Origin of the sequence: Mangrovimicrobium sediminis, from assembly GCF_004745945.1 — a bacterium.
In the GTDB taxonomy this organism is placed as follows: domain Bacteria; phylum Pseudomonadota; class Gammaproteobacteria; order Pseudomonadales; family Halieaceae; genus Mangrovimicrobium; species Mangrovimicrobium sediminis.
Genome location: NZ_SRLE01000013.1, coordinates 1 through 115,343, shown reverse-complemented (window position 1 = coordinate 115,343; position 115,343 = coordinate 1). Strand labels below are relative to the sequence as shown.

Annotated in this window: 89 protein-coding genes and 2 tRNA genes (1 of these 91 running past the window's edge); 43 read left to right on the top strand and 48 right to left on the bottom strand. The window is 65.0% G+C overall.

Going from position 1 to position 115,343, the window contains the following annotated elements; all coding sequences use genetic code 11:
* Positions 1-1,331, bottom strand: partial view of an NAD+ synthase gene (locus tag E4634_RS18165; RefSeq protein ID WP_135446085.1) — the 5' portion only. The gene continues 301 nt to the left of window position 1, outside the view; only the first 1,331 of its 1,632 coding nucleotides appear in the window; its start codon is at positions 1,329-1,331; its stop codon lies off the left edge, out of view.
* A gap of 132 nt (positions 1,332-1,463) precedes the next feature.
* Here E4634_RS18165 and E4634_RS21730 point away from each other — a divergent pair, with 132 nt between their 5' ends.
* The gene (locus E4634_RS21730; RefSeq protein WP_240725241.1) at positions 1,464-3,080 is read left to right on the top strand and encodes a sensor histidine kinase; all 1,617 of its coding nucleotides are present in this window, start codon (positions 1,464-1,466) and stop codon (positions 3,078-3,080) included.
* Positions 3,081-4,466, top strand: a complete 1,386-nt coding sequence (locus E4634_RS21725; protein ID WP_206046939.1) for a sigma-54-dependent transcriptional regulator — start codon at positions 3,081-3,083, stop codon at positions 4,464-4,466.
* A 38-nt stretch (positions 4,467-4,504) separates the two neighbouring features.
* Here E4634_RS21725 and E4634_RS18155 read toward each other — a convergent pair whose 3' ends face one another.
* From E4634_RS18155 to E4634_RS18115, 9 genes are all read right to left on the bottom strand, one after another.
* Complete coding sequence (locus E4634_RS18155) at positions 4,505-5,059, bottom strand: GspH/FimT family protein (protein ID WP_135446143.1); 555 nt, start codon at positions 5,057-5,059, stop codon at positions 4,505-4,507.
* Between the two features lie 209 nt (positions 5,060-5,268).
* Positions 5,269-6,219 carry a 4-hydroxy-3-methylbut-2-enyl diphosphate reductase gene (ispH, locus tag E4634_RS18150; RefSeq protein ID WP_135446084.1) on the bottom strand — a complete coding sequence of 317 codons (951 nt, stop codon included), beginning with the start codon at positions 6,217-6,219 and terminating at the stop codon, positions 5,269-5,271.
* Positions 6,219-6,674, bottom strand: coding sequence for an FKBP-type peptidyl-prolyl cis-trans isomerase (locus E4634_RS18145; RefSeq protein ID WP_135446083.1), 456 nt, complete (start codon positions 6,672-6,674; stop codon positions 6,219-6,221). The genes ispH and E4634_RS18145 overlap by 1 nt, the downstream gene beginning before the upstream one ends.
* A complete protein-coding gene (lspA, locus tag E4634_RS18140) occupies positions 6,671-7,147 on the bottom strand; it encodes a signal peptidase II (RefSeq protein ID WP_240725240.1) in 477 nt (158 codons plus the stop codon). The genes E4634_RS18145 and lspA overlap by 4 nt, the downstream gene beginning before the upstream one ends.
* 19 nt (positions 7,148-7,166) lie before the next feature.
* On the bottom strand, positions 7,167-9,971 hold the full coding sequence (ileS, locus tag E4634_RS18135) for an isoleucine--tRNA ligase (protein WP_135446081.1): 2,805 nt from the start codon (positions 9,969-9,971) through the stop codon (positions 7,167-7,169).
* An 8-nt stretch (positions 9,972-9,979) separates the two neighbouring features.
* Positions 9,980-10,918: a bifunctional riboflavin kinase/FAD synthetase gene (gene ribF, locus E4634_RS18130; protein ID WP_135446080.1), complete on the bottom strand. Its 939-nt coding sequence runs from the start codon at positions 10,916-10,918 to the stop codon at positions 9,980-9,982.
* A 91-nt stretch (positions 10,919-11,009) separates the two neighbouring features.
* Positions 11,010-12,599, bottom strand: coding sequence for a murein biosynthesis integral membrane protein MurJ (gene murJ, locus E4634_RS18125; protein WP_135446079.1), 1,590 nt, complete (start codon positions 12,597-12,599; stop codon positions 11,010-11,012).
* A gap of 18 nt (positions 12,600-12,617) precedes the next feature.
* The gene (locus tag E4634_RS18120) at positions 12,618-13,235 is read right to left on the bottom strand and encodes an NUDIX domain-containing protein (RefSeq protein ID WP_135446078.1); all 618 of its coding nucleotides are present in this window, start codon (positions 13,233-13,235) and stop codon (positions 12,618-12,620) included.
* Complete coding sequence (locus tag E4634_RS18115) at positions 13,235-14,248, bottom strand: aspartate carbamoyltransferase (RefSeq protein ID WP_135446077.1); 1,014 nt, start codon at positions 14,246-14,248, stop codon at positions 13,235-13,237. The genes E4634_RS18120 and E4634_RS18115 overlap by 1 nt, the downstream gene beginning before the upstream one ends.
* Before the next feature lie 132 nt (positions 14,249-14,380).
* Between E4634_RS18115 and E4634_RS18110 the strand changes: the two genes are divergently transcribed.
* From E4634_RS18110 to E4634_RS18085, 6 genes are all read left to right on the top strand, one after another.
* Positions 14,381-14,755, top strand: coding sequence for a hypothetical protein (locus tag E4634_RS18110; RefSeq protein ID WP_135446076.1), 375 nt, complete (start codon positions 14,381-14,383; stop codon positions 14,753-14,755).
* A 159-nt stretch (positions 14,756-14,914) separates the two neighbouring features.
* Positions 14,915-15,532, top strand: coding sequence for a class I SAM-dependent methyltransferase (locus E4634_RS18105; protein ID WP_135446075.1), 618 nt, complete (start codon positions 14,915-14,917; stop codon positions 15,530-15,532).
* A gap of 134 nt (positions 15,533-15,666) precedes the next feature.
* A complete protein-coding gene (locus tag E4634_RS18100; protein WP_135446074.1) occupies positions 15,667-16,401 on the top strand; it encodes an ABC transporter ATP-binding protein in 735 nt (244 codons plus the stop codon).
* Positions 16,402-16,405: 4 nt separating this feature from the next.
* The gene (locus E4634_RS18095) at positions 16,406-18,772 is read left to right on the top strand and encodes an ABC transporter permease (RefSeq protein WP_135446073.1); all 2,367 of its coding nucleotides are present in this window, start codon (positions 16,406-16,408) and stop codon (positions 18,770-18,772) included.
* A 2-nt stretch (positions 18,773-18,774) separates the two neighbouring features.
* A complete protein-coding gene (locus E4634_RS18090) occupies positions 18,775-19,971 on the top strand; it encodes an efflux RND transporter periplasmic adaptor subunit (protein ID WP_206046938.1) in 1,197 nt (398 codons plus the stop codon).
* Positions 19,972-20,216: 245 nt separating this feature from the next.
* Positions 20,217-22,166, top strand: coding sequence for an acyltransferase family protein (locus E4634_RS18085; protein ID WP_167854973.1), 1,950 nt, complete (start codon positions 20,217-20,219; stop codon positions 22,164-22,166).
* 22 nt (positions 22,167-22,188) lie between these two features.
* Here the strand turns inward: E4634_RS18085 and sbcB are convergent, their stop codons facing one another.
* From sbcB to E4634_RS18070, 3 genes are all read right to left on the bottom strand, one after another.
* Positions 22,189-23,640, bottom strand: a complete 1,452-nt coding sequence (gene sbcB, locus E4634_RS18080; protein WP_135446070.1) for an exodeoxyribonuclease I — start codon at positions 23,638-23,640, stop codon at positions 22,189-22,191.
* A gap of 4 nt (positions 23,641-23,644) precedes the next feature.
* On the bottom strand, positions 23,645-25,168 hold the full coding sequence (locus tag E4634_RS18075) for a fumarate hydratase (protein WP_135446069.1): 1,524 nt from the start codon (positions 25,166-25,168) through the stop codon (positions 23,645-23,647).
* Between the two features lie 820 nt (positions 25,169-25,988).
* Positions 25,989-26,756, bottom strand: coding sequence for a hypothetical protein (locus E4634_RS18070; protein WP_240725239.1), 768 nt, complete (start codon positions 26,754-26,756; stop codon positions 25,989-25,991).
* Positions 26,757-26,877: 121 nt separating this feature from the next.
* Here E4634_RS18070 and E4634_RS18065 point away from each other — a divergent pair, with 121 nt between their 5' ends.
* Positions 26,878-27,288, top strand: a complete 411-nt coding sequence (locus tag E4634_RS18065; RefSeq protein ID WP_135446068.1) for a hypothetical protein — start codon at positions 26,878-26,880, stop codon at positions 27,286-27,288.
* Between the two features lie 70 nt (positions 27,289-27,358).
* On the opposite strand, the gene tsf is transcribed toward E4634_RS18065, so the two are convergent.
* Both tsf and rpsB read right to left on the bottom strand, forming a co-directional pair.
* A complete protein-coding gene (gene tsf / locus E4634_RS18060; RefSeq protein ID WP_135446067.1) occupies positions 27,359-28,216 on the bottom strand; it encodes a translation elongation factor Ts in 858 nt (285 codons plus the stop codon).
* Between the two features lie 119 nt (positions 28,217-28,335).
* On the bottom strand, positions 28,336-29,097 hold the full coding sequence (rpsB, locus tag E4634_RS18055) for a 30S ribosomal protein S2 (protein ID WP_135446066.1): 762 nt from the start codon (positions 29,095-29,097) through the stop codon (positions 28,336-28,338).
* A gap of 339 nt (positions 29,098-29,436) precedes the next feature.
* Between rpsB and map the strand changes: the two genes are divergently transcribed.
* The 4 genes from map to nth are packed head-to-tail and all read left to right on the top strand — an operon-like array spanning position 29,437 to position 34,762.
* Positions 29,437-30,207, top strand: a complete 771-nt coding sequence (gene map / locus E4634_RS18050; protein WP_135446065.1) for a type I methionyl aminopeptidase — start codon at positions 29,437-29,439, stop codon at positions 30,205-30,207.
* Positions 30,208-30,216: 9 nt separating this feature from the next.
* Positions 30,217-32,895 (top strand): [protein-PII] uridylyltransferase, encoded by a 2,679-nt coding sequence (gene glnD, locus E4634_RS18045; RefSeq protein ID WP_240725238.1) that lies wholly within the window; start codon positions 30,217-30,219, stop codon positions 32,893-32,895.
* Positions 32,896-32,909: 14 nt separating this feature from the next.
* Positions 32,910-34,106 (top strand): succinyldiaminopimelate transaminase, encoded by a 1,197-nt coding sequence (gene dapC / locus E4634_RS18040; RefSeq protein WP_135446064.1) that lies wholly within the window; start codon positions 32,910-32,912, stop codon positions 34,104-34,106.
* 2 nt (positions 34,107-34,108) lie between these two features.
* Positions 34,109-34,762 (top strand): endonuclease III, encoded by a 654-nt coding sequence (nth, locus tag E4634_RS18035; protein ID WP_135446063.1) that lies wholly within the window; start codon positions 34,109-34,111, stop codon positions 34,760-34,762.
* 786 nt (positions 34,763-35,548) lie between these two features.
* On the opposite strand, the gene smrA is transcribed toward nth, so the two are convergent.
* Entirely contained in the window at positions 35,549-36,166 is a 618-nt protein-coding gene (gene smrA, locus E4634_RS18030) for a DNA endonuclease SmrA (protein ID WP_135446062.1), read from the bottom strand.
* 40 nt (positions 36,167-36,206) lie between these two features.
* Between smrA and E4634_RS18025 the strand changes: the two genes are divergently transcribed.
* Together E4634_RS18025 and cysZ are read left to right on the top strand one after the other, a co-directional pair.
* Positions 36,207-36,425: a cysteine-rich CWC family protein gene (locus E4634_RS18025; protein ID WP_135446061.1), complete on the top strand. Its 219-nt coding sequence runs from the start codon at positions 36,207-36,209 to the stop codon at positions 36,423-36,425.
* A 1-nt stretch (position 36,426) separates the two neighbouring features.
* Positions 36,427-37,191, top strand: a complete 765-nt coding sequence (gene cysZ, locus E4634_RS18020) for a sulfate transporter CysZ (RefSeq protein WP_135446060.1) — start codon at positions 36,427-36,429, stop codon at positions 37,189-37,191.
* Here the strand turns inward: cysZ and rhlB are convergent, their stop codons facing one another.
* Together rhlB and E4634_RS18010 are read right to left on the bottom strand one after the other, a co-directional pair.
* Positions 37,192-38,364 carry an ATP-dependent RNA helicase RhlB gene (gene rhlB, locus E4634_RS18015; RefSeq protein ID WP_434783510.1) on the bottom strand — a complete coding sequence of 391 codons (1,173 nt, stop codon included), beginning with the start codon at positions 38,362-38,364 and terminating at the stop codon, positions 37,192-37,194.
* A gap of 382 nt (positions 38,365-38,746) precedes the next feature.
* On the bottom strand, positions 38,747-39,337 hold the full coding sequence (locus E4634_RS18010) for an HvfX family Cu-binding RiPP maturation protein (RefSeq protein WP_135446059.1): 591 nt from the start codon (positions 39,335-39,337) through the stop codon (positions 38,747-38,749).
* Between the two features lie 110 nt (positions 39,338-39,447).
* On the opposite strand from E4634_RS18010, the gene E4634_RS18005 reads away from it, so the two are divergent.
* Positions 39,448-40,854, top strand: a complete 1,407-nt coding sequence (locus tag E4634_RS18005) for an MATE family efflux transporter (protein WP_135446058.1) — start codon at positions 39,448-39,450, stop codon at positions 40,852-40,854.
* On the opposite strand, the gene E4634_RS18000 is transcribed toward E4634_RS18005, so the two are convergent.
* The 4 genes from E4634_RS18000 to hemA are packed head-to-tail and all read right to left on the bottom strand — an operon-like array spanning position 40,808 to position 44,844.
* On the bottom strand, positions 40,808-41,563 hold the full coding sequence (locus E4634_RS18000) for a HesA/MoeB/ThiF family protein (protein ID WP_135446057.1): 756 nt from the start codon (positions 41,561-41,563) through the stop codon (positions 40,808-40,810). The genes E4634_RS18005 and E4634_RS18000 overlap by 47 nt on opposite strands.
* On the bottom strand, positions 41,553-42,374 hold the full coding sequence (gene prmC / locus E4634_RS17995) for a peptide chain release factor N(5)-glutamine methyltransferase (protein ID WP_346763346.1): 822 nt from the start codon (positions 42,372-42,374) through the stop codon (positions 41,553-41,555). Before prmC ends, E4634_RS18000 begins: the two co-directional genes overlap by 11 nt.
* An 11-nt stretch (positions 42,375-42,385) precedes the next feature.
* Positions 42,386-43,483 carry a peptide chain release factor 1 gene (gene prfA, locus E4634_RS17990; RefSeq protein WP_135446056.1) on the bottom strand — a complete coding sequence of 366 codons (1,098 nt, stop codon included), beginning with the start codon at positions 43,481-43,483 and terminating at the stop codon, positions 42,386-42,388.
* Positions 43,480-44,844: a glutamyl-tRNA reductase gene (hemA, locus tag E4634_RS17985; protein ID WP_135446055.1), complete on the bottom strand. Its 1,365-nt coding sequence runs from the start codon at positions 44,842-44,844 to the stop codon at positions 43,480-43,482. Before hemA ends, prfA begins: the two co-directional genes overlap by 4 nt.
* A gap of 211 nt (positions 44,845-45,055) precedes the next feature.
* Here hemA and E4634_RS17980 point away from each other — a divergent pair, with 211 nt between their 5' ends.
* The 8 genes from E4634_RS17980 to ychF all read left to right on the top strand — a co-directional run bounded on the left by E4634_RS17980 (position 45,056) and on the right by ychF (position 51,827).
* Entirely contained in the window at positions 45,056-46,828 is a 1,773-nt protein-coding gene (locus E4634_RS17980) for a tetratricopeptide repeat protein (RefSeq protein ID WP_135446054.1), read from the top strand.
* The gene (gene lolB / locus E4634_RS17975) at positions 46,825-47,430 is read left to right on the top strand and encodes a lipoprotein insertase outer membrane protein LolB (RefSeq protein WP_135446053.1); all 606 of its coding nucleotides are present in this window, start codon (positions 46,825-46,827) and stop codon (positions 47,428-47,430) included. Before E4634_RS17980 ends, lolB begins: the two co-directional genes overlap by 4 nt.
* A gap of 2 nt (positions 47,431-47,432) precedes the next feature.
* Complete coding sequence (gene ispE, locus E4634_RS17970; protein WP_135446052.1) at positions 47,433-48,269, top strand: 4-(cytidine 5'-diphospho)-2-C-methyl-D-erythritol kinase; 837 nt, start codon at positions 47,433-47,435, stop codon at positions 48,267-48,269.
* A gap of 1 nt (position 48,270) precedes the next feature.
* A tRNA-Gln gene (locus E4634_RS17965) sits at positions 48,271-48,345 on the top strand.
* Between the two features lie 102 nt (positions 48,346-48,447).
* Positions 48,448-49,380, top strand: coding sequence for a ribose-phosphate pyrophosphokinase (locus E4634_RS17960; protein ID WP_135446138.1), 933 nt, complete (start codon positions 48,448-48,450; stop codon positions 49,378-49,380).
* Positions 49,381-49,451: 71 nt separating this feature from the next.
* Positions 49,452-50,096, top strand: coding sequence for a 50S ribosomal protein L25/general stress protein Ctc (locus tag E4634_RS17955; protein ID WP_135446051.1), 645 nt, complete (start codon positions 49,452-49,454; stop codon positions 50,094-50,096).
* Between the two features lie 24 nt (positions 50,097-50,120).
* The gene (pth, locus tag E4634_RS17950) at positions 50,121-50,708 is read left to right on the top strand and encodes an aminoacyl-tRNA hydrolase (protein WP_135446050.1); all 588 of its coding nucleotides are present in this window, start codon (positions 50,121-50,123) and stop codon (positions 50,706-50,708) included.
* Positions 50,709-50,732: 24 nt separating this feature from the next.
* Positions 50,733-51,827, top strand: coding sequence for a redox-regulated ATPase YchF (ychF, locus tag E4634_RS17945; RefSeq protein ID WP_135446049.1), 1,095 nt, complete (start codon positions 50,733-50,735; stop codon positions 51,825-51,827).
* 113 nt (positions 51,828-51,940) lie between these two features.
* On the opposite strand, the gene E4634_RS17940 is transcribed toward ychF, so the two are convergent.
* A complete protein-coding gene (locus E4634_RS17940; RefSeq protein ID WP_135446048.1) occupies positions 51,941-52,852 on the bottom strand; it encodes a transporter in 912 nt (303 codons plus the stop codon).
* 190 nt (positions 52,853-53,042) lie between these two features.
* On the opposite strand from E4634_RS17940, the gene E4634_RS17935 reads away from it, so the two are divergent.
* Positions 53,043-53,119 (top strand) — tRNA-Met (locus tag E4634_RS17935).
* A 57-nt stretch (positions 53,120-53,176) separates the two neighbouring features.
* Here the strand turns inward: E4634_RS17935 and E4634_RS17930 are convergent.
* Positions 53,177-53,788, bottom strand: coding sequence for a DUF4136 domain-containing protein (locus tag E4634_RS17930; RefSeq protein WP_167854972.1), 612 nt, complete (start codon positions 53,786-53,788; stop codon positions 53,177-53,179).
* A 1,061-nt stretch (positions 53,789-54,849) separates the two neighbouring features.
* Between E4634_RS17930 and E4634_RS17925 the strand changes: the two genes are divergently transcribed.
* From E4634_RS17925 to E4634_RS17905, 5 genes are all read left to right on the top strand, one after another.
* Positions 54,850-55,998, top strand: coding sequence for an FUSC family protein (locus E4634_RS17925; RefSeq protein ID WP_135446046.1), 1,149 nt, complete (start codon positions 54,850-54,852; stop codon positions 55,996-55,998).
* 10 nt (positions 55,999-56,008) lie between these two features.
* A complete protein-coding gene (locus E4634_RS17920) occupies positions 56,009-57,592 on the top strand; it encodes an MATE family efflux transporter (RefSeq protein WP_135446045.1) in 1,584 nt (527 codons plus the stop codon).
* 86 nt (positions 57,593-57,678) lie between these two features.
* Entirely contained in the window at positions 57,679-59,298 is a 1,620-nt protein-coding gene (locus tag E4634_RS17915; RefSeq protein WP_135446044.1) for a GMC family oxidoreductase, read from the top strand.
* Between the two features lie 28 nt (positions 59,299-59,326).
* Complete coding sequence (locus E4634_RS17910) at positions 59,327-60,817, top strand: aldehyde dehydrogenase family protein (RefSeq protein WP_135446043.1); 1,491 nt, start codon at positions 59,327-59,329, stop codon at positions 60,815-60,817.
* 231 nt (positions 60,818-61,048) lie between these two features.
* Entirely contained in the window at positions 61,049-61,516 is a 468-nt protein-coding gene (locus tag E4634_RS17905; RefSeq protein WP_135446042.1) for a MarR family winged helix-turn-helix transcriptional regulator, read from the top strand.
* 297 nt (positions 61,517-61,813) lie between these two features.
* Here E4634_RS17905 and E4634_RS17900 read toward each other — a convergent pair whose 3' ends face one another.
* Positions 61,814-62,503, bottom strand: coding sequence for an NAD(P)-dependent oxidoreductase (locus E4634_RS17900; protein ID WP_206046937.1), 690 nt, complete (start codon positions 62,501-62,503; stop codon positions 61,814-61,816).
* A 17-nt stretch (positions 62,504-62,520) separates the two neighbouring features.
* Between E4634_RS17900 and E4634_RS17895 the strand changes: the two genes are divergently transcribed.
* Positions 62,521-62,898, top strand: a complete 378-nt coding sequence (locus E4634_RS17895; RefSeq protein ID WP_135446041.1) for a winged helix-turn-helix transcriptional regulator — start codon at positions 62,521-62,523, stop codon at positions 62,896-62,898.
* A 218-nt stretch (positions 62,899-63,116) separates the two neighbouring features.
* On the opposite strand, the gene E4634_RS17890 is transcribed toward E4634_RS17895, so the two are convergent.
* Positions 63,117-63,695, bottom strand: coding sequence for a VPLPA-CTERM sorting domain-containing protein (locus tag E4634_RS17890; RefSeq protein WP_167854971.1), 579 nt, complete (start codon positions 63,693-63,695; stop codon positions 63,117-63,119).
* A 736-nt stretch (positions 63,696-64,431) separates the two neighbouring features.
* Between E4634_RS17890 and E4634_RS17885 the strand changes: the two genes are divergently transcribed.
* Positions 64,432-66,198 carry a methyl-accepting chemotaxis protein gene (locus E4634_RS17885; RefSeq protein WP_135446039.1) on the top strand — a complete coding sequence of 589 codons (1,767 nt, stop codon included), beginning with the start codon at positions 64,432-64,434 and terminating at the stop codon, positions 66,196-66,198.
* 210 nt (positions 66,199-66,408) lie between these two features.
* Here E4634_RS17885 and E4634_RS17880 read toward each other — a convergent pair whose 3' ends face one another.
* The 6 genes from E4634_RS17880 to E4634_RS17855 all read right to left on the bottom strand — a co-directional run bounded on the left by E4634_RS17880 (position 66,409) and on the right by E4634_RS17855 (position 75,203).
* On the bottom strand, positions 66,409-67,062 hold the full coding sequence (locus tag E4634_RS17880) for a hypothetical protein (RefSeq protein WP_135446038.1): 654 nt from the start codon (positions 67,060-67,062) through the stop codon (positions 66,409-66,411).
* 181 nt (positions 67,063-67,243) lie between these two features.
* Complete coding sequence (locus tag E4634_RS17875; RefSeq protein WP_206046936.1) at positions 67,244-68,053, bottom strand: class I SAM-dependent methyltransferase; 810 nt, start codon at positions 68,051-68,053, stop codon at positions 67,244-67,246.
* A 123-nt stretch (positions 68,054-68,176) separates the two neighbouring features.
* Entirely contained in the window at positions 68,177-71,299 is a 3,123-nt protein-coding gene (locus tag E4634_RS17870; protein ID WP_135446037.1) for an efflux RND transporter permease subunit, read from the bottom strand.
* On the bottom strand, positions 71,296-72,720 hold the full coding sequence (locus E4634_RS17865; protein WP_135446036.1) for an efflux RND transporter periplasmic adaptor subunit: 1,425 nt from the start codon (positions 72,718-72,720) through the stop codon (positions 71,296-71,298). The genes E4634_RS17870 and E4634_RS17865 overlap by 4 nt, the downstream gene beginning before the upstream one ends.
* Positions 72,717-74,036: a TolC family protein gene (locus E4634_RS17860; protein WP_135446035.1), complete on the bottom strand. Its 1,320-nt coding sequence runs from the start codon at positions 74,034-74,036 to the stop codon at positions 72,717-72,719. The genes E4634_RS17865 and E4634_RS17860 overlap by 4 nt, the downstream gene beginning before the upstream one ends.
* 675 nt (positions 74,037-74,711) lie before the next feature.
* Positions 74,712-75,203 (bottom strand): MarR family winged helix-turn-helix transcriptional regulator, encoded by a 492-nt coding sequence (locus E4634_RS17855; protein WP_167854970.1) that lies wholly within the window; start codon positions 75,201-75,203, stop codon positions 74,712-74,714.
* A 168-nt stretch (positions 75,204-75,371) separates the two neighbouring features.
* Here E4634_RS17855 and E4634_RS17850 point away from each other — a divergent pair, with 168 nt between their 5' ends.
* A complete protein-coding gene (locus tag E4634_RS17850) occupies positions 75,372-76,742 on the top strand; it encodes an acyclic terpene utilization AtuA family protein (RefSeq protein WP_135446033.1) in 1,371 nt (456 codons plus the stop codon).
* 1 nt (position 76,743) lies between these two features.
* Complete coding sequence (locus E4634_RS17845) at positions 76,744-77,082, top strand: AtuA-related protein (protein WP_135446032.1); 339 nt, start codon at positions 76,744-76,746, stop codon at positions 77,080-77,082.
* A 44-nt stretch (positions 77,083-77,126) separates the two neighbouring features.
* Here the strand turns inward: E4634_RS17845 and E4634_RS17840 are convergent, their stop codons facing one another.
* Positions 77,127-78,074: a phosphate acyltransferase gene (locus E4634_RS17840; RefSeq protein WP_135446031.1), complete on the bottom strand. Its 948-nt coding sequence runs from the start codon at positions 78,072-78,074 to the stop codon at positions 77,127-77,129.
* A 129-nt stretch (positions 78,075-78,203) separates the two neighbouring features.
* Positions 78,204-78,569 (bottom strand): glycine zipper family protein, encoded by a 366-nt coding sequence (locus E4634_RS17835; protein WP_135446030.1) that lies wholly within the window; start codon positions 78,567-78,569, stop codon positions 78,204-78,206.
* Between the two features lie 174 nt (positions 78,570-78,743).
* Between E4634_RS17835 and E4634_RS17830 the strand changes: the two genes are divergently transcribed.
* Positions 78,744-79,046 carry a hypothetical protein gene (locus E4634_RS17830; RefSeq protein ID WP_135446029.1) on the top strand — a complete coding sequence of 101 codons (303 nt, stop codon included), beginning with the start codon at positions 78,744-78,746 and terminating at the stop codon, positions 79,044-79,046.
* Between the two features lie 231 nt (positions 79,047-79,277).
* Here the strand turns inward: E4634_RS17830 and E4634_RS21535 are convergent, their stop codons facing one another.
* Positions 79,278-80,582 carry a sulfotransferase gene (locus tag E4634_RS21535; protein ID WP_167854969.1) on the bottom strand — a complete coding sequence of 435 codons (1,305 nt, stop codon included), beginning with the start codon at positions 80,580-80,582 and terminating at the stop codon, positions 79,278-79,280.
* 393 nt (positions 80,583-80,975) lie between these two features.
* Here E4634_RS21535 and E4634_RS17820 point away from each other — a divergent pair, with 393 nt between their 5' ends.
* Positions 80,976-81,584 (top strand): hypothetical protein, encoded by a 609-nt coding sequence (locus E4634_RS17820; protein WP_135446028.1) that lies wholly within the window; start codon positions 80,976-80,978, stop codon positions 81,582-81,584.
* A 19-nt stretch (positions 81,585-81,603) separates the two neighbouring features.
* On the opposite strand, the gene E4634_RS17815 is transcribed toward E4634_RS17820, so the two are convergent.
* From E4634_RS17815 to E4634_RS17790, 6 genes are all read right to left on the bottom strand, one after another.
* The gene (locus E4634_RS17815) at positions 81,604-83,043 is read right to left on the bottom strand and encodes a pectin acetylesterase-family hydrolase (protein ID WP_135446027.1); all 1,440 of its coding nucleotides are present in this window, start codon (positions 83,041-83,043) and stop codon (positions 81,604-81,606) included.
* Positions 83,044-83,110: 67 nt separating this feature from the next.
* On the bottom strand, positions 83,111-84,781 hold the full coding sequence (locus E4634_RS17810; protein ID WP_135446026.1) for an alkaline phosphatase D family protein: 1,671 nt from the start codon (positions 84,779-84,781) through the stop codon (positions 83,111-83,113).
* A gap of 75 nt (positions 84,782-84,856) precedes the next feature.
* Complete coding sequence (locus E4634_RS17805; RefSeq protein WP_135446025.1) at positions 84,857-87,214, bottom strand: TonB-dependent receptor; 2,358 nt, start codon at positions 87,212-87,214, stop codon at positions 84,857-84,859.
* Positions 87,215-87,378: 164 nt separating this feature from the next.
* Positions 87,379-88,080 (bottom strand): exosortase H-associated membrane protein, encoded by a 702-nt coding sequence (locus E4634_RS17800; RefSeq protein ID WP_135446024.1) that lies wholly within the window; start codon positions 88,078-88,080, stop codon positions 87,379-87,381.
* Positions 88,067-88,573 (bottom strand): exosortase H, encoded by a 507-nt coding sequence (xrtH, locus tag E4634_RS17795; protein WP_135446023.1) that lies wholly within the window; start codon positions 88,571-88,573, stop codon positions 88,067-88,069. Before xrtH ends, E4634_RS17800 begins: the two co-directional genes overlap by 14 nt.
* Before the next feature lie 98 nt (positions 88,574-88,671).
* Positions 88,672-89,862: a patatin-like phospholipase family protein gene (locus E4634_RS17790; protein ID WP_135446022.1), complete on the bottom strand. Its 1,191-nt coding sequence runs from the start codon at positions 89,860-89,862 to the stop codon at positions 88,672-88,674.
* A gap of 76 nt (positions 89,863-89,938) precedes the next feature.
* Between E4634_RS17790 and E4634_RS17785 the strand changes: the two genes are divergently transcribed.
* Positions 89,939-90,862, top strand: a complete 924-nt coding sequence (locus E4634_RS17785; RefSeq protein ID WP_135446021.1) for a histone deacetylase family protein — start codon at positions 89,939-89,941, stop codon at positions 90,860-90,862.
* Between the two features lie 14 nt (positions 90,863-90,876).
* Here the strand turns inward: E4634_RS17785 and E4634_RS17780 are convergent, their stop codons facing one another.
* From E4634_RS17780 to glgB, 4 genes are read right to left on the bottom strand one after another with little or no spacing between them, the layout of a single operon-like run.
* A complete protein-coding gene (locus tag E4634_RS17780; protein WP_135446020.1) occupies positions 90,877-91,074 on the bottom strand; it encodes a hypothetical protein in 198 nt (65 codons plus the stop codon).
* 23 nt (positions 91,075-91,097) lie between these two features.
* Entirely contained in the window at positions 91,098-93,644 is a 2,547-nt protein-coding gene (glgP, locus tag E4634_RS17775; protein WP_135446019.1) for an alpha-glucan family phosphorylase, read from the bottom strand.
* 14 nt (positions 93,645-93,658) lie between these two features.
* Positions 93,659-95,113 carry a glycogen synthase GlgA gene (gene glgA, locus E4634_RS17770; RefSeq protein ID WP_135446018.1) on the bottom strand — a complete coding sequence of 485 codons (1,455 nt, stop codon included), beginning with the start codon at positions 95,111-95,113 and terminating at the stop codon, positions 93,659-93,661.
* The gene (glgB, locus tag E4634_RS17765; RefSeq protein ID WP_135446017.1) at positions 95,106-97,292 is read right to left on the bottom strand and encodes a 1,4-alpha-glucan branching protein GlgB; all 2,187 of its coding nucleotides are present in this window, start codon (positions 97,290-97,292) and stop codon (positions 95,106-95,108) included. The genes glgA and glgB overlap by 8 nt, the downstream gene beginning before the upstream one ends.
* A 124-nt stretch (positions 97,293-97,416) precedes the next feature.
* Here glgB and glgC point away from each other — a divergent pair, with 124 nt between their 5' ends.
* The 4 genes from glgC to E4634_RS17745 are packed head-to-tail and all read left to right on the top strand — an operon-like array spanning position 97,417 to position 103,491.
* A complete protein-coding gene (gene glgC, locus E4634_RS17760; RefSeq protein WP_135446016.1) occupies positions 97,417-98,685 on the top strand; it encodes a glucose-1-phosphate adenylyltransferase in 1,269 nt (422 codons plus the stop codon).
* Complete coding sequence (locus E4634_RS17755) at positions 98,675-100,387, top strand: glycoside hydrolase (RefSeq protein ID WP_135446015.1); 1,713 nt, start codon at positions 98,675-98,677, stop codon at positions 100,385-100,387. Before glgC ends, E4634_RS17755 begins: the two co-directional genes overlap by 11 nt.
* Positions 100,387-101,868: a 4-alpha-glucanotransferase gene (gene malQ / locus E4634_RS17750; RefSeq protein ID WP_135446014.1), complete on the top strand. Its 1,482-nt coding sequence runs from the start codon at positions 100,387-100,389 to the stop codon at positions 101,866-101,868. Before E4634_RS17755 ends, malQ begins: the two co-directional genes overlap by 1 nt.
* Positions 101,869-101,913: 45 nt before the next feature.
* The gene (locus E4634_RS17745) at positions 101,914-103,491 is read left to right on the top strand and encodes a trypsin-like peptidase domain-containing protein (protein WP_135446013.1); all 1,578 of its coding nucleotides are present in this window, start codon (positions 101,914-101,916) and stop codon (positions 103,489-103,491) included.
* A gap of 800 nt (positions 103,492-104,291) precedes the next feature.
* Here the strand turns inward: E4634_RS17745 and E4634_RS17740 are convergent.
* Complete coding sequence (locus E4634_RS17740; protein WP_135446012.1) at positions 104,292-106,187, bottom strand: TolC family outer membrane protein; 1,896 nt, start codon at positions 106,185-106,187, stop codon at positions 104,292-104,294.
* A gap of 398 nt (positions 106,188-106,585) precedes the next feature.
* Between E4634_RS17740 and E4634_RS17735 the strand changes: the two genes are divergently transcribed.
* Entirely contained in the window at positions 106,586-107,167 is a 582-nt protein-coding gene (locus tag E4634_RS17735; protein WP_135446011.1) for a transglutaminase-like cysteine peptidase, read from the top strand.
* A 22-nt stretch (positions 107,168-107,189) separates the two neighbouring features.
* Positions 107,190-109,109 carry a bifunctional diguanylate cyclase/phosphodiesterase gene (locus E4634_RS17730; protein WP_135446010.1) on the top strand — a complete coding sequence of 640 codons (1,920 nt, stop codon included), beginning with the start codon at positions 107,190-107,192 and terminating at the stop codon, positions 109,107-109,109.
* A gap of 24 nt (positions 109,110-109,133) precedes the next feature.
* On the opposite strand, the gene E4634_RS17725 is transcribed toward E4634_RS17730, so the two are convergent.
* Both E4634_RS17725 and E4634_RS17720 read right to left on the bottom strand, forming a co-directional pair.
* Positions 109,134-109,445 (bottom strand): hypothetical protein, encoded by a 312-nt coding sequence (locus E4634_RS17725; RefSeq protein WP_135446009.1) that lies wholly within the window; start codon positions 109,443-109,445, stop codon positions 109,134-109,136.
* Positions 109,446-109,512: 67 nt separating this feature from the next.
* Entirely contained in the window at positions 109,513-115,284 is a 5,772-nt protein-coding gene (locus E4634_RS17720; RefSeq protein ID WP_206046935.1) for a cadherin-like domain-containing protein, read from the bottom strand.
* Positions 115,285-115,343 lie beyond the last annotated feature (59 nt).

The following is a 115,343-nucleotide window of genomic DNA, read 5'->3' as shown; positions in this document are numbered from 1 at the left end:
GGGATGCACGGACCCAGGGTGTTGCGGTAGCGGCTGAGCTGGTAGACCAGCGTCTTGGGCACGTCCTTGATCGGGTCGAAACCGCCCGCCATGTCGCCGTAGAGCGTCGAATAGCCCACCGCCATCTCGCTCTTGTTGCCCGTGGTGAGCACCAGGTAGCGCTTCTTGTTGGAGATCGACATGAGCAGTACGCCGCGACAGCGCGCCTGCAGGTTCTCCTCCGTGGTATCCACAGCGGTGCCGGCGAATTCGTCCGCCAGGGCCGCCATGAAGCTGTCGTAGATCGGCTCGATGGAGATCACCGAGTGGCGCACGCCGAGCACGCGGGATTGCTCCGCCGCGTCCTCCACGCTCATCTGCGCCGTATAGCGAAACGGCATCATCACCGCCTCGACGCGCTCCGCGCCGAGGGCGTCGACCGCGACAGCGAGGGTCAGGGCCGAGTCGATACCGCCGGACAGGCCCAGCACCACGCCCTTGAAGCCGTTCTTGTTGACGTAGTCGCGCACGCCCAACACCAGGGCGCGCCATACCGCCTCCAGTTCGTCCAGAGGCTCGGCGATGGCCAGGCCGCTGAAGGGGTTCCGCCGATCCCCGGCGTCGAAGCTCAGCCAATATTCGCCTTCCTCGAAGTTGGGCGCGGCGGCCGCGATATCGCCGTCCGCGGTGACCGCGAAGGAGCCGCCGTCGAAGACCAGTTCGTCCTGGCCGCCGACCTGGTTGACGTAGACCACCGGCAGGTCCGACTGCCGCGCACGCTCGCGCACCAGCGCCCAGCGCTCGCCGCGCTTGCCGCGGTGGTAGGGGGAGGCGTTGAGATTGAGCAGCAGCTCGGCGCCGGCATCCGCGGATTGCGCCGCCGGCTCCGGCTCCCAGATGTCCTCGCAGATAGTGACCCCCACACGTACGCCGCCAATTTCCACCACGCAGGGTTCGGTGCCCGGGGTGAAATAGCGTTTTTCGTCGAACACCTGGTAGTTGGGCAGCAGTTGCTTGCGATACTCGGCGATAATACGCCCGTCGTGCAGGACCCCGGCGACGTTGTACAACGCGCGGCCTTCACGACGGGGGTAGCCGATCAGAACCCAGGCCTCACCGGGCAGTTCGGCGAGCAGGCAGGTGAGCGCGCGCTCCACGCGCAACCCGACGCTGGGGCGCAGCAGCAGGTCTTCCGGCGGGTAGCCGCACAGGGTGAGTTCGGGGAACACCACCACCGGCTCGGGCCGCGCCGAGCAGGCGCGCTGGACGATGTCGATGACGCGCTCGGTGTTGCCGTCGAAATCGCCGACCAGCGTATTCATTTGCGCACAGAGAATGTCCAGGCTTGCCATAACACGGCTCGGGATAGCTTTCGGGGAGCGCTATTTTCCGCAAAACTTGCGCCGCAGGCCAGCCCGAATTGGGGTCATGCCTGATACACTGGACATTGATTCGCCAGCAAAGATAACAGGCTTCGAGCCACCGTGAACCGCCCAGCCATTCTCACCAGGCCCAGCAGGTCCTCCGGCGCGCACAGTCTCGCGCCCTTCCGCATCTACGTGGCCTACCGCGCGCTGGTCTCGCTGGTGCTGCTGATCATGCTGGTCAGCCCCAATACCCGGCAATTCGTCGGCATCCTGTACCCGGAGCTGTATATCTGGGTCTCCGTGCTCTACCTGGCCACCAACGTCCCGCTGGTCGCGTTCCTCGGGCGCAGCGTCGGGCCGCGCATCCTGGTCGCGATCTTCGCCACCGACATCGTCGCCATCAGCCTGATGTCCCACGCCAGCGGCGGTGTGATCAGCGGCATCCCGGTGCTGCTGGTGATCACCGTTGCCGCCAGCGCGGTGCTGCTCAGCAATCGCACGCTGGCGACGCTGATTGCCGCCCTCTCCGCGCTCGCCCTGCTCGGCGACACCGTGTGGTTTATCGCCGAGGGTATCCGCGAGGTGCGCTCGCTGTTCCCCGCGGGGCTGCTCGGCGCGCTGGTGTTCCTGGTCTCGCTGATGGTGCAGGTGGTGGTGCAGCGCCTGAGCCGCGCCGAGGAGCTGGCGCGCACCCGGGCCAGCGACCTGTATGACCTGCAGCGCCTGAACGAGCAGATCGTGCAGCACATGGACACCGGCATCCTGCTGGTCAACGACGAGGGCTTCGTGCGCGTGATGAACAAGGCGGCCTCCAAGCTGCTGGTCCCGGACCGTCCGGCGTTCATGGACCAGGGCCGGCTGCTGGCGGACTACTGCACGGAACTGGCCGACCAGTTCGAACAGTGGCAGGACAACGGTCACCACCGCGCGCGGCCGTTTCGCGTGCAGGAGGACTCGCCCTCGATCATCGCCCACTTCCGCGAACTGCAGCCGAGCAACAGCCACGACTCGCTGGTCTTCATCGAGGACTACACGCCGGTCACCCAGTACGCGCAATCGCTCAAGCTCAACTCCCTGGGCCGCCTGACCGCAAGCATCGCCCACGAAATCCGCAACCCGCTGGGCGCCATCAGCCACGCGGCGCAACTGCTGCTGGAGTCGGAGGAGCTCAGCGACAGCGACCAGCGCATGGCGCAGATCATCCAGAACCACAGCGAGCGGGTGAACCAGATCGTAGAGAGCGTCATGCAGATCTCCCGCCGCGAACCGCCCAAGCCCGAGTACCTGGAGCTCGACCAGTGGCTGGAGAGCTACGTGCGCGAGTACCTGCAGGGCCTCAACCGGCCCGCGGACATCACCGTGGACTGCCGCTACAAGGAGCTGATCATCGAGTTCGACCCGGAGAACCTGGGCCGGGTGATGACCAACCTGCTGAACAACGCGCTGCGCCACAGCGGCATGGCGGGCGGCACGGAGAGCGCACGCATCGTGGTGGAGCTCGATTTCGTCGCCCAGGCCTGCTCGATCAACGTCATCGACAACGGTGCCGGCGTGGCCCCGGCGGACCGCGCCAAACTGTTCGAGCCGTTTTTCACCACCGTTTCCGAGGGCAGCGGCATGGGCTTGTTCCTGTGCAAGGAATTATGTGAAATCAACAATGCAGACCTCAGCTACCGCCCCACCGAACAGGGCGAGAGCTGTTTCCGCATCGCCCTGAGCCAGAGAACCATCTGAATGCCTGCACAGCGAGTACTCATCGTCGACGACGAACCCGACATCCGCGAACTGCTGGACATCACCCTCGCGCGCATGGGCCTGGACACCTTCAGCGCCGCAACCCTGGGCGAGGCCCGCGACATGGTGGCGGAGGTCTCCCCGGACCTGTGCCTGACCGACATGAAACTGCCGGACGGCAACGGCATCCAGCTGGTGGAGTTCATCTCGCGCGAACACGCGCACATCCCGGTGGCCATGATCACCGCCCACGGCAGCGTCGAGACCGCGATCACCGCGCTCAAGGCCGGCGCCTTCGATTTCATCAGCAAACCCATCGAGCTGGACACCCTGCGCAAGCTGGTGGCCAACGCCCTGCAACTGGGCCTGGCGGCGGAGAAACCCGGGCGCCCGGTGGACCAGCGCCTGATCGGCGAGACCCCCGAAATCCGCGGCCTGCGCAAACAGATCGACAAGCTGGCGCGCAGCCAGGCCCCGGTGCATATCCGCGGTGAATCCGGCAGTGGCAAGGAGGTGGTGGCACGGCTCATCCACAACCACGGGCCGCGCTCCGCCGGCAGTTTTATCGCGGTGAACTGCGGCGCCATACCGCCGGAGCTGATGGAGAGCGAGCTGTTCGGCCACATGAAGGGCAGCTTCACCGGCGCCACCGGCGACAAGCCCGGCCTGTTCCAGGCCGCCGCCGGCGGCACCCTGTTCCTCGACGAGGTGGCCGACCTGCCGCTGTCCATGCAGGTCAAGCTGCTGCGCGCCATCCAGGAAAAGGCGATCCGCCCGGTCGGTGCCAGCGAGGAGCAGGCCATCGACGTGCGCATCCTCAGCGCCACGCACAAGGACCTCGCCGCCGAAGTGGAGGCCGGGCGCTTCCGCAACGACCTCTACTACCGCATCAATGTCATCGATATCCACGTGCCCAGCCTGCGCGAGCGCATGGCGGACCTGCCCCTGCTCGCCCCCGCCCTGCTGCAGCGCATCGCCGGCGAGCAGGGTTCGCGCAGCATGCGGCTGGACGATTCCGCCATCGAGGCCCTTTGTGCCTATACCTTCCCCGGCAACGTGCGCGAACTGGAGAACATCCTGGAGCGCTCCCTGGCCCTGGCCGAGGGCGACACCATCACCGCCGACAACCTGCAGCTCACCCAGTCCAGCGCCTCGCCGCGCTCGCCCCACGCACGCACCCGCAAGAGCGACCGCGAGGGCAGCCACTCCTGGTCCGCGGACGAGGCCTACGGCAACCTCGAGGGCTACCTCGAGGACATCGAGCGCGAGATCCTGAGCAAGGCGCTGGAGGACTCGCGCTGGAACAAGACCGCCACCGCCAAGCTGCTGGGCATCAGCTTCCGCAGCCTGCGCTACCGGCTGAAAAAGCTCGGCCTCGACGAGTAGGCCCGCGCCGGGCCACCCGACTTCCCGGCCCCGGCCGTCTATCCCGACGGCGGGCATTCCCCCCAGCCGCGCGCCACCCGCGGCCGCCCCACGCGGTTGAGCACCAGGGCGCGCGATTCCAGTTCCGGTCGCAGCTGCGAGCAGATCATCAGCGTGAGATTGCGCCGCGAGGTGCCGTCCGGCAGGTAGGCGATACGCTCGTCCGCCGTGCGGGTGGCGGCGCGGTTGGTCACCCGCAGGCTGTCTGGCAGCGCTGCAGCCAGCCGCAGCAGGGGCTCGTTGGGGTCCAGCTCGCGGTCGTGGTCGAGGTCGGCGAACACCAGCCAGCCGTCGCGATACGCCCCCTCGCAGCTGCGCTCGCCACCGGCGGCATGCCGAGAGGGGCAGAGAATCGCCGGGACATTGCGCTTGATCGCCTGGTTGCGCGTGAACATGACATCCAGCAGCAGGTGCTGCACGGCGCTGCGCATGCGCGACGCCTCGCCAATCTGCTCGAAACCGGGCAGGGCCGCGCCGAGCAGGATGCCCAGCACGGCGAGTACCACCAGCAGTTCGACCAGGGTAAAGCCCCGGGGGCAACGCGCTCCGTCCATGGATCGTCCCTCCTGCGCGCAGCATAGCGGGCCGGGGGCGCGGCGCGAGGGAATGCCCTGATCGGGCCGATTCTGGCGGGAAATGACGCGGCGAGGTGCCGGAAATGATCGTCAGCGGGGGAATGCGACCACCAGTGGGGAAACTGGTGATCGACCCCGGAATCAGCGTCGCGCGCTGGAGGCGCCCCGCAACCGGGTGACAGCGGAGCTCAGATTTCGCGGGCCTCGATACGCAATTCGCGCGGCAGCGAGAAGGTGACGTTTTCCGGCCGCCCGGCGACCTCCAGCGGCGCATCCGCGCCCAGCGCGCGCAAGCCTGCAACCACCTCCTGCACCAGCACCTCGGGCGCGGAAGCCCCGGCGGTCACCCCGATGCGCCGCTTGCCCACTAGCCAGGCCGGGTCGATATCGGCGGCACCGTCGAGCAGGTGGGCATCGGCCCCCATGCGTTCAGCCAGCTCGCGCAAGCGGTTGGAGTTCGAGGAGTTGGGCGACCCCACCACCAGTACCAGGTCGCAATTGGCGGCCAGCTGCTTGACCGCGTCCTGGCGGTTCTGGGTGGCGTAGCAGATATCGTCCTTGCGCGGCCCCTCGATCTGCGGGAAGCGCGCGCGCAGGGTATCGATGACCCGCGCGGTATCATCCATGGACAGCGTGGTCTGGGTGACATAGCACAAGCGCTCGGGCTGGCGCACCTGCAGGGCGGCGGCCTGGGCCTCGTCCTCCACCAGGTAGATGTCGCCGCCGGCGCTGTGGTCGTACTGGCCCATGGTGCCCTCGACCTCCGGGTGGCCGGCGTGGCCGATGAGCACGCACTCACGCCCCTCGGCGCTGAAGCGCGCCACCTCGATATGCACCTTGGTCACCAGCGGGCAAGTGGCGTCGAACACGCGCAAGTGGCGGCGATCGGCCTCGATGCGCACAGCCTGGGAGACGCCGTGAGCACTGAAAATCACGATGCAGTCGTCGGGCACCTCTTCCAGCTCATCGACGAACACCGCCCCGCGCGAGCGCAGGTCCTCGACCACGAACTTGTTATGCACGACCTCGTGGCGCACATAGATGGGTGCACCGAACACCTCCAGCGCGCGGTTGACGATATCGATGGCGCGGTCGACGCCGGCGCAGAAGCCGCGCGGGTTGGCCAGCTGGATTTCCATCAGTGCAGTTCCAGCGGTTCCACGCGGTGTACCAGCACGTCGAACAGTATCGTGCGCCCGGCCAGGGGATGGTTGAAATCCACCGTGACCTCGTCGTCGTCGAATCCGACCACCACCCCGGGCACCTCGCCGCCGCTGGCGTCGGCGAAGGAGAACACCAGGCCCAGGCTCAGCTCGGCGTCCGGGTCGAAGTGCTCGCGGTCGATGCGCTGCACGTTGTTCTCGTTGGGCTGGCCGAAGGCATCCTCCGGCGGCACAGTGAACAACTGGCGCTGGCCGGCGGTCATGCCGAACAGCAGGCGCTCGAAACCGGGCAGCAGTGAACCGTCGCCCACGGCGAAATCCACCGCCTCGCCGCCGAAGTTGGAATCCACTTCCGAGCCGTCGTCCAGGCTCACGGAAAAATTGAGGAAGACACGGGTACCCTCGGATACGGGTACGCTGTTTTCGATCATGCTTGCTCCCGTCCCCGTTGGAGGACGCTATCGAGTAACAGGCAGGCAGCGCCGACGGTAATCGCCGAGTCGGCCAGGTTGAAGGTCGGGAAGTACCATCCGCGCCAGTGCACGGAGATGAAATCGACCACGTAGCCCAGCGTCAGCCTGTCGTACAGGTTGCCGAGGGCGCCGCCGAGAATCAAGCCCAGGCCCAGGCCCAGCAGCCAGTGAGCGCGCCGCCCTACCCAGATCCAACCGCCGATGAACACGCTCATGGCCACGGCGATAGCGGTGAACAGCCAGCGCTGCCAGCCGCCGGCGCCACTGAGGAAACTGAAGGCGGCGCCCTCATTATGGTGCAGGGTCAGGTCGAACCAGAAAAACACCGGTTGTGGCCGAGCGTACTGCAGCAGGGTACTGGCCAGCTGCTTGGTGTAAAGGTCGGCCGCCACGACGATCAGCGCCAGTGCGTACCAGCGGAACGCTTTCAATGCATCAGGCCCCGCGAAATCAGGCAAAGTGCCGCGGCTCGCCGTCGCCATCCACGTTCTCCACGCAGCGCCCGCACAGGGTGGGATGCGCGGCGATGCTGCCGACGTCCTCGCGGCGGTGCCAGCAGCGCTCGCACTTGGGCGCCTGCGAAGCCGAGACCTGCAAACGCAGGCCATCGATGCCACTGGCAGCGGCGTCTTCCGGCGCGGCCCCCAGCGGCTGCAGGGTGGCTGCGGAGGTAATCAGCACGAAGCGCAGCTCCTCGCCCAGCTCCGCCAGTTGCGCGTGCAACTCGGGCGCCGCGTACAGGGTCACCTGCGCATCCAGCGATCCGCGCAGCTCACCCGCCGCGCGGCGCTCTTCCATGGCCTTGTTGACGGCGTCGCGCACGGCGATCATCTGCCGCCAGAAGTCGCGGCCCATGGCCTCGTCGCCGGACAGCTTGTGCAAGCCTGCGTACCAGAGTTCCAGGAACACGGACTCGCCGCGCTCACCGGGCAGGTTTTCCCAGATCTCCTCGGCGGTGAAGCTGAGGATGGGCGCGATCCAGCGCACCATGGCTTCGGCGATCAGGTACAGCGCGGTTTGCGCCGAGCGCCGCGCCACGGAATCCGCGCGGGTGGTGTACTGGCGGTCCTTGATCACGTCGAGGTAGAAGCCGCCGAGGTCGCCGGCACAGAAATTGTGCACCTTGTGGTAGATGAGGTGGAACTGGCAGCCGCTGTAGTCGCGCTGGATCTCCTCCTGCAGGGCCGCGGCGCGGTCCACCGCCCAGCGGTCCAGGGAGAGCATGTCCTCCCAGGCCAGGGCGTCGCGGGCCGGCTCGAAGCCGTTGAGGTTGGCGAGCAGGAAGCGCGCGGTGTTGCGGATGCGGCGGTAGGCGTCGGCGGTGCGCTTGAAGATCTCGTCGGAGACCGCGACCTCGCCGCGGAAGTCCGCCGCCGCTACCCACAAGCGCAGGATGTCCGCGCCGAGGTCCTTCATCACCTTGGCCGCGGGCACGATGTTGCCGATGGACTTGGACATCTTGCGCCCCTCGCCATCGACGGTGAAGCCGTGGGTGAGCACGGCGCGGTACGGCGCCTCGCCGTAGGCGCCGATGCCGGTGAGCAGGGAGGACTGGAACCAGCCGCGGTGCTGGTCGGAGCCCTCCAGGTAGAGGTCCGCCGGGGCCTGCAGTTCGGGTCGCTGGCGCAGCACGCAGGCGTGGGTGACGCCGGAATCAAACCACACGTCGAGGGTGTCGGTGACCTTCTCGTAATCGGCGGCCTCATCGCCCAGCAGCTCGGCCGGATCGAGGTCGAACCAGGCGTCGATGCCGGCCTCCTCGATACGCAGGGCCACCTGCTCCATCAGTTCCTGGGTGCGCGGGTGCAGCTCGCCGCTGGCGCGGTTCACGAACAGCGCGATCGGCACGCCCCAGGTGCGCTGGCGCGAGATACACCAGTCCGGGCGGCTCTCCAGCATGGCGTCGATGCGCGCCTTGCCCCAGTCCGGCACCCACTGCACCTCCTCGACCGCGGCCTTGGCGGCGTCCAGCAGGCCGTTCTGCTGCATGCTGACAAACCACTGCGGCGTGGCGCGGAAGATGATCGGCGTCTTGTGGCGCCAGCAGTGCGGGTAGGAGTGCTCGTAGGCCTCGTCGTGCAGCAGCACGCCGCGCTCGCGCAGCAATTCGATGATCTCCGGGTTGGCCTTCATCACGTGCTGGCCGGCGAAGAATTCGGTATCGGGCAGGAACACGCCGTTGCCGCCCACCGGGTTGTACACCTCGATGCCGTACTGGCTGCCCACCGCGAAGTCCTCCTGGCCGTGGGCCGGGGCGGTGTGCACGGCGCCGGTACCGGCGTCGGTGGTGACGTGGTCGCCCAGCAGCACCGGCACCTGGCGCTCCAGGAAGGGGTGCTGCAGCAGCTGGCCTTCGAGGGCCGCGCCGAGGCAGCGGCCGAGAATCTCCGGCTCGCCGAGGCCGTAGCGTTTGGCGCAGGATTCGGCCAGTTCGGCGGCGACGACCAGCGCGCGGCCCTCACCGGCCAGCATCACGTACTCCAGCTGCGGCGCCAGGCTCACCGCCATGCTCGCCGGCAGGGTCCAGGGCGTGGTGGTCCAGATGGGGATGGCGATCTCGCCGGGGTAGTCGGTGCCGCAGGCTTTGTTGACAGCCTCCGGGTCCAGCGCGGCGTAGGCCACGTCGATCGCCGGGGACTGCTTGTCCTTGTACTCCACCTCGGCCTCGGCCAGGGCGGAGCCGCAGTCCATGCACCAGTGCACCGGCTTGAAGCCCTTGTGCAGGTGACCGTTGGCGGCGATGCGCCCCAGCGTGCGCACGATATCCGCCTCGAAGCGGAAATTCATGGTCAGGTAGGGGTTGTCCCAGTCGCCGAACACGCCCATGCGCACGAAGTCCGTGCGCTGCTTGTCGACCTGGCCGGCGGCGTACTCGCGGCACTTCTGGCGGAACTCGGCGGGGGTCACCTTCACCCCCGGCTTGCCGACCTTCTTCTCGACATTCAATTCGATGGGCAGGCCGTGGCAGTCCCAGCCCGGCACGTAGGGCGCGTCGAAGCCGTCCAGGCCGCGCGCCTTGACGATGATGTCCTTGAGGATCTTGTTCACCGCGTGGCCCACGTGCAGGTCGCCGTTGGCGTAGGGGGGGCCGTCGTGGAGGATGAATTTCGGGCGCCCCGCCGCCGCGGCGCGGATCTTGCCGTACAGGTCGGCCTCCTGCCACTGCTTGAGGCGCTGCGGTTCGCGCTGCGCCAGGCTGGCCTTCATCGGGAAGGCGGTCTGCGGGAGGTTCAGTGTTTCTTTGTAATCACTCATAAGGCTCTTCAGGCCGGCCGCTGTGCGAACCAGGCTCGTGTGTTGTCGATGTCGCGCGCAATGGCGGCGCGCAGGTCGTCGACGGAATCGAATTTCTTCTCGTCGCGCAGCTTGTGGCGGAAGCTCACCGAGATGTGCTGGCCGTACAGGCCGATCTCCCGGTCCAGCAGGTGCACCTCCAGGTTGGCGGTGATGCTGTCGTCCACCGTCGGCCGCACGCCGACATTGGCCACGCCCTCGGCCCGTTCCAGGCCGGCCCCGCTCACCTCCACCGCGTACACGCCGGACAGCGGCGCGCGCAGGCGGAACAGCTGCAGGTTGGCGGTGGGCGTGCCGATCTGCTTGCCCAACTGGCGGCCGTAGACCACCTTGCCGGAGATGCTGTAGGGGCGTCCCAGCAGGCGTTCCGCCAGGCCGAAATCCGCCGCCTCCAGCGCCTCGCGGATGCGCGTGCTGCTCACCCGCTCGCCCTGCACCTCACAGGTGGAGGTCGGCTGGGCCTCGTAGCCGTACAAGCGGCCCTCCTCCTGCACCAGCGCGAGGTTGCCCTGGCGCGCCTTGCCGAAGCGGAAGTCGTCGCCGAGCACCACGTAACGCACGCCCAGGCCCTCGACGAACACCCGGCGCAGGAAATCCTTTGGCGCCATCACCCGCAGGCTCTCGTTGAAGCGGATGCGCAGCAGGCGGTCCACCCCGAGTTCCTGCATGGCCTCGAACTTCTCGCGGAAGCTCATGATCCGCGCCGGGGCCTGGATCGGCGCCAGGTATTCGCGCGGCAGCGGCTCGAATACGATGACCACCGCGGGCAGGCCCAGGTCCTGCGCCTTCTGCTGCAGGTGCGCGAGCACGGCCTGGTGCCCCAGATGCACGCCGTCGAAGGCCCCGATCGTGGCCACGCAACCGCGGTGTCTGGGCCGCAAATTGTGCAGGCCGCGTATCAGCTCCATCGAATCAGGGAAAGCCGGGTCAAATCAAACGCGCAATTATAGCCAAACCGGGGCGCAGCGAAAACGCCGGGGGCCGTCCGCGAATTGCCCGTCATACCGCCGAGGGCGCGCGCAGGTGGCGCAGGCGCGTACCGGCCAGCAGGTGTACCGCGAGATAGGTGCCGGCGCCGGCGGCACACAACAGCGCGAGTTCGAGGGCCCGGCGCTGCCAGCCCCAGTCCTGCCACAGGGCGGGGTCCCCGGCCAGCATCAGCAGGACGGCGGCCATGGCGACAGTGCCGAGCAGCAGGCGCAGGCAGAAACCGCCCCAGCCCGGCTGCCAGGCGTAGACGCCGTCACGCAGGAGGCCGCGCAGCAATAGCCCGGCGTTGAGCCAGGCCGCCACCGAAGTGGCCAGCGCCAGACCCATATGGCCGACATTGAAATACCACAGCAGCGGCAGCACGAAGGCCAGGTTCAAGGCCATGTTGGCGAGCATGGCGATAATGCCGATTTTCACCGGAGTCGCGGTGTCCTTGCGCGCGTAGTAGCCCGGCGCCAGCACCTTGACCAGCATGAACGCCACCAGGCCCAGGCTGTAGGCGCGCAGGCTGAGGGAAGACATCGCCGTGTCCACCGCATTGAACTCCACGTACTGGAACAGGGTGACCAGGATCGGCTCGGCCAGCAGCACCAGCGCCACCGCGGCGGGCACGCCGATCAGCAGCACCAGGCGCATCGCCCAGTCCAGGGTGAAGGCGAACTGCTCCTCGCGAGCGGCGGCGCGGTGGGCGGAGAGATTGGGCAGGATCACCGTGGCAATCGCCACGCCGAACACCCCCAGCGGCAGCTCCGAGAGACGGTCCGAGTAGTACAGCCAGGACACGCTGCCATTGGGCAGGAAGGACGCCAGTACCGTGTCCAGCAACAGGTTGATCTGGCTGACCGAGACGCCGAACAGGGCCGGCACCATCAGCTTGAGTATGCGTCGCACCCCTTCATGCTTGACGTCGAACATCGGCCGCGGCACCAGTTCCAGGCGGTACAACGAGGGCAGTTGGAACAGCAGCTGCACCACCCCGGCGAAAAACACCCCCCAGGCCAGGGCGAACACCGGCTGCTCGAACCAGGGCGAGGCCACCACCGCGGCGAAGATCAGGCACAGGTTGAGGAACACCGGGGTGAACGCAGGCACCGCGAAACGACCGTAACTGTTGAGGATGGCGCCGCAAAAGCCGGTCATGGAGATCAGCAGCAGGTAGGGAAAGGTGATGCGGATCAGGTCGGCGGTGAGGGTGAATTTCTCCGGCTGGTCGATAAAACCGGGGGCGAACAGGGTGGCCACCAGCGGCGCGGCGATAATCGACAGCGAGGTGAGCAGCAGCAGGCTGCCGCCGAGCACCCCGGCCACGCGATTGACCAGGGCCTGCACGGCGCCGAGGTCGCCGGCATGGCGGTAGTCGGCCAGCACCGGCACGAAGGCCTGGGAAAAGGCCCCTTCCGCGAACAGGCGGCGCAGGAAGTTGGGAATCTTGAAGGCGACGAAGAAGGCGTCTGCGCCGACATTGGCGCTGGCGCCGATGAACGCTGCGATCACCACGTCGCGCACCAGCCCGAGCACCCGCGAGACCATTGTCATGGCCCCGACCAGCGCGCTGGAGCGCAGCAGGCCGTGCTTGGGCGTGTCGGTCGAGGTGGACAAGCGCGGTAGTCGCGGGCCTCAGCCCCAGCGCTCCCGCAGCTCGTCGATGTGGTTGCGCAGCCAGAGCATGGCGATCAAGGTGTGGCCGTTGGGCACGCGGTTCTCGTCCAGCAGGCGGAAGGCGTCGTCCACCGGTACCGAGTGCACGAGGATATTCTCGCCCTCCTCCGGCACCCCGTGCACACCGCCCACCGCCGCTCTGGACGCGCGGCCGCAGAACAGGCGCACCTGCTCGCTGCAGGCGCCGGCGCTGGGAACGACAGTGGCGATGGGGGCCAGTTCGAGCAGCTCGCAGCCGGCCTCTTCCATCGCCTCGCGGTGGGCGACTTCCTCGTCGGACTCGTCGGGCTCGACGATGCCGGCGACCAGCTCAAGCATCCACGGGCTGTCGTCACCGCGCATGGCGCCGGGGCGGAACTGCTCGATCAGCACCAGGGAATCGGTCTCGGGGTGGTAGGGCAGCACGCCGACGGCGTCGCCGCGCTCGAAGATCTCGCGCACCTGCGGCTCCACCCAGCCGCCGTCGAAGGCGCGGTACTGCAGGGTCACGCGGCGGATCTGGAAATACCCCTGGAAGACGGTTTCGTCCTCGAGGATGCGCACATCGCCGGCGCCGAAGGTCAGCTGCAGCGGCATCAGAAGCGCCCCGCGGTATACCAGTTGACGTCGCGGGCGTGGCGGTCGACCTCGTCGGCGACGTCCAGCACCAGGGCGAACAGCGCCATACGCACCAGCACGCCGTTGTCGGTCTGGCGGAAGATGGCCAGGTTGGGGTTGTCGTTGAGGTCGTCGTCCAGCTCGCGGGCGTTGTTGCGCGAGTCGCGCGGCAACGGGTGCATGATTACCGTGTTAGGTTCGCAGTTGGCGGTGTACACGCTCTGGTTGAGGCGGAAGCGGCCGCGGTAGAGGTCGGCCTCGGCCTGGGACTGGAAGCGCTCCTCCTGGATGCGGGTGGAGTAGACGATATCGACGTGGGCGATGCTGGCTTCCAACTGGTCCGATTCCAGCACATCGAGGCCGGCCTCGCGCATGGCCTCGACGATCTCCCCGGGCATACGCAGTTCATCCGGCGAGACCAGCACCACCTGCACACCCTGGAACAGGCCGAGCAGCTTGCACAGGGAGTGCACGGTACGGCCGTAGCGCAGGTCGCCGACCATGGCGATGCGCAGGTGCTCGAGCCCCCGGCCGCGGCCGGCCAGTTCCTTGCGGATGGTGTACAGGTCGAGCAGTGCCTGGCTGGGGTGTTCGTTGCTGCCGTCGCCGCCGTTGAGTACCGGCACGCGGCTGGCGGCGGCGAACTCCGCCACCGAGCCCTCGGCGGGGTGGCGCATGACGATGACGTCGGAGTAGCCGCTGAGCACCCGCGCCGTGTCATAGAGTGATTCGCCCTTGGCGATGGCGGAGGACTCAAAGCCGGTGGTCTCGCGCACCTCGCCGCCGAGCAGGTTGAACGCGCTGCCGAAGCTGACCCGTGTACGCGTGCTGGGCTCGAAGAACATGTTGCCGAGGATGGCGCCATCGAGCACCTTGGTCACCCGCTTGCGGTGGGCGTAGGGCTGCATGCGGTCGGCGACGGTGAAGATGTGCTCCACGTCGGGCCGCTCGAACTGGGCGATGGACAGGATATGGCTGCCGGCGAATTGCACGCGGGAACTCCGGGGTCAGGCGATGCGCGCATTATAGGGTCTGGGAGGGGCGCGTGCCCATGTCATGACCTATTCTGTGGCATGATGACACAAACTTCGCGGCTGTCAGGCCGCCCCTGGGGGGAAACCAGCATGGACAACAGGCTCTACTTCGTCCTCGGCGACCTGCTCGCCAACCTGCTCGGCGGCGCCTTCATCGGCTGGCTGGTCTGGCTGATGATCCCCACCGGCTGGAACATGTGGCTGGCCATGTTCATCGCCATGGCGGTCGGCATGCTGCTGGCCACCTTCGTGTTCATCCCCTTCAGCATCTTCCTCGGCGCCATGGAGGTCATGGTGCCGCTAATGCTCACCGGCATGGTCGCGGGCATGGTGACCGGCATGCGCGGCGCCATGGGCATGCTCGACGCCGGCGGCGCCGCCTTCGAAGGCGCCGTCTGCGGACTGGCCTGCATCGTCGCGGTATGGATACTCAACAACACCATCCGCGGCCCGCAAATGAACTGAGGGGTCAGAGCCCTTTTTTAAGGGGTCAGAGCCCTTTTTTGCTTTACAAAAAAAGGGCTCTGACCCCGGGCTACGACGCATGTAGCCGAGACATCAAAAAAAGGCGTATCTGACCCACTTTTTGGACGGGTTCACGTTCACGCTGCAGGAGGAAATGGCATGGTGGATACGGTAACACAGGAAAAATGGGACAAGGCCGCCCCAACCTTCGACCTGATGGCCAGTCGCGGCGCGGAAGTGCGCTGGCGGCCGGCGAAAGAGGCGCTGTTTGCGCGCATGGGCGACGGCCCGATCCTGTTCATGGCCCTGGGCACGGGGCTGGACATACCCACCTTCCCCCCCGGCAAGCACATCACCGCGATAGACATCAGCCCAAAGATGCTGGAGCAGGCAACCGCCCGCATCGCCGCCTACGACGGGGAGATCGAGGCGCGACAGATGGACGTGCACGAGATGACCTTCGCCGACGACAGCTTCGACCAGGTGTTCACCGCCTGCACCTTCTGCTCGGTGCCGGACCCGGTCAACGGCCTGAAGGCGCTGTACCGCGTGCTCAAGCCGGGCGGCGAGTTATGCATGTTCGAGCACACCGGCAGTCGCTTCTACCCGTTCAAGCCGATGATGGACCTGATGACCAAACTCACGGAGAAACTCGGGCCCGCGATGAACCGGCCCACGGTGGACAACGTGAAAGCGGCGGGCTTCGACGTGATAGCGGTCGACAATATCTACCTGGATGTGGTGAAGACGATCATCGCTCGCAAACCGGAGCGCTGAATGATCCGGGTGCGAACCCCTCCCCTGTCACCGCTGCGCCCTGATCCCGCCGTTTCCTGACCTGCATCATGCGGTCCAGGGCAGATCCGAACTAGTGTGGTTGTGCTATTCATTTAATTCGGGACCGAACATTGATGATAGCCCGCAGCCCACACAGGACAGACACGGAGGTTGCCTTCCGCACTCGCGGCGTCACCAAGGTCTACCAGATGGGCGAGGTACAGGTGCACGCGCTTCGCGGTATCGACCTCGAACTGTACAAAGGTGAGTTCGTCGTCCTGCTCGGCCCCTCCGGCAGCGGGAAATCGACCCTGCTGAATATACTCGGCGGCCTGGATGTGCCCACCAGCGGCACGGTCAACTATGAGGACCACGATCTCAGCACTTTCCGGGAAGCGGTGCTCACCCGCTACCGGCGCGAACACGTGGGTTTTGTCTTCCAGTTCTACAACCTCATTCCCAGCCTGACCGCGCGCGAAAACGTCGCACTGGTCACCGAGATCGCCACCAACCCGATGCCGCCGGATGAAGCGCTGGCACTCGTCAATCTCAGTGATCGCCTGGATCATTTCCCGGCACAGCTCTCCGGTGGCGAGCAGCAGCGCGTCGCCATCGCCCGTGCCATCGCCAAGCGACCCGATGTGCTGCTATGCGATGAACCCACCGGCGCACTGGATATCAGTACCGGGATCGTGGTGCTGGAGGCCCTGGCCAGGGTCAACCGCGACCTGGGCACGACCACGGCGGTAATCACCCACAACGTCGCGATCGCCGGCATGGCCGACCGGGTCATCCGCCTCAGCGATGGCAGAATCGCGGATATCGAGATCAACTCGAGCAGGCAGTCCCCCGCCGAGCTGAGTTGGTAGCACGATGCGGGCCCTGCACCACAAGCTCTGGCGTGATCTGTGGCAGTTGCGAGGACAATCCCTCGCCATTACCGCAGTGCTGGCAAGCGGCGTCGCCTGCTACCTGATGTTCATGAGCACGCTGGACTCGCTGCTACTCAGTCGCGACCTGTACTACAGCGAAAACCGTTTCGCCGAAATCTTCGTGCCGATCAAACGCGCGCCCGAGTCCGTCGCCCGGCGCCTGCGCATGATCGACGGCGTCGACAAGGTCGATACCCGGGTGATGGCGCCACTGACCATCGATATCGAGGGTTTCCGTGAACCCGTCGTCGGCACCGTGACCTCGATTCCGGATCACGGCGAGCCATTGCTCAATCGGCTGTACCTGCGCGCCGGGCGTTCCATCGAGCAGGGGCACAACGACGAAATCATCATCAGCGAGGCGTTCGCGAAGGCGCACGCCATGAACCCGGGCGACCGGCTGGGCGTCATCATCAATGGCAAGCGCAAACAGTTGCGCATCGTCGGCACCGGCGGATCGCCGGAGTTCATCCACCAGTTGCGCCCCGGCGGCATGTTCCCAGACTACGAACGCTACGGCATCCTGTGGATGGGACGCACGGCGCTGGCGAATGCCTACGACATGGAGGGGGCATTCAATTACGCGGTTCTGACACTGACACGCGACGCCGACGAACAGGGGGTAATCGACCGGATCGACGACATTCTCAAGCCCTATGGCGGCATCGGCGCATTCGCCCGCGAATACCAGCCCTCGCACCAGTTCCTGGCACAGGAACTCGACCAGTTGGAAAACCTCTCCGGCCTGTTCCCGATTATTTTCCTCGGGGTCGCTGCATTCCTGCTGCACACCGTCGTCACCCGACTGGTCAGCACCCAGCGCGAACAGATCGCGGCCCTGAAGGCCTTCGGCTATTCGAACGTTTCCGTTTCGGCACACTACCTGCAATTAATCATGCTGATTGTGCTGGCCGGTATCGTACTCGGCATCGCCGCCGGCGCCTGGCTGGGCACGCTGCTCAGCGCCATTTACGTGGAGTATTTCCGCCTGCCGTTCCTGCGCTTCGAACTGCACCCCCTGCGCATCGCCCAGGCGAGTGTGATCACCATCATCACCGGGTTGCTGGGGACCCTGGCCGCGGTGCGCGCCATCGCTCGCCTGAAACCGGCCGAGGCCATGCGTCCGGTCGCGCCGGCCCGCTACCACACGACATTGATCGAGGAACTGGGGTTCCAGCGCCTGCTCTCGACACCGACCCGGATGATTCTGCGCAACCTCGGCCACAAGCCCGTCAAGTCGTTGATGTCGATCCTGGGGATCGCACTGGCTGTCGGCATGCTGATGACGGGTCGCTTCCAGGAGAACACCATCAACTACATGATGGATGTGCACTACGGCCTGTCACAACGCGAGGACCTGGCGGTCGGATTCAGCGAGGCTACTTCGCGCCGCGCACTGACCGAACTGGAAAGCCTGCGCGGCGTCGACTATGGCGAGCCTGTTCGCAACGTGCCGGCGAGGCTGCGCTACCAACACCGTGAGTACCGGGTGTATATCTCGGCATTCGAACCCGGTGCGATCATCAAGCGGCTGGTGGACAGCGATCTCAATATCGTCGAACTGCCGGGCGACGGCATCGTCCTCAACGACTACCTGGCCAGGGAGATCCTGCATATCGAGAGCGGCCAGCCGCTGACGGTCGAAATACTCGAAGGCAGCATGCCGATCCGGCAGATTCCCGTCACCGCGCTGATCCGCCAGGACCTCGGCGTCGGCGCATACATGGATCTCGACGCCCTCAACCGGCTCATAGGCGACGGCGATGTCATCTCCGGCGCCTATCTGTACATCGATGAAAAATACGCCGACGAGATTTACCGGCATCTGAAGGAGCGGCCCAGGGTCGTCGGCTCGGTCATCCGCACCCAGGAGATCGAAAACTTCCACCGTACGATGGACGAATCCATGCTGTTCTGGACCTTCGTGGCGACCCTGTTCGCCGTGGTCATTGCAGTGGGCGTGGTCTACAACAGCGCGCGTATCACGCTGACCGAACGCAGTCGCGAACTGGCCAGCCTGCGCGTACTGGGTTATACGCGCGGCGAGATCTCCTACATCCTGCTCGGCGAACTGGCCCTGCTGACACTCGTAGCCATGCCGCCCGGCCTCTGGTTCGGTCGCGCGCTGTGCGGGTATATCGCCTCCAGCATCGGCAATGAAATGTATCGCGTCCCGCTGGTTCTCGAACCTGCGACCTATGCCTTCGCCGCGCTGGTGGTACTGGTCGCCTCCGCCGTATCGGCATTGCTGGTGAGACGTCGGCTCGACGCGCTCGACCTGATAGAAGTACTGAAAACAAAGGACTGACGATGAACGTACAATGGCAAAGACGCCTCACCTGGCTGGCTGTGTTGCTGGCCATCGTGGCGGCGCTGGCGTATGGCTTCCGGCCCCAGCCGCGACTGGTCGACATCGCCGTGGCGAGTCGCGCGCCGATGCAGGTCAGTATCCAGGAGGAAGGCAGGACCCGGGTGATCGACCGCTATGTCATCACCGCGCCGGTTGCCGGCACTGTCTGTCGCGTCGACCTGGACGTTGGCGACCCGATCGAGAAAGGCGAGGTGTTGGCCAGGATCAATCCCCTGCAATCACAGCCACTCGACCCGCGCAGCCGCGCCGAGGCCAGCGCCCGGGTCTCTGCGGCGGAGGCGGCATTGCTCGCCGCCCGGGAGAATATCCAGGTCGCCGCTTCCGAGGCCGACCTGGCCGAGAAGGAACTTGTGCGCCTGGCACCGCTGGTGCAACAGGGCCACATCTCGGAAGAAAGGCTGGATCAGGCCGAGGCCTTCAAACGCAGCAGCGATGCTGCACTGCGCTCGGCCCGGTTCGCCGAGGACGTCGCCAACCACGAACTCGAGGCCGCGCGCACGGCCCTGCGCCACGCCGGGGAGAAATCCTCAAACCCTGAGGACGTGGTGCAGGTACTCGCGCCCATTACCGGCAGCATCCTCAAGATCTACCAGGAATGTGAGGGTGTGATCAGTCCCAGCCAGCCCCTGATGGAGATCGGCGACACCCGCTCGCTGGAAATCGAGACTGATGTGCTCTCCCCGGATGCGGTGAAAATCAGGCCGGGCATGTCCGTTCTCTACGAACGCTGGGGTGGCGAGGCACCGCTTGTCGGCCAGGTGCGGCGCGTGGAGCCGGTCGGCTTCACCAAGATTTCCGCCCTCGGCGTGGAAGAACAACGCGTGCTGATCATCTCCGACATCACCTCCGACCCCGCGCAATGGCAAACCCTGGGCGATGGCTACCGGGTCGACTCGCGCTTCATCCTCTGGGAAATGGACGACGTGTTACAGGTCCCCGCCAGCGCCCTGTTTCGTATCGGCGACCTGTGGGCGCTGTTCGTCGTAGACGACGACAGGGCAAGACAACGCCAGGTCGACGTCGGGCAGCGAAACGGGCTCTCGGCACAGGTCCTGGGCGGCCTGACAGAAGGGGAGATGGTTATCACTCACCCCGACAAGGCGCTTGCAGAGGGCATGGGCGTAAAAAGCCGCTAATGGACCTGGTGACGAAACTCACCGGGAAGACCGGCCCGCACCCGACGCCGGTGCCCGAAGCGCGAGCTCCGCGCCGCACACAGACACGGAGCGCTCTTGCAGCAACCCTGAATTGTTCGGCGTGACCGTGCCCCGCGGTATAGCTCATTGAGGCTCTGTCGCGCCCAGGTGCGATGCTGTATACAGAAAGTCGTCCTCCAGCGCCGCCCAGCGCGCTCCCAGCAAACGGCTCGACAGGTCTCCGAATGTCCGACAGCGTGAAGTACAGGCCCGAAATCGACGGACTCCGGGCGGTCGCCGTAATTCCGGTGATGCTGTTCCACGCGGGCCTCGGCCCGTTCCCCGGAGGCTACGTCGGCGTCGATATTTTCTTCGTGATCAGCGGTTTTCTCATGACCGCCATCATCTACCGGGAGATCGCAGGCAGGAAGTTCAGCTACAGTGGTTTCTACGAACGCCGCGCCCGCCGCATTCTTCCCGCGCTGTACACCATCCTCTTCGCCGCCATCCTGCCGGCGTGGTTCCTGCTGATACCAGCGGATTTCGTCGATTTCGGACAGAACCTGATCGGCGTCGTCGGCTTTTTCTCCAACCTCACCCTGTGGATGCAGTCGGATTACTTCGACCAGGCGGCCGAACTGAAACCGCTGCTGCACACCTGGAGCCTCGCGGTGGAGGAGCAGTACTACCTCGTCATTCCTGTACTGCTCATGGCGCTGTACAAATTCGCACAACGCTGGATTCTTCACCTGGTGCTACTACTGCTGGCGGGCAGCCTTGCGATTTCGCACTGGGGCGCGTACCACAAACCGACCGCGACCTATTACCTGCTGCCGACCCGCGCCTGGGAACTCCTTACCGGCTCCGTGGTGGCTCTGCTCTACGCACGCCGGGACTGGCCGCATAGCCTGCGCTGGATCGCCCGACACAACGGCAGCCTCAGCTTGCTGGGGCTGCTGCTCACCGCGATACCGATATTCGCCTACGACAAGCACACGCCCTTTCCTGGTCTGTGGGCGGCAGTTCCCGTCCTCGGTACCGCGCTGCTCATCGCCTGCGCCCAGCCCGGGACGCTCGCGTACCGCTTGCTCTCCAACCGGTGGTTCGTCGGCATCGGTTTGATCAGCTACAGCGCGTACCTGTGGCACCAGCCGGTGTACGCCTTTGCGCGGCAGCAGACCCTGTGGCGCGAGTCGGGCGCGCTGATGTTCGGGGCCTTCGCCGTGTCGCTCGGCCTCGCTTATCTCAGCTGGCGATTCGTCGAACAACCTTTCAGAAACAGGGCGCGCATCTCCAATCGGACGGTGTGGCTGGTGTCCGCCGGCGGCGCCGTGATACTCGCGGCATTTGGGTGGCTCGCGATCAGGAGCGATGGGTTCGAGGGGCGTTTTGAACTCAGGCAACCGCTGACCAGCGCCACCTTCGACCTGCCGGCGCGCGCCAATGGCTGGTGTTTTTACAGTGTCGATACGAACACCGCACTCGAGGTCGGCGAAGCGGGCTTGCAATGCAAACTCGGGGCGCAGGACGGCGCGTCCGATATCCTGCTGTTCGGCGATTCCTTCGCGGGTATGTACGAACCTTTCTGGGACACGCTGGGCAAGGAACTCTCCCACGGCGTGGACGTGATTACGACAAACTGGTGCCACCCCAGCTTCACTGAATCCTTCTGGTGGCCCAATCCCACCCGGGCGCGGGAGCAATGCCTGCAGAACCGGGCATACGTGGCTGACCATCTCGACCAGTATCGCGTCGTGGTCATTTCGGCTGTCTGGAGCATGCTCGAGCAAAAAGGTCTCATGCACGAGGTCCACGAATTGGTCTCGGTGCTTGCCGGGGAGCACGGCATACAGGTCATCATCATGGCCCAACCCCCGGCGCTCACGCGTCCCTCCGTACTGCGCGCAGTCTACCGGTACGGAACACCGCAGGCATCTGCGGACGAACCGCTGGCGGAGAAAGCCAATTTTGCACTGCGCAAGCTCGCCGCAGGCAATGAGCGGGTTTACTTCCTCGACCGGGAATCCCTGTTCGCGGACGACACGACATGCGGACAGGTACTGTCAGCCGACGGCGTACCCTACTCCTGGGACGGCGGCCATATCAGCATTTACGGCAGCCAGGCGGCGGCACGCAACGTACTGCGCAGCGACGCGATGGCCGAACTGGCGAGTTTCATCGAAGGGAATCCGTGATCCGGGCGCCGTGCGCGCGAGGTCACGCGAGCAGCGTGTCCCCGTAGTCCAGTAACTGGTGCAGGACCTGTTCCTGCGCTGCGGACAACTCGCCGGATTCCAGCAGCTGCTCGATGAGTTCCTGGAATGCCTCCATGCACAGCGCTCCACTCGCCTCCGGGTCGGTCAGGCGTTGGAAGCGAAACTCCTCCCACTGGGCGCGCTCTTCCGGGGTAAGACTCTCCGGATAGTTGCGCGCGCGGTAGCGGAACAGCATCTCCGGCAGGCGCGCATCGACAAAGGGGAAGCTGCGCTCGGCGAGGTCCTGTGGGCTGCAGTCGACAACCTGCTGCATCAGCTTGCGATCAGCATCGGGGAAAAAGCCGCCGCTGTAGAGCATGCGGTCCGGGTCGCTGATCGGCTCGAAGCTGCGCTCGGCGTAGATCGCCTGGAACTTGTGGGTGAACGCCTTGGGGTCGCGGTCACGGTACTCGCGCAGGGCCGCGAGGTGGGCGCGACACTGCTCGCCGGACAGGCCGAGGCGCTCAGCGGTGGCCGGGTCCGCCATCTTTGCCGTGACCAATAGCGGACAGCGATTGGTGTGTACACTTTTTAGTCCGGGCCGCTCCTCGCCCTCTGCCAGCGTAGCGGCCGGCGCGAACAGGCGCTCGCGAATCTCGTCGGGCGAACCCTCGATCAGCAGGGTGGGATCGGCCATCAGGTCGGCGCAGATCACCTCGTTGCGGTTTTTCGGGTGCATGGCCAGCGGCGCGATCAACGCCGTGTGGCTGCGCGCAGCGCCAAACATGCCGGACACATGCAGTACCGGCTTCATCGCCGCGATGTCCAGCATCGCCGCCACCGACTGCTTGTCCCGGCTGTTCAGCACGTAGTCGAACAGTTTCGGCTGCTTCTCGCGCACCAGTCGCGCCATGGCGATGGTCGCCTCGACGTCCGATAGCGCGTCGTGGGCGCTGGCGTGCTCGATGCCGTTGGCGTGGGTCAGTTCTTCCAGGCGAAAGCTGGGCAGGCCGTCCTCGCGCAGCGGCCACGCGATGCCGTCCGGGCGCAGGGCCTGGCAGGCGCGCAGCATGTCGATGATGTCCCAGCGCGAATTGCCGTGCTGGTACTCGCGGGCGTAGGGATCGTAGAAGTTGCGGTACAGGGTGTAGCGAGTGACCTCGTCATCGAAGCGCAGGGAGTTGTAGCCCACTCCGCAGGTGCCCGGGCGCGCCAGCTCGGCGTGCACCTGGCGAATGAATTCGCTCTCCGGCACACCCTTTTCCAGCGCCTCCTGCGGCGTGATACCGGTGATCAAACAGGCTTGGGGATGCGGCAGGTAGTCGTTGGCCGGACGCGCGTAGATGACCAGCGGCTCGCCAACAGGGTTGAGGTCCATGTCCGTGCGCAACCCGGCAAACTGCACCGGGCGGTCGCGGGAAGGGTCAGCCCCGAAGGTCTCGTAATCGTGCCAGTAGAAGGTCGGGGCCGACACGCGCTCAGATCACCTCGAGCGCCTGTTCCTCGATTTTCGCCGCCCAGATTTTCGGGCCGACCTCGTGCACCGAGGTACCGTTGACGTCCACCGCCACGCTCACCGGCATGTCCTTGACCTCGAACTCGTAGATCGCTTCCATGCCCAGTTCCGGGAAAGCCACGACCTTCGCGCCGGTAATCGCCTTGGACACCAGGTAGGCGGCGCCGCCGACGGCCATCAGGTAGACCGCCTTGTGCTTCTTGATCGCCTCGACGCCGGTGGGGCCGCGCTCGGCCTTGCCGATCATGCCCAGCAGGCCGGTGTGCTCGAGGATGAAGTCGGTGAACTTGTCCATGCGGGTGGACGTGGTGGGGCCGGCCGGGCCGACCACCTCGTCGCGCACCGGGTCGACCGGGCCGACGTAGTAAATGAACCGGCCCTTGAGGTCCACGCCCTCGGGCAGGCCCTCGCCGGACTCGATCAGTTCCTTCATCTTCTTGTGCGCCGCATCGCGGCCGGTGAGCATCTTGCCGGAGAGCAGCAGCGTGTCACCCGGCTGCCACTGGGCGGCTTCCTCGGCGGTCACCGTATCCAGGTTGACGCGGCGGGTGCCCTCGCCCACTTCCCAGGTGATGTCCGGCCAGTCATCCAGGCTCGGCGGCGTCTGCAGCGCCGGGCCGGAACCGTCGAGCACAAAGTGCGCGTGGCGGGTGGCGGCGCAGTTGGGGATCATCGCCACCGGCAGCGAGGCCGCGTGGGTCGGGTAGTCCATGATTTTCACGTCCAGCACCGTGGTCAGGCCGCCCAGGCCCTGGGCACCGATGCCCAGCTTGTTGACCTTCTCCATCAGTTCCAGGCGCAGTTCCTCGGCCCGGCTGGAGGGGCCGCGCTCGCGCAGTTCGTGGATGTCGATGGGCTCCATCAGCGCTTCCTTGGCCATCACCGCGGCCTTCTCCGCGGTGCCGCCGATGCCGATACCGAGCATGCCCGGCGGGCACCAGCCGGCGCCCATGGTCGGCACGGTCTTCAGCACCCAGTCGACGATGCTGTCCGACGGGTTGAGCATGGCCATCTTCGACTTGTTCTCGGAGCCGCCGCCCTTGGCCGCCACCTGCACGTCCACCGTATCGCCCTCGACGACCTCCATGTGGATCACGGCCGGGGTGTTGTCCTTCGTGTTTTTGCGCGCACCGGCGGGGTCGTCGAGGATCGACGCACGCAGCACGTTGTCGGGGTTGAGGTAAGCGCGGCGCACACCCTCGTTAACCATGTCCGCAACGCTCATCGTCGCGTCCCACTGCACGTTCATGCCGATCTTCAGGAACACGGTGACGATGCCGGTATCCTGGCAGATCGGGCGGTGCCCCTCGGCGCACATGCGCGAGTTGATCAGGATCTGCGCCATGGCGTCTTTCGCGGCGGGGTTCAGCTCTTTCTGCCAGGCCTCGTGGACGGCGTCGATGAAGTCCTTGGGGTGGTAATAGGAGATGAACTGCAGCGCGTCGGCGACACTGTCGATGAAATCATCCTGGCGGATCATGGTCATTGCGGGGTTCCTTCAAGCGGGGATCACAACGGGGATCGTATTGTACACCGACGAAACGTGGGGGAAAGACCCGATTCGGTCAGGGCTTCGGGGGCTTCTCGTTCTGTTGCGGGTTGCGCTGGATGTGGCTCGCTGGCGGGGTGAGACCCACTGCGTCGAGGGGCGTGCTTGTTGTGAGGTCTAGTTGGGCTTGCTGCAGGCCAGTGAACGCTGTCGCCGGACTCAGGAACCGCAAAAGCGCCATCCATGGCAGCTCGGCCTCGGCCATCCATGGCCTCGGACGTTCCTGAATCCGGCGACAGCGTTCACTGGCCGGTTCCGGTGTATTCCCTGCCGACGAAATGGAAGCACGGCTCAATCGGCGGGGATAATCTCAACAGACAGAGGGACGCGACGAACACAGTTTGGCCATCGCGAATGACACCGTCCCGAATAGGCGTGCAAGTTCCAGATCGAGAAGGTCGAGAAGGTCGAGAAGGTCGAGAAGGTCGAGAACGAGCGTAAAACTCAACCAGGAGTCCGATGGTAGGACCGAAGCGCGGTCAGCCCCGCGCGGGAACGTCCGAGGCCATGGATGGCCGAGGCCGAGCTGCCATGGACGGCGCTTTTGCGGTTCCCGGGCGGGGCTGACCGTGCTTCGGGTCGGCGATCCATACCCGATCCAACATCACCATCTCGCAAGACGGCGATCAATCGTGGATCAACCGCCTGTTCGCTATCAGTAGACCGATGGAAAAATCGAGACAGTGCCACCCAGAGACGGGCTGGCGAACCGGTTCAGGAGTGGCCGGTCAAGGTAGCTCTCCCCAGACGGCCGCACTCAAAGCGAAGGCTGAGCCTGCAGCGCCCGAATCGAGGCCTCGATGTTGTTGATACTGCTGTTCACCTGCCGGCGGAACGCATCCGTGGACTTGATGCCCTCGGCGTTGCTCTCCACCTGCCGGTTGAGCTTGGCCAGATCCAGTTCGAGGCGGTTGAGGGCATCGGCGACGCGCTCCACCTCCGCCTGGTTGGTCTTGGCGCTGGCCGCGAGGCGCGACAGGTCGCCGGCCACGCTGTTGAGTTTTTTCAGGTCGCTCTCCGCGCCGGAGACCTTGGCTTGCAGTGCGCCGACCGTTTTTTCGTTGGCCGCCACCTTGCCCGCCTGGGACTTGCTGGCGACTTCCAGGGTGGCCAGGCGCTCCTTGGTCTGCTTCCAGACGTTGTCCCACAGCTTGCGCACTTCCGAGTCGAGTTCGCGAATCTTGGCCGCCTGTACCGCGGCGTTCTCGTTCATGCCCTCGTCCGTATCCGAAAGCCGCGCCTCCAGGTCGGCGATGCGGCCGGCGTAGTCTTCGAGCGAAGACTGCGCGCTTACCAATTGCTGCTGCAACTGCCAGGCCCAGGCGCAGGCGACCGCCGCCACGACCAGCGCGACCGTGATGAACAGGCGGGCGAGAAGACCACTGCCGCCCTTGGCCGGCGGTTTGCCCGCCGGGGCCCGTGTCGACCCGCGCGAGGCGCTGCCGCCGCTGCGCGGACGAGTCGGCTGGTCGATGTCGCGGGTGGGCACGATGGAGGGGATGTGGTCGATTTCGTCTCGGGACATAATGTTGAAGACAGTTGCGATTTTGGGCAATTATACATGGGCGCCAGCCCAACCCAACCGCCCGGTGGTGCTGCTGCAGTGGTAAAAAGGCGGAAAGCGAACCTGCCGGGAGTCACACCCGATGAAATGGATTTTCAACTGCCCGCTGGCCTTTCTCGCTCTGGCAGCAATGGTACAGGCCGATCCCGAAGCGAGTGCGGCGGCGTGGACGCCGGGTGCGGGTTTTCACGCCGACATCGGCGATTTCACGCTGGAAGATCCTGCAGTTACACGGGATGGCGCAACAGCTCTGGAAACCGGTTTCGGGGCAATCCACGGCTACCGACTGGGGCCCGCAACCGACTTCGGTAGCGCGACCGCCGGCCCCGCTACAGCCTACGCCATGCCCGCCAGACTGGACGACGGCCTGTTCCGCGACGACCGTATCCGCTTGCGCCTGAACATCGTCTACCCTTCGGTGCAGATCGATCGCAGCGCGCCGTCCTACTATCCGCCGAAACTCGGCATCGGTTTTCGCTACCATCCGGACTGACGCACCGACGCTGCGGCCCAAAACGAAAAACGGGGCCGAAGCCCCGTTTCGATAGCACTGCGCTGACGGATCAGCCGCCCAGCTGGGCCTTGACCTCGTCGGCGAAGTCCACTTTCTCCACTTCGATGCCCTCGCCCACTTCAAAGCGCGCGAAGGAAGCCACCTCGGCACCGGCCGCGGAGACCAGCTTGCCGACCTTGACGTCGGGGTCCTTGACGAAGGGCTGCTCGACCAGGGAGTTCTCAGCCAGGAACTTGCGCACACGGCCCTCGATCATCTTCTCGATGATCTCCGCCGGCTTGCCGGATTCCTGCGCCTGGGCAGTGTAGATTTCCTTCTCCTTGGCGATCACTTCCTCGGGCATGTCGGCCTGGGACACCACCTGCGGGTTGACCGCGGCGACGTGCATGGCGACGTCGCGGGCCAGGTCCTGGTCGCCGCCCTTGAGCTCGACCAGTACCGCAATACGGTTGTTACCGTGCACGTAAGCGCCAACCACGCCAGCTTCGGCGGTGACCACGCTGATGCGGCGCACACCGATGTTCTCGCCGATTTTCTGTACCAGCGCTTCGCGCGATGCTTCCAGTTCACCTTCCATCAGGGCGGCGACATCTTCGCTGCGCGCGGAGAAGGCGGCGGCCAGGACTTTCTCGACGAAGCCGAGGAAGTTGGCGTCGCGGGCGACGAAGTCGGTCTCGGAGTTGACCTCGATCACCACACCGTAGCTGCCGTCATCGGCAACGCGGGCGGCGACCACGCCGTCGGCGGCGGTGCGGCCGGCTTTCTTGGCGGCTTTCATGCCGCTGGACTTGCGCAGTTCCTCGATGGCGGCATCGATGTCACCGTCGGCGGCCGCGAGTGCTTTTTTACACTCCAGCAGACCCAGGCCGGTGCGCTCGCGTAATTCTTTGACCAGTTTTGCTGACATTGCTCGTTCTCCTTTGCAATCCCGGAACTCGATTCTGGAAATAAAAAACCCGGCTGCGGGGGCGCCGGGATCAGTCTGGACGCCCGGCGTTACAGTTGATGCAACGCCGGGCAGTTCGATTACTCGGCGGTTTCCTCGCTGGCCTCGCCGGTTTCCTCGACCTCGACGAACTCGTCGCTGGCGGCGACGGCTTCGCCGCCATCGGCGCGGCCGGCCAGGCAGGCGTCGGCCACGGCGCTGACGTACAGCTTGATCGCGCGGATCGCGTCGTCGTTGCCGGGGATGACGTAGTCGACGCCGTCCGGATCGGAGTTGGTGTCGACGATGCCGATAACCGGGATACCTAGCTTGTTGGCCTCGGTGATGGCGATGCGCTCGTGGTCTACGTCAACCACGAACAGCGCGTCGGGCAGGCCGCCCATGTCCTTGATACCGCCGATGGAGCGCTCGAGCTTCTCCATGTCGCGGGTGCGCATGAGGGCTTCTTTCTTGGTCAGGCGGGCGAAGGTGCCGTCGGCCTGTTGCGTCTCGAGGTCACGCAGGCGCTTGATGGAGGCGCGGATGGTCTTGTAGTTGGTCAGCATGCCGCCGAGCCAGCGGTGGCTGACGTAGGGCATACCGGCGCGTTCCGCCTGCTCTTTCATGATCTTGCCGGCGGCACGCTTGGTACCGACGAACAGGATCTTGTTCTTGTTGGAGGCCAGGCGCTTGACCATATCCAGCGCTTCGTTGAAGGCCGGCACGGTGTGCTCGAGGTTGATGATGTGGATCTTGTTGCGGGCACCGAAGATGTACTGGTCCATCTTGGGGTTCCAGTAGCGGGTCTGGTGACCGAAGTGTGCGCCTGCCTGCAGCAGTTCGCGCATGCTTACTTGCGACATAGTTTCATTACCTTGTAATGGGTTAGTCCTCCACATACCCCCGCGTCCAAACCTCCGGGCCTCGCGGCGCGGCGGCACCCTGGGGCGGGTTGCGGCATGTGTGCGTCGTTGGTTGCTCACCTGCGAGGCCGGCCAGACGTGGTCTGCCCCGAAAATGAGGCGCGCTTTATACCACAGGCAAAGGCACGGATAAAGGCAAAAAATCTCCCTGTGTTACGTGGGTGTTACCGTTGCGGGCCTGCCATGGGGTAGAATGTGCCTCCCCCGGCGCCCTCAGAACCCCCTGCGAGCGCCAATTTTTTATTGATTATCAAAGTGTTATCGAGCACCAGGACGGGCATGGGCGTAACCATCAAGACAGCCGAGGAATTCGAGCGGATGCGCGCCGCGGGCGCACTCGCCGCGGAAGTACTGGAAATGATCAAACCGCATGTTGCGGTCGGCGTCACCACGGGCGAACTGGACCGCCTCTGCCACGACTACATCGTGGCCAAGGGGGCCATACCCGCCCCGCTCAACTACCACGGTTTCCCCCGCTCCATCTGCACCTCGGTCAACGAGGTGGTGTGCCACGGCATTCCCTCGGACAGCAAGAAACTGAAGAACGGCGACATCGTCAACATCGACGTCACCGTGATCCTCGACGACTACCACGGCGACAGCAGCATCATGGTCGAGGTCGGCGAGGTCGCGCCGCACGCGCAGCGCCTGATCCGGGTTACCCAGGAGTGCCTGTACCGCGCCCTCGACGTGGTGCGCCCCGGCGCCACCCTGGGCGATATCGGCGCGGTGATCCAGGAGCACGCGGAGAAGAACTACTACTCGGTGGTGCGCGAGTACTGTGGCCACGGCATTGGCCGCGTGTTCCACGAGGACCCGCAGGTCCTGCACTACGGCAAGTCGGGCAGCGGCCTGCGCCTCGAGCAGGGCATGACGTTTACCATCGAGCCGATGATCAACGCCGGGCGCCGCCACACCCGCCTCAACCAGAAAGATGGCTGGACCGTCACCACCCGCGACGGCCGCCTCTCGGCCCAGTGGGAACACACCCTGGGCGTGACCGCCGACGGTTGCGAGGTTTTCACCCGCCGCTCGGACGACACGTTCTAGGACGCTCCCGTGAACCTGCCCATTGCCAACCTGCCCAGCGACGTGTTCGACGTGCAGGCGTTTGCGGCGCGGCTGTCCGCGCCGGATACCAACGTCATCCAGGTCTGCAAGGACGCCATCGGCGAAGCCACCGCGCGCCAGCACAAGCGCTTCCAGCAGGGTGAAGACGCCGGCGTGCTCATTCGCCAGCGCGCCGCCTACATCGACCAGATCCTCGGCCTGCTGTGGGACCGCGAAGACTTCCAGACCCTGGACATGGCGCTGGTGGCGGTGGGCGGTTACGGCCGCGGCGAACTGCAGCCACACTCGGACATCGACCTGCTGGTCCTGCTCGGCGAGGACTGCGGCGTCTGCGAAGTGAGACTTTCCAGCTTCCTCACCCTGTTGTGGGATATCGGCCTGCATATCGGCCACAGCGTGCGCACCGTCGACGAGTGCGTCAACGCCGCGCGCGACGATCTCACCATCCTCACCAACATGATGGAGGGGCGTGTGTTGCGCGGGCCGCAGGCGCTGATGGACGCGGTCTGGGAGCGCACCGGCACCGAACACATGTGGCCCTACGACGTGTTCTTCCACGCCAAGATCGAGGAGCAGAACAACCGTCACCACAAGTACGCCGACACCGAGTACAACCTCGAGCCCAACGTCAAGAGTTCCCCCGGCGGCCTGCGCGACCTGCAGACCATCGGCTGGCTGGCGGAGCGCCAGTTCGGCGTGCACTCGCTGGCGGAACTGCCCGAGCGGGACTTCCTGCCCGAGGAGGACATGAAAATCCTCGAGGACGGCCGCGAATTCATGTGGCGCGTGCGCTATGCACTGCACATGATCACCGACCACGAGGAGGACCGACTGCTGTTCGACCACCAGCGCCGCCTCGCCGCCATGTGGGGCTTCGAGGACGGCGACAAGCTGGCGGTCGAGCAGTTCATGCAGGTCTACTACCGCTGGGCCCAGGCGCTGGGCATGCTCAACGAAGTGCTAGTGCAGCACTTCGAGCAGGCCATCCTGATGCGCGACGGCGTGGTCGAAGTACGCGAACTCAACGCGCGCTTCGAACTGCGCAACGGCTACGTCGCGGCGCGCCACGACAACGTTTTCGGCGAGTATCCGCCGGCCATGCTCGAGGTGTTCCTGCTGTGTGCCCGGGAGGAGAACGCCACCGGTATCGCCGCCGATACAGTGCGCCTGCTGCGCCACAACCTGCACGTGATCGACGACGAGTTCCGCGCCAATGAAACCTGCCAGGATATCTTCCTGGACTTCCTGCGCTCGCCCCACCGCCTCACCCGGTTACTCAAGCGCATGGTGCGCTACGGGGTACTGGGCCGCTACATCCCCGGTTTCGGGCGTATCGTCGGCCAGATGCAACACGACCTGTTCCACGCCTACACGGTGGACGCGCATACGCTGGAAGTCATCGAGAACATGCGCCGCTTCCAGATTCCGGAATTCTTCGAGCGCTTCCCGGTCACCAGCCGCGTGGTTTCACGCCTGCCAAAAATCGAACTGCTCTACCTGGCCGGCCTGTTCCACGACATCGGCAAGGGTCGCGGCGGCGACCACTCGGAACTGGGCTCGGTGGACGCCGAGGAGTTCTGCGTACAGCACCGCCTGAGTCAGCGCGAGACCAACCTGGTGGTGTGGCTGGTGAAAAACCACCTGACCATGTCTGCAGTGTCCCAGCGCCGGGACATCTCGGACCCGGACGTGATCCAGGAATTCGCCCATCACGTCGGCGACCAGGTGCGCCTGGACTACCTGTTCGCGCTGACCGTGGCGGACATCAACGGCACCAACCCGACCCTGTGGAACGCCTGGCGCGGCAGCCTGCTGCGCCAGTTGTTCACTGAGACCAAGCGCGCCCTGCGCCGCGGCCTGGAAAACCCGGTCGACAAGCAGGTGTGGATCGACGAGGCGCGCGATGCGGCCAAGGACCTGCTGGAGTACCGCGGCTTCACCCCCGAGGAGATCGAGACCATCTGGCAGGAGCGCGGCGAGGACTACTTCCTGCGCGAGAAGCCCGAGGATATCGCCTGGCACACCGAGGCGATCGCCGGCCACTTCGATCGCAGCAAGCCGCTGGTGCTGATCCGCTCCAGCGTGGATTCCAGCGTCGCCAACACCACACAGATCTTCATCCACGCGCACTTCAGCGCGCAATTGTTCGCGCGCATCTGTGCGCTGCTTGAGATTCTCGACCTGTCGATTCACGACGCGCGCATCTACAACGCCAACGACGGCATGACCCTGGACACCTTCTTCGTGCTCGGCTCCGACGGCCACGCCATCGCCGACGACCCCGCGCGACTGGAGCACATCAAGTCCTACCTGGCGGACGAACTGGGAACCGAGGGCGCGATCGAGCCGGTACGGCGGCGCCTCACCCGGCGCAAGCGTTCGTTCTCCATCCCCACCGAGACCAGCATGACGGTGGACACGGTGAAGCACTACTCGGTGCTGGAAGTGCGCTCACCCGACCGCCCCGGCCTGCTGGCGCGGCTCGCCCGCATCTTTGTCGATTTCGGCATCGAACTCGAGGCGGCCAAGATCCAGACCCTGGGCGAACGCGTCGAGGACGTGTTCTTCATCACCGACCAGGACCAGCAACCAATTACCGACCCCGAACTTTGCGCGGCCCTGCAGCAGGCCATCCGCGAAGAACTGGATGAATCCGCCAGCGCCTGAGGAAGTCCGCGCAGATGAATCCCGACCTGGAAAAACTGCAGCCCTACCCGTTTGAAAAACTGCGCCAGTTGTTCGTCGACCTGGAAGCGCCGGCCGGCAAGTCCGGCATCGCCCTGTCCATCGGCGAACCCAAGCACCCGGCGCCGCGCTTCGTGCTCGATGCCCTGTCAGCCAATCTCGATGCGCTCTCCACCTACCCGGTAAGCCGCGGCTCGGCCAAGCTACGCCGGGCCATCGCCGCCTGGCTGCAGCAGCGCTTCGACCTCCCCGGCGTCGATCCCGAGCGCCAGGTGCTGCCGGTCAACGGCACCCGCGAGGCCCTGTTCGCCTTCGCCCAGGCAGTGGTGGATCGCGACAGCGATGCGCTGGTGATCTCGCCCAACCCCTTCTACCAGATCTACGAGGGCGCCGCCCTGCTCGCCGGCGCGCAGCTGTTGCTGGTCAACTGCACCGAGGCCAGCGCCTACCAGCCGGACTTCGACAGCATCAGCGAGGACCAGTGGCGCCAGTGCCAGTTGCTCTACATCTGCAGCCCGGGCAACCCGACCGGCGCGGTACTGCCGCTGGAGCGCCTGCAGCAACTGGTGCGCCTGGCGCGCGAACACGATTTCATCATCGCCTCCGACGAGTGCTATTCCGAAATCTACTTCGACGAAACGCTGCCGCCACCGGGCCTGCTGCAGGCCTGCGCCGCCATGGGTGAGAACGACTACCGCAACTGCGTGGTCTTCCACAGCCTGTCCAAACGCTCCAACCTGCCGGGGCTGCGCTCCGGCTTCGTCGCCGGCGACGCGGACATCCTCGAGCGCTTCGCCCTGTACCGCACCTATCACGGCTGCGCTATGCCGCCGCACCACCAGGTGGCCAGCGTCGCCGCCTGGCAGGACGAGGCCCACGTCGCCCAGAACCGCCTGCGCTACCGCGAGAAATTCGAGGCGGTGCTGTCGATACTCGACGGCCACCTGGACGTCGCCATGCCCGACGCCGGCTTCTACCTGTGGCCGCGCACCCCGGAGCCGGCCACGGACTTCGCCCGCCGCCTCTTTGCCGAGGAACACATCACGGTACTGCCCGGCAGCTACCTGGCGCGCGACACCGCCGCCGGCAACCCCGGAGACAACCGCGTGCGCATGGCCCTGGTCGCCGACATCGCCCAGTGCGTGGAAGCCGCCCGGCGCATGGTCGGCTGCCTCGAGCGCATGGGGGCCTGACGGTGCTGAAAGCCGAGCGCGTCCAGTACATCCTCGACAAACTGCAGTCGCTGTACCCGGAAACCCCGATCCCGCTGGACCACAGCGACCCCTACACGCTCCTGGTCGCGGTGCTGCTCAGCGCCCAGTGCACCGACGAGCGCGTCAACCAGGTCACCCCGGCCCTGTTCGCCCTGGCCGACAACGCCCGCGACATGGCGCGCCAGGACGTCGACAAAATCCAGCAGATCATCCGCCCCTGCGGCCTCTCCCCGCAGAAAGCGAAGGCGATCAAGCGCCTGTCGGAAATCCTGGTCGAAGACTACGACGGCGAGGTCCCCCAGGACATGGAAGCCCTGGAACAACTGCCGGGCGTCGGCCACAAGACGGCCAGCGTGGTCATGTCCCAGGCCTTCGGCGAACCGGCCTTCCCGGTGGACACCCACATCCACCGCCTGGCCCAGCGCTGGGGCCTCACCTCGGGCAAGAGCGTGGTGCAAACCGAACGCGACCTGAAGCGCCTGTTCCCCCGCGATGCCTGGAACCGGCTGCACCTGCAGATCATCTACTACGGCCGCGAGTTCTGCACCGCACGCGGCTGCGACGGCCGCGTCTGCGAGATCTGCCGGACCTGCTATCCGGATCGCAAGCACCCCAAGAAGACGCGTAAGGCCTGACGCGCATCGGGTCGTTTTGGCTCGCGGCCAGGCGGTCTTTGGCTGCCGGTGTGGCTGCCGCATTGCCGGGTTGGCTGGACGCTCGGCACCGGTGGGGCCGAACGCTGAGTTCCTTCCGGGCTTGCGCGCACGTCTATTGCTTGAGATTGGGCCTGCGCGCACGGCTCCAGTTTGAGCTTGGGCTTCCCGTGCGCGGCGTTAGCTTGAGTTCGGGCCTGCGCGCACGGCTCCCGCTCGATAGTCCCCCGCCAGAAAACCGCAAAAGCGCCATCCATGGCAGCTCGGCCTCGGCCATCCATGGCCTCGGACGTTTTCTGGCGGGGGACTATCGAGCGGAAACCTCTTCCGGGGTCAAAGTTCAAGGACAGGGTCTTGCGGCACGCTCGTCGTGGTTCAGCGAAGGATAGCCGTTGTTGCCGTTGCCGTTGCCGTTGCCGTGACAATTTCAGCCCCAGAGCAAGAAGTCACCCGGCCCTTCAGCTAGCAATGATCAAGAATTCGCATCCAACAAGAGGCACGTTCGCGTGATCCCGCGATACCGGGGCGTGCGAGGCCATGGATGGCCGAGCCCGAGCCTGTACATGGATGTACGCTTTTTGGCGGTCCCGGTATCGCGGGATCACGCGAGCGGGCCGGTGGGATTACGCCAGGACCAAAGAGCTCGTCGAGCGAGCCCGACCCTGCAACGGGATGTACGCTTTTCGCCAGTCCCGACATCGCGGGATCACGCGAGCGGGCCGGTGGGATTACGCCAGGACCAAAGAGCTCTTCGAGCGGGGGTAAATGCTAGGACCCCGAATCGTACGGCACCCGCCCCTTCGAGAACTTGTCCCGCGTCGCCTGCTTCTGCGCCTCACTCTTGCGCAGCAGGATGTACACCGCCCCCGTCCCCCCATGCTGCGGCTGCGCACTGTGGAAGGCCTGCACCACCTCCAGCTCCCGCAGCCAGGCGTTGACGTAGCCCTTGAGGATCGAGCAGCGCTCTCGCTGGGCGCGGCTCTCGCCCTTGCCGTGGATGACCATCACCGAGCGCAGGCCCAGGCGGTGGCATTCGCGGATGTAGTCGTAGAGTTCGCGGCGGGCGATGGCTACCGTCATGCGGTGCAGGTCGAGGCGGGCGTCGGCCGGGTAGCGGCCCTGGCGGAGTTTGCGGTAGACGCCGTTCTGCACGCCCGGGCGCTTGAAGTCGAGGACATACCACGGGTCCAGGGGTTCGACAAAGCGGTCGTCGTCGGACAGCGGGTTGCCGTCGCTGGCGGGACCTGCCACAGCGGCCTCGCGGCGGCGGCCGGCGGATTCGCCATCGGCTTGCCGCCGGGTGTCGCGGCGTACCCGCGGCTCGCGTTTCAGGGGCACCACGCCCGACATCTCGTCGAGAAACAGGCGCTCTTCGTCGTCGTTCACCGTACACATCCTCCAGCCTGCGCTATTATAGCGCCTACTTATGCGCGAACGGCAGACCAACACCCATTCCCAGCCCGGCGACCGCTGCCCCCTGTGTGCGGCGGAAAATCGCTGTGCCATCGCCGCCGGCCAACCGGCCGAGAGTTGCTGGTGCCAGCGGGTGGCGATCAGCGCTCAGGCACTGGCGGCGCTGCCCGAGGGCGAGGAAATGACGCGCTGCCTGTGTCCGGATTGCGCCGGCGTGACCGAGGGGCTGTAAGGTGAAAGGGAATCTTGTCGGCGGCGTCGGCTACCTGGTGGACGGCGCGAAAATGCTCAGCCACCCGCGCCTGCGTCCCTTTGTGCTGGTGCCGCTGGTCATCAACATCCTGATCTTCGGCTCCCTGCTGGGTTTCACGCTGGCCTGGATCAGCGACCTCATGGACCGCTGGCTGGCGGGCATTCCCGACTGGCTGGATTTCGTGCGCTGGGTGCTGTGGCCGCTGGTGGGGCTGACCCTGAGCCTGGCGACGGGCTACGCCTTCACTGCGGTGGCACTGCTGATCGCCTCGCCGTTCAACGGGCTGCTGGCGGAGAAGGCCGAGGAGTTGATCACCGGGCGCGAGGTCGAGGCGCTGGAGGGCCTGGGGGCGGCGCTGCTGATGGTGCCGCGCGGCATCCTGCGCGAGTTGCGCAAACTGCTTTACTACCTGCCGATGGCAGTTTTTGTGCTGGTAGTGAGTTTCGTGCCGGTGGTGAACACGGTGGCGCCGCTGCTGTGGTTCCTGCTCGGGGCGTGGATGATGTCCATCCAGTTCGTCGATTTCCCGATGGACAACCACCAGCTGCCCTTCGCCGAGGTCAAGGAGGCGGTGCGCAGCCGGCGCCTGTCGTCCATGGGATTTGGCGGCGCGGTAGCGCTGTGCACCGGCATCCCCATCGTCAACTTCTTCGTGGTGCCGGCGGCGGTGGTGGGCGCGACACTGCTGTGGTGCCGCGAGCTCGACCCGACGCGCGGGGCGGTGTCCGCCCCGGCGCGGCGCTGATCAGGCCAGCAGTTCCGCCGGCGGGTGGGTGCAGACCAGCGGGGCGCCAAGTAGCGCCTCCAGGTCTGGCAGCAGGAAGGCGTCGTCCTCGCTGGCAAAGCTGATAGAGGTGCCCGACGCGCCGGCGCGGCCGGTGCGGCCGATACGGTGCACGTAGTCCTCCGGGTCCTCTGGCAGATTGAAGTTCACCACGTGGCTGACGCCGTCGACGTGAATACCGCGGCCGGCGACATCCGTGGCCACCAGCACCTTGATCTCCCCGCTCTTGAACTGCTCCAGGGTCTTGGTGCGCTTGGCCTGCGGAATCTCGCCGGAGAGAATGCCGCAGGCGAAGCCCGACTTGCGCAGGCGCTCGTGCAGGCGGCGCACCTGGTCGCGGCGGTTGGCGAAGATGATCACGCTGGTGACGTCCTCGCGGCGCAGCAGGTTATTCAGCACCCGGTAGCGCTCTTCCGAGGTCACCATGTACACCTTCTGGTCCACCGTGTCGGTGGCCACGTGCTCGGGCTCGATCTCCACGCTCACCGGTTCGTAGGTCCACTGCTGGGCCAGGTTGATGATGTCCTGGGTGAAGGTCGCCGAGAACAGCAGGGTCTGCCGATGCTCCTTGCGCGGCGCGGCGCGCACGATGCGCTTCACCTGCGGGATGAAGCCCATGTCCAGCATGCGGTCGGCCTCGTCCAGTACCAGCGCCTCGACGTGGTCCAGGAACAGGTCGCGCCGACCCATGAAGTCGAGCAGGCGGCCCGGGGTCGCCACCACCAGGTCGACGACATCGCGCTGCAGGCGGTTGAGCTGCTTCTGGTAATCCATGCCGCCGATCAGGGTGACCACCTTGAGGCCGGTGTACTTGGCCAGGTCGTCGGCGTCCGCGGCGATCTGCATGACCAGTTCCCGGGTCGGGGCGATGACCAGCGCGCGGGGCTCGCCGATGAAGCGCTCACCCTCCGGCGGGTTAGCCAGCAGGTCGTTGAAAATGGTAATCAGGAAGGCAGCGGTTTTGCCGGTACCGGTCTGCGCCTTGCCGATGGCGTCGCTGCCCTGCAGGGTGTGCGGCAGCACCGCGGCCTGGATCGGCGAGCAGAACTTGAAGCCGAGGTCGGCGATGCCGTGCATGATGCGCTCGTCCAGGCCGAGGTCATGAAAGCGGGTCTTGCCCTCTTCCGGCTCCACCGCGAACTGGTCGATGCTCCAGGCAGCCTGCGCCTGTGCCGGCGAGGGTTGCTTGCGGCGCTTGCGCCGCCGGCCGGAGCCGGAAGACGCCTGCTGCTCGGCGGACGGGGCCGCCTCGCGCGCTGCGCTGTCTTTTTCCTTGCGCGGCGCCCGCGCGGATTCCTTGGCTGCGGGCTTGGGCGCCTTGGCCGGCGCCGGCTGGGGCGTTGACTCCGCCGTGGGCTTGCCGGTCAGTCGCCCGACGAGACTCTTGATCAAGGTATGTTCCTGCCGCTGTTCAAAAAACGCGGTAGTCTAGCATTTTTGACCAGCGAATGGGCGATCTGTACAAGAATCCCGCAGTCAGGCATTTCCAGGGCCCGGACTATGCCGGGCCGGGGATTCAGCCGCGCTGCGGCAGCAGTCGGGACAGGTAGTAATCCACGCTCACGTAGCGCCCGCCGCCGGTGAACAGCAGCGAGAACAGCATGATGAGGTAGGTGACGGCGAACTCGATGCCGTTGTTGAGGATGACGAAATTGCCCTTCTCGGTCAGCCAGCTGTAGTTGCCGTGCTCGCGCAGCAGTTCCTTGGCCGCCCCCAGCCGCACGGCGACCTCGCGCGAGCCCGAATCGGCGATGGCCGCCCAGCCGTTATCCCAGTGCACGGCGAAAATCGCCACCAGCATGGTGATCATCAGCGGAATGGAGATCCAGCGCGTGGCCAGGCCGAGCAGCAGGAGCAGCGCGCCGACCGCCTCGGTGTAGGCGGCGAGGTAGGCGAGCAGCGTCGGCGCCGGCAGGCCTAAACCCCACTCCGCGTTGCCGAACCACTCGATGGTGCTGTCGATACTGCCGAGTTTCTGGGTGCCCGCCATCCAGAACACCGGCACCAGGTACAGCCGCAATGCCAGCGGCGCGAGTCCGTCAATGTGTTGCAGGCGGCGAAAAATCCCGTTGTGTATGGTGTAATACGCGCGGGCGATAAATTCCATCAGTCGCTTTCCTTCAGGCAAGTTCGCTTTGTGACAGTAGATTGGCTTAAAAGGTTTCCCCCGGGCAAGCCCGTTTTCGCTTTGCCCGGCGTCCCCGCGCGCGCGCGCTCATGATGCACTGGCAGGATTACCGCCGCGAGGCGCGCGCGCTGTTCGCCATCGCCTGGCCCACGGTCATCGCGCAGGTGGCGCAAGTGGGCACCGGCGTCGTCGACACCATCATGGCCGGGCGCTACAGCGCCGAGGACCTCGCCGCGGTGGCCATCGGCTACAACATCTGGCTGCCGCTGTTCCTGTTCGGCCTGGGCGTGATGATCGCCACTTCGGTCACTGTCGCCCAGGCCTTCGGCGCCGGCGACCGGCAGTCGATCCGCGACAGCCTGCCCCAGGCCCTGTGGCTGGCCCTGCTGCTGGGCGCAGTAACCGCCCCGCTATGCTACAACGCCGAATGGCTGCTGCAGCACCTCGGCCTGCCCGACAGCGCCCGCGACAAGAGCGTGGACTACCTGCAGATGGTCGCCTGGGGCTTACCCGCGATGGCGATCTTCCAGGCCCTGCGCTGCCACAACCAGGGTCTGGGCCTGATGAAGCCCTACGCCGTGGCGAGCATCATCGGCTTCCTCGCCAACATTCCCCTCAACTACGTGTTCATGTACGGCCGTTGGGGCGCGCCGGAACTGGGCGCCACCGGCTGCGGCCTCGCCACCGCCATCTGCATGTGGCTGGGAGTCGCGCTGATCGGCGGCTACAGCGCCCTGGTGCCGGCGATCCGCGAGTACCTGCCGCCGCTGCGCTGGGTCGCCCCCGACCGCCAGCGCATCGGCGAGATCGCCCGCCTCGGGCTGCCCATCGGCCTGACCTTCTTCATGGAGATCGGTGTGTTCTCGGTGGTCGGCCTGATGATCTCGACGCTGGGTATCCAGGCCATGGGCGCGCACCAGATCGCCATCAACCTGTGGGACCTGATGTACATGCCGCTGGCCAGCGTCGGCTCGGCGATGGCCACGCGCATCGGCCACGCTATCGGCAGCGGCAAACGCGACGCCGTGCAACTCGCCCTGCGCACAGGCATGGCGGCGACCTCGCTGGTGGCGCTCTCGGCCATGCTGTTGCTGCTCTCGATTCCCGGGCTGCTGGTCAGCCTGTATACCGACGAACCGGGGATCGGGGCGATCGCCGAACGCCTGATCCGGCTCGCCGCGCTGTTCATCCTGATCGATTCGCTGCAGATTGCCGGCTCCTTCTGCCTGCGCGCGTTCCGCGACACGCGCTTCCCGTTCCTGGTCACGGCGCTGTGCTACTGGGTCGTGGCACTGCCGCTGGCCTGGTGGCTGGGGCTGGGACACCCGCACACGCCCGCACAGGGCAGCGCGGTGATCTGGGGCGCGCTGATCACGGGTATCTGCATGGCGACGGTGATGGTGTTGTGGCGTATGCGGGTGACCCTGCGCCGGCCACTGCCGGGCGAGGCTAATCCTGCAGGTGTGCGCAGTCCGGACAGCCCGGACGCGGCCTGACCGCCAGGCGCTGCCAGTGCTGGCCGCGCAGGTCCGCCACCAGCAGCGCGCCGCGCAGGGGCTCGCCAAAACCGGCGAGGAGTTTCAGGGCCTCCAGGGCCTGCAGCGAACCGAGCACACCGACTACCGGCGCCAGCACGCCGCTCTCACTGCAGCTCTGGGCAGTGTTCTCACCCTCCTGCGGGTAGACGCAGCGATAGCACGGCCCGCCCGCGGCCGGATGGTAGACCGCCAGCTGGCCCTCGGCGCGCACTGCCGCGGCGCTGACCAGCGGCACCCCCGCGGCGATACAGGCGCGGTTGAGGGCGAAGCGCGTGGGGTAGTTGTCGCTGGAATCCAGCACCAGGTCGACCTGCGCCGCCAGCGTATTCATGGCCGCCTCGTCCAGGCGCCTGGCGACGACCTCCACCTGCACACCGGGATTGAGCGCTGCCAGGGTCGCCGCCACGGATTCGGCCTTGGCGCGGCCGATGTCGGCGTCGCCGTGGGCGATCTGCCGCTGCAGGTTGGACAGCTCCACCTGGTCGCCATCCGCCAGCACCAGTTGCCCGACACCCGCCGCGGCCAGGTACATGGCGGCGGGACACCCCAGGCCGCCGAGCCCTACCACCAGCACCCGGGCGCGCAGCAGGGCCTCCTGCCCGGCGACGTCGAAATCGTTGAGCAATATCTGCCGGTTGTAGCGCAGCAGTTGTTCGTCACTGAGCATACTGGCCCCCGGTGATGCGCTCCCGGCCGCCCAGGTCGTGTCGCGTCTGCACCTCGGCGTAACCGGCCTCGCTGAACAACTCGCGCACCGCGGCGCCCTGCTCGTAACCGTGCTCCAGCAACAACCAGCCGCCCGGCTGCAGATGCCCGCGGGCGGTGGCGACAATGTGCTTCAAATCGGCCAGGCCGTCGGCCGCGGCGACCAGCGCCGAGTGCGGTTCGAAGCGCAGGTCGCCGCGCTGCAGGTGCGGGTCATCCGGGGCGATGTAGGGGGGGTTGCCCACGACCAGGTGGTAGCGCGCATCGCCAAGGGCGGCGAACCAGTCGGAAAGCTCAAAGACGACTTGCGCTAGCCCACAGCGCCGGGCGTTGCGCCGGGCCAGTTCGATGGCGGCGGGTTCGGCGTCGACCCCGGTCACCTGCCAGGCCGGTCGCTCGCTGGCCAGAGCCAGGGCGATGGCGCCAGTGCCGGTGCCCAGGTCGAGGACCGCGGCGGAATCCGGCAGGGGGAGTTCCAGGGCCCACTCGACCAGGGTTTCAGTCTCGGGACGCGGGATCAGGGTACTCGATTCCACGGCAAGCTCCAGCGACCAGAACCCGCGGCTGCCGGTCAGGTGGGCGACAGGTTCGCCCTGGGCACGGCGTTCCAGGAGCACTGCGAACTGCTGGTGGACATCGTCGGCGACTTCGGCATCGGGCCAGGTGTAGAGCCAGCTGCGCGGCTTGTCGAGGCAGTGGCAGAGCAGTACCTCGGCATCGCGCCGCGGATCCTCGCCGGGCATTTGTGCAGCGCGTCCGAGGAGCTCACGCACGGTGCTCACCGTCAGTGGCTGCCGGCCCCGTCGGCCAGCGCCGCGAGCTGGTCGGCCTGGTATTCCTGCCGCAGCGGGTCGACTACCGCGCCGAGGTCGCCCTCCATGATCTCATCCAGCTTGTACAGGGTGAGGTTGATGCGGTGGTCGGTGAGCCGCCCCTGGGGGAAGTTGTAGGTGCGGATGCGGTCCGAGCGATCGCCGGTGCCGACCAGGTCGCGACGCAGGGAGGCCTGCTCCGCCGCCGCCTTGTCCTGGACGCTGGAGAGCAGTTTGGCCTGCAAAAGTGACATGGCCCGCGCCCGGTTCTTGTGCTGCGAGCGCTCGTCCTGGCACTCCACCACGATGCCAGTGGGCAGGTGGGTCAGGCGCACCGCCGAGTCGGTCTTGTTGACGTGCTGCCCGCCCGCGCCGGAAGCGCGGTAGGTATCGATGCGCAGGTCGGCCTTGTTGATCTCCACCGCATCGACCTCCTCCGCCTCGGGCAGGATGGCCACGGTACAGGCGGAGGTGTGGATACGGCCCTGGGATTCCGTCTCCGGCACGCGCTGTACGCGGTGGGCGCCGGATTCAAACTTCAGGTGGGCGTAGACATCGCGGCCCTCGACCCGGGTGATGATTTCCTTGAAACCGCCGTGCTCGCCCGGGCGCTCGGAGAGCACCTCGATACGCCAGCTCATGCGCTCGGCGTAGCGCGAGTACATGCGGAACAGGTCGCCGGCAAAGATCGCCGCCTCGTCGCCGCCAGTACCGGCGCGGATTTCCAGGAACACGTTGTGCGAGTCGTTGGGATCGCGCGGCAGCAGCAGGGTCTGCAGCTCCACCTCGAGCTGGGCCAGGCGCTCGCTGCCGCTGTCCAGCTCCTCCTGGGCCATCTCGCGCAGCTCCGGGTCGGACTCGCCGAGCATGGCGCGCGCCTCCTCGAGATCGCCCTGCACCTTGCGATAGGCGCCGTAGCACTGCACCACGGACTCCAGCTCGGCGTACTCCCGCGAGAGGTCACGGAAGCGGTCCTGGTCGGCGATGGTCTCGCTGTCCCCGAGCAGGGCCGATACCTCCTCGTGCCGGTCCGTGAGGGTCTCCAGCTTGCTCAGCAAAGAGGCTTTCATTGCAGGGTGTGTCTCGAGTGATCGGTGTCGTCTGCGTTGATATCGATGGCGTCGCGGGACTGTTCTGCGGCCTCGTCGTCGGTTTCGGCCTCGTCACCGGCAATACCCAGCAGCTGCCGGGCCTGTTGCAGCAGATCGCTGCGGCCGTCGGCGCAGGCTTCCTTGAGCCCCGCGGTGGGCGCGTGAATCAGCTTGTTGGTGAGGCCGCGGGCGAGGTAAGTGACCACCTGTTCCGGGTCCTGGCCGCGGGCCAGGTTGCGCAGGGCTTTCTCCAGCTCCTGATCGCGCAGCTGTTCGGCCATGCCGCGGTATTCCTTCACCGCGTCCACCGCGCCCAGGCGACGGCGGTCCTCCATGTACACGCGCACGCCTTCGGCGATGATGTCGTCGGCCTTGCGCGCCTCGTTGCGGCGGCTGCGCATGTTCTGGTCGACGATCTCGCGCAGGTCGTCGACGCTGTACAGGTAGACATCGCGCAATTCGTTGACCTGGGGTTCGATGTCCCGCGGCACGGCGATGTCCACCATCAGTACCGGGCGGTGTTTGCGCGCGCGGATCGCCTGCTCGACGGCGCCCTTGCCGAGAATCGGCAGCTGGCTGGCGGTGGAGGTGATGACGATGTCCGCGGCGGGCAGCTGCTCGGGAATCTCCGACAGCAACACCGCCTCGGCGCCGAAGCGCTCGGCCAGGTCGCGGGCGCGGCCCAGGGTGCGGTTGGCGATGACGATGCGCGTGACGCCGGCATCGATCAGGTGCCGGGCGACCAGTTCGATGGTTTCGCCGGCACCGACCAGCAGCGCGCGGCAGGCGGAGAGGTCCGAGAAGATATGCCCGGCGAGGTCCACCGCCGCATAGGCCACCGACACCGGGTTCTCGCCGATGGCGGTATCCGTGCGCACCCGCTTGGCGATGGAAAAGACCCGCTGGAACAGGCGGCCGAGTTCGCTGCCCACGGCGCCGCACTCGCTGGCGACGGCGAAGGCGGACTTCAGCTGGCCGAAGATCTGCGGCTCGCCGAGCACCATGGAATCCAGCCCGCTGGCCACCTGCACGATGTGCTTGAGCGCCTGCTCGCCCTCGTAGTGGTAGGCGCAGCGCCGCAGCTCGTCTGGGGAGATATGGTGGTAGCCGGCCATCCAGTCGATCAACTGCACGGCTTTTTCCGGCAGCGTCACCTCGCCGGTGGCGAGCGCGTAAATCTCGGTCCGGTTGCAGGTGGAGAGGATGACCACTTCGTCGACACCCGCCGCGTTGCAGCAATCGCCCATCGCCTCGCTCACCTGCTCCGGGGCAAAAGCCACCTTCTCGCGCACCTCGACGGCGGCGGAGTTGTGGTTGATACCCAGGGCTATCAGGTTCATTGTCGGGAGGGCCTCGTCGCTTGCTCGCCTGCGGCGGCCAAAAACCGCGGCACCTTATCACATCCGCTGACATCCGCGAACGATTCGCACAAAATCATCCGCGATTTTAACAAGTTACGCGGCAAATAGCGCGTCCGCGGGCGCAGTGGGTTTCACCTTGCGGTTGTGTCATGATTACGCCCTCACTGTGTATCGGCCATCGCTCCCCGAAATGTTGCGCACGCTTTCCCTGCTGCTGGGCCTCGCCTTTCTCGCCGCCTGCGCGGCGACGCCGGAACAGCCTGTTGCAGCGCAGACCAGTACCGCCGTGGCGGAACCCGCGCCCGAACCCGAGCCCGCCCCGGAGCCCGAGGAACGCCCCTTCCCAGACGACGCCGTCTACCAGTTGCTGGTGGCCGAATTCGCCCTGCGCCGCGGCGCCTACGAGACCGCGCTGCACAATTACATGGAGCAGGCACGCACCCTGCACGACGCCGGGGTCGCCCGCCACACCACGCAGATTGCCCAGCTGCTCGGTGATGACGACGACGCGCTGGAAGCGATCCAGCTGTGGCTGCAGGACGAGCCCGAAAGCCTCGATGCCAACCGCATGGCCGCCAGTTACCTGGTACAGCGCGGCGATGCGCTGGCGGCGCTGCCATACCTGGCGCAGATTGCCCGGCAGGGCGAGCAGGCCAGTTTCCCGGCGCTGCTGCAGGCGTATACCGAAATGCCCGCCGAGCGGCAGGCGCAGTTCGCCGCAGAGCTGGAGACACTGGCAGAAGAGTTTCCGCGCGATACCGGCCTGCTGCTGACCCGGGCCCTGGTGTCCGCCGACGCCGGGCACTATTCCGAGTCGCGGGAAGTGCTCGAGCAACTGTTCGTCCTGGAGCCCGAGCAACAGCAGGCACTGCTGCTGGAGGCGCGCATCAACCTGCAGGAGCAGAAGTCGCGACCCTTCACCCATATCGAGAAGGTGCTCTCCCGCGACCCAGGCAACGACCGCCTGCGCCTGGAGTACGCCCGCCTGCTCACCAACACCGACCTGGTGGCGGCGCGTAAGCAGTTCGAGATTCTCTCGGCCGCCTCGCCGGACGATGCCAACCTGCTGCTCTCCCTCGCCCTGCTCAACCGGGAGACCGGCGACGACCTGATCGCCCGCGCTTACCTCAAGCAGGTTATCGCCACCGGCGAACGCCAGGGCGAGGCGCACTTCTACCTGGGACTTATCGCCGAGGACAACGACGACCTCGACACTGCGCTGGCCGAATACCAGCAGGTGGGCGACGGCCGGCAGTATCTGGCGGCGGCCCAGCGCAGCGGCGAATTACTGCTGGAGCGGGGCCAGCTGGACGCGGCGCAAAACTGGTACGCCGCACAGCGCGCCGCCCTGCCGCAGCGCGCCGAGCAACTGTACGGTGTGGAGGCAGAGGTACTGAAAAACGCCGGCGCCGCCGAGGCCGCCTTCGCCGTGCTCGACGCCGGCATCGAGGCGCACCCCGAATCCAGTGCCCTGCGCTATGCCCGTTCCCTGCTCAGCCAGCAGAACGACGACGTCGAGCGCATGGAGGAGGACCTGCGCGCCATCCTCGCCCGCGACCCCGACAACGCCACCGCACTGAATGCGCTGGGCTACACCCTGGCGGACCGCACCGACCGCCTGGACGAAGCCTACGAGCTGATCACCCGGGCGCTGGCCATCAACCCGGACGAGCCGGCCATCCTCGACAGCATGGGCTGGCTGCTGTACCGCCGCGGCGACATAGCCGGGGCGACCGACTACCTGATGCGCGCCTACGCCGAATTCCCCGACCCGGAAGTCGCCGCCCACCTCGGCGAGGTGCTGTGGGTCAGCGGCGAGCGCACCCGGGCCCGCGAGATCTGGCAGGGCGGATTGCTCGGCAACCCGACCCACCGGGTGCTGCTGCGCACCCTGCAGCGCTTTGGCGTGGACCCCGCCAGCCTGGCGCCCGCCCCGCCCGGAATCGCGCCACCCGGACCATGACCGTGCTGCTGCGCGTCACTGTTCTCGCCGGCCTGCTGGTCCTCGCCGGCTGCGCGGGCACTGGCGGCATCCCCCGCGACAGCGGCGACTGGCAGCAGCGCGAGTCGCAACTGCTGGCACTGACCAGTTGGGAAGCCAGCGGCAAGATCGCCCTGCGCAGCGCACAGCAATCGGACTCCGCCAGCCTGCGCTGGCGCCAGGACGGCGAAGCCACCCACCTCGAACTGAGCGGGCCGCTGGGCATGGCGGCCACTACCGTGGACAGCGACGGCGAGTTCATTACCCTGAGGCGCGGCGACGAGGTCCGGCACTGGGCGCTGGACGACCCGGCGCTGGGCGAGGCCAACCAGTGGGACCTGCCCCTGGCCGCCCTGCACTACTGGCTGAAAGGCGTACCGGCACCCGGCATCGCCGTGCAGGCGCTGCAACTGGACCCCGCCACCGGCCTGCCCCAACGCCTGGAGCAACAGGGCTGGCAGGTGGACTACGACAGTTTCGGCGGCTTCGGCGAGTACCAGTTACCCACCCGCCTGCAGGTGCAGCGCGCCGATACCCGCGCGCGCATCCTGCTGCGCCAGTGGCAACCGGGCGGCGGTTCCTGAGTATGCAGCTGCAACTCTCCGCGCCGGCCAAGCTGAACCTGTTCCTGCATATCACCGGGCAACGCGAGGACGGTTACCACGAACTGCAGACCCTGTTCCGCCTGCTCGACTACGGCGACACCCTGGGCTTCACCGCCAACCGCAGCGGCGAGATTCGACTCAGTGGATCGCCGGCGGACATCCCGCCGCAGGACAACCTGGTGGTGCGCGCCGCGCGCCTTCTGCAACGGGATGATTTCGGTGTGGACATCCATCTCGATAAACGCATCCCCGCCGGCGGCGGCCTCGGCGGCGGCAGCTCCGATGCCGCGACCACGCTGCTCGGCCTGAACCACCTGTGGCAGCTGGGTCTGTCCAGCGAGCAACTCCAGGCCATCGGCGCACAACTGGGGGCCGACATCCCGGTGTTCGTGGCCGGTCACACGGCCTGGGCGGAGGGTATCGGCGAGCGGCTTACCGCGGTGGAATTGCCCGAGGCGTGGTACCTGATCATGGCGCCCGACTGCCACGTTTCCACCGCGCAAATTTTTTCCCACCGGCAATTGACACGCAACACCGGTGCCATCACAATAGCCGCCTTTTTCGAGGGGCACACCCGGAACGACTGCCAGTCGCTGGTGCGAGAACTCCACCCGGAGGTCGATAACGCACTGAATTGGCTGGGAAATTTCGGGGACGCAAGGTTGACCGGTACAGGCGCCTGCGTGTTCTGCGAATTCCCTGGTGAGGCACAGGCGCGCGCGGTTCTCGCGCGGCTGCCACAGGGGGCCAAGGGCTTCGTCGCCCGCGGCCTGAACGCGTCGCCAGTGATACGGGAGCTGTCCTCCTACAAGCATTGATTGGGGTGTCGCCAAGCGGCAAGGCACCGGGTTTTGATCCCGGCATTCGTAGGTTCGAATCCTACCACCCCAGCCATATTCGCGATGCCATGCATCCTGCGGTGTGTGGCATTATTTTTATGTGCGGTGAATAACCACAAGCCACAGTGAGGGGTAGCGCGACGTGTCCTCGAAAATGATGGTGTTCTCGGGTAACGCCAACCCGGAGCTGGCACAGAAGGTCGCCGCCCGGCTGTACCTGTCCCTGGGCAATGCCGATGTCGGCAAGTTCAGCGACGGCGAGATCTCAGTTGAACTCAACGAAAACGTCCGCGGCAAGGACGTCTTCGTGCTGCAGTCCACCTGTGCACCCACCAACGACAACCTGATGGAATTGTTGGTGATGATCGACGCGCTGCGCCGCGCCTCCGCCGATCGCATCACCGCCGTGGTGCCCTACTTCGGCTACGCGCGCCAGGATCGCCGGGTACGTTCAGCGCGGGTGCCGATCACCGCGCGGGTCGTCGCGGACATGCTCGCGGCGGTCGGTGTCGACCGCCTGCTGACCATGGACCTGCACGCGGAACAGATCCAGGGCTTCTTCTCCTGCCCGGTGGACAACGTCTACGCGTCGCCGATCCTGAACGACGACATCGTGGCGCAGCAGTACGAGAACCAGATTGTGGTCTCGCCCGATATCGGCGGTGTGGTGCGCGCCCGCGCCATCGCCAAGCAGCTGGACGAGGCGGAACTGGCGATCATCGACAAGCGCCGCCCGCGCGCCAACGAGGCGCAGGTGATGAATGTGATCGGCGACGTCGACGGCCGCACCTGCCTGCTGGTGGACGACCTCGTCGATACCGCCGGCACCCTGTGCCAGGCGGCCAACGCGCTCAAGGAGCGCGGCGCCATGAAGGTCGTCGCCTACTGCACCCACGCGGTGCTCTCGGGCAAGGCCCTGGAAAATCTCAATGGCTCCCGGCTCGATGAGCTGGTGGTCACAGATACGATTCCCCTGAACGCCCAGGCGCAGGGCATGGACAAGATCCGCCAGCTCACCACGGCGGACCTGCTGGCCGAGTCCATGCGCCGGGTGGCCAACGAGGAATCGATTAGCGCGCTGTTCCAGTAGGAGCGGCGTTTTACTGAACCCACCGCCGCGCCGGTCGCAAGCGCTGCGGTGTTGATCAAAGGAGTTTGACCATGTCAGACCAATTTGAAGTACAAGCGCAACTGCGTGAGGACCTGGGGAAAGGTGCGAGCCGCCGCCTGCGTCGTCATGCCGACCTGGTTCCGGCCATCATCTACGGTGGCGACAAGGAACCGCAACCGCTGACCCTGATCCGCAAGGACCTGGAGAAGTCACTGGAAAACGAGGCGTTTTTCAGCCACGTACTGAGCGTGAATGTCGGCGGCGAAGTGCAAAAGGCCATCCTCAAGGACCTGCAGCGCCATCCCGCCAAAGACAGCGTGATGCACGCGGATTTCCTGCGCGTCTCCGACAAGGTGGCGATCAAGGTACACGTGCCGATCCACTTCACCAATGAAGAAGCCTGCCACGGCGTCAAGATGCAGGGCGGTATCATCCAGCACCTGGAGACCGACATCGAAGTCTCCTGCCTGCCGGGCGACATCCCCGAGTTCATCGAAGTGGATATGCTCGACGTCAAGACCGGTGACATCGTTCACCTGTCCGACATCGCACTGCCCGCGGGCGTCAGCTCAGTGGCCCTGGCCCTGGGCGAAGACCACGACCTGGCGATCTCTTCCGTCATCGCACCCAAAGGTGGCGCTGCCGCCGATGCCGAGGACGAAGACGCCGCCAGCGAAGGCGAAAGCGAGGACTGATCCTCCACACCAGGGGCTCCCGCGTTGCCGGCCATCAAACTGATAGCAGGACTGGGCAACCCCGGTAGCGAATACCGGGGGACCCGACACAACGCGGGGGCCGACTTCGTGGAGGCCCTCGCCGACCGTTGCGGCGGTCGTCTCCAGGAGGAATCCAAGTTTTTCGGCCTCACCGGCCGCGTCACCCTGGCCGGGCACGACCTGCGCCTGCTCATCCCCACCACCTTCATGAACCGTTCCGGCAAAGCCGTGGCGGCGATGGCGACGTTCTACAAGGTGGCCCCGGAGGAAATCCTCGTCGCACACGACGAACTTGATATTCCCGCGGGCAACGCGCGCTTCAAGTCCGGTGGCGGCCACGGCGGCCACAACGGCCTGCGTGACATCGTTCCCGCGCTGGGCAATAACAGTAGCTTCCAGCGCCTGCGCATCGGCATCGGGCACCCCGGCCACGCCTCCAAGGTCACCGGCCACGTACTCGGGCGGCCCACTGCAGCGGAGCGCGAGGCCATCGACGCCAGCATCGACGAGGCGATCGCCGCCCTGCCCCTGCTGCTGGACGGCGACCCCACCCAGGCGATGACACGCCTACACAGTTTCAGCGCGGGCTGACCGCGCCAGTCACAGGACACAGCAATGGGTATCAAATGTGGAATCGTCGGCCTGCCCAACGTCGGCAAGTCGACTCTGTTCAACGCCCTGACCAAGGCGGGTATCGACGCGGAAAACTTCCCCTTCTGCACCATCGAGCCCAACGCCGGTGTGGTGCCGGTGCCCGATCCCCGGCAGTCGAAGATCGCCGAGATCGTCAAACCCCAGCGCGAGATCGCCACCACCATGGAGTTCGTGGATATCGCCGGCCTGGTAGCCGGCGCCTCCAAAGGTGAGGGCCTGGGCAACCAGTTCCTGGCCAATATCCGCGAGACCGACGCCATCGCCCACGTGGTGCGCTGCTTCGAGGATGAGAACGTGATCCACGTGGCCAACAAGGTGGACCCGAAGGCGGACATCGAGGTGATCAACACCGAACTGGCCCTGGCGGACCTGGAAAGCTGCGAGAAGCAGTTGCAGAAGGTCACCCGCACCGCCAAGAGCGGCGACAAGGAAGCCGTGGCCATGAAAGCGCTGCTGGAAAACAAGCTGCTGCCCCAGCTCAACGAGGCGCAGCCGGTGCGCGCGCTGGACCTGGACGACAACGAGAAGGCGCTGGTGAAGCAGCTGTTCCTGCTCACCGTGAAGCCCACTATGTATATCGCCAACGTCAATGAGGACGGCTTCGAGGACAACCCCTTCCTCGACCAGGTGCGCGCCATCGCCGAGGGTGAGAACGCCGTGGTGGTGCCGATCTGCAACAAGCTGGAGTCGGAGATCATCGAGCTGGACGATGACGAGCGCGACGAATTCCTCGCCGACCTCGGCATGGAAGAACCCGGCCTCAACCGGGTGATCCGCGCCGGCTACGAGTTGCTCAACCTGCAGACCTACTTCACCGCCGGCGAGAAGGAAGTGCGCGCCTGGACGGTGAAAGTCGGCGCCACCGCGCCGGAAGCGGCCGGGGTGATCCACACGGACTTCCAGAAAGGCTTTATCCGCGCCGAGGTGATTTCCTACGAGGACTTCATCCAGCACAAGGGCGAACAGGGTGCCAAGGACGCGGGGCGCTGGCGGCTGGAGGGTAAGGACTACATCGTGCAGGATGGCGATGTGATCCATTTCCGTTTCAACGTGTAAGCTCATGGGCGGGCGGTGTCGCTGGCGCGAAGGCCAGCGGCAGCGACAGCCGCTCCCGCGGCGTTGTAGCCAAAGCGACTGCGCGCCCTACCCCCCTTCCCTTGCCAGCGCTTCTACAGCAGCCGCTGGTAGGCCACCTGGTAGATATCGAAGTTCTCGTTGGAATCGTTGACCGACCCCTGGGTGTAACTCACCTTCAGGGCATGCCGGCCGGCGAAGGGAAACGTGAACGTTGCGCCCAACCGCGAATCCCGCTGCAGGTCGTCGAGCTTGTTATCGTTCACCGTGCTGCGCCCGCCGCGATAGGCATTGAAATCCAGCGAACCCCAGAAGCCCGGCGCAAAACGCCGTATCAGGTGTGCCTGGGCCGCGATGATCGGCTCCTGTTCGCGGGTCACGCCGAGAAAATCGTCGTTGTCCTCGAAGAACCAGGCACCCAGTTCGAACTCCAGCAGCCAGCGCCGGTGCAGCGGCTGGATGTAGCCGACCTCCGCTTTCATCGCCCAGCGGTTGGTGCCGACATTGATCAGGCGGTCGCTGTCGTAGCGCCCGCTCGGTGTCACTACCCGCAGGCTGGCGCCGACGATCGGCCGTGGATTGCGGCGCAACTCGGCAAAACCGGCGGCATCCATGCTAGGAGCTCCCAGCAGGTTAACGGACAGGGTCGCCGAGAAGTCGCCCAACCCCTGGTATTCGCGGCGCAGGGTGCCCAGTTCCTGGTGCTCGCCCACAGTCTTGCCACTGGAATAGGGCTGCTGCAAAACCAGGGAGGCAGTGCGCCCCCACAGGTTAAAGGTGCGCAGGTAACCGAGGGTGAATGTAGTGATTTCCGAGTCGATCCCGGCCACCGGCAGCGACGGGTCGGGGACCGTATCACCGCGGGTGTAGGCCCCGCCGATGGTCAGCACCTGGGTGCCTTCCGGGGCAGGCCAGTAGGCGCGAGGGGTCATCTCCTGGGCCGCTGTAGCGACTGCCTGCAACAGCAGGCAGAGCATCGCGGCTGTGCGCAAGAAGCTCGCTGGCATCGTCCTGTTCGCCCCGGTTATCAGTGCTGCATCCCTGTGCGGGAACATAGCCCAGCCGCGGCGTGTAAACCAGTGCCAGAGCACCCCATGCGGGCTTGACTTGACCGGGCAAATTCCGGAAAATGCGCGCCTCTTGAGGACCCGGTGTCCTCGCCGCTGGAGCCCCTGGCTCCACGCAACCACCGAATGTGGCTACGTAGCTCAGCTGGTTAGAGCACAGCATTCATAATGCTGGGGTCGATGGTTCAAGTCCATCCGTAGCTACCACCTCCTCTCGGTGTATTCCGGAAACCTCCCTTACAGATTGCACCGGAGCACCGGCACCTACTGCGCGTTCCCGGAACCTCCCCCGGGCGGAAAATCCGCCAGCATCTCCCGCGAGACGGTGGAGGCGATGCGATTCTTGTCCGCAATGCTCAGGGATTGTTTCAATCTGCCCTCGGCGATACCGCGCCATACGATTTTAGCGCTGTGGCTGTCGATGATATCCAGAACCACGGTACCCTCCTGGTACTCCCTGACGGCAGGACCGCTGCTATACCCGAGGCTGACGCCCGAGCCATAAGTGCCGACGCCAACGGCGCCGTGCATGCCGGCGGAAGGATAGTTGCTGAAGTTGTCGATCTTCATGCGCTCCTGCCTGGAGATGTTGTAGTTCACCCAGAAGTCCGCAGTGTCCGTCGTGCTTTCGCGGAACCCTTTTTGCGCCAGTTCGCGATCGACGTAGGTGCGCACGCGCCGGTCGGAACTGTTGTACTGGCGGTAATCAGCCTCCTTGGAATCGTGGATATCGTCATACCAGCGGTAGGTCTTGTAGCGCGAGAAATCGGTACCGGTGTCGTGATCGATGACATAGGAGGGCTGGTTGCTGCAGGCCGCCAGTCCGAGCAGGGCCAGTAGCGCAACAGCAGTGGTGAAACGTTTGCAGCGGGGCATAAATATCTTCTTTGCTCTCAGGTGAGGATCTGGACAAAGCCGGTGAGCTTCACTCAAATCGGGGGAGTCCAGAGTGTCTCCCATTTTGCGCCCAGGTCACAACATCACGTGGATCACCACCCGTCGCAGCGACAAACCCGGTATGCCGTCTACACCCTCGATGTCGACAACTTCCGGGCTGGCACTCCAATTCAGGGTGATCGTATCCCGCCGTGCTTCTTTCCCAGTCCAGTAGTGCCGTCGGAGGACCCGTTCCCGATACAGCAATCCGAACCAGCTTTCCACGGCGGCGCTGTCATAGCAGGTGCCGGTGTCAAATGACAGTACCCGTGACGAACCCCACACTCCTCAGGCTCCAATTCACTCTAAAGCCAGGGGAAATGGATTTACGGGCCGAAACACGATGCAAATGTGGGAGGCATGGAGTCGACTGTGGGTATAAACCAACCAGACCAGGGTCAGCTAGCCTGACTGGCTCGCCGCAACGAACCCGCGTTTATCGGTCCTTGTTTCCGGACATCAACAGGGTTGCGGCGCCCAACTATCGGAATACGGCTGAGCACAGGTCTTCAGAGGTTCCGGGGCCACGAGTTCACTGCTGCAAGTGCCGTTGATCGCGCCGTTACCCGCGGGGCAAATCGCTTGTTCCGGCACGCGCACAAATAACCTCCAATGCTCATCACAGGATGCCTGGATCAACTGCGCCAGAAAGAAAAGGAAACACCGCCCCCCCACTGCTGGTGCCACCGAGCAAAGCGCCACCTGGAACGTTGCCAGTTTTCGCTGGAGAGTCTTCCAGGCCATAGCCCCTCTGTCTCATCCCTGGTCCTCCGCAGCGGCGAAAGCAGGCAGCTGACCGGCAACACCTCCAGAGCTCGCAGGCCCGGGTTACGGCAATTTATTTTGATTTGACATTCAAACTTTATTGGCGATAATTGTCCCATCCGGTGCAGGGATTCAGTGTCTAGCGCCCCCCACCTAGAAGATGGGTATCGCAGCGCAGCCCTCAGCATCACCCCCATTCTCCCGAACACGGCATTTTTCGAGCCAAGCCAGAAACGATGAGTCAGCCAAACCACACACAACATGCGACAACAGCGGAAAGCGTTGGACTGCTGCGCACAGTCATGCATCTCCTGCATCGCCAGCAGCTTAAAAGCAGTTTGCAATTGCAGCAGCTACCCTTCTTCCGCAATGAGCTTCTGGCCGGCGTGCAAACCGGCCTGACAGTGCTCTTTGCATTGGTCGCGGTGCAGCTGTCACCGTGGCCGCAAATGGTTGGTTTCGCTGGCCTGGGTTCTCTCATCGCCCTGTTTGGTCGCTTTGAATCCCGGTCCGGTCGCAATCGCATGCTGCTGCAGGCCGCTGCGATCCAGACCGGTTCGGTATTGCTGATGTCATCGGCGAAATGGGTGGGCTTGCCACAGCCGGCGCTACTGCTGTTACTCGCCTGTCTGTGTGGCCTGTATCTGTTTATCGCGGTCACTGGTCGCTACGGGCCGCCAGGGCCGCTCATTTTTGTGTTTGCTGCCGGCTCCTGTATCGGTGGCGATGTGACTCAACAGGTCATTGTCGAACGCACTGTGGCGACCGGCGCAGCAGCGCTGCTGGGCTGGTTGATTTGCGTCGCAACCACCTTCTTGCGCCAAACCCCGGGCCCTGACACAAACTTTCCAGAACCCCCGCCAGTTCCTGCGCTCAGCCATCGGCTGATTGCATCAATGCGCACCATTATCAGCACCGCTCTGGCCATGTTTATTGTTCACTACGGCTTTGATGTTCACTACCCGGCCTGGGCAGGTATGGGCGCACTGGCGGTGACTCAGGGAGCCTATTTGCACATCAGTATGAACCGCGCGATGCAGCGCATGGTCGGCACTACCATCGGTGCCATGATGGCCTGGGCTGTATTGCAGTTCGAGCTTGATATCTGGGGCTTGATTGCGGTGATAGCTCTGTTCCAGATCATCACTGAAATTGTGATTGGCAAAAACTACGCACTCGGCCAGATGTTTGTAGCTCCGATGGCATTGCTGATGACTCACCTGGCGGCACCCTGGATCCCAAGTGCCGCCATGGTGCCGGAACGGGTGCTGGATACCGTGATCGGAGCCTGTATCGGCATGGCCGTGGCGGTGGTGCTGTCGAGCATGGATGAACGCCGTTATCTCCACAAACTGCGCCAGCCAGCCAATGAGCACCAGTTGTAAAGGAGCTCCCATGCCAGACCATTCAGCCAATCGCTTCACCACTGGCTCCATTCCGCGCCAGCTGATGTTGTTTGCCATACCGACGCTGGCCAGCTCCATCCTGCAGTCGGCGGATGGGTCAATCGACAGTGCCTGGGTTGGCAAACTATTGGGCGAAGCGGCACTGGCCGCCACTACGAACGGCAACCTGGTTCTGTTTATTCTGATCAGCTTTGTCTTCGGTTTTGGCATGGCGGCCACCATTCTGATTGGGCAGTCGATTGGTGCCGGCAACCTGGAGCAGGCGCGCCGCGTCGTGGGTACCGCCGCAGGCAGTTTTATACCTTTAGTGTCGGTGGTGGCCGTTGCTGGTTACTTCACCTCCCCTCATTTATTAACGTTGCTAGATACCGCACCAGAGATTAGGCAGTTGGCGCAAAGCTACCTCGAGCTGACCTTTATCGGGTTACCGGCAGTGCTGTTACAAACCATCCTGATGATGGCGCTGCGCGGGGCCGGCGATGCCACCACGCCTCTCAAGTTCATGTTCCTTGCTGTGGCACTGGCGGCCCTGCTCAACCCGCTGTTGATTCTCGGCATTGGACCGGTGCCGGCCTTTGGTATCGGTGGCTCAGCACTGTCGATGGCAGTCGCAAATTACATCAGTCTGGCGCTGATGCTGATCTACATCTATCGCAGGGATTTACCGTTGCGACTGCGTGGCGCAGAGCTGCGCTGGCTGCGCCCCGATCTGTCCTTGCTGAAAGTGATGATCAGCAAAGGTGTGCCAATCGGACTACAGATGATCATTGTCACCACTGCGGCACTGACCATGCTGCGGGTCATCAATGCTGAAGGCGTCGACACCATCGCCGCCTTTGGTGCCACCCAGCAAATCTGGACCTATGTGCAAATGCCGGCCATGGCACTGGGCGGCGCGGTATCGGCGATGGCGGCACAGAATATTGGTGCCGGCCGCCTCGACCGGGTCAGGCAGATTACGCGGGTTGGCGTTGGCTACAACTTTCTGCTCACCGGCGGCCTGATCGTGTTGCTGACGTGGCTTGACCGCTGGGCGCTGGGAATTTTTCTGTCCGACTCCGGCGCGGCGGTGGAGATTGCCATCCACATTTTCCAACTCGCGACCTGGGGCTTTATCGCCTTCGGCATCAGTCAGGTGTTGTTTGGCACCGTTCGGGCTGCGGGCCAGGTGATGTGGCCAATGATGATTTTGGCCGTGGCGCTGTATCCCGTGCGACTGGGTGCGCTGCAGCTGCTCAAACCGGCACTGGGCAGCGATGCTATCTGGTGGAGTTTCCCCGCGGCGTTTGTTGCCACCATGGTGATGGCCATCGCCTATTACTTCTGGGGCAAGTGGCGTCAGGCCGGCCCGGCTATACCCGCAGCGCGACAGTTGCAGGCGCATAGTGTGCTTCAGAAAAACAACACTCCGCGAATTATCGAAGCGCCGGCGAATGCCGACCCGACCCGGTATCTGTTGTGTTCAGGCATTGACGACAGCGCGAACAACAAGCAAGCCGGGTGTAAGAACCGGCGGTCAAAGGCGAAGTTGAATCTGGGTGCGAGAAAAGATCCGGCGGCACGATATTCGTGATCAGGCAAATGACTCGATGAGAGCGCATAAGAGCGCGCAAAAAAATACGCATTCAATGCGGCAACAGCTAGGAAAAGGAAACACAAATGGCTACACAAACATTCGACTACATCATTATCGGCGCGGGTTCTGCCGGTTGCGTTATTGCGTACAACATTCTGTCTCGCGGCCGCGGTACGGTGCTGCTGCTGGAGGCCGGCGGCAGCGACAACAACCTGTTTATCAAAGCGCCGGGCGGTATGGCCAAAGTCATTCCAACCAAATCCTGGCCCTATGTGGCCGAGCCGGAACCCTACACCCACAATCGCAGGATGGATGTATTGCAGGGCCGGGTGCTGGGCGGGGGCTCCTCGATCAACGGCATGGTGTATGTGCGCGGGCAGCGCTCCGACTACGACGCCTGGGAAAACCAGTTCGGCGCCACCGGCTGGAACGGCGACAGCATGCTGCACTACTTCATCAAAGCCGAAAACAACGAAGCCATGGCCAATAGATACCACGGTGACCACGGCCCGTTGCATGTTTCGGAAAACCGCTACCGCCATCCCATGAGCGACGCCTTTGTCCGCGCGGGTCAGCAGGCAGGCTATGAGTATATCGTCGACCACAACGGCGCTCGCATGGAAGGGGTGGGTTTCTATCAAACCACAACCCACAACGGTGAGCGTGCCTCCACCGCCCGCACCTACCTCAAGCAGGTGCGCGACAACAAAAACCTCAAGCTGCAACTGAACGCCATGGTCAGCCGGGTTGAAATCGAGAACGGGCGCGCTACCGGTGTGACCTTTAAAATTCACGGCCACGAGGTGACGGCCAATGCGCGCAAAGAAGTGATTGTATCGGCCGGCGCAATTGGTTCGGCCAAGGTGTTGCAACTGTCTGGACTCGGCCCCGCCGATGTTTTGGCCAGGGCGGGCGTGCAACACAAAGCAGAACTGCCGGTGGGCAAAAACTTCCACGACCACCTGCATATGTCGGTGAACGCCACCATCAAGGAGCCGATCTCGCTGTACGGCGAAGACAAAGGGCTGAAAGCGCTGCGCCATGGCATCGAATGGGTATTCATGCGCTCAGGCGTACTGACCTCTCCAATTCTGGAAGCCTTCGCCTTTATCGATAGCACTGGCATCGGCCGCCCGGATGTGCAGTTCCACTTTCTGCCCATCCTCGACACCTGGGATGACCCGGACCTGAACCAGAAGGGCCAGACCCATGGCGTCACCATAAAAACCGGTCACCTGCAGCCCAAGTCACGCGGTGAAGTTGAAATCCGCTCCGCCGACCCCGGGCAGTTGCCAAAAATCCGCGCCGCCTACCTGGAAAAAGAGGAAGACGTACAGGGGCAGATCCGTGCCGCCAAACTGGCGCTGAAGTTTTTTGCGCAACCGGCGCTGGCCGACCACGTGGTCGAGGTCTTCAACCCGGGCTGTGCAGCCGATGACGAGGCGGGTATCGAAGACTATGTCCGCCGCGTATCGCGCACCGTCTATCACCCGGTGGGTACCTGCCGTATCGGTCAGGACCCCGCCACCTCCGTAGTCGACCCCGAGCTTCGCGTTCACGGTATAGCAGGACTGCGTGTCGCCGACAGTTCGGTTATGCCGCACATTCCATCGGGCAATACCAATGCCCCCACCATAGCCATCGCTGAAAAAGCCAGCGATCTGATCCTCGGCATCTCCGATGCTGTAAAGGCGGCTAGTTAATCTGATTCAACAAAAGGAAAAAAACAGTATGGCTACTGTAGAGTTACTTCCCGAAGTCAAAGCCTTTCTTTCTCGTCAGCAAGGTCATTTCATCAACGGCCGGGCAGTGCCCGGCTCCGCCGACGACCGCCAGGAGATTCACAACCCCGCCAGCGGAGAATTGATTGGCACTGTCGCTCGCGCCACGGAGGAAGAAGTGGAGCAGGCTATTGCCGGCGCTCACGCTGCCTTCAAGGGTTCCTGGGCGGAAACCACGCCAGCGCAAAAGGAGCGCATCCTGATGCGCTTCGCCGATCTGATCGAACAGCACGGCGAAGAAATTGCCCAGCTGGAAACCTTGCAATCCGGCAAGCTGCTGTCGCTGTCGCGTATGATCGAAGTAGGCTGGGCAGCCCAATTCCTGCGCTACTACGCCGGTTGGGCGACAAAAATAGCGGGACAGACGCTTGCCCCCTCCGTACCCTCTGCCAACGGTGAAAAGTACACCGCCATGACGCTGCGCGAACCACTGGGCGTGGTATTCGGCATTATTCCCTGGAACTTCCCGGTGATGATCCCGATCTGGAAGCTCGGCGCCGCGCTGGCAACCGGCAACACCGCGCTGCTGAAGTCCGCTTCACCGACGCCGTTTTCACTGCTGCGCGTCGCAGAGCTGGGTAAAGAGGCAGGCCTGCCGGATGGGGTGCTGAATGTGATAAACGGCCCTGGCAGACTGGGCAATCAAATCATTCCCGACAAGCGCATCGCCAAAGTGTCCCTGACCGGTTCAGTGAAAACCGGCCAAATTATCGCCGACGAAGCGATGAAGGCAAACCTCAAGCACGTCACTCTGGAACTGGGCGGCAAGAATGCCGCTGGCTTCCTGCCGGACATGAGTGTGAAGGAGATCGTCGACGGCATGTTTGAAGCGGGCTTTATGCACACCGGCCAGATCTGCGCATCCGCTGAGCGCTTCCTGGTGCACTCCAGCCAGGTCGACGCCGTTGAGACGGCGATCCGCGATCGCCTGCAAGGTATCGAAGCGGGAGACCCGATGGATGAAGACGCCGCCTTCGGACCGGTGGCCACCGAAGATCAATACCGCAAAGTGATCGAGGCTTTTGAGACGGCCAGCAAAGAGGGCGATCGCTTTGTCGTGGGTGGCGAAACCTATAACCGCCCTGGCTTCTACGTTAAACCAACAGTGATCCGCCCCAAATCGCTGGAAAGCACCTCCTGGCGTGAAGAGGTTTTCGGACCGGTGGCCACCCTCGCTACCTACGAAACCGAGGCAGAGCTGATTCGCGAAATGAACGACACCCCCTACGGCCTCACTGCCTCGATCTGGACTCACGACCTGTCGAAGGCTTTACGACTGGTGCCACAGGTGGAGGCCGGCACGGTATGGGTAAACATGCACACCATCGTCGATCCGGGAGTACCCTTTGGCGGAGCCAAAGGTTCAGGTATCGGCCGTGAATATGGTTCCGCATTTATTGAAGACTACACCGAACTGAAATCGGTGATGATTCGCTACTAGCCGCAACAGGTGAGCAGCGTGAACGCTCATTTGCACAACGTCGCCGAACCCTATTCCATGCAATAAAAAAGCACCCCCGGTTGATCGTATCGGGGGCGCTTTTTGTCGCGTTTGTAGCAAAATCAGTAGCGAAATCAGAATAGGACCTGTGGCACTGCGAAGCAGACTTTGGTTAGCGCCACAGGCTCACAATTGATATGTATTTCAAATCAGTTGGTTAATAATGTCGCCATGAGCAAATTTAATACTCCACGTGCCCGTTTTGGCCTTCAGTTTTCCCTTATCGCTCGCCAATGGCGCCGCGTGATGCAAACACACCTGTCCTCCATCGGCCTCACCGATACCACCTGGGTGCCGCTGGTGCACCTGAGCGAATGCGATGGCATCACCCTGAAGGCATTGGCATTGCGGGTGGGGGTCGACAGCTCCAGCCTGGTTCGCGTCATCGATGCGCTGGAAAGGGAGGGACTGGTAGCGCGAAAACGTGATGCCGCCGATGGTCGTGCCAAGCAGATCCTGCTCACCAGGGCGGGCCAGCGGCGGGTGAAAGCGATTCGCACGGAGCTCAGTCGGTTTGAAGAAACGCTAATGGTCGATCTCAGTGATGACGAAGTCGAGACGATGACATCCGCCCTTGAACGCCTGCAGCTGAAGTTGGATGACTATGAAAACAACAACAATCCGGAGTCATCATCCTAAGCCGTTGGCACAGCCAGCGCTGCCGGGGTAGCGCTTCCATACGAAGACTCCAGGCTTGCAGCAAGGCTGTTTCGGCAGTAGTCGATCGTCAAATTTTTCCAGGAGCACCAACGCTTAATGTCGCAGGCTGTGGCTGTAGCATTACCCTTATCAGATCCACCAGGAAATATTACAGCACTCCAAAATAGCTAGAGCCACAGAGAAAGTGTTCGTCCCGGAGTGATCTTTCGTGCTTTGATTCCTAACGCTGCGCTCACCGCCAATTGCGGTGAAGCGCATTGTTGGCCTGTTGCAGGATTATACGCCCACTACCGACAGACGCTGCTTTGACACGCTTTGGTGTTCCAGCTCATTCACCAGCATGATTGCGAAGTCTTCCACGCTGATATAGCTTTCACCTGCCGCGTTAGTCATAAAACTATCACCACCCACTACAAATTTGCCGGTTCGCTCACCTGGAGAGAAAGCTGCGGCAGGGGATATATAGGTCCAGTTTATCTCGGTTGCCTCAGTTCTCAGTTTCTCCAGCAGCATCAAGTGGGCGATTGCTTCCGCTTTATATTCGGGTGGAAAGGTTGCTGCATCACACAGCCTGCTGCCGTCAGGTAAAAGTAACGACCCCGCGCCACCAACGACCATCAATCTTTGCACGTTTGCTTGATGACTCGCAGCGATCATTGCATGCCCCAATTTCATTGTGGGCTCAATCGTGTCAGAGCCATCGCGAGGTGGGCTCACAGCGAAAACAACCACATCATGTCCGATTGCAGCAGCGGTAAGCTGTTGGACATCACTTGCGTCTAATTTCAACACACCTTCGCCACCGCTACGCGAAGCGAGGGTCGTTTCGTGACCGCGCTCCGAGAGCTCTTTCACAATCTGGCTACCAACCATTCCGGTAGCACCAACAACTAGAATTTTCATAGTTCCGACCTCTTGTTGATTGAAGAAGTCTTGATGATATACATTGGGTTTCAATATCTTCAACGTAACCTTAGTACCTTATGAAAACCATCAGAGTTGGCAATATTTTTGACCAGAACTGCCCAGCCCGAACCGTATTGGATCGCGTTGGGGACAAGTGGTCAGTTATGGTGTTAATCGTCCTGGCGGAGCAAAAAAGGCTGCGGTTTACTCAGCTAAAGGATCATATAAATGGGGTTACACCTAAGGTGCTTACACAAAGCCTTAGGGCTATGGAGCGGGATGGCCTTATCAACCGGCATATCTATGCAGAGGTTCCTCCAAGGGTTGAGTACGACTTAACCAAACTTGGAAAATCCCTGCTCAAGGCCGTATCGACACTTGCCAGTTGGTCGGAAGATAACGTATCCGAGATAATGAAAGCTCGAGCAAAATACGATCGGGGTTCTGCAGGCTAACGCCTCGAACACGGTGGCCGAAATCTGGTGCGAGTGACCACCACCCACGCTTCGGCATTCATCACCAGTCGATGTTCAACATTCACGACAGCGTCACCCGGGATACTGAACACACTGGTTTTCGGCCCTGGAAAAGACAGGCGCAAATCGTCCACTCAGCGAGTACAAAAAAGCCCGCCGGGGGGCGGGCCTGTGTGACTGAACTGACCTTTAAGCGATCAGCCGCGGCGCATCCTGCGCGCACCGACCAGTCCGCCAATTGCGGAGATGAACAGCCAGGCTGCGGCGGGGACCGGTACCGGCGATACCGACAGGCCGTTCAGCGTAAACAGTCCGGCGAACTTGGTGTTGGTGATGGTAAACGACGTCAGTTCGCCCAGGCCGGTCAGGCTGAAGCTGTTGATTTGACCCAGCGGATCGTCGTCCAGGGTCATGGTCGCACCACCGGGGGTGGCGAGCAAGGCGGTGTCGGGACCGTCCCAGGCAGCCAGCGTAATGCTGTCCACGGTAACGGTCTCGGAGAAAGAAACCACCAGGGCCTCGTTCTGCTGCAGGCCATTGCTGCAAACTATGAAGACGCAACCACTGTGGCCAAGACCGTATCCGTTGTAGTTGAAGCTGTAGTAGGCCAGGCTGTCGCTGCCCTGGGTGGTCACGGTCACCGTGATGCCGTCGATTGTCATACTGTAGCCGGTGGCATCCGGGGAGAACGGGGTACCGAAGTCAAACGTGGCACCCAGCGCAGATTGTCCGAAAAGAAGTGCGGCACCAGCGGCCACCGACCTGAGAAATTTCATACTCACTTGGCTACCCTCTGTCTGTTCTAATTGTTTGTAGTTATTGTTTCTTCCCTGGTGTCGCCCCGCCGTCCGTGGCGGGAGTGGCATTGCTGGCCGGGCCGGCCCTGGGTTCCTGCTTGAGGAAAGCAAGCTCAAACGACGGCCTGAGTACAGCAACCATTGTGCCAACCGTCGAATATCAATGACTTACGGCGTCACAGACGTGCAAATCGGTGGCGCATGTAAAAAATGCTGACGGCAAATCTGCGGGTGTCCGCGACCGACTGTGACCTGCTGCGCCCGGGGCGGTGAAAGACGCTGTAAAATTTCACATTTAAGCCATTAAAATCAACAAGTTAAACCCCTGACGCACATCTCGCACTGCTGTGCGCGGCGGATCAGCCCGCTCCATCCCTCCCCCCCACAGTCCTGACTCCCCCGACCAAGGGGGGATAAAAGACACTGCCCTGCTGAGATCGGCAGTGATGTCCCGCCCCCTTTCGACCTTTGTCGAGCAAACCAGAACCGTTATAGCCCTAAATATTTTGGCTCCGCAGGCGATAAAACACCTGCACGCTATCTGTCGCCCGGTTGCCCGGCGCTGGAAGGACCGGAATCCCACCGTTCTCGCCACGCCAATGTACCGGCGGCGGTAAATGATCGAGAGCCAGGCCATGCACGAACTGCCATGCCCATGTGATGCATCGTGCTGCGAGTAGCCGCTCCACCAAAGAAAGAGTCGAGGATCGACACTATGAAACTGGGTACCAAACTTATCGCGACGGTGACTGTCATCGTCCTGCTGATGTCGGTCGCACTGCTCCTGGCCTACTCCAAATCCAGCCATCAGACGGCGGTGGATTTCGAGGTCCATGCCGCCAAGAGCATTATCCTGCTGGCTGAGTCCACTCGGGAGAGCATGGCCAGGAAGTGGGAACTGGGCCTGTTCAGCACTGAAACACTGCGCAGCATCGAGGCGCCCACCCAGGAACTGAAAAAGGAAAAGATGCTCGCTACGATCCCGGTGGTCACCGCCTGGCAGGTCGCCGAGGCCAAGGCGGCCGAGGGCGGCTACGAATTCCGCACACCGCGCGAGGGCGCCCGCAACCCCAAGAATGAACCGGACGCGATCGAGCGGGAAGCCCTGAAGTACTTCGCTGCGAACCCGGGCATCAATGACTATGTCGTCGAGGACGAGGAAAACAACCGCCTGCGCTATTTCCGCCCGGTGCGGCTTTCCGAGGAATGCATGGCCTGCCACGGCGACCCCGCCACCTCAATGGAGATCTGGGGTCGCGACGACGGCAAGGACATCACCGGCTTCCCCATGGACGGCAAGCGCGTCGGCGACCTGCACGGCGCCTTCGAGGTCCTCATGTCGCTGGACAAAGCCGACGCGCAGACGCGCGCCAACGAGGTCAAGGCCGCTGGCCTGATCGGCGGCATCCTGGTACTGGCCCTGATCCTGGTCTGGTTTATCAGCCGCAAACTGATCTCCCAGCCCCTGAAAGAGATGGTCGATTTCGCCGCGAGCATTGCCAACGGCGACGTCACCCAGAGCATCAAGCACGATACCAAGGATGAAATCGGCGAACTGGCGACGTCGCTCAATGAAATGAGCGGCACCCTGCGCGGCCTGTTGCAGAAGATCACACAGAACGCCAGCAGCCTGAACTACACCTCGCAGGACCTGTCCAGCACTGCCTCCATGGCAGCGCAGAATGTCGCCTCGATGAGCGTCAAGGCTAGTTCGGTTTCCGACTCATCCGGCATGATGAGCCAGAACATGGCATCGGTATCCTCCGCGGCGGAAATCTCGGCCCAGAGCCTGAACACGGTCGCTTCCGGCGCCGAGGAAATGACGGCGACTATTCGCGAGATCGCACAAAACGCCGAACAGGGTCGCCAGGTCGCGGTGCAGGCGGTAGAGAACGTGGCCCAGGCCTCGCAGCGCGTGGACACCCTGAACCGGGCCGCGGGCGAGATTTCCAAGGTGATCGACGTGATCCTCGAGATCGCCGAACAGACCAAACTGCTGGCGCTCAACTCCACCATCGAAGCGGCGCGCGCCGGCGAAGCGGGCAAGGGCTTCGCGGTGGTTGCCGGCGAGGTCAAGGCGCTCGCCCAGCAGACCAACGAAGCGATCGCCGACATCCGCAAGAGCGTGGACGCGATCCAGTTCTCCACCGACGACACGGTGGACCAGATCGGGCAGATCAGCACCGTAATCAACCAGGTCAACGAAATCGTGGCGACCATCGCGACTGCGGTGGAAGAACAGTCGGTCACTACCCAGGATATCGCCCAGCACGTGGCCCATGCGGCAACCAACATCCAGAACGTCACCGGCACCGTCACCGACGCGGCGGAGCGCTCGAATTCGATCGCCGAGGAAATTGCCGACGTGGACCGGGCCAGCAGCGAGGTGGAGTCCGCCATCGCGCAGGTCACCACGCGTTCTAACGAACTGTCTGTGATGGGCTCGGAGCTGGACCAGCTGGTGGCCAAGTTCAAAGTCTAGCTACGCGACACCTGAAAAACGAAGCCCCCGGAGCACTGTTGCTCCGGGGGCTTTGTCTTTTTGGAGGGGAAAGCTTGTCAGGGACCCACACGCACGGGGTAAGCACGTACGGGGTCAGAGTCGTGACTCTGACCCCTGGTCACTCGCCGATGGCTGCCACAAAAAAAGGGGCAGAGTCGCGACTCTGCCCCTTCTCATGTGCTGGCGCTGTCAGGAGCGCGCTTGCTTCCTGCGCAGGCCCGCTGCACCGGCGGCACCCAGGCCCAGCGCGGCCATGACCAGGCCCACCAGCGGCAGTGCGGGGACCGGCTCGACCGGACCAGCCGGGCCCGCAGCAACAGGTGCGGGGTTCGACCAGGAGCCCGGATCGGTATTGGTACCAACGTTGTTCACTTCCAGAAAGCCGTTCCCCATTGGGAATGAGTAGTAGATGCCATTCAGGCCATTCACAAACCATTCCAACGAGGAGTTGATCGGATCGTTCGTTGTGGGCGCAGCTTCGTCACCCGCCATGCTGGGTACCGCAGTCAGAGCGCCCGTCCCATCGGTCTGGTACTGCCCGGACGCAAAGGCGAAGTTGCCCCCGCCGTTCGGGTCGAAGACCGTGGTGATCGGGGTCGTGGCATGACCAAAAGAGAAGGTAAGGGATACGATATCGGTGGTCGCCCACACCTGGGAGACATTGCTCGTACCGCCGTTATCGACCACCACGGTGATCGTGGCCGATTCCCCGACATACCCGGAGTAAGTGTCCTCGATCGAGACCGTGGACGTCCAGGTCATCGAAAATGGCGCCGCCGAAGCGACCTGGCTGACGCTGGCTACAGCGACCAGCGCCGCGACTGAAGTTATCTGTTTGATCATCCCCTGGACCCCTGTTGAATTAAAAGCAGCCCGTATCTTAAATGCGCGGGGGTTGAGATTCCAGCAAAAAGTGGCCAAACGGCCACCGGAGCCCCGGAAGTCTGCACGCCGGAGGTCCGGCGCGGCAGACAGGGAGCAGGCGAGTGTGTGGGCCCGGCCTCCAGCCGGACCATTGCTTGGCCTAGTAGCGGGGTTTCCTGAAACGCAGCGTCATGCGGTCACTCTCGCCGATGGCGAGGTAGCGGTCGCGGTCGGTGTCGCCCAGGCGCAGAGATGGCGGCAAAGTCCACACCCCCTGCTCGTAGTCCTTGGTATCCGCGGGATTGGCGTTGACCTCGGAGAAGTCCTCCAGCACGAAGCCCGCGTCCTGGGCGAGCTTGATCACCTGTGCCTCGGTGACGTAACCGGTGAAACCCTCCACCGACGGCCCGCGGTGCTGGACCACACCGAGAACGCCGCCGGGCTTCAGTACCTTGAAGAAACTGCCGAACACTTCAGCGGCGATACCTTCGCGAATCCAGCCATGGGTATTGCGGAAGGTCAGCACCATATCTGCTGAACCCGGGGCGCCCAGTTCCATCACCTGCGGCGGCGAGAAGCGTAGGACCTCGGCCTTGCTGAACTGCGCTTCCTCAGCGAAGCGCTTTTCCATGGCCGCGGTCTGGCGGTAGCGATACTCCGGCTGCCCGGGCAGTTCGGAGTCGTAACCGGCGGCGATGTACTTGCCGTGATCCTTCAGTACCGGCGCCAGAACTTCCGTGTACCAGAGGCTGCCGGGAGAGATTTCAATCACGGTCATATCCGGTTCGAGGCCGAAAAACGACAGTGTTTCCACCGGGTGGCGATACTGGTTGCGGGCAATATTCTCCGCGCTGCGGTGGCCCGCAGTAGCGGCTTTTTCGATGCTTTCTTCCACGGACGACGCGGCACTCACCGGAGCGGCGGCGACAAACAGCGACAGGGCCAGAGTGGCGGCGGCTGGTTTCAACATGGATTGATCCTTTTCGGTTTAGTGGGAAGATGTGAGCGTATCGGGCGAGGCCCGCCATTCAGACCGCGCCGGCCCTTGCGGGTTCACCCGCCGCGGGCGGCGACGGGCCGCGCGGCACACCGGCTAGCGGCGCGCCGCACGGGATTTCCACAGGTAGAATACCACCGGTACTACCAACAGGGTCAGCACCACGGCACTGAGCATGCCGCCGACCATCGGTGCGGCGATGCGTTGCATCACCTCGGCGCCGGTGCCGCCGCCGAGCATGATCGGCAACAGGCCGGCGATAGTCGCGCCGGCGGTCATGGTCACCGGTCGCACGCGCAGGCCGGCACCGCGCTGCACCGCGTCGCGGATGGCCTCGGTGTCGGGAACCTCGCCGCGAGCGCGGGCGTCCTCGGCCAGTTCCGCCCAGGCCTGGTTCAGGTACAGCAACATGATCACCCCGGTCTCCACCGCCACCCCGGCCAGAGCGATAAACCCAACGCCTACCGCCACCGAGAAGTTGTAGCCGAGCAGGTACAGCAGCCACACCCCCCCCGCCAGCGCCAGCGGCAAGGTCCCCATGAGAATGAGCACCTCGGCGAAGCTGCGGAAGTTCAGGTAAAGCAGCACCACGATGATCGCCAGGGTCAGTGGCACCACGTAGGCCAGTTTCTGCTGGGCGCGCAGCATGTACTCGTACTGGCCGGACCAGCGCAGGGCATAGCCCGGCGGCAGTTCAACCTGCTCGCGGACCACGGCCATGGCACGCTCGACATAGCTGCCCACGTCGACGCCCTCGATGTCGATGAAGGTCCAGCCATTGAGCCGCGCATTCTCGCTCTTGATCGCCGGCGGGCCGTCCTCGACGAAGATATGCGCCACATCCGCCAGGGCAATGCGCTGCCCGCCCGGCGTGACAATCGGCAGCAAAGCCAGTTGTTCCGGCGAATCGCGGTAATCCTGCGGGTAACGCAGGTTGACCGGGTAGCGCTCCAGGCCCTCGACGGTCTGTGCCACGTTGGTACCGCCGATGGCGGTCGCCACCACCTGCTGTACGTCGGCGATATTCAGCCCATAGCGCGCGGCTTTCTCGCGCTGGATGTCCACCTTGATGTAGCGCCCGCCGGCAACTCGCTCGGAGTAGACCGAGGCGGTGCCGGGCACGTCGCGCAGCACCTGTTCCAGGCGCCGGCCGATCCGTTCGAGCACCGCCAGGTCCGGCCCCGAGGCCTTGATGCCCACAGGCGTCTTGATGCCGGTGGCAAGCATGTCGATGCGGGTCTTGATCGGCATCACCCAGGCGTTGGTCAGGCCGGGAAACTTCACCAGCGCATCCAGCTCCTGCTTAAGCTTTTCCGTGGTCATGCCGGGGCGCCACTGGTCGCGCGGCTTGAGCTGGATAAAGGTTTCGATCATGGTCAGCGGCGCCGGGTCGGTGGCGGTCTCCGCGCGGCCGATCTTGCCAAACACGGTATCCACTTCCGGTACCGTGGCGATCAGCTTGTCGGTCTGCTGCAGCAGTTCCCGCGCCTTGCCGATGGACAGCCCGGGGTAGGTGGTGGGCATGTACATCAGGTCGCCCTCGTCGAGGTCGGGGATGAACTCGCTGCCGATCCACTGTGCCGGCCACAGTCCGCAGATGGTGAGTACAACAGCGCCGGCCAGGGTCGTCCGGGGCCAGCGCAGCACGCCGGCGAGCAGCGGACGGTAACCGGCGACCAGGGCGCGGTTTACCGGGTTGCGGTGTTCCGGCAGCACACGGCCACGCACGAAGTAGCCCATGAGTACCGGCACCAGGGTGACCGCCAGGCCTGCGCTGGCGGCCATGGCGTAGGTCTTGGTGAAAGCCAGCGGCGCAAACATGCGCCCCTCCTGCGCCTCCAGCGTGAACACCGGGATAAAACTGACGGTGATGATCAACAAGCTGAAGAACAAGGCGGGGCCCACCTCCGCGGCGGAGTCCGCCACCACCTGCCAGCGATTCTGTGCGGTGACCTGCGTGCGCTCCATATGCTTGTGCAAGTTCTCGATCATCACGATGGCGCCGTCGATCATCGCGCCGATGGCGATGGCGATGCCGCCAAGGGACATGATGTTGGCGTTCATCCCCTGCAGGTGCATGACCACGAAGGCGGTGAGAATGCCCACCGGCAGGCTGATCACCGCGACCAGTGAGGAGCGCACATGGAACAGGAACAGCACACACACCAGGGCCACCACCAGCAGTTCCTCGGCGAGCTTCTGCCACAGGTTTTCCACCGCCCGCGCGATCAGCGCCGAGCGGTCGTAGACGGTCACCACCTCCACGCCCTCGGGCAGGCTGGACTGCAGTTGCTGCAGGCGCGCCTTGACGCCGTCGATGGTCTGCTGCGCGTTCTCGCCATAGCGCATGACCACGATACCGCCCACCGTCTCGCCCTCCCCGTTCAGTTCGGCGATACCGCGTCGCATCTGCGGGCCGACGTCGATCTCCGCCACGTCGCGCAGCAGCACCGGCGTACCGTTTACGTCCAGCCCCAGCGGGATATTGGACAGGTCCTCGCGCCCGCGCAGGTAGCCGGTGGCACGCACCATGTACTCCGCCTCGGCCATCTCCACCACCGAGGCGCCCACTTCCTGGTTGCCGCGCTGGATGGCGTTCTGGATGTGCGACAGTGGAATACCGAAGGCGCGCAACTTGTCCGGGCTGACCTTCACCTGGTACTGCCGGACCATGCCGCCCAGCGACGCCACCTCGGCAACACCCGGCACGGACTGCAGTTCATAGCGTAAAAACCAGTCCTGCAGGCTGCGCAGCTGGCTCAGGTCGTGGTTGCCGCTGCGGTCGACCAGCGCGTACAGGTAGACCCAGCCCACCCCGGTCGCATCCGGCCCCAGTTGCGGGCGCGCCGCCGCCGGCAGCGTGGGCGCGACCTGCGACAGGTATTCGAGCACCCGCGCCCGGGCCCAGTACAGGTCGGTGTCCTCGTTGAAAATCACGTAGACGTAGGAGTCGCCGAAAAACGAATAGCCGCGCACGGTGACCGCACCCGGCACCGAGAGCATGGCGGCGGTCAACGGGTAGGTGACCTGGTCCTCCACCACCTGCGGCGCCTGCCCCGGGTAGCTGGTCTTGATGATCACCTGTACATCGGAGAGATCGGGGATGGCATCCACCGGCGTGTTCTTCACCGACCAGGCACCCAGGCCGATCAGGATCGCCGTGGCCAGCATGACCAGGAAGCGGTTGTGCACCGACCAGTGGATGATGCTGGCGATCATGGTGCGTCCTCCCCGGCAGGCGCAGCGTCGTGTTGCATGTCAGCGTGGCCGGTGTGATTCATCGGGTCGCGACCGGCCGGGTTCATTGCGGCATGGTCCATTTCCGCATGGTCTGTTTCCGCGTGGTCCATTTCTGCATGATCTGTTTCCGCGTGATCTATTCCCCCGTGATCCATCTGCCCGTGGTCGTGCTCCATGTCCATCGCCGCGGCGTCGCCGTTCGCGCCCATGCGGCGAAAATCCGAGGTCTTGCTCGACTCCGAATCGATCAGGAACTGCGCCGAGGTGACGATGCGGTCGCCCGCCTCGAGACCCGAGAGAACCTGCGCCTGTTCCGCGCCGATACGCCCCACCTCCACGGCCACCGACTTGAACCGCCCGCCCTCGCGCGCCAACACCACCCGCGACTGGGTGCCGGTGCGCACCAGCGCCTCGCGCGGTACCAGCAGGGTCTCCGCGTCCTGCTGCGTGGCGATACTCATCTGCGCAAACATGCCGGGACGCAGGAATTCGTCGGGGTTGTCGAATCGCACGCGCACGCGGGCCGTGCGCGTGCGCGGGTTCAGCGTGGGATAGATGTAGTCGACGCTGCCGCGCCAGTCGCGGCCCGGCAGGTAGTCCAGGCGCATGGTCACCGCGTCTCCCACCTGGACCTGGGCAGCCTGGCGCTCGAACAGCTCGCCGATCACCCAGACGTGGTCCAGGGTGCCGATGGACATGATCTTCATGCCCGGCTCCACATACATGCCCTCGCGGGCGGCAAGATTGTCCACTACGCCATCTCGCGGCGCGTAGAGGGTGATGGCGCGCTCCACCCGGCCGGTTTTGCGCAGGCGTCCGATCACTTCCGGCGGCACCTGCAGCGCTGCCAGCCGGTCTTCCGCGGCCTCGACCAGCACCGGGTTGTTGCGCTTGAGCGCCAGCAGCAATTCCTCCTGCGCGTTCACCAGGGTCGGCGAATACAGGGTGTACAGCGGCGCCCCCTTCGCCACCGGGTCGCCGGCCGCCTTGACGTTGAGCACCTCGATCCAACCCGCCACACGCGGATGGATATGGATCAGCAGATCCTCGTCGTACTGTACGTAGCCGACAGTATCCAGGCTCGCGCGCAGCCGCCCGGTACTCACCTTCGCCGTGCGCACACCGAGGTTGTTGACCACGTCCGGGCTGATGCGCACGGTGCCGGCGGACTCCTGCGCGGCGTCTTCCGCGTACACCGGCACCAGATCCATGCCCATGGGCGACTTGCCGGGCTTGTCGCGCCGGTAGTTGGCATCCATGGGAGCGACCCAGTACAGGGGTTTGCGCTCGGCATTGTCCGCCGCGAGGTCGCCGCCGCTACCCGACGACAACCAGACACCGCCGGCACCGAGTAACACGCCCGCGACCAGCGCGAGCAGGATTTTTCCATTCGCATTCATTGTGCTTCACCCTCTTGGTCCGCCGCGGACGCGTTGCCGGCCAGCAGGTAGTTGATGTCGGCGATCGCCCGCCCGCGCTCCACGGCGAGCGACAGCGACTCAATCTTGGCGTCGAGTTCTGCGATGCGTGCGCGCACTGCCTCGGCAAAATCGCCATCGTCGTTGTTGTAGGCGCTGAGCGCGGCCTCCGCCTGCTGCGCCATCTGCGGCAGCAGTTGCCCGGCGTACAGTTCGCTGCGCTCGTCGAGGCGCTGCAGGCGAGCGACCCCGGCGCGCAAGTCGGCGACGAGGCGGCGCACCAGCAGTTGCCGCTCGGTTTTCAACGCCTCCGCGCGGGCCACTGCCGCGCCGACCTGCCGGTCCTGGCGATTGCCGGTGAACAGCGGCAGGTCGACGGTGACGCCCACCGAGAACAGGTCTGCGCGGTCCTCGCCGAAGGTATCGTCGTCGCGGTAGCCGTAGGTCGCATTGATACCCCACTCCGGCTTGTAGCTCTGGCGCGCGAGATCCACACCCGTCGTGGTCGCCTCGATACGCCGGTCCATGGCCGCCAGCGCCGGGTGTTGTTGCAGCAGGGTATAGGCCTGCTGCTCGCTGGCCGTAGCGACACGCAGCGCTTCCCGGGAGAGCGCGGTTTCCAGCGGCGGCATGCCCTGCGCGAGGGGTTGCAGGGCCGCTGGGCCGATCCACTGTGCCAGTTGCCGCTGGCCCGCTTCCTGCTCGAGGCGCAGCGCAGCCAGGCGGTCCTCCAGGCGAGTCAGCTCCAGCCGTGCGCGAACCAGGTCCTGCTGTCGCGTGTGCCCCATGGCCGAGGTGTAGCTGGCCCGCGCGGCATCCACCAGGTACTCGAACAGGACGCGGTCCTGCTCGATAAGGTGGATGGCTTCCTGCGCGCGGTACACCGACAGCCACAGCCGGGCGACCTGCGCCGCGATGCGCGCGCTGCGATCCCGGCGCAGCAGGGGCTCCTGCGTCGAGAGCTGTTCTTTCTGCTGTCGCTGTAACGCCAGGCTGTCGCCGCGCGGGAACATCTGGCTGACGCCGACGCTCAGCTGAGTCATGGCTTCCTGGTTGATGTCCCAGGTGTCCGTCGGGAAATTGCCCGCGGCGAGGCTGAGCCGCGGGTCCGGCAGGCTGGCCGCCGCCACCGCCTCATCCGCCAGGGCCTGCTCGCGGAACTCGCTGCCGGCCAGCCAGGGGTCGCCGGCGGTGGCCGCGGCGACCGCGGAGGCCAGGGTCAGGGCCGCCGGGTTATCCCGGGCCTGCACGGCGACGCCCTGCAGGCACAACAGCGCCAGAACGAGAAATTTTTTCATGATCACTCCCACACCATGGAGCAGCGCCGGTATAAACCGCGCTGCGTGTTTCAGGTCAGGGAAGTCGTGGACTTCCGCTCAACAGCGGGGAAGCGTCCGGAACGCGGACGCACTAACCCCGTGTCAGAGCGAAATGGGGGGACGGTGGGGCCTGGAGAGTGTGGTGCTGGCGCCGGTTCGCGCATAGACCGCCGCGAACACGCTGGCGGGTGCAGCACGCGCGGCGACGCGCACGTCTACTGCCGCCGAGCTTGCGGAAATGCACTGCGCCATGGAGCAGTCGCCGTGGTCACAACAGCTGCCGCCCGATGCGGGCTGGCCACTATCGCGCATCGATGCGTGGTCCATACCGGCGTGAGACATGCCAGCGTGCGCCATCGACTCATGGCTCATGCCCTGATGGGTCATGCCCTGATGGGTCATGCCTGAGCGGGGCTGAGCCGATTGCCCGGTGGCGGGCACACTGGTGCTACCGAACGCACAGGGCTGTGGAACAGCGGCAAGCACCTGGCCCGCACCCATCATGAGCGCGAGCGAGACTGCCACTATTCTTAACCAACGCAACGGCATGTCACTCCCCTGTCGGTGCACTGCCACGAACGCCAAGGATACCGTATCCGGACGGCATTTTCCCGCCGCCGCATCGATGCAGACAATGCGCTGATTCGCCCACCACTACTCCACCATCTTGCGCAGGTTGTGCTTGATCTTGTTCATGGTGGTCACTGTGGTGCGCAGGTCCTTCATCGACACCTCGTCGAGGATGCCCACGCTGGCCTCCAGCGTGCGCTTGCGCATCTCGGTGACCACCTTGCGGCCCTCATCGGTCAGGTAGACGCGCTTCACCCGCCGGTCCTTCGGGTCCGGGCGACGCTCGACCATGCCGTTCGCTTCCACCCGGTCGACCAGCCCGCCCAGCGCCACCTTGCCCAGACCCATCTGCTCCGCCAGTGCCGACTGCGGCAGGCCGTCGTCGGGGGAAAGATGCGCCAGCACCCAGGCCTGGGAGCGGGTGACGTTGAGCGGGGCGAAGTACTGGTCGATGACGATGCGGCGCAGGCGCGCGCAGTCGTGGATGACGAAACCCAGGCGGATTTTCCAGTCGTCGTCCTCCATGGTGCGGGATTCGGACAGGGCGGTGCCGTACTCGGATTTGCGCGTGGGCATGACGTGGAATTCCCCTCTGCGGCGGGCGAAATTAGTAATCATGCATACTTTTCATATGCGTTACAATTTTTCACGCAGACCGGATAGAATGGCCGCCTCTCCGCTACCGGCAGCCGCTACCCGCAGCCGCTGACGGCCGGTCAAAAGGCAGTTTTTCAGGAGCTATTTATGAGCAGTGACAAGATCGTCAGGGTGGCCAACGCCCAGGGATTCTGGGGCGACAGCCTGCTGGGGCCGTTGCGCCTGGTAGAAGAAGGCCCGGTGGATTACCTCACCTTCGACTACCTCGCCGAGATCACCATGAGCATCATGCAGAAGCAGAAGATGCGCGACCCCAATGCCGGCTACGCCCGCGATTTCGTGTCCATGCTCAGCATGATCCTGCCGACCTGCAAGGCAAAAGGCATCAAGGTCATCGCCAACGCCGGCGGCGTGAACCCCCGGGGCTGCCTTGAGGCCATCGAGGGTGTGATCCGCGAGGCGGGCCTGTCCGGCTTCAAGGTGGCGATCGTCGAAGGCGACGACATCTTCGACCGCATCGACGAACTGGTCGGCTCCGGCGAGACCTTCGCCAACCTGGACACCGGCGAAGCCCTGTCCACGGTGCGCGACCGGGTCACCGCCGCCAATGTCTATATCGGCGCCAAGCCGATCGTAGAGGCCCTGGAAGAAGGCGCGGATATCATCGTTACCGGGCGCGCCAGCGACCCGTCACTGGTACTCGCGCCGTTAATCTACGAATTCGGCTGGTCCATGGACGACTACGACAAGATGGCCGCCGGCACCATCATGGGCCACATCCTGGAGTGCGGCGCCCAGTGCACCGGCGGCAACTACACCGGCTGGCGCGACGTGCCCGACTACGCCAACATCGGCTACCCGGTGGCCGAGGCCAAGGCCGACGGCAGCTTCGTCATCACCAAGCACGAGAACACTGGTGGCCTAGTCACTGTCGAGACCGTCACCTCCCAGCTGCTGTACGAACTGGGCGACCCGGAAAACTACCTGGGCCCGGACTGCATCGCGGACTTCACCAGCATCCAGGTCGCCCAGGACGGCGAGAACCGGGTGGCGGTATCCGGCATCAAGGGCCGCGCGCCCACGCCGACCTACAAAGTGTCCATGTCCTACGCCAACGGCTACAAGATCCTCGGCACCCTGTGCATCGCCGGCCCGGACGCTATCGACAAGGCCAACCTGCTGGCGGAGATGGTGTTCAAGCGCGTCGCCCGCCACGGCGTGGACATCCCCGAGGAAGACCGCTTCCTCGAGCTGTTCGGCACCAACGTGATGTACAAGGGACTGGTACCGGCCAACGACCAGCCCCACGAACTGATGATGCGCCTCGGCGCGCGCGGCGAGGACCGCAAGGCCCTCGACGTCATCGGCACCGAGATCGTGCCGCTGATCACCTCCGGCCCGCCCGGCATCACCGGCTTCGCCGGCGGTCGTCCGCGCGCTACGGAAGTGGTCGGCTACTGGCCCGCCCTCATCGACAAAGAAAAAGTATCCACCAGCATCCTGGTCCGGGAGGTATAACATGGCTCGCGTACAACTGTTTTCCATCGCCATCGCGCGTTCCGGCGACAAGGGCGCAGGCAGCAATGTCGGCATCATGGCGAAAACGCCGGAGCTCTACGAGTTCCTGGCGGCCAACCTGACCGCTGACGTGGTGAAGGACTACTTCAAGGAAATCTGCCTCGGCGAGGTCACCCGCTACGAGCTGCCCAACCTGCAGTCCCTGAACTTCATTCTCGAGGATTCCCTCGGCGGTGGCGGCACCGAGACGCTGATCACCGACGCCCAGGGCAAGGTACATGGCCCCGGCCTGCTGCACCTGGAAATGGACGTACCGGACGCGCTGCTGAGCGCCGCGTAAGCACTTGGCGGGCCGCGCCGCGGCCCGCCGCCCTCCCCGGCCGCTCAGGCCATCAGGCTGGAAAGCACCGCGAGATCGACGATGTCGCGGCTGCTGCAACCGCGCGACAGGTCCATCCAGGGTTTGGCGAAGCCCAGCAGCAGCGGGCCCATTGCCCTGGCACCACCTTCCCGCTGGGCAATCTTGTAGGCGATATTGCCCGCATTCAGGTCCGGGTAAACCAGCACGTTGCACTGCCCGGCAATAGCGGAGTCCGGCGCCTTGCGCCGGCCGATCTCCGGCACCGTCGCCGTGTCGTACTGGAATTCCCCGTCGATCAACAGCTCCGGGGCCTGCGCCCGCGCCAGGGCCAGCGCCTCGCGCACCTTGTCGACCAGGGCGTGCTCGGCAGAGCCGCAGGTGGAGAAGGACAGCATCGCGACTTTGGCAGTGTCGCCGGTGAGTGCCGCATGGGCGTGCGCGGCGTTGATCGCGATCTGCGCCAACTGGGCCGCATCCGGTTCAGGCATCACCGCGCAGTCGCCGTAGGTCAGCACTTTGTTCGCGAACTGCATGACGAAAACACTGGAGACCAGGCGCGAATCCTCGCGCAGGCCGACGCCGGAAAGACCGGCGCGGATCACATCGCCGGTGGTAGCCAGGGAACCGGCGATGCCGACATCCACGTGGCCGGCGCCGAGCAACGCCGCCGCCAGGGTCAGCGGTTGCTGCAGGCGCGCCGCGGCCTCTTCCGCGCTCATCGCCTTGCGCCGGTGCCGCTCCACCAGTTGCGCGGTGCACTCGGCCAGCGCGGCCTCGCGCTCAACCAGGTCATCGACCAGGAGACTACCGGGCACTGGCTGCGGCGGCGCTGCGAGAAACACCGGCACCGCAATCTGCTCGTCAAGCATCAGCCGTGCGGCCTCCAGCACTCGCGGGTCGTCGGTCTCGGGCAGGATGATGCGCTTGCCGGCGCCGCGTACCCGGGCATAGAGTCCGTCGATAAAAGACATCGCAGGTTTACTCCGAAGCTGCGCAGGCAGCGGTTGATTCAGGATGCGGCTACTTCAGGATAGGGCAAATTCTGAATGCGGCTAAATCAGGCTACAGCTAAATCAGGCTACAGCGAAATCAGAATGCGGCTAGTTCAGAATACGATAGCCGCGCCCGCTGAGGCAGTTCTTCACCACCCGCACTTCGTCGCGCTCGCCCTCGGCGGCACCACTCACACCGCCACCCACAGCGCCAACACCGGCGCTGCGCGCGGCCGCCTCGCGACTGCCGCCGGCGATGGCGCCGATCACCCCCGCCACTACAGCGCCGGAGGCGGCGCCCTTGGCGGCCTTCTCACCGGTCTTCACCTCTTCCGCATAGGCGCGGCATTCGGCGAGGTCCGCCTCGTACTGCGCAGCATCGATGCCCTTGCGGTCGACGATGATCTCGTCGGTAGTGGTGCAGGCGCAAAGGGCTGCCACCAGGGGCAGGGTGAAAAGCAGGCGGGTGGTCATCGGTGGGACTCCTTTTGTTGTTTGCCGAGCAGGATAACACAGCGCGGCCGGACGATTTTCTACAAGTCTTAACACAAGTTAACCGGCGCAGGTCCGACAATGGAACTGTCTCGAGGGCAAGCAGTCTATGCTCTCATCCACGAACATGATTCACACTCGAAAAGGGAGAACACCATGAGAATTATCGCTGCTGCTGTTTCAGCCATTGTATTGAGTTCCGCCCTGACCTCCGTCGCCGCACACGCGGACGACGACGAGCGCATCGGCCGGGTCGACGACCGCATGGAACGCCGCGAGGAGCGCCGTGAAGGCGAACTCGGCCGCGCCGACGAGCGCATGGACCGTCGCGATTGCCGCCAGGAAGAAGGCCGTGTCGGCCAGGACAAGCGCGAGTGTCGCCGAGATGAAGTACGCGACGGCCCCGCCGGCCTGCAGGATGAACGCCAGGACGCACGCAAGGAACGCCGCGACGATTGATCCCGCACGTTCCGTTGCGGCTTGGGGTCAGAGTCGTGACTCTGACCCCTGATTTCCCGAACCCCCACTTCCAGGTCCTGCGAACATACTGCCCGGGCATTTGCCCGGGCTTTTTTTTAACGGGTTTTGGCAGCTGGGAGGACCGGGGTCAGAGTCTTGACTCTGACCCCTGAATCGTCCTGCAGCTGACGTGACCGGGGTCAGAGTCGCGACTCTGACCCCTGGGCGCCCTCAGTAACCGAAGCGCGCCGCCACGTCGCGGGTGATACCGCCGAGGATCTCAGGCGAATAGAACTGCTGCCAGCGGCTGGCGGCACTCGCATCGATGCCCTGGTGCAGGTGGAACTTGAGGTCACCGCTCATGCGCGAGGCAGTATCCACACCATCGGTCATGCGCTTGTCGTTATCCGCGTAGGGATTGACCATGTCCTCGTGGAAGGGCACGCCGAGGAATTCGCACAGCTGGCGCATCTGCGTATCCGGGTCCTGCACCATGTCCTCGTAGCGCAGGTTGAACCAGCGCTCGGCGGGCACCTGCTCGGAGAAGGACAGGATGTTGCGGTGACTGAGCAGCCAGGTCATCTCCGCCAGCTGGCGGGTGGAGAAGTCGCTCTCGCTCATCAGCGGCATCAGCCGGGTGAGCTTGGATTCCTCGTAGGAGCGGATGGTGCCACAGGGATGGCGCTGCAGGTGGATGTACAGGGCGCCGTCGAAGTCGGTCTCCGCGCGCTCCAGGATTTCCTTGTCGATGACATAGCTGGGGGTCTTGTCCACCAGCAGTTGCCCGTCGAGGGCAGACTGCATAATGCCGTAGAAGGCCTTGGTGGTCATGCCCTCGGACTCGCACTTCTCGGCGAAGGCGCGCGACTCCTCGCCGGACCAGCCCTTGAGCTGCATCATGGCGCGGATTGTGCCCTCGAGCAGGTGGTTGTTGTGCTCGTCGTTGAGCGTGTCGCGGCGCTCATCCATGGTGCCATAGGACAGCAGGTGCAGTTCCGGCGGCGCGAACAGGGCCGGGTTGCCGGCGAGCATGACGCGGAACAGGGTAGATCCGGAGCGCGGCGGCGACAGCACGAACACCGCGCGCGGGTTCTTCGGCGCGTCGTCCGCGGGGCGCGGCGGGCGCGGGCGGATGATCTGGCGGAAGGCGGTGAACTTGTCCTCGCACACTCGCTCGGCCTCATCGATGCTTTCGAGGCGCTCGACGTTCGGCTTGGGCGCTTCCACCGGTGCTGCGGGCGGCGCGTCCAGCGGCTGGTTGAGCTTGCCGGTAACGAAGTCCACCACCTCGGCGATGGTCAGGTCCTCGATGTACTGGCCATCGCGGATCAGCAGTTCCTGGAAACCCAGCTTGGCGCCGCAGCGCTCCTCGATGGCCACCGCAAACTGTACGAAATCGATGGAGGCAAAACCGACATCCTCCACCAGCGTGGTTTGCGGACCCGGCTCCTCGTCGAGTTCCTCATCCCACTCCTCGAGCATCTCCCCGAGGACTTCCATGACCTTTGCTTCAACCTCGGCCTTGGTTACTGGCATCACACTGTTCCTTTTCACCCTGTCGCCATACAGGCGACCAATTACTGTCGGCCAACCGCGCCGTTCCCTACCACAAAAAATCCCCTGCCGACGTGCGGCCGAAGACGGTTACTTGCGGGATAATAATTAGATGGGACCAGAGTCTGGGTCTACATCCGGCTGCACCCCAAGGTGCCGCCGGTATCACCCGGTTTCCCCGAATGAGTGCCGCATCCGACGGACGGCGACACATCCCCTATGTGCATTGACATTAGCACGCGATTTTGACCCCCGCAAGCGTAGGGAAAAGCCTGTGCAGGATTACCAAAACCAGACAAAATGCCGACAAAATCAGTGAAAAACGCGCTATTTTCCACGAAAAAGATCATTATCAGCATACTGCTGATAGCCCTTGTGGGCCTCGGAATAGCTGCAAAATTACTGCAGTCACCCAACGAGGACCCGGCGCTGGTCGCCGCCCCGGCGGCACCCGCCCCGCCGCCCGGGGCCGAATCGCCGCGCGCGCCCGCGCCGCCCGCGATCGCAGCGCTGTCCACACCCCCGGACCCCAACCTCCTGCAGCAGCCCGCAGTACAGCGCTACCTCGCCCGACAGGCGCGCAGCGAACGCCTGCACGCCTGGTTCGCCGACCCGGCTGGCGCCGGGATCAGCGCCGGCGAAGCCTGGCAGTTGATCGAAGAACTGGAGCGTGAACAGGCGGTGCTCGGCGTGCAGGCGCTGGCCCTGAAACTGGCCTGGCTGCGCGAACAGGAAGCGGACCCGGAGCGCTTTGCCGCGCGCGCCGAGGCACTGCGCGAGGAGTATGCGCAGCGGGCGGCGGCCAGCGAGGCACAGCGCGCCCCGACCAATACCCCCGCCTACGCCGACTACAAAACCCGCGAGGCGGCCATCCTCGCCGAGGCGAAGCAGCGCAGTTTCAGCTCAGAGGCACAGCGCAGCGCGTGGCTGCGCGAGCAGTTGCAGGCGGCCCGGGAGCAGGCCTACGGGCAGTCGCCGCAGTGACGGCCGCCCAGGAAACGCGCTACAACAGGCGGTCGATCAGGTCGTAGAACGGGTCGTGGTTGTTGATGAAGTCGGAGACGTTGTCGGTCTCGAAACCGCGCATCGGCGGCCCGCCGCGGTAGTCGATCAGGCTCTCGAGATAGCCCGGCAGGTCGGTACCCAGTTCCTCGATTTCCGAGTAGCGCAGGTCGAGCACCGTGGTGCAGTGGCTCTCATTGAAATCCCGGAACATGGGCAGGTGGTAGCTCCAGTTGTGCGTGGCGTCGAGTAGCGGCAGCAGGTTCTGCTGGGTGTCGTGCTGCCACAGCGCGCGCAGTTGCTCCAGTTTGGCCTCGTCGTCCGGGTTGTTCTCGATCTCCGGGTAGAAGCGCTCGTAGGAGTAGCTGCTGAAGTTGCCGTCGGCGAGGAAGAAGGTCATGCCCAGGCGGTCGTCGTGGAACTTGGATGACAGCGCCCCGTACACGGTCGCCAGGCGCTGCGGATCGAAGCCCGGGGTGATGGCCGCCATGGCGGAGATCGGGTTGTCGCCCGGCTCGCCGTAGGTGGTCCACTGGGAAATCACCTCGCGGTGCAGAGGAATCGACGGATACGCGTCGGTGTCCTCGCTGGCCAGCGGTGCGTTGAACAGCGGACCGGAGTCGTCCAGCAGGTAACCGTAGGGCGACTCGAAATGCCCGCGCAGCTTGGAGTAGTTGAGCAGCGCGCCGATACTGCCGGCGCTGCAGCCGGCCACTGCGAGCTGGGTGGGTGACTTCAGGTTGTTCTTGACCCAGGACACCACGGACTGCACGTTGCGCAGGCCGTTGTGGTTCCACACCAGGTCCGGCTCCACGCCCTCCGGGTCCTCGTACACCTGCACCTTGTCGCCGACGTAGATGTCGCCGGTACAGTACGGCACGTAGACCATGTTCCAGTTGGCGGTCTTGAACTGGTTGTAAGGGTGTTCGGGGAAGATCAGTGGCGAGACCGCGGCGGTGTCCAGGCCGTCAAAGCTTTCGAGGTTGCGCAGGTCCACGTTCTGCACGTAACCGTCGGGAATGCCGTCCGGGTTGCGCGCGCCGCGAATGCCCGCGGCACCGCTGCAGCTGGGGTAGTCCCAGCAGGCGCCGCCGCCCTCGAAGTAGATCAGCATGTTGTTGTTGTCCGCCACGCGGCGCACGAAGAACTTGTAGGGCGTGCCGTTGCCGCAGGCGGCGCCGGTCTCCGCAGGCACGTCGACCTGCTGCCATTGGTCGTAGTTATCGGGAACGAAGCCGTCCTCAAAGCCGGTGGTCGGCGCATTCAGGGCGTAGGGACCCAGGCGTTCCTGGTAGCTGACCGGGTCGTCCGCCTTCTGCGGCTTGACCAGGTTGTGGTAGGTGCGCAGGGGACCGTAGTCGCCGGGCTCCGCGTACGCTGCGCCGACAGACGCCACAAAAACCGCGCCCCCCAGCGCTCCCAACCAGACTCGCTTGATCATCGCCCTGCTCCCCACTGCAAGAATTCTGCAATGGAATGTAGCCGCAAGCCGGCCTGACATCAAGCGCTCAGGCGAAGGCGAGGGTTCCGTCGCGGCGCAGGACGCGGGTGCGACGCACGCTCACCGGGTGAAAATCCCGGGTGGCGATGTTGCTCACGCCGACATACTCGACCTCGGCCGCCTCGCGCTCCAGGACCAGGCGGATGTAGCCGTGGGTCACGCCCTCGGTCCACAGGATCTCCGGGTTCTGCTGTGCCAGCAGGCCGTCCATCAGCGCCGCACCGGCGGGGCCGAAGTCGGCGAAATCCGCCGGCGAGGTGATACCGGTCGTGCCGAGTTCCACGCCCATGGCCACTCCCTCGGCGCTGAACAGCTGGTTCTGCCAGAAGCTGTGGCTGTCGCCGGTCAGCACCAGCAGGTCGCTGGCGCCCGCCGCGCGGCAGCCCGCGTAGAAGCGCTCGCGCGCCCAGGGATAGCCGTCCCAGGGGTCCAGGTACAGCGGCAGCCCGAGCTCGCCGACACGGCGGAAGCGCTGGTAGTCGGCGTAGCGCGGGTTGTCCTCGGTGATACCCAGGGCGGCGACGTCGCTGTCCGCCAGGCGCGGTGTGTGTGTACGGGCCATGGGAATCTGGTTGCCGATCAGGCGCCAGGGACGTCCGGCACTGACCGACTCGCGCAGGGACGTGTCGAGAAAGGCCTCCATTTCATCGGAGAGCATGCGGCGACCGGGCGCGCCGACCACGTCGCGCATGAACGCCTGGGCCGCTTCCGGGCTTGCCAGCGCGTCCGGGTGCTCGTGGTATTCGATCTGCCGGGCGCGGGCGGTGTGGCGGGTCTCCAGGGTGACCAGGCTGGCGAGGTCGCCGCAGCGGTAATGGCCCCAGCGCTGGTCGCGGCGCATGCCCGGCTGCGGCTCGCGCACCGGCATCCACTCGTAGTAGGCCTGCAGCGAGGCGCTGCGCCGCGCGCCCCAATCGCCCTCCTCCGGCTGGTGGTTCTGGGCGCCATCGGTCCAGGGGTTGTTGGCGGACTCGTGGTCGTCCCACAGGGCGATCAGCGGGTGGGCGGCGTGCATCGCGCGCGACTGCGGGTCGCCCTTGTACTGCGCGTGACGCTCGCGGTAGTCGTCCAGGGTCAGGATCTCGCGCGGCGGCTGGTGCGGGCGGCCCAGCAGTTTGCCAGTCTCGCCGCCGTAGCCGTCGGGTCCGTACTCGTAGAGGTAGTCGCCCAGGTGCAGGACGATGTCGACCTCGGGGTCGCGGGCGATCATTTCGTAGGCATTGAAATAGCCGAAGGGATAGTTGGAGCAGGAGGCGACGGCGATGCCCAGCCGCTCCAGGTAACCGTCGGCAAGGGTCAGGGTGCGTCCCACCAGCGACTGCTCGCCGGCGTATTCGAAGCGGTAGTAGTAGCGCTGCCCGGCACTCAGGCCGTCGACCAGCACCTTCACCGTCATGTCCCGCGCCACGCTGGTGCTGAAGTCACCGCGCTTCACCACGTCCCTGCACTCGGGGTCGCGGGCCACCAGCCAGCGTCCGCTGGCTGCAGACTCCGGCGTACTGAGGTGGGTCCACAGCACCACACTGTGCTGGTCGGGGTCGCCGCTGGCGACACCGTGGGCAAACACACCCTCCGGGCCGCGGGGCTTGTCGGCGTTGCTGGCACAACCGGTGAACGGCAGGGTGGCAGCACCGGCGAGGCCGGCGAGGACACGCCGGCGGCTGATCGGATGGCGCATGGTTTTGTCTCCTAAACAGCGAATGAGCCGCGCCGCGAACACAATCGTCGCGGCGCGACCCCGTGGCGCAGTGGATCAGAAATCGGCTGTCACCGTCAACGAGGCGCTGCGGCCGGGCCCGATCCAGGCGGCCCCGCCGGAGATGCCGCCGAGGTATTCCTCGTCGAACAGGTTGTTGACCAGGAAGCTGATATCCACCCCGCGCAGGAACTCGCCGAGCTCCTCGCCGCCGACCCCGACATACAGGTCGGACACGGTGTAGTCCGGCACCTGCTGGCTGTTAGCCTGGTCCAGTTCGCGCTCGTCCACCCAGCGCGTGGTCAGGCCCGCACGGTAGTGGTTGTGCGTCCAGTCAAGCGACAGCGCCGCCATACGCTGGGCCGAGCCCGCCACCGTGTTGCCGGGGAAGATGCCCAGCGAGTCGTCGAGTGCGGCATTGCCGGTGCCCAGGTACTGGGAGTCGTTGTCGGTGAAGGAGGCGTAGACACGGAAGGCGTCGCTCACCTGCCAGCTACCCGCCAGTTCAATACCTTTTGACTCCACACCGCCCACGTTGAGGTAGGTGCCGTTGGTGCCGATGGTGTAGTCGATGCCGGCCGGGTTGTCCGGGGCGATGAAGGTCAGGCGATTGTCGAAGTCGATCTCGTAGTAGGTCAGCGTGGCCAAGATGCGCTCGCCGTCGTAACGCAGGCCGACATCGATGTTCTCCGCCGTTTCCGGCTCGATGTCGTCGACCGCGGAAGACTCGCGCTCCAGTACCTCGTCCTTGATCGCCGCGAAGTTCTCCGCGTAACCGGCGAAGGCGGACAGTCCGTCGACGAACGGAATATCGACCACCGCGCCCACCGTGTACAGCGGATCGGAATCGGAATCCACCTTGCCGGATTTCTCACCGCTGAAGTTGTCGCTGCGCTCGAGGTCGACGATGAACTGCTTCACGCCGAGGTTGAGGCTGACCGGGCCTACCTGCAGTTTGTCCTGCACGTAGTACATCAGCGTGTTGACCTCGTAGCTGCGGTCGTACTGGGTCCAGTACTCGCGCTTGTCGAAGCGGTAGCTTGAGGTGGCGTCGATGATGTTCTGCCAGGTGCGCGTCTCGTCGCGGTCGTAGTCCTCCCACCACAGGCCGGCGCCCAGGGTGTTGACCAGGTTGTCGCCGAGTTCCAGGGTCCAGGCGACGTCGGCGTTGGCACCGTAACGCTCTTTCCAGTAGTTGGTGGTGCGGTAGGAGCTGACCGGGATGGCGCCGGGGTCATAGCAGCCCGGATCGTACTGGGGGCCGGCACCACCGTAGGGGAACGTGATGCTGCTGGTACAACCTTCGTTGGGCGAAAGCGCCACGCCGTTGGCATCCACGAAGTAGATGGTGCCGATCGGGCTGCCGCCGTCGATGCCGCCCTGGGGTCCGATCACCAGTTCGGTTTCCGGGCCGCCGTTGTCGTCGATAAGGTCGACGACGTAGGGCGGCATCCAGTCACCTCGACCCTCGTTGTCGTGCCAGTAGGTGTTGAGCTTCCAGTCCACCGGGCCGGTGGCGAAATCAAACTTCAGGTAGGCGAGCTTGTTCTCGCGCAGGGTCGACCAGCCGCGGCGGTAGACCTGGTCGATGTAGGGGATGCCGGTCCACTCGGCGGTGAGGCGGTCCCAGCCCGGGTCGGCCTCGAACTGTTCGAGGGAGACGCGCTGGTAGTTGTCCTCGTGCACGTCGTCCCAGGAGAAATAGCCGGTGATGGCCAGCGCGTCCAGGTCGGTGATGAACTTGAGCGCGGCGTGCTCGCGGTTGCTCTCGCCGCTTTCGTCAATCCAGGTCTTGGCGTCGGAGGACGACAGGCTCAGCCAGGCGGTGGTGGTGTCGTCGAACAGGCGACCGGTATCGAAGCGCACGTAGTATTTCTGTGCGTCGTTTTCGCCCACGGTGAGCATCACGCGCATTTGCTGTTCTTCCAGCGGTGCGTCGGTAATGAAGTCCAGGGTGCCGCCGAGGGCCTCGTTGGAGCGCGAGGTGATGTCCGCGGTGCCCTGCGAGACGCGCACCGTCTCCAGGTTCGGCGTGTCGATGAAGCGGTTGGCCTTGGCGCCGCCGCCGTAGTTGGAGTTGCCGTTGGGGATACCATCGACGGTCATGCCGATCTGCTGTTCGTCGAGATTGGTCTGGAAGCCGCGGATCGAGATGAAGGTGGACCAGTCGTCGCCGCCGAACTGGTCGCCCTCGTCCACCAGCACCCCGGGCAGGGTCGCCACGGCGGCCAGGGGCGAGGCGATAGGCGCGACGCGCTGCAGCATCTCGGCGCTGACATCGGCGTTGGCGTAGGCCACGGCCTGGGAGGTGACGATCACCTCCTCCACCTGGTCAGGGTCGATCGGTTGAGCGAAGAGCTGCGGCGCGGCGGCGGCTACCGCCAGGGCCAGGACAGAGCGCGGAAAAACAGGCATGACAATCCCCTATACCGGGGCGGTCGCCCCGGCGCACAAGTCGAATAATGAATGGTGTCGAGATCCGCGGGAGCGCGTCCCGCGAGCGACAACCGGAAGACTAGTGGGGTTTTATGACAGCCCCGATGCAGGGCTGTGACGGTTTGGTGAACGGCGCGGCGGGCCTACTGCTGATCGCCCGCCGAAGATGAACTCCGCGCGCCCTTGCCCTGCAGCAAGGTGCCCTGCTCCGGCGCTTCCGGCACCGGTTCGATTTTTCCCGGATTGCCCCAGCGCGCGAACACCGAGCGCAGCAGCGTGGTCTCGCGGTTCTGCGCAATCCACAGCGCGATGGGCGCAATGGTCGGCACGATCAACACGTTGAGCTGGTAGAACAGGGCAATCAGGTTGCCGTTGGGCACGAACACCCCCTCCTGGCGGAAGAAGATCTGCCCGAGGTTAACCATCAACTCCTTCAGGCAAAGGCTCAGCAGCCCGAGCAGGAACAGCGGGAACAGCACGCACAGGCCGGTGATGAAGCTGCCCAGGTAGTGCTTCTTCTGGGTGGCGAAATGCAAGGTGGCATAGAACGGGAACGAGTAGGAGAGGATGCCCGGGTTGATGGCGAAGGCCAGCTGGTACTCGGACTGCTCCGGCGGCACGGCGACCCCGTTCAACTCGCCGAAGTTGGTGAGCAGCACGGTGTCCGAGCCGTGGAAGATCAGCCCGTCGACGATGGTCGGGAACCAGGCCTTGAGCAGCATGTCCACCAGGCCGACCGCGGGCATGGCCAGCGGGTTCGCCGCCAGGGTCCACAGCGCGAAACACGGCAGCAGCAGGACGAAGGCGAACAGCAGGAACTGGCGCAGCGCGTTATCCTGCTGCATGGGCGAACTCCTGGTCGCGCCGGCCGAGGTGGCGCAGGTAGAGGATGAACACGATCAGCACGTCGAGCATGATCAGTGCCGGCCACAGGTACAGGTGCACCCACTTGAAGACCTCGGTGTTCCAGTCGCCGAGGTAGAACAGGCTGATGATACGCACGATATTGAGGGCCTGGATGGCCAGGAAGCCGAGGCCTATCGCCAGGCAGCGGGATTTCCAGTCCGCCGGAAAGGCGACCACCGCGGCGATCAGCACGATGGTGGCCTCGACCCCGTTGCAGCCGGCCTCGATGGACACGGCAAAGCCGGTATCGCGAAAGCGCAGTACCTTGCCCATGGCGATGACATTGTCGTCGAAGGGCGCAATGACGAACGCGCTGATCTTGGCCAGCAGGCCGGTGAACGGCACGACCACGTTGGCCTGTACCGGATTCCACATTTCGAGCGAGAACAACGCGACCAGGACGGTGGCGAAGATCAGGAAAAAACGCTTCAAGACTGGGTCCCCATCGTTATTAGCCGGCTATTCTAACACGATCTCGCCCGGCTACATGACGCCGTAAACAACCCGCGCCAGCGCCCCCATGACGGGCCTCAGCCGATCACCCGCATCGGCCCCGGCGGGTAGAAGAAGTCCTCCAGCATGTCCCGCTGGTCCATCGCATCCCGGTAGCCGGCAGCGATCAGGTCGCGGCAGAACTCCCCCTCGAACAGCAGGTAGCTGGCCATGCTGGTACCGCCGCCGCGGTTGGTGGCGCCGGTGACATTGAACAGGGTACGCATGGCCCGCGGCAGACTGCGCAGGTGCTGGGCGGCGATCTTGTCGATCTCCACGCTGGGGTTGATGCACAGGAAGTCGATGACGCGCAGGCCGGCGGTATTGCTGCGTGGGTTCTCGTTGTGCAGCATGCCGACCAGTTCGTTGATGCGGTCCAGGTGCTCCATGTCGTTCTCCAGTGCGTCGATGAACGCGCTGTTGAACACGTGGCCGACCATGCGCGCCAGCGACGGCGAGCGCCGTCCCAGGCTGCCGACGGGCGGGCGCTTGGCGTTGCCGCTCACGCCCACCACCAGCACCCGCTCGGCACCCAGGTGCAGTGCCGGGCTGATCGGCGAGACCTGGCGCAGGGCGCCGTCGCCGAAATAGGTGTCGCCGATTTTTGCCGCCGGCATGATCGCCGGGATCGCCGAGGACGCCAGCAGGTGTTCGATGCCGATTTTCGCCGGCACGCCCTTGCGCCGAAAGCGCTGCCAGGCCGGCAGTATCTCGCCGTCCAGGTTGCTCTGGTAGAAGGTGATCGACTCGCCGGTGTCGTAGCTGGAGGCGGTCACCCCGATCGCGTCCAGCAGGCCGCCCTCGAGGCGCCGCTCCAGGTCCTTGAAGTCGATGCTCTGGCGCAGCAGTTCGGCCAGCGGCGCGGTATCCAGCAGGGACAGCGGCTTGTGCAGGCCGGTGCCGCGGTGAAACATGGAGGCGAACAGGCGCAGCATGCTGCCGAACAGGTTGCGGTACCCGGCGCGGTAGACCTGCTCCACGCTGAGGTCGGACCAGATGCGCTCCACCTTTTTCACCGCCAGGCGGAAGTTGTTCGCAGAGGCGCCGAGTGCCACCGCGTTGATCGCGCCGGCGGACGTGCCGGTGATGATGGAGAACGGGTTGTGGGCTTTTTTCGGCAGGATCTCCGCCGCGGCCTTCAATACGCCCACCTGGTAGGCGGCGCGGGCGCCGCCGCCGGTGAGCACCAGGGCGGTGCGGTCGGCGGCGGGTAGACGGGGGTGTTTCATGGCTGCATTATGACCTCAAGGCCCCGGGCAACGCCAGCAATGGCAGGCCCTGACCCACCCCTGCGGATACCACGCCATGTCGATCACCTACATCACCCATCCCACCTGCCTGTTGCACGACATGGGCCGCGGCCACCCGGAGCAGCCGGCCCGGCTCGCCGCCATCGATGCGCGCCTGCGCGACAGCGACATCGCCGGCCACCTGCGGCGCGTCGAGGCGCAGCCGGCCAGCGATGCGCTGATCATCGCCGCGCACAGCGCGCAGCACCTGGCGCAAATGGTCGCCGCAGCGCCCGCCACGGGAATCGCCATCCTCGACGCCGACACACGCATGAACCCGCACAGCCTGGCGGCGGCACGGCTGGCCGCGGGGGCGGCGGTACAGGGTGTGGACCTGCTCATGACTGGCGCGACGCGCCGCGTGTTCTGCGCCGTTCGTCCGCCCGGCCACCACGCCGAGCGCGAGCAGGCGATGGGTTTTTGCCTGTTCAACAATGTCGCCATCGCCGCGCTGCACGCGCTGGAGCAGCACGGCCTTGAGCGCGTCGCCATCGTCGACTTCGACGTGCACCACGGCAACGGCACCCAGGACATCGTCGCCGGCGACCCGCGCATCCTGTTCTGCTCCAGCTTCCAGCACCCCTGGTACCCGTTCAGCGGCGCGGGCGAGAGCGCGGACAATATCCTCAACACGCCGCTGCCGGCAGGCTGCAGCGGCGCGCAACTGCGCGCCGCGGTGGAAACCGAATGGCTGCCGCACCTGGCCCGGTTCGCACCGCAGTTGTTGATCGTATCGGCCGGCTTCGACGCCCATCGCGCCGACCCGCTGGCAGAGTTCGAACTCGACGAGGACGACTTTGCCTGGCTGACCCGGCGCGTGTGCGAGCAGGCCGCGCGCAGCGCCCGGGGCCGGGTCCTCTCGTCGCTGGAAGGTGGCTATGCGCTGGACGCGCTGGGAAGTTCGGTGGAGGCGCACCTGCGCGCCATGCTCGAGGACTGAACCGGGTTCGCCGCTCAGGGCGACTTGTCGTGCAGGTAGGCGCGATGTAACTCGCGCTGTTCCTTGCTCTCGATGAAGCACTCCAGGGTGCAGACCTTCTGCCGCGGCGTGCGCGGCTCGAACGGCTTGCCGCACACGCAGCAATGCACTTCACCCTGCTGGCCGCCCTCGGCGTCCGGGGCGTGCTCGTCGTTATCGGTTTTCCGCGTCATTGGTTTTCCGTTGCCCGGGTGGATCAGACCCAGATCATGGCGCCCACCTCGAAGGGATGGCTCAGGGCCGGGTTGAAAGGATACATGCGCAGCTGGTAGTACTGTAACCCCGCCAGTTGCGGGTCGGCGTCCAGCCCGAACAGCTGCCAGCCCTCCTCTTCGCCCAGCGGTATCAATTGCACCGCCTGCTCCACGCTGAACCCGCCTGACGTGTCCTGCCGGCCGAGCAGGCACTCCAGGCGCACGTCGCCGGGATCCAGGCCCTGCAGCTGCGCACGCACCCGCAGCATGAGCTTGGCGTCAGTGTAGATCACCGCCGGCGGCTGCACTGTCAATTGCATGCTCACCCCCGGCCAGGCCTCGCGCACCCGCTGCTTCCAGGCTGCCAGCTCGCGCGCCAGGGCGGCGCCATCCGCCTCCAGGCGCAGGCGCTGGGAACGCGCCGGGGCGTAGTACTGGTGTACATAGTCACGCACCATGCGCTGGGCATTGAAGCGCGGGATAGTGGACTTCATCGAGGCCTTGGACAGTGCCACCCAGTCCGGGGCGTAGCCGCCGCCGTCACGGTCGTAATAAGTGGGAATCACCTGGTGCTCGAGGATATCCATCAGATCGCGGGCTTCCTCGTGGAAGCGCTGGTGCTCGTCGAACTGTTCGCCGCGCGGCGTAATGCCCCAGCCGTTGCTGCCGTCGTAGCCCTCCGCCCACCAGCCGTCCAGCACGCTGAGATTGACCGCACCGTTGAGGCCGGCCTTCTGGCCCGAGGTGCCGCTGGCCTCCTGCGGGTACTCCGGGGTGTTCAGCCACACGTCCACCCCGGCCACCAGCTGCCGCGCCAGGGCGAGGTCGTAACCCTCGAGCAGGATGATGCGGCCGATGAACTGCGGCTGCATGGAGAAATCGTGGATCTGCTTGATCAGGGCCTGGCCCGGCTGGTCGTTGGGGTGCGCCTTGCCGGCGAAGATCACCACCGCTGGGCGCTGCGGGTCGCCGAGCAGGCGCGCCAGGCGCTGCGGGTCGGCGAACAGCATGCCGGCGCGCTTGTAGGTGGCGAAGCGGCGCGCGAAGCCCATCACCAGGATATCCGCATCGGAGTCCTCCAGGTAGCGGGTCATGTGGCGGATGACCGCGTCCGAGGTGCCGTTGCGGCGCTGCTGTCGCTTCACACTGTCCGCCACGTGCTCCAGCAGTTCCGCCTTGAGCGCCTTGTGAATGCTCCAGTAGTGGTAGTCGGGCACGTCCTCGAGCCGCTCCCAGTAGTCCTCGTTGAGCAGCTCGTTGCGCCAGTCGTCCAGGCGCAGGTCGAACAGGCTGATCCAGTCGCGGGCGAGGAAGGTCTGCAGGTGCACGCCGTTGGTCACGTGGCCGATGGGGTTTTCCTCCGCCGGCACCTGCGGCCACAGGCGCTGCTCCATTTGCGAGGCCACGTTGCCATGAATGCGGCTGACACCGTTGTGGAAGCGCGTGCAGCGCAGGGCCAGGCTGGTCATGTTGAAGCCGTCGCCGGAATTAAGGCCCAGTGCGTAGAGTTGCTCGAAATCCAGGCCCAGGGCGTGCGCCGTCGGCATCAGGTAGCGCTCCACCAGGTGGCGGTCGAAGATATCGTGCCCCGCCGGCACCGGGGTGTGGGTGGTGAACACCGTCCCTGCGGCCACCAGTTCCATGGCGCTGGCGAAGTCCAGCCCCTCCTTCATGCGATAGGCGCAGCGCTCGAGCAACTGGAACGCTGCGTGCCCCTCGTTGATATGCCACACGGTCGGGCGCAGGCCCATCTCGCGCAGCGCGCGCACGCCGCCGATACCCAGCACCAGTTCCTGCTGCAGGCGCATCTCGCGGTCGCCGCCGTAGAGCTGGTGAGTGATGCGGCGGTCCGCCTCGCTGTTGCCGGGCAGGTTGGTGTCCAGCAGGTAGAGGTCGATGTGCCCGGCGCGGGCCGTCCACACCGCGACCTTGAGCGTGCGGCCGGGGAATTCGATATCCAGGGTCAGCTGGTGGCCGGTCTCAGTGAGGGTCGGCACCACCGGCAGGTCGTGGGGGTGCGACGGCGTGTTGGCCACCTGCTGGTGGCCCTGGCCGTCGATGATCTGGGTGAAGTAACCCGCCTGGTACAGCAGGCCAACGGCAACGAAGGGCAGGCCCAGGTCACTGGCCGCCTTGCAGTGGTCGCCGGCGAGGATGCCGAGACCGCCGGAGTAGATGGGGAAGCTCTCGTGCAGGCCGAACTCCAGGCAGAAGTAGGCGATCAGGTCCTTGTCCGGGTTGAAGATGCGGGTCATGTCCGGGTTGCCGCGGTGCTCGCGGTAGGCGTCGTAGGCCGCCATGACCTTGCGGTAGTCCTCCAGGTAGGAGGGGTCGGAGGCCGCCTCGTCCAGCCGCTGCTGGGGCAGGCGGCGCAGGAACAGCTTGGGATTGTGGCCGCACTCGGCCCACAGCTCGCGATCCAGGCGTACGTAGAGCGCGCGCAGGGAGCGGTCCCAGCTGTACACCAGGTCGTTGGCGACATCCGCCAGGCGACTCAGGGCCGGGGGAATACGCGGTTGGACTTCAAGGGGAAAACGGGTACCTGCCATACATCTGTCTCGATTCAATCAGCGGCCGCGAAGCCATACAACTGGAGATACTGGGCAGCGCTGCGCTCCCAGGAGAAGTCCTGCGCCATGGCCGTCGCCTGCATGGCGCGCCAGCGCTCGGGTTGCGCCCACAGTGACAGGGCGCGCTGCGCCGCGCCGCGCAGGGCGTCGCTGTCGGGCGTGCCGAATACGAAACCGGTGGCTGTTCCCGCCGCGAGATTGGCGTCGCTGGCGTCGGTCACGGTGTCGGCCAGACCGCCGGTGGCGCGCACCAGCGGCAGCGTGCCATAGCGCAGGCTGTACATCTGGTTGAGTCCACAGGGTTCGAACAGCGACGGCATCAGGAAGATGTCAGCGCCCGCCTCGATGCGGTGGGCCAAACCCTCATTGTAGGCCAGGCGCAGGGCCGCAGCCTGCGGGTGGCGCGTCGCCAACTCGCCCAGCGCCTGCTCCAGGCGCGCCTCGCCAGTGCCCAGCACCACCAGCTGCGCCGGGGTGGCGAGTAACTCGTCGAGCAGGGGCAGCAACAGGTCCACCCCCTTTTGCTCGGCAAGGCGGCCGACGAAGCCGAACAGCGGCAGGTCCGCGCGCTGCGGCAGGCCCAGCTCTTCCTGCAGGCGCTGCTTGTTCAGCGCCTTGCGCTCCAGGCTCGCGGCGCTGTAGGGCGCCGCCAGGTGCGCGTCGGTGGCCGGGTTCCAGACCTCGGTATCGATGCCGTTGAGAATGCCCACCAGGCGCTCGCGCCGCTGGCTGAGCAGGCCCTCCATGCCCATGCCGCCGGGGGCGCTGCAGATCTCATGGGCGTAGGTGGGGCTCACCGTAGTTACCCAGTCGGCGTAGTTGAGGCCGCCTTTCATAAAACAGAAGTTGCCGTAGAACTCCATGGCGTGGATAGACCACAGCTCCTGGGGCAGGTGCAGGCGATCAAACGTGGCGCGGTCGAACAGGCCCAGGTGCGCCAGGTTGTGGATGGTGAACACCGTCATCGGCGGATGCGCGTAGTAGCGCGCCAGGGCGATGGCCGGGCCGGTGTGCCAGTCGTGGCAGTGCAGCACGTCGGCGCGCCAGTCCAGCGGGCTGTCGCCCGCCGCCACCGCCGCCGCCAGCCGCGACAACAGCAGGAAGCGCTGGGCGTTGTCCGCCCACGGGTGGCCCTGCGCGTCGTGGTAGGGGTTGCCGCCGCGCTGCGAGAAATCCGGGTGGTCCAGGAGCCATACCGGCACCTCGCTGTCCGGCAGGCGGGTCTCGAGGATACCCACCGGACCGCCGGGCAGCTGCATGCGCGCCACTTCCGGCGCCCCGCCGAGGCGCTCGAGCACGGCGCCATAGGCGGGCATGAGGATGCGCACATCCACGCCCTGCTCGCGCAGCACGGCGGGCAGGCTGCCGGCCACATCGGCCAGGCCGCCGGTCTTGATCAGGGGAAAGACTTCGCTGGCGGCAAACAGGACCCGCCCGGAATCAGCCATTGTCGTCCTCGAGGCGCAGTACGACACCGGCCAGTGGCGGCAGGGTCATGGAGATGGAGAAAGGGCGGCCCATCCAGCTGCGAGACTCGGCGACCAGCCGGCCATTGCCGACATCGCTGCCGCCGTAGAAGTGCGAGTCGGAATTGTGTACTTCGGTGTAGACCCCGTCGCTGGGTACGCCGACGCGGTAGTCGTGGCGCACCACCGGGGTGAAGTTGAGCACCACGAGCACGCAGGCGTCGCCGTCCCGGCGCAGGTAGGCGAGCACCGACTGGGTGGCGTCGTTGCAGTCGATCCAGTCGAAGCCCGAGGCATTGAAGCCCTCGCGGTGCAACGCCGGCACGTCGCGGTACAGCCGGTTGAGGTCGCCGACCAGGCGCTGCACCCCGGCGTGCAGGGGCTGCTCCAGCAGGCCCCAGCTCAGCTGGTCGAGGTGGCGCCATTCGCCGGGCTCGGCTATTTCCGCCCCCATGAACAACAGCTTGGTTCCGGGGTAGGTATACATGTACGTGTACAGCAGGCGCAGGTTGGCGAAGCGCTGCCAGTCGTCGCCGGGCATGCGGCCGAGCAGGGAGCGTTTGCCGTGTACGACCTCGTCGTGGGAGAACGGCAGCACGTAGTTTTCGCTGAAGGCGTACATCAGACCGAAGGTCAGCTGGTTGTGGTGGTAGTGACGGTAGATCGGCTCCATCGCCATGTAATTGAGCGTGTCGTGCATCCAGCCCATGTTCCACTTCATGCAGAAGCCCAGGCCGCCGACCCAGGTCGGCCGGGTGACCAGCGGCCAGGCGGTGGACTCCTCGGCGATGGTCAGGCTGCCCGGGTGGCGCCCGAGGATGCGCCCGTTGAGCTCGCGCAGGAAATCGATCGCCTCCAGGTTCTCGTTGCCGCCATAGGCGTTGGGCTGCCACTCGCCGGGTTCGCGCGAGTAGTCCAGGTAGAGCATGGAGGCCACCGCGTCGACGCGCAGGCCATCGATGTGAAATTCCTCCAGCCAGTAGTTGGCACTGGCCAGCAGGAAGTTGCGCACTTCGGGGCGGCCGTAGTTGAAGATCAGCGTGCCCCAGTCCTTGTGCTCGCCGCGCTGCGGGTCGGCGTGCTCATACAGTGCGGTACCGTCGTAGCGCGCCAGGCCGTGGGCGTCGCGCGGGAAGTGCGCCGGCACCCAGTCGAGGATCACGCCGATACCGCGGCTGTGCAGGTGGTCGATGAAGTAGCGGAAGTCGTCGGGCGAGCCGAAGCGCGAGGTCGGGGCGAAGTAGCCCGTGGCCTGGTAGCCCCAGGAATCCTCGAAGGGGTACTCGGTAATCGGCAGCAGCTCGACATGGGTGAAGCCCATCTCCGCCATGTAGTCGGCGACCTGGTGGGCGAGTTCCCGGTAGTTGGGCACCTCTCCTGCGGCGTCGCGGCGCCAGGAGCCCAGGTGCAGTTCGTAGACGCTGACCGGCGCCCGCTGCCAGTCCCAGGCGGCCCGCTGCTCCAGCCAGTCGGCGTCATCCCAGCGGTAGTCGCTGGCCGGCTCGACGATGGAGGCGGTCGCCGGGCGCAGTTCGAAGCGGTTGCCGAAGGGGTCGGTCTTCAGGTGCAGGGCGCCGGCCTGGTCGATGATCTCGTACTTGTAATGGCAGGGGGTGTGGACGCCGGGGATGAACAATTCCCAGACCCCGCTGGAGCCGCGCACGCGCATCGGGTGGGCGAGGCCGTGCCAGCCGTTGAAGTCGCCGACCACGCTGACCCGCTGGGCGTTGGGCGCCCAGGTGGCGAAGCGCACGCCGGCCACGCCCTCGTGTTCGCAGCAGTGCGCGCCGAGTACGCGATACAGGTGCTCGTGCCGGCCCTCACCAAAGAGGTGCAAATCCAGGTCGCCGATGACCGGCGTGAATCGATATGGATCATCGAACTCGAAGCTGGTGCCGGCACCATCGCGCCCGCCGAAGCGGTAGTCCGGCAGCGAGTCGCTGGCCAGGGAAATGCTGAACAGATCCGTTTCGGGGAGCCGCTCCATCGGCAAAACGTCATCTTGGTGCAATAAATTCAGTTGTACAGCACCCGGTACCAGTGCCTTGATATGCCAGCGCCGGCCACGGCGATGACAGCCGAGGATCTCGAAGGGATCGTGGTGGCGGCCGGCGAGCACGCGGCGCACGCTGTCACTGATTGGCCTGGAATTTGCTGCCATAAATTGCCCTGCGTTGCGCTTTGTCAACCCGGCGACGAGACAAAGACCCGGAATTGAACCAAAATGAATAACGATGGTAAGAAATTTCTCGACCCCCGCCAATTGCCCGAGCACCTGACCCGCCATGAGTGAAAGCGAATCACCCCGTTATGTCAGCCGTATTACCCGCGACACCCTCGCCCTGGTCCTCGCCGGGGGTCGCGGGTCCAGACTCAAGCAACTGACCATGTGGCGGGCCAAGCCCGCAGTACCCTTCGGCGGCAAGTTCCGCATTATCGACTTTCCCCTGTCGAATTGCGTGAACTCGGGCATCCGCCGGGTCGGGATTCTCACCCAGTACAAGTCCCACAGCCTCAACCAGCACGTGCAGCGCGGCTGGGGCTTCATGCGCGGCGAGTTGGGTGAATTCGTCGAACTGCTGCCGGCGCAGCAGCGGCTGGAGACCTCATGGTACGAGGGTACCGCCGATGCAATCTACCAGAACATCGACATTATCCGCATGCACAATCCGGAATACGTGCTCATCCTGGCCGGCGACCACGTCTACAAGATGGACTACGGCACCATGCTGGCCGCCCACGTGGACTCCGGCGCCGACATCACTGTCGGGTGTATCGAGGTACCGCTGGAACAGGCCTCCGCCTTCGGCGTGATGGCCATGAACGAAGAGAACCAGATCACCGACTTCGCCGAGAAGCCCGCCCAGCCGGCCCACATGCCCGGCGACCCGGACCACGCGCTGGCCTCCATGGGCATCTACGTGTTCGACACCTCGGTACTCATCGAGGAACTGATCCGCGACGCCAACACCCCCGGCTCCAGCCGCGACTTCGGCAAGGACATCATCCCGGCCAACATCGGGCGCCGCCAGGTGATCGCCTTCCCGTTCCGCACCGGCAGCCAGGACGGCCCCGCCTACTGGCGCGACGTGGGCACCGTGGACGCCTTCTGGTCCGCCAACCTGGAGCTCATCGGCGTCAGTCCTGAGCTCAACCTGTACGACCGCGACTGGCCGATCTGGACCTACCAGGAACAGCTGCCGCCGGCGAAATTCGTGTTCGACGACGACGGTCGCCGCGGCATGGCGGTGGACTCCATGCTCGCCGGGGGCTGCATCGTCTCCGGCTCCACGGTGAAGCACTCGCTGCTGTTCTCCGGCGTGCACGTGCACTCCTACGCTGAGGTCGAGGACTCCGTGGTATTCCCGGACGTGGACATCGGCCGCCACTGCATCATCCGCCGCGCGGTCATCGACAAGGGCTGCCGCATTCCCCCGGACACGCGCATCGGTGTCGATCCGGAAGAAGACGCCCGCCGCTTCCACGTGTCCGAGAACGGCGTGGTCCTGGTGACCCCGGAAATGCTCGGCCAGAGACTCCACTATGCCCTCTGACGCTGCCGCCCCCGCGCCGATGCGCGTGATGCTCTGCTGGCACATGCACCAGCCGGAGTACCGCAACCTGCGTTCGGGCAAGATCCACCTGCCCTGGACCTACCTGCACTCGATCAAGGACTACGTCGACATGGCCGCGCACATCGAGGCGGTGCCGGGGGCGCGGGCGGTGGTCAACTTCGCACCCATCCTGCTGGAACAGATCCAGTTCTACGTCGACCAGTTGCACCAGTTTTTCGACGACGGCGGCTCCCTCGGCGACCCGCTGCTGGCGGCACTGGCCGAGCCCGTGCTGCCCTCCGACAGGGCGGCGCAGCTGGAACTGGTCAAGGCCTGCCTGCGCGCCAACCGCGAGCGCATGATCGACCGCTTCGCTCCCTTCGCGCGCCTGGCTGGCCTGGCCCAGCATTACATCGAACACCCCGAGGGCCTGATCTACGCCTCCAGCCAGTTCCTCGCCGACCTCTTGGTCTGGTATCACCTGAGCTGGATGGGCGAGTCGGTGCGCCGCGAGGACCCGCGCATCACCGCGCTGGAGGACAAGGGCGGCAACTACAGCATCCACGACCGCCGCGAACTGGCGCATATCGTGCTCGAACTGATGGAGTCCATCGTGCCGCGCTACCGCGCGCTGGCCGAGGCCGGCAAAGTAGAGCTGATCATGAGCCCCTACGCCCATCCCATCGTACCGCTGCTGCTGGACATGGAGAGCGCGCGCGAGGCCATGCCGGACGCGCCGCTGCCCCTGCACACCGAGTACCCGGGCGGCGCGGAGCGCGCGGACTGGCACCTGGAGCACGGACTGAAAGTGTTCGAGCGTTTCTTCGGCCAGCGCCCGGTCGGGCTGTGGCCCTCCGAGGGCGGCGTCAGCCAGGCAGCCCTGGCGCATTTCGCCGACGCCGGCTTCCAGTGGATCGCCAGCGGCGAGGGCGTACTCAACAACAGCCTCTCGCAAACCACCGACCACGGCTGCAAGCACCGCCTGTACCGTTTCGGCGATGTATCCCTGCACTGCGTGTTCCGCGATGACGGATTGTCCGACCTGATCGGCTTCAACTATTCCGAGTGGCATGGGGAGGATGCGGTCGCCAACCTGGTCGGCCACATGGAGCACATCGCCGAGCTGTGCAAGGACCACAAGGACTGCCTGATCAGCGTCATCCTCGATGGCGAGAACGCCTGGGAGTACTACCCGGAAAACGGCTACCACTTCCTCAGCCACCTGTACCAGAAACTGGCCGAGCACCCGCGCCTGCAACTCACCACCATGCGCGACTTCCTCGCCGAGTGCGATCCCGAACCGCGTCCTGAGGAGCGCCTCACTGCGGGCAGTTGGGTCTATGGCAGCTTCTCCACCTGGATCGGCTCGGCGGAAAAGAACCGTGGCTGGGACCTGCTGGTAGAGGCCAAGCACTGTTACGACCAGGTGATGGCCACCGGCAAGCTCCCCGACCACGACCGGGCCCTGGCCGAGCAGCAGATGGCCATCTGCGAGGGCTCCGACTGGTTCTGGTGGTTCGGCGACTACAACCCCTCGGACTCCGTCAGCCTGTTCGACCAGCTGTACCGCGAGCAACTGGCCAACCTCTATCACTGCCTGCATGTGGAGGCGCCCGCCAGCCTGGCCGAGGTGATCTCCCGCGGTGGCGGCGCGCACAGCCGCGGCGGCGTGATGCGCCACCATGACGAGCAGCACCACTGATGCCGGCGGCAGGAAAACGCCGCGGCGGCGTGCTGCTGCACCCCACGAGCCTGCCTGCGCCGGGCTACACCGGTGATTTCGGGGCGGCGGCGCGGCGCTTCGTCGACCTGATCGCGGACGCCGGGCTGCGCATCTGGCAGGTGCTGCCCCTGGGGCCCACCCACCTGGATGGCTGCCCCTACGTCTCCTCCTCGGCGCACGCGGGGAATCCCGATCTCATCGACCTCGACTGGCTGGTGGAGCACGACCTGCTGCAACCGGAACAGGCAGCGGCCGGCCGCCGCGACCGCACGGAGAAACGCCGCGCCCTGGATATCGCCGCGGGCGTGTTTTTCGACCAGGTGTTCAGCGCCGCCAGTTCGCCACTGGTCAGCGCCTACAGCGAATTCGTTGAATCGGCCACCTGGCTGGAATCCTACGTGCGTTTCCAGGCGTTTCGCGATGCGCTGGAGTACCGCCCCTGGAGCACCTGGCCGGAGGGCTTGCGCAACCTGGACCCGGAGACCTGCGACCAGCGCGCGCTGGCACTGGCTGAGAAGATCACCCGGCTGCGCTTTCGCCAGTTCGTCTTTCACCAGCAGTGGCAGGCGCTCAAGCGCTATGCCAACGAGCGCGGGGTGCTGTTGTTCGGCGACATGCCCATCTACGTGGACCTGGAGAGCGCCGACGTGTGGGCCAACCAGGACCAGTTCGAGCTCGACGACGATGGCCGTCCGGTGACCGTCACCGGCGTACCGCCGGATTACTTCTCCGCCGACGGCCAGTTGTGGGGCAACCCGCAATACGCCTGGGAGCACATGCGCGAGCACGGCTTCGACTGGTGGCTGCAACGCTTCTCCACCGCCGCCAGCATGTACGACATGGTGCGCATCGATCACTTCCGCGCGCTGCAGGCCTACTGGGAAATCCCCGCCGGCGCCACCTCCGCCATCGGCGGGCGCTGGGTCGAATCCCCCGGCGGCGAGTTGCTGGCCCTGGTACGCGAGCACTACCCCGGGCTGCACCTGGTGGCGGAGAACCTCGGTATCATCAGCGCCGAGGTCGAGGAACTGCGCCACCGCTTCGAACTCCCGGGCATGCTCATCCTGCAGTTCGCCTTCGACGGCAGCCCGGACAACCCCTACCTGCTGCACCTGCACCAGCCCAACGACGTGGTCTACACCGGCACCCACGACAACAACACCACCCTGGGCTGGTTCCAGAGCCTGGACGACGGCCTTAAGGCACACATCTGCGAGTACTTCCAGTGTGCGGCAGACGCCATGCCCTGGGCGCTGATCGACGCCGCCATGACCTCGCGCGCGGACACGGCTATTATCCCCTGGCAGGATTTCCTCGGTCTCGACGGCACGCACCGCATGAACACCCCGGGCACCATCGAGGGCAACTGGCGCTGGCGCTTCACCTGGGAACAGGTGTCCGACGACCTCGCCGGGCGCATCCGCGCCTCCCTGGTCGCAGGCGAGCGCGCGGACGCCTGAGTCCGGGGTTCCTGCAGGACCTCACTCACTGCAACAGGACACGACATGACCCGAGCCTTACTGGGTGCCGGCGCCGCGCTGCTGGCCGTGTTGCTGCACGGCTGCGGCTCATCGCCCGAGAGCGGTAGCGCCAGCAATAACAGCGCTCTGCAACGGCTCGACGCCGGCACATGCCCGAACTCGATCATCGACCACCGCGGCCGCGACGCCAGCGGCGCCTACCGCTATGGCAGCGCGACAGGCACAGCCGCTACCGGCTCCCTGCGCCAGCGCGAACTGGACAACTGCGCCGCCGCACTCGCGCGCGGGGACACCGCCGCACTGCAGACCCTGGTCGCCTACTACCGCGGCACGGGCGAGCAGCGCGCACTGGCCGCGACCATGGCCACCTACATCGAGAACGGTGAAGACCGCGAAGCTCTCGGCCGCTCCGCCACCTACCTCTACCAGGCCTACGCCAGCGGCGAGTTGGGTGTGCCGCGCGACCCCGCCCTCGCCTTTCGCTTCCTCGGCATCGCCGTCAACAACGGCAGCGACGCCCTGCGCCTGCTCTACGCCCAGGAATTGCTGCAGCGCGGGCTGTACGACGATGCCCTGCGCTACCTGCAGGCCGCTGCCGCGGACAGCGCCCCGCCCGAACAGCAGTGCGACGCCCTGCTCGACCTCGGCTACCTGTACTTCGGCGCCAGCGAGCGTCACGAGAACTGGAACCTCGGCTACTACTACTGGCAATCCGGGCTGGCCCTGGCCCACAGCCCGCGCTGGGGTTCCTGCGCCGAGGACAACTTCGTCTACGGCGAGCGCTACGCCCGCGAAACCCAGCGCCTGAAGTTCGTGCAGGCGCGCGTGGAAGCCATGAGCAGCGCCCAGCGCCAGGTCATTGACCAGGCCCGCGACGACCCCGCGAGAGGCGCCGGTTTCGTCGCCCAGCTGAGCTTCGTGCGCCCGGCAAATGCGCCGTCCGCCCCCGTCGCCGCCGCGAATGGCTCACCACCGTCATCTGCCGCAGCGACCCTCGCCGGCAGTACGCCGCGCTGGCGAGCGCTGACCGCCCCGGTGTGCGACCTGCGCGGCAGCGCTACGCCACTGGCCTGGAGCGACCTGTTCGAGCGCAACGCAGGCGCCATCTGGACGCTGGACTCACGCAACGGCAGCAGCGCCACACAGGGCTCGGCGGTCGCGGTGGCCCCGCGCCAGCTGATCACCAACTGCCACCTGATCAAGCACCCGCAGAACATCCAGCTGCTGCGCGTGGGCCAATCCCTGACCGCCCGGTTGCTCGCGGCGGACACGGCCGGCGACCGCTGCATCCTCAGCGTGGAGCGCGACCTGCCGGTCTACGTCTGGGCATCGCGCAGCGAGCGCCTGCTGAAAGTCGGTGAGGATGTCGCTGCTATCGGCAACCCGAAAGGCCTGGAGACGTCGCTCTCGCGCGGGATTGTCGCGCAGAAGCGGGCTCGTGATGGATTGCAGCTGATCCAGACGGATGCGGCGATTTCCTCCGGCTCATCCGGCGGCGGGCTGTTTGATCGCGCCGGCAACCTGGTGGGTATCACCACCTTCACCATCAGCGAGGGGCAGAGCCTCAACTTCGCCATCGCCATCGATGAGTTCTGCCGCTAACGTTGTCGGGGGGGAGGCTGGAGGCGTCAGGTATTCCAGGGTTCGAAAAGCTTACTCACCCTGGAATACCTGACGCCTCCAACCCTGCGACATCGGGTTAGCAGGTTGATTGCTGCGTGGTTCCTTCGCCAGTGACGGACTGCCAGCGGGGATGTTGGCCGCTCCAGTCTGGCGCCCCTCCGGGGTGCCCTCAGTCGGTCATGAGCCTTAAAGCGCTTCGCTGTCTCCTGACTCTCCCTCGGCGCCAGACGTGATTTCCGCGGCCAACACCCCCGCTGCCAGTCCTCGCATCGAACGAGAGAAGAAGGTCGGAGTTTCTGGCTGTGAGGCCTTCCATCGCAGGACATGTATCCAAATCCTCAAGTTGCTGGTCCGCGCACTTCGTGACGCGACAGGCGAGGAATTTCAAACCACGAGCCCTTATGTACCACCCACGTCGCAGCCACGCGTTTCGAGCGGCAAGTGCCGGGAGACGGGCGGGTGGAGCGCTCGCAAAAGACGCGCCGAGGAAGTGGAGCGAGACCGCTTGCGGACTCGCGACCGACCGAGGGCACCCCGGAGGGGCGCGTTCTTGAGAGCGCTCCGCCCGCGGGTCTCCCGGCAACCCTCGAAGCACACCGGAATGCGCGGGCGATCACCGCCTGGGTAGCTCCGGCAAGAGGCAGTCGCGAGCAAGGTAAGCCTACAAAGCGACTGTGCTTTTGGAGCGTCGTAGGCTTACCTTGCTCGCGACTGCCGAACAGCCAGCACACAAAAAAAAGGGCGTCCAAAGACGCCCTCATTCAACCCGAGACACCGCCTTACATAGCGACATCCATCACCATCTCGACCCGGCGATTCCGCGCCCTCCCCTCGACCGTGTCGTTGTCGGCAATCGGCAGCGTCTGCCCGCGCCCGACAGCGACCAGCTGGTCACCGGGAATCCCGTGCTCGCGGATCAGCATGTCGCGCACGGAAGATGCGCGACGCTCGGAGAGCCACTGGTTGTATTCCGCAGTGCCGGTTGAGTCCGTGTGCCCCTCGATCGTGGCACGGATGTTCGGGTGCTCGCGCAGGACCACCGCCGCGTTGGCGATCTCGTCGTCGTAGGCCGAGGAGATCACCGAGGAGTTGAGCGCGAACTGCACGTTCATTTCCAGGGCGACCATGTCGCCACCGACTTCGCGGTAGCGGTCGCTGCCCGCGGCGAGGCCGGCCAGGGCCGCGGAGGACGCGGCGACAGCAGCCGGGTCGGCGCTGGCGTTGAGGCGTGCGAACAGCGCCTCGCGGTCCACCGATGCTGGCATCGGAATAGCCGCGGGACACAATGCCTGGGCGTTTTCGTCGTCGGCATCGCGCCCCAGGTCCAGGTCCAGTTCGGCGAGTCTCTCGGCGTTCAGGCCATCGACTTCCAGGGAAGCGAGCAGCAGGCCCATGTTGGACAGGGTGCGCGCCTGGGCAGTGGCCAGGTCCGTCTGCGCGGTGATGTGCGCGCGCTGGGTGTCGAAGTATTCGTTTTGCGAATCGAGCAGGTCGAGCAGCGTGCGGTTGCCGATGTCGAACTGGTCGCGGTAAGCGCGACGGGTTTTGTCCTGGGCGATGCGGTTGCGCTCGGTGAGCATGACCTGCTGTTCCAGCGCCTCGATGTTGTTGAAGGCGATGGTGACTTCCTGGCGCACGTTGAGACAGGCCTGCTTGCGCTCTTCGATAGCCGCGTTGTACAGGTTGTAGTACTCGCGCTTACGCGCGCTGTCGGCGCCGCCGCGGAACAGGTTGTAGGAGAACACCAGTTCCAGCGCCTCCTGGTCGAAACGCCCTTCCACACCGTCGGTATCGTGTTCCACCTCGTTGCGGTAGCGCAGGTCGACGCGCGGCATGAACGGTGAGTTGGTCGCGTTCAGCGCCTCCTGTGCCGAGCGCAGATTCTCGATGGCGGCGTTGATTACCGGGCTTTGCTGGTAGGCGATCTCCAGCGCCGTGTCGCGCATCGCCGGAATCTCGCCGGCGGGCACCGCGGGCAGTTGCAGGTTGTCCGCAGGCTGGCCGTGGATGACGCGGTGGAAACGCGTGATGACGTCGTGCAGGTTGGTGATCTCGGTGACCAGGTTGGATTCGGCGAGGGCGACACGCGCGGACGCCTGTTCCTGGTCCACGCCGCGGTTGACACCGCCTCCGGTGCGCTCGGCGATCTTGTCGTAGACCTCGCGATGCACCTTGTAGTTGTCTTCGGCGAACTTCACCAGTTGCTGGAACTTCACCGTTTCCAGGTAGGCCTGCACGGCCTCCAGCGCCGCCTCCTCGGAGGAGCGCTTGAATTCGTAGTAGCGCGAGAGCTTGGCGTAACCCAGGCGCGCCACTTCGTCGCGGGTGGCGAAGCCGTCGAACAGCATCTGCGTGATGCTGAAGCGTGTGGCGTCGCGGGAGTAGTCACCGAAGTCGACCAGCGGCGTCTCGCGGCGTTCGCGCCCGTACTCCGCGTAGACGTCGACGCTGGGCAGGTAGCCGCCGCGCGCGCCCATTTCCGCTTCGCGGGTCGCCTCAAAGTTGTACCAGTCGGCGTTGACCCGGGGACTGAGTAACACGCCCTGGGTGACCGCGGTCTTGAAGTCTGTAACGATACCGCCTTCAGCGGGTGCCTGGTTTTGGGCAAGGGCGATGCTGCTGGCGATTCCAACGGCCGTTGCGAGGACAGCCTGCTTGAATCTGATGTGTATCATTGTTGTGGTCTCTGTTTTCCCCAGGGATGTTGTCGCAAATCAGCGCGGTCAGAAACGCACCGACAACACTTATTATGAACCGGCGTCAAATACTACATGCGACGGCGACACATTCCCATGAGAGCGGATGCAAAAACTATGAACTAAGTCACATTTAATGGTGAAACGACAGGGCGGTCACCGGGCACCGCGAACATGGAATCAAAAGTAGTCTATTATGCGAAATCGTCCAGCCAAACCACGGCGTCTGGTCGCAAGCGGCCAGTGACCAAAGAGAGCGCACGTTGCATTTCACCGCGCGACATTACAGCTCCATTCTACGCGCTTGTCGAACTCTCGGCACCCTCTTCCTGCTGCTATGCACAACGCTCGTCCAGAGCCAACTCGACCTGCAGCGCATGCGCACCATCGCGCAGCAGCGCTACGGCGCCGACACCGTGCGCACCGTCGACGAATGGCACACCACCATACAGAACATGCGCTCGCTGCCGGAGGCGGAACGCCTGCGCGCGGCAAATGATTTTTTCAACCGGCGCATCCGCTGGGTGCAGGACCCGGAGGTGTGGCAGAAGAAAGACTACTGGGCCACACCGCTGGAAACCATGGGGCGCGGCATGGGCGACTGCGAGGACTTCGCCATCGCCAAGTACGCCATGCTGCTGCTCGCGGGCGTGGATGTGAACAAGCTGCGCATCACCTACGTCAAAGCGCAGATGGGCGGCCCCAACAGCGAGATCAATGCGGCGCATATGGTGCTCGCCTACTACCCTACACCCAGCGCGGTTCCCCTGATTCTTGATAACCTCATACCGGACATCTTCCCGGCCACCAAGCGCACCGACCTGATCCCGGTCTACGGCTTCAACAGCGTGGGCCTGTGGGTGGGCGGCCAGGTCACGCCGGCGACCACCGACCCGGGTGCGAAGCTGTCGCGCTGGCGTGAAGTGCTGCAACGCGCCGCGGCCGAGGGGCTGGGATGAACAGGCAACACGGAGCTCGAACATGACCCTGAAAGCGAAACTCTGGCTGGCGATTATCGCCCTGCTGCTGATGGTATTCAGCGGCAGCCTGCTGGTGTCGATGCTGTCCGCAAAGTCCTACCTGCAACAGCAGCTGTCGATGAAAAACGCCGACAACGCCGCGGCGCTGGCGCTGTCGCTGACCCAGCAGGGCGCGGACGACATCCTGCTCGAGCTGACGGTAGCGGCACAGTTTGATACCGGTTTTTACGAGATGATCCGCCTGACCGATCCCGAGGGCCGGGTCAAGATCCTGCGCCGCGACGACCGCCCTATCGAGGACGCCCCGGCCTGGTTCGTCGCGCTGTTCCCGATCGAGGTACAGACCGGTATCGCCAGCGTGCAATCCGGCTGGCAGCAGGTGGGTACCCTCGAGGTGCGCAGCCACGCCCGCTTCGCCTACCGCCGGCTGTGGGAGAGCGCGCAGATCCTCGCCGCCATCTTCCTCGCCGCCATGCTGGTCTCCGGTTTCATCGGCGCGCAGGTCCTCAAGCGCATCCTCAAGCCGCTGGACGACGTGGTGATGCAGGCCCAGGCGATAGGCGAGCGCCGCTTTATCAGTATTCCCGAGCCCAGGACCCTGGAGTTCCGCCAGGTGGTCAAGGCCATGAACCACCTCTCCGCGCGCATCCGCGATGTGCTGGCGCAGGAGGCCGAGCGCCTGCAGCAATGGCAGCGCGAGGCGCACGTGGACAAGGTCACCGGCCTCAATAACCGTGAACCGTTCCTCAAGGCTGTCGAGGCGGCGCTGGAGAGTAATGACGTCAACGCCACGGGTAGCCTCAGCCTGGTGCGCCTGACCGGGCTGTCGGACATGAACCGGGACTACGGCCGCAGGACCGTGGACGGCGTACTGCGCGATATCGGCGCGGCCTTCAACCAGATCACCGAGCAGCACAGCCGCTGGGCGGCATCGCGCCTCAATGGCTCGGACTTCGCCCTGCTGGCGCCGCGCGCCATCGACCCCACCGACGCCGCAGCGGAGGCACAACAGGCGGTGCGCGCGGTGCTGGTCGAACACGACCTCGGGCTGGATACGCTGCTGCCGACGGCGACCACCATCTACGCCTTCGGCGACAGCGTCTCCACCATCATGTCGCGACTGGATGCAGCACTGGTGGCCAATGAAACCAGCGACGATGCGAGCGTCGCCATCGCCTACGCCGGGGACACCCCGGCGCGTCCGGTGCAGGAACAGATGAACTACTGGCGCGAAACACTGGAGACCGGCTTCCGCGAACGACAGTTCTCGCTGCAGCAATTCCCGGTGCTGGGCTGGCGCGACGAACTCATTCACTTCGAGGGGCTGGCGCGACTCGCGCGGGACGGGGAGACCCTGGCGGCGGGACAGTTCCTGCCCTGGGTCAATCGCCTGGAGGTCTCCCTGCAACTGGACCAGCAGGTGGTCGAACTCGCGCTGCAGGCAATCGCCGCGCAGGGCCAGCCGGTGTGCGCGAACCTGTCAGTTGCCGCTGTGGTTGAACCGGGCTTCCCGGACTGGATCGATCGCTGTCTCGGCGCCCAGCGACAGGCCACGGCTCAGTTATGGCTGGAAGTCCCCGAAGCGATGGCCTTCCGCCACCTGGAGCGCTTCAAGCAGCTGTGCGCGCGGGTCAAGGCGCACGGGGTACGGGTGGGGATCGAGCACGTCGGCCACCAGTTGTCCGACCTCGGCAAACTGCATGACATCGGCGTCGACTACCTGAAGATCGACGCCAGCTTCGTGCGCGATGTGGACACCAATGTCGCCAACCAGACCCTGCTGCGCACCCTGTGCACGGTGGGCCACTCGATAGGCGTGCAGGTATACGCCGAGGGCGTGCGCTCGTCCGAAGAGCGCGCCGCCCTGCGTGAACTGGGCGCGGACGGCGTGGCGGGGCCTGCGATCACCCTGCCCGGCTAGAGACTAATCGCCGGTCGCCAAGCCTCAGTCGTCGCCGAGCAGCTGCAGGCTGTCGCCGGCGGCGCGGCGCAGGCGCTGGCGCTGGAGAATTTTCTGCTGTGCGGATTCCGGAAGTTCGGTGAACAGGAACACGCCCTTGTCGATGAGCAGGTCGACCACGTCCTCCAGCACACGGATGAAGTCCTGGTCGGTACCCGCCAGCGAATCGTCTTCACCCAGGCCGAGCAGCGCCTGGATATCCTCGACACTGGGGCCAGCCTCCTCGACGAAACCCTCGGCGGGTTCACGGCTGATCGCCACCACCGCGCCGCGCGCATCGCGTTTTACAAACGGCATGCGAATCCTCCATAAAAAACCCCGCCTCCGGTGGATGGCGGGGTTGTAGCTCTACCCTGACCGAACCCTAGTCCGTAATCAGCTGGCCGTTGTGCAGCATGTCCTGGATGACACTGGACAACTCGTCGGAGCCGACCAGGTCCACCCCTTCCAGGGTGATGGTCTTGTCCACCAGGTCCGCATCGCTGGCCTCGCCGGTAAAGGCGCCGGTCGAGCTCACCTCGATGACCGTGTTGGCACCATCGTAGCTCACGTGCAGGTAGCTGGACAGGTCCGCACCCTCTTCGCCAACCAGCAGGTCGCGCAGGTCCAAGGCATCGCTGCCGGACTCGCCGAAACCGCTGATGCTGGTCACGCCGCCCTCCTGGGCATCGGCCAGGTCGAAGGCGAACACGTCATCGCCCTCGGTGGCGAGCAGCGGACCATCGTCGGCCACCACTTCCGTACCGAGGATGCCCACCGCACCGGCGCCAACCTGGGCGAAGCTGGTGGTGCTGACGCCCACCGGTGCCGGGTCGATGCCCTCGATGCCGTCCTGGTCGATGCCGAACACGATGTTGCCCGCGGCACTGTCGCCGTCGCCGTCGAAGCCGAAGACATCCAGTTTCATGTCCACGTCATGCGGCAGGAACGGTGTGAAACCCATCGGCATGATCGAGAAGTCATCGGTGTCCGCCACAGCCTGGACGACGATCTTGTCGAAGCCCTGGGCGGCGACCAGGTTGATGACGCCCTCTTCCGCGATCGAACCCATGTCGTGGTCTGCGGTGGGATTGGCGGCGCTGGTGAAGTCCCAGGTCTCGGTGCCGCTGCCATCGGCGTAGTACACCGTCACGATGAACTGCGCACGATTGCTGGGTCCGCCGGCAACCTCGCCCACCTTGATCTGGAAGTTGTTGAGCGCCGCGCTGGCGGCGGGACCGTCGAAGGTCGGCGCCGAGTTACTGCCTTCCTGCAGCAGCGAGTTGGTATAGAACTCGAGCACAATCTGCTGGCCCGGGTCGATCCAGTTGCTGTTCAGGCCGAAGTTGGCGGAGTCGGTGTTGACCGTGCCGGCGGGGTTGGAGAACACCACGTCGACATCGGTACCGCCGAGGTTCATCAGGCCGTAGTAGTCGTTGTTGCCGCCGTTGGCGTCCTCCGCCGGGGCGAAGGGTACCGCCTCGCCGGCAACGCTGAACACGCCGCTGCTGACATCGGTCACCGAGAAGGTATCGGTGGTGTTGTCGAGGGTGACAGTAAAGCCTTCCACCCACGCCTGGCCGTCGAAGTACCGGGCAACCAGCGAGTCGCCATCCTGGAACCAGCTGAGCTGGTTGTCGTCCAGGTACAGGTCGCGACCAAAGGCGTCGGTCACGTTGCCGCTCTCGTTGAACTGCACGGCACCGGGGTTGACGCGGAAGCCGTCCGCACCGTCGCCGGGGCGGAAGTTGATGCTGCCCGAGTTGCTCTCCGGCACGGCAATCTGCTGCTGAACGCCCGAGACGCTGGACACAGTCACGTAGTCTGACAGGAACTCCAGCGGCACGTCATTGACGATGGCGATAGCCAGGGTGTCCTCGTCGTAGTCGCCGTCGGTATCGGTGACGCGCACGACGAAGCTGTCGCTGTCCGGGTCGACCAGGGTGTTGCCGGTCAGCAGGTAGGTATAGCCGATCTCGCCGGTCGCCGCGTTGATGCTGTCGATGGTGAGAATGCCCTTGGCGGTGACCACGGTGTCGCCGGCGGTCACCGGGGTGCCGTCGATGGTCACGGATGCCAGGCCGTCCAGCGCGGAGAAGCTCATCACACCGGAAACGCTCTCGGTGGTGGCGTCCGGGTTGGTGCCGTCGTCCAGGGCCTCCTCGTACACCGTGGTGCTGTCGCCGCCGAGCTCGGGGATACTGAGGGTGACCTCGTTGTCCTCGGCGCCGATGGTGATGACCAGCCTGGCGGTGGCGTAGTCACCGTCGCCGTCCTTCAGGGTGTAGGTGAACACGTCCTCGAGGTCGTCGTCGCTGCTCGGGATTTCCGCGTTGCGGGTGTAGCTGTAGCTGCCGTCGGAGAAGAGGGTAAGCATGCCGTAGAGGCCGACAATCACCGTGCCCACGGTAGTGCCGTTGTCCAGCGGCGAGCCGGTGGAGTCGCCCGCAGCCACGCCCACCACGCTGGCGCCATCGGCGCCCTGCACGTCGTTGTCCATGACGTTGCCGGTGGCCGGGCCGACGCTGCCGGTGGCAATCGAGTTGCCATCGTCGAGAGCGCTGGGTTGGTCGTCGACGATGAGGATGCGCATGTAATCCTGCGCGGTGTCGCCATCGATGTCGGTGACCGAGAACAGGAACTTGTCGAAGCCCTGGTCCGCCAGCATGTTGTCGGTGAGCCGGTAGGTGTAGTGAATCTCACCGGTCAGGTAGTTGATGTTGTCGATGGTCAGCGTGCCGTAGGTACCGGTGAAGCTGTCGCCGATACCCGCCACCATGCCGTCCACCTTGATGGTGACCGGGCCGTCCGGGGCGAAGAAATGCACCGCGCCGAAGCAGCTCTCGCTGGGCGAGGATTCGTCGGAACCCTCGGGTTCACCGGGACGCTCGGGCAGGCCCGCCTCCCACACCGTGGTCGGCTCATTGCCGATGTGCGGCGCCTTGATCCACACGTTGGCATCGCCGATGGTGATGGTCAGCTCCGCGGTGGAAATGTCGCCATCGCTGTCGCGCAGGGTGTAGGTGAACACGTCCTCCACGCCGCCGGGACTACCCGGGCTGCGCATGTAGATGTAGCTGCCATCTTCCATGATGGTCAGTACGCCGTAGGCACCGGTAATGTTGATCGCAGCAGCGCCCACCGCCAGGGTAGTGGCGGAGCCGGCGGCGGAAATGCCAACCACCAGTGCACCGTCCGCGCCCTCGGTGTCGTTGTCCATGACGTTGCCGGACACTGCGCTGTAGGCCGCACCGTTGACCGTGTTGAAATCGTCCAGGGCGGTCGGGTTGTCGTCGACGATACCGATGGACAGGGTCTTCTCGGCGTAGTCGCCGTCGATATCGGTGACGCGGATGACAAAGTCATCGCTGTCCGGATCGCTCAGCGTGTTGTCGGTGAGGCGGTAGGTATACGCGATCTCGCCGGTGGCCATGTTGATGCTGTCGACGGTCAGGATGCCCTTGGCCGTGGTCAGCACCGAGCCCGCGGTGACCGGGATGCCATTGATGGTGATGGTGGCGGGCGCATCCGGCGCGGTAAAACTCACCACGCCGAACGTGCTCTCGCTCGGGGAACCCGCATCGGAACCCTCGGGCTCACCCGGGCGCACCGGCAGGCCGGCCTCGTAAACGGTGGCGGCGGCGCTGCCAACCTCGGGTACTTCGATGGTCACGCCTGCGTCACGGATACCGATGGTCAGGGTCGCTGTGACCAGGTCGCCGTCGCCGTCCTTGAGGGTGTAGGTAAACACATCCTCGACGCCGCCGGGGGTACCCGGGTTGCGCACGTAGCTGTAGGTACCATCGGAGAACACGGTGAGCACGCCGAAGGCACCGGCAATCGCCGTGCCCAGCGTCCCGGTATTATCCAGGGCAGTGTCGGTATCGCCGGCGGCCACGCCGACCACCGCCGCGCCATCGGCGCCCTCGGTGTCGTTGGCCATGAGATCGCCGCCGACCGGGCCGTAGGTACCCGCGGCCAGCGCGTTGACGTCATCCACCGCGATCGGCTGGTCGTCGACGATCAGGATGCGCATGACATCCTGGGAGATATCGCCGTCGACATCGCGCACTTCGAGCAGGAAGCTGTCGAAGCCCTGCTCCGCCAGCATGTTGTCGGTGAGCCGGTAGGTGTAGAAGATCTCACCGGTGGCATAGTTGATGTTGTCGATGGTCAGGGTGCCGTAGTCGCCGGTGAAGCTGGCGCCGGCAGTGGCCACGAAGCCGTCGACGTAAATGGTCGCGGGACCGTCCGGGGCAATGAACCAGGCGGTGCCGAAGCAGCTCTCGCTGGGCGCCGCCTCGTCGGAACCCTCGGGCTCACCGGGGCGCGCCGGCAGGCCGGATTCGTAGACCGTGGTCGGTTCGTTGCCGATATGCGGCGCCTTGATCCAGACATCGGCATCGTCGATGGAGATAGTCAGCGTGGCGGTGGAGATATCGCCATCACCATCGCGCAGGGCATAGGTGAACACGTCCTCCACGCCGCCCGGGGTGCCCGGGTTACGCACATAGCTGTAGCTGCCGTCGGCGAAGATGGTCAGCATGCCGTAGCTGCCGGCAATCACCGCGGACACATTGGCGCCCGCCGCTTCACTGACGTTGCCGGCACCGGCGACCACACCCACCACCTGGGCGCCGTCCGCGCCCTCGGTGTCGTTGTCCATCACATTGCCGGTGACCGGGCCGTAGCTGCCGGCGGCAATGCTGTTGAAGTCGTCGACCGCCTCAGGGTTGTCGTCGATGATCGCGATGCGCAGTACGTCGCGGGCGAAATCGCCGTCGGCGTCGGTCACCTTGACGATGAAGCGATCCCAGTCCGGGTGGTCCAGGGAGTTGTCGGTGAGCCGGTAGGTGTAGGCGATTTCACCGGTGGTGAAGTCGATGCTGTCGATGGACAGGATGCCCTTCGCGGTGACGATGGTGTCGCCCGCGGCGACCGCCTGGCCGTTGATGCTGATAGTCGGCGTACCGTCCGGTGCCGAGAAGTTGATCACGCCGAAGCAGCTTTCGCTGGGCGCTGCGGCGTCCGAACCCTCGGGCTCACCCGGGCGCGCCGGCAGGCCGGCCTCCCACACCGTGGTGTTCTCGGTGAGGATACGCGGCGCGTCGACGATCACGCCGGAATCGGCGATATCAATGGTGATGGTCGCGGTGACCATGTCGCCGTCGCCATCGCGCAGGGTGTAGGTGAAGACGTCCTCTACCCCGCCGGGGCCATCGGGGTTGCGCTCGTAGCTGTAGGTGCCATCGGCGAACACGGTCAGCACACCGTAGGCGCCGGCAATCGCGGTGCCCAGGGTGGCGGCGTTGACCAGCGTGCTGCCGGTATCGCCCGCGGCGACGCCGACCACGCTGGCGCCGTCGGCACCCACTGTGTCGTTCTCGGTGATGACGTTGCCGCCGACCGGACCATAGGTGCCCGCGGCGATGCTGTTGACGTCGTCCACGGCGATCGGGCCGTCGTCGGTAACCTGCACGAACAGGGTGTCGGAGCCAGAGTCGCCGTCGTCATCGGTGACGATCAGGGTAAAGCTGTCGACCACGCCCTCGAAGGTGCCGGTGCTGTTCGGGTCGTTGTGGTTCAGCGTGTTGTCGCTGAGCGTGTAGCTCCAGGCGTACACGCCGTTGCTCAGGGTCACGGTCAGAACGCCGTAGAAGCCGACCACGATACCGCCGGCGGTGACATCCACGCCGTTGATGACCAGGCTCTGCAGGGTGTCGCCGCCGAGGTCGATGTCGAAGGTACCGGTGGTGGTCTCGGTGGGGCTGGCGGGGTCGGTGCCGTCATCCAGCGCCGATTCGTCGACTACGCCGATATCGCCATCCACGTAGAGGACGTCGACCTCGGGGCTGGGGTCGTTGCCATCGATGATAGTGACCACGCCCTGCGGGTCGGCGATGGTCGCGTTGGTCGCGTTGCTCAGGTCGATAAAGAACTGCTCGTCGGGCTCCTCGAGATCGTCGACATTGGTCTGGATCTGGATGATGACTTCGGTAACACCCGGGGCGAAGGTAATGGTCCCGGTCAACGGATCGTAGTCACCACCGATCACCGTCGCCGTGCCATCCACGGTGACGAACTCTACGGTAACCGGCTCGGCCGATGCCTTGGAAAGGGTTACCGTGACCTGGGCGACATCGCCCTCCAGCACCACCTGGTCACCGATGCGAATCTCAGGCGGCTCCTCCGCGGGCGGCGGGGGCGGCGGGGGCG

Excerpts from the sequence above, each read along its gene's own strand:
- E4634_RS21725 (WP_206046939.1), top strand. The coding sequence starts at position 3,081 with ATGCCTGCACAGCGAGTACTCATCGTCGACGACGAACCCGACATCCGC.
- E4634_RS18155 (WP_135446143.1), bottom strand. The coding sequence starts at position 5,059 with ATGGACGGAGCGCGTTGCCCCCGGGGCTTTACCCTGGTCGAACTGCTG.
- ispH (WP_135446084.1), bottom strand. The coding sequence starts at position 6,219 with ATGGAAATCCAGCTGGCCAACCCGCGCGGCTTCTGCGCCGGCGTCGAC.
- E4634_RS18145 (WP_135446083.1), bottom strand. The coding sequence starts at position 6,674 with ATGATCGAAAACAGCGTACCCGTATCCGAGGGTACCCGTGTCTTCCTC.
- ileS (WP_135446081.1), bottom strand. The coding sequence starts at position 9,971 with ATGAGTGATTACAAAGAAACACTGAACCTCCCGCAGACCGCCTTCCCG.
- ribF (WP_135446080.1), bottom strand. The coding sequence starts at position 10,918 with ATGGAGCTGATACGCGGCCTGCACAATTTGCGGCCCAGACACCGCGGT.
- E4634_RS18120 (WP_135446078.1), bottom strand. The coding sequence starts at position 13,235 with ATGCCGCTGCAGCTGACCTTCGGCGCCGGCGATGTGCGCATCCTCGAG.
- E4634_RS18110 (WP_135446076.1), top strand. The coding sequence starts at position 14,381 with ATGGACAACAGGCTCTACTTCGTCCTCGGCGACCTGCTCGCCAACCTG.
- E4634_RS18105 (WP_135446075.1), top strand. The coding sequence starts at position 14,915 with ATGGTGGATACGGTAACACAGGAAAAATGGGACAAGGCCGCCCCAACC.
- E4634_RS18100 (WP_135446074.1), top strand. The coding sequence starts at position 15,667 with ATGATAGCCCGCAGCCCACACAGGACAGACACGGAGGTTGCCTTCCGC.
- E4634_RS18095 (WP_135446073.1), top strand. The coding sequence starts at position 16,406 with ATGCGGGCCCTGCACCACAAGCTCTGGCGTGATCTGTGGCAGTTGCGA.
- E4634_RS18090 (WP_206046938.1), top strand. The coding sequence starts at position 18,775 with ATGAACGTACAATGGCAAAGACGCCTCACCTGGCTGGCTGTGTTGCTG.
- E4634_RS18085 (WP_167854973.1), top strand. The coding sequence starts at position 20,217 with ATGTCCGACAGCGTGAAGTACAGGCCCGAAATCGACGGACTCCGGGCG.
- E4634_RS18075 (WP_135446069.1), bottom strand. The coding sequence starts at position 25,168 with ATGACCATGATCCGCCAGGATGATTTCATCGACAGTGTCGCCGACGCG.
- E4634_RS18070 (WP_240725239.1), bottom strand. The coding sequence starts at position 26,756 with ATGTCCCGAGACGAAATCGACCACATCCCCTCCATCGTGCCCACCCGC.
- E4634_RS18065 (WP_135446068.1), top strand. The coding sequence starts at position 26,878 with ATGAAATGGATTTTCAACTGCCCGCTGGCCTTTCTCGCTCTGGCAGCA.
- tsf (WP_135446067.1), bottom strand. The coding sequence starts at position 28,216 with ATGTCAGCAAAACTGGTCAAAGAATTACGCGAGCGCACCGGCCTGGGT.
- rpsB (WP_135446066.1), bottom strand. The coding sequence starts at position 29,097 with ATGTCGCAAGTAAGCATGCGCGAACTGCTGCAGGCAGGCGCACACTTC.
- map (WP_135446065.1), top strand. The coding sequence starts at position 29,437 with ATGGGCGTAACCATCAAGACAGCCGAGGAATTCGAGCGGATGCGCGCC.
- dapC (WP_135446064.1), top strand. The coding sequence starts at position 32,910 with ATGAATCCCGACCTGGAAAAACTGCAGCCCTACCCGTTTGAAAAACTG.
- E4634_RS18025 (WP_135446061.1), top strand. The coding sequence starts at position 36,207 with ATGCGCGAACGGCAGACCAACACCCATTCCCAGCCCGGCGACCGCTGC.
- E4634_RS18010 (WP_135446059.1), bottom strand. The coding sequence starts at position 39,337 with ATGGAATTTATCGCCCGCGCGTATTACACCATACACAACGGGATTTTT.
- E4634_RS18005 (WP_135446058.1), top strand. The coding sequence starts at position 39,448 with ATGATGCACTGGCAGGATTACCGCCGCGAGGCGCGCGCGCTGTTCGCC.
- E4634_RS18000 (WP_135446057.1), bottom strand. The coding sequence starts at position 41,563 with ATGCTCAGTGACGAACAACTGCTGCGCTACAACCGGCAGATATTGCTC.
- prfA (WP_135446056.1), bottom strand. The coding sequence starts at position 43,483 with ATGAAAGCCTCTTTGCTGAGCAAGCTGGAGACCCTCACGGACCGGCAC.
- hemA (WP_135446055.1), bottom strand. The coding sequence starts at position 44,844 with ATGAACCTGATAGCCCTGGGTATCAACCACAACTCCGCCGCCGTCGAG.
- E4634_RS17980 (WP_135446054.1), top strand. The coding sequence starts at position 45,056 with ATGTTGCGCACGCTTTCCCTGCTGCTGGGCCTCGCCTTTCTCGCCGCC.
- lolB (WP_135446053.1), top strand. The coding sequence starts at position 46,825 with ATGACCGTGCTGCTGCGCGTCACTGTTCTCGCCGGCCTGCTGGTCCTC.
- ispE (WP_135446052.1), top strand. The coding sequence starts at position 47,433 with ATGCAGCTGCAACTCTCCGCGCCGGCCAAGCTGAACCTGTTCCTGCAT.
- E4634_RS17960 (WP_135446138.1), top strand. The coding sequence starts at position 48,448 with ATGGTGTTCTCGGGTAACGCCAACCCGGAGCTGGCACAGAAGGTCGCC.
- E4634_RS17955 (WP_135446051.1), top strand. The coding sequence starts at position 49,452 with ATGTCAGACCAATTTGAAGTACAAGCGCAACTGCGTGAGGACCTGGGG.
- ychF (WP_135446049.1), top strand. The coding sequence starts at position 50,733 with ATGGGTATCAAATGTGGAATCGTCGGCCTGCCCAACGTCGGCAAGTCG.
- E4634_RS17940 (WP_135446048.1), bottom strand. The coding sequence starts at position 52,852 with ATGCCAGCGAGCTTCTTGCGCACAGCCGCGATGCTCTGCCTGCTGTTG.
- E4634_RS17930 (WP_167854972.1), bottom strand. The coding sequence starts at position 53,788 with ATGCCCCGCTGCAAACGTTTCACCACTGCTGTTGCGCTACTGGCCCTG.
- E4634_RS17925 (WP_135446046.1), top strand. The coding sequence starts at position 54,850 with ATGAGTCAGCCAAACCACACACAACATGCGACAACAGCGGAAAGCGTT.
- E4634_RS17920 (WP_135446045.1), top strand. The coding sequence starts at position 56,009 with ATGCCAGACCATTCAGCCAATCGCTTCACCACTGGCTCCATTCCGCGC.
- E4634_RS17915 (WP_135446044.1), top strand. The coding sequence starts at position 57,679 with ATGGCTACACAAACATTCGACTACATCATTATCGGCGCGGGTTCTGCC.
- E4634_RS17910 (WP_135446043.1), top strand. The coding sequence starts at position 59,327 with ATGGCTACTGTAGAGTTACTTCCCGAAGTCAAAGCCTTTCTTTCTCGT.
- E4634_RS17905 (WP_135446042.1), top strand. The coding sequence starts at position 61,049 with ATGAGCAAATTTAATACTCCACGTGCCCGTTTTGGCCTTCAGTTTTCC.
- E4634_RS17895 (WP_135446041.1), top strand. The coding sequence starts at position 62,521 with ATGAAAACCATCAGAGTTGGCAATATTTTTGACCAGAACTGCCCAGCC.
- E4634_RS17890 (WP_167854971.1), bottom strand. The coding sequence starts at position 63,695 with ATGAAATTTCTCAGGTCGGTGGCCGCTGGTGCCGCACTTCTTTTCGGA.
- E4634_RS17885 (WP_135446039.1), top strand. The coding sequence starts at position 64,432 with ATGAAACTGGGTACCAAACTTATCGCGACGGTGACTGTCATCGTCCTG.
- E4634_RS17880 (WP_135446038.1), bottom strand. The coding sequence starts at position 67,062 with ATGATCAAACAGATAACTTCAGTCGCGGCGCTGGTCGCTGTAGCCAGC.
- E4634_RS17875 (WP_206046936.1), bottom strand. The coding sequence starts at position 68,053 with ATGTTGAAACCAGCCGCCGCCACTCTGGCCCTGTCGCTGTTTGTCGCC.
- E4634_RS17870 (WP_135446037.1), bottom strand. The coding sequence starts at position 71,299 with ATGATCGCCAGCATCATCCACTGGTCGGTGCACAACCGCTTCCTGGTC.
- E4634_RS17865 (WP_135446036.1), bottom strand. The coding sequence starts at position 72,720 with ATGAATGCGAATGGAAAAATCCTGCTCGCGCTGGTCGCGGGCGTGTTA.
- E4634_RS17860 (WP_135446035.1), bottom strand. The coding sequence starts at position 74,036 with ATGAAAAAATTTCTCGTTCTGGCGCTGTTGTGCCTGCAGGGCGTCGCC.
- E4634_RS17855 (WP_167854970.1), bottom strand. The coding sequence starts at position 75,203 with ATGCCCACGCGCAAATCCGAGTACGGCACCGCCCTGTCCGAATCCCGC.
- E4634_RS17850 (WP_135446033.1), top strand. The coding sequence starts at position 75,372 with ATGAGCAGTGACAAGATCGTCAGGGTGGCCAACGCCCAGGGATTCTGG.
- E4634_RS17845 (WP_135446032.1), top strand. The coding sequence starts at position 76,744 with ATGGCTCGCGTACAACTGTTTTCCATCGCCATCGCGCGTTCCGGCGAC.
- E4634_RS17840 (WP_135446031.1), bottom strand. The coding sequence starts at position 78,074 with ATGTCTTTTATCGACGGACTCTATGCCCGGGTACGCGGCGCCGGCAAG.
- E4634_RS17835 (WP_135446030.1), bottom strand. The coding sequence starts at position 78,569 with ATGACCACCCGCCTGCTTTTCACCCTGCCCCTGGTGGCAGCCCTTTGC.
- E4634_RS17830 (WP_135446029.1), top strand. The coding sequence starts at position 78,744 with ATGAGAATTATCGCTGCTGCTGTTTCAGCCATTGTATTGAGTTCCGCC.
- E4634_RS21535 (WP_167854969.1), bottom strand. The coding sequence starts at position 80,582 with ATGCCAGTAACCAAGGCCGAGGTTGAAGCAAAGGTCATGGAAGTCCTC.
- E4634_RS17815 (WP_135446027.1), bottom strand. The coding sequence starts at position 83,043 with ATGATCAAGCGAGTCTGGTTGGGAGCGCTGGGGGGCGCGGTTTTTGTG.
- E4634_RS17810 (WP_135446026.1), bottom strand. The coding sequence starts at position 84,781 with ATGCGCCATCCGATCAGCCGCCGGCGTGTCCTCGCCGGCCTCGCCGGT.
- E4634_RS17805 (WP_135446025.1), bottom strand. The coding sequence starts at position 87,214 with ATGCCTGTTTTTCCGCGCTCTGTCCTGGCCCTGGCGGTAGCCGCCGCC.
- E4634_RS17800 (WP_135446024.1), bottom strand. The coding sequence starts at position 88,080 with ATGCAGCAGGATAACGCGCTGCGCCAGTTCCTGCTGTTCGCCTTCGTC.
- E4634_RS17790 (WP_135446022.1), bottom strand. The coding sequence starts at position 89,862 with ATGAAACACCCCCGTCTACCCGCCGCCGACCGCACCGCCCTGGTGCTC.
- E4634_RS17785 (WP_135446021.1), top strand. The coding sequence starts at position 89,939 with ATGTCGATCACCTACATCACCCATCCCACCTGCCTGTTGCACGACATG.
- E4634_RS17780 (WP_135446020.1), bottom strand. The coding sequence starts at position 91,074 with ATGACGCGGAAAACCGATAACGACGAGCACGCCCCGGACGCCGAGGGC.
- glgP (WP_135446019.1), bottom strand. The coding sequence starts at position 93,644 with ATGGCAGGTACCCGTTTTCCCCTTGAAGTCCAACCGCGTATTCCCCCG.
- glgA (WP_135446018.1), bottom strand. The coding sequence starts at position 95,113 with ATGGCTGATTCCGGGCGGGTCCTGTTTGCCGCCAGCGAAGTCTTTCCC.
- glgB (WP_135446017.1), bottom strand. The coding sequence starts at position 97,292 with ATGGCAGCAAATTCCAGGCCAATCAGTGACAGCGTGCGCCGCGTGCTC.
- glgC (WP_135446016.1), top strand. The coding sequence starts at position 97,417 with ATGAGTGAAAGCGAATCACCCCGTTATGTCAGCCGTATTACCCGCGAC.
- E4634_RS17755 (WP_135446015.1), top strand. The coding sequence starts at position 98,675 with ATGCCCTCTGACGCTGCCGCCCCCGCGCCGATGCGCGTGATGCTCTGC.
- malQ (WP_135446014.1), top strand. The coding sequence starts at position 100,387 with ATGCCGGCGGCAGGAAAACGCCGCGGCGGCGTGCTGCTGCACCCCACG.
- E4634_RS17745 (WP_135446013.1), top strand. The coding sequence starts at position 101,914 with ATGACCCGAGCCTTACTGGGTGCCGGCGCCGCGCTGCTGGCCGTGTTG.
- E4634_RS17740 (WP_135446012.1), bottom strand. The coding sequence starts at position 106,187 with ATGATACACATCAGATTCAAGCAGGCTGTCCTCGCAACGGCCGTTGGA.
- E4634_RS17735 (WP_135446011.1), top strand. The coding sequence starts at position 106,586 with ATGCGCACCATCGCGCAGCAGCGCTACGGCGCCGACACCGTGCGCACC.
- E4634_RS17730 (WP_135446010.1), top strand. The coding sequence starts at position 107,190 with ATGACCCTGAAAGCGAAACTCTGGCTGGCGATTATCGCCCTGCTGCTG.
- E4634_RS17725 (WP_135446009.1), bottom strand. The coding sequence starts at position 109,445 with ATGCCGTTTGTAAAACGCGATGCGCGCGGCGCGGTGGTGGCGATCAGC.